Raw genomic sequence first — 115,343 nt, forward strand, 5'->3', positions numbered from 1 at the left:
TACTCAAAGAAACCACCAACCACCAACACGATCACTCGCATCACTGGTCAGGGGCATAAAAGAACACTAACCAAAACAGTCCACTGTTGAGTTCTCAAAGAACACACCCACACCATCGCCACAACCCATTTCACAGGGCCGCAAACTCCGGGGAGTCATTTCCTCGGTGATTCCCGCTCTCGCGGTGTTTCCTACTCTAGACCATCCTGATTTCCTCGGTCAAACCGGGGGTCTCATTCTCGTCCGTCGCCATTCCGTGACCTTCAAGCAAGCCCCGTACCCGGCGACATCAAGCGAAACAACCGCTCAATCGGTATTCACATTATCAAAAGGTCTTACCCGTTTTTCTCGGGCCCCACCACACTAACACCCTAAGGTTTAAGCGAGGTTCTCGGGGCCCCGTCAGGCCCGGCCCGGTTTTCCCGGCCCGTGTCGCTCTGACTTGGAATACTTTACGCACCCCGAAAAACCCCGTGAACACCACCCCCCCTTAAAGGGTAGAACCCCAGGTCAGAGGGCGCATCCGAGGTCGAAGAGGGCCTGGAGCTCCACGACCGTGGATTCGATGTCGGAGTGGTGGATGCCGACCATTCCTGCGGCGACCGCGCCATCGACATTGCGCCGGAGGTCGTCGACGAACACGCACTCCCCCGGTTCGAGTCCGAGACGGCGCGCCGCGAGCCGGTAGATCTCGGCATCGGGTTTGGCGAATCCGACGACTCCGGAGAGGACGACCGCGTCGAATGCGTCCGGCAATGCCGGGTCCGCGAGTCGGTCGGCGTTGGAGACGACGGCGGTGCGCACTCCCGCGCCGCGCACGGCTCTCGCCACCGCGTCCATCCCCGGTTCGTCGAGCACCCCGGCGTAGTCGAGCAACAGTCCTCGCAGATCCACGTGAAGCACCGTAGGCCACACGATCGAGTGGTACTGGCCGAAAAGTGACCGAAACAGGGGTCCTCGCGCCTCTTCCACGTCGAAGGCGACATCAACGACCTGGGAGGCCCCATGACCGCAGTCCAACCCAGCACCGCCCTGCTGCCCCGAACCGATCCACCGCTGCCCGCCACTCCCGATCCGGCTCAGCGCACGGCGGTCTTGCTGGCCTCGGTGATCGGCAGGCAGGTCTTCGACGTGCTGGCCGGGCGATCCGGTGCGCGGAGCGTGCGCGAGCACCTGACCGCCACGGTCTTCGGCAACCTCCTCGGACTCCGGCTGCGGGGAGCGCACCACCCGGAGTACCGGCTGCGCTCGGTCCACGCCTGCGCGATCAGCGACTCGGCGGTGGAGGCGTGCCTGGTCGTGGGCGCGCACCGGGTCCGCGCGCTGGCGCTGCGGCTCGAACGGCGGGCGGAGCGCTGGGTGTGCACCCGGTTGTCCCCGATCTAGGAGAGCGGGACTTCCCAGGTGACCGTCGTGCCGCTGTCCGGGGAGGAGGTGAGGGTGCAGCGGCCGCCGGCTGCGGCGGCGCGTTCTTCGAGGTTGCGGAGTCCGCGCTTGCTCACGTCGCGCGGGATGCCGCAGCCGTCGTCGACGACCTGCAAGCGCAGTCCGGGCTCGGACCGGCGGACCCGGACCAGGACGGTGCGGGCACCGGAGTGGCGGACGACGTTGGACAGCGCCTCGCGCAGCGCGGCTCGTGCGTGATCGGCGACCGGGACCGGTACGTCGGTGAGGTCGCCGTCGATCTCCAGCTTCGGCGGCCGACCCAGGAGCTCGCCGGCGATCTGCACCTCGGAGCGGATCGAGTCGTCGAGCGCGGGTGCCTGGGTGGGTGTCTCCGGGTCTGCCGAGCGCAGCGTGCGGGCCGTGGCTCGGACCTCGGCGATGGCCTGGTCGATCTGCTCGACGGTCTCGGCCAGCCGGTCGGCGTCGGGGGTGTCGAGGCTGCCGGCGACCCGTCGCTGCAGCACGTCCAGCTGCACGCCGGCGGCGTAGAGGCGCTGCACGATCACGTCGTGCAGGTCGCGGGCGATGCGTTCGCGCTCCTGGTAGACGGCGATCCGCTGGCGGGCGGTGGAGCCCTCGGCGAGCACGAGCGCGAGCCCGGCCTGAGCGGCGAAGGAGGTGAGCACGTCGACGGCGACGCGGTTGAAGGTCGAGGCGCCCCGCCGCCGGTAGACGGCGAGCGCGCCGAGACGTCGTTCGCGGGTGCCGAAGGGAGCGACGGCGAACGGGCCGTAGACCCGCAGCGACGCGGGCACGTACGGCGCGGTCAGCGGGTCGTCGATCAGGTCGTCGACGACCACGGGAACGCCGCTGCGCGCGACGCGGGCGGCCGCGGAACGGGAGGACAGCACGGTGCCGACGGGGTCGGCGAGCGGACCGGTCGCGCTCGGTGCGCCGTAGGCGGCTTCGACGGTGAGCCTGCCGTCGTCGGAGCGGACGGTGACCACGCCGAGGTCCGCTTCGGCCAGTTCCGCGGCGCGGCGGACCACCAGCGGCAGCACGGTCTCGGGGTCTTCCGCGGACAGCGCCACTCTGGTGATCTCGGTGGACGCGGTGAGCATCCGTCTGGCGAGAGTGGAATCCATGACGCTTTCGAGGCTATAGCGCCCGTACACGCGGTGAAGGGAGTCGCGACTGCGGTTCATGACACATCCGCCGTGGTCGCGGTCGAGACGGTGCCGCCGTCGACCCGCAGCACGAGGTCGGCGCCCGCGGTCTCGGTGATCCGGTGCGTCACGTGCACGACGGTCCGGCCCCGGAGGTCGGTGCGCAACCGGTTCAGCAGCGCCTCGGCCGTCTCGGCGTCGAGGTGCGCGGTGGGTTCGTCGAGCAGCACCAGGTCGGCGTCGGCGAGCAGGGCGCGGGCCAGCGCGAGCCGCTGGGCTTCGCCGCCCGAGAGCTCGGTTCCGCCGCTGCCGACCGGTGTGTCCAGGTCCCAGCCGGTCAGCGCGGCGGCGTCGAGCGCTTCGGCGAGTTCGGCGTCGGACGCGCGTGGGGCCGCGAGCCGCAGGTTCTCGCGGATGGTGGTGGTCACCAGCTGCGGGTCCTGCGGGCACCAGGCGACGCGCTCGGGCACCCGGGCCAGGCCGCGCGAGGCGGGCAGGAAGCCGAGCAGCAGCGCGAGCAGGGTCGACTTGCCCGCTCCGGAGGGGCCGACGACGGCCACGTGCGATCCCGCGGGCACGTTCAGGTCGACACCGGTGAGGACCGGTTCGCCGTCGGGCCAGGAGATGTCGGCGTCGACCAGCTCGATCTCGCCGCCGGTGCGGGCCGGCATCGCCTCCTCTTCCTGGCCGGCCAGGAGGGGTGCGATCCGGTCGTGGGCGGTGCGCATCGACCGCCACTGCTGCGCGGCGGGCGGCAGCAGCGCGACGGCTTCGGCCGCGGCCAGCGGGACGAGCCCGAGCAGCGGTGCGAGCTCGGGGGCCAGGCGCCCTTCGGCGACCGCGACGGCCGCGAGGTGGGCGCTGCCGAGCACTGCGGCGCCGATCAGCAGCGTGTGCACGGCGGTCGCGGCACCGGTTCCGAACGCGGCGCGGCGCGCGCGGGCGGCCAGCCGCGTGTCCACGGCGGCGAGTTCGGCTCGGCGGCCGGTGTGCGCGCCGAAGGCGAGCAGCTCGGCGGCGCCGTCGAGCAGCGCCAGCACCCGTGCCGCCACGACGCGACGGCCTTCGGCGACGGCGTCGCTGGCGCGGCGTTCGGCGATCACCGCAGCGGCGGGGGTCGCCACGCTCGCCACGGCCAGCGCGGCGGCGAGCACGAGACCGGCTTCGGGTAGCACCAGCGCCTGCACGACGACGGCGGCCACGAGCACCGCGACCGCGATCAGGGGCGGCAGCAGGACGCGCGGGATCAGGTCGCGGACCTTGTCGACGTCGTCGACGAGCCGCGCCACCCCTTCGCCGCGGCGCAGTCCGGCGGTGCGGACCGGTCCGCGGCGCACCAGCCCGGACCACAGGCGTTCCCGCAGGTCACCGGCAGTGCGGAAGGCAGCGTCGTGGGTGACGAGGCGTTCGACGTAGCGCAGCGCGGCACGCGAGAGCGCGAAGGTCCGGACACCGACGACCGCGACGGACAGCGTGAGGATCGGGGGTTGCTGGGAGGCGCGAGCGATCAGCCAGGCGGACACGGCGGTGAGCGCGAGACCGGACAGCAGCGACAGCGCCCCGAGTCCCGCGCCGGCCAGCATCCGGACGCTGATCAGATCGCGCAGCCGCCCGCGGCCGGTCGCCGCTTCCTCGGCCCGCGCTTCGACGGCCGGCGCGGAGATCTCGACCTCGGCACCGTCGCCGGTCGGGCGGTGGCTGGCCAGGACGACGGTCGCGCCCGATGCCGCGGCGCGTTCGATCGCCGCGTCGACGTGCCGCGCGCTGGCCGCGTCCAGGTGCGCGGTCGGTTCGTCGAGCAGCAGGAACGTCGCCGAGCCGCGCAGCCGCAGCAGCGCGCGGGCGACGGCGACGCGCTGCCGCTCGCCGGCCGACAGCTCGTCGATGCGGCGGTCCCGCAGGTGGCCGGCGAACGCCTCGGCCAGCGCTTCGTCGACGTGCTCGGCCAGGTCCGGCTGATCGGCGGTGGCCACCAGCAGCTCGTCGTGGACCGTTCCTCCGGTGAAGGTCGGGTGCTGCGGGACCCAGGCGACCCGCCGGCGCCACTCCGCGACGTCGGGGGTGGTTCCGCCGCAGGTCACCGTGCCGGAGTCGGGGCGCGTGAAGCCGAGGAGCACCGACAACGTGGTGGACTTCCCGCTGCCGCTGGGGCCGACGTCGCCGATGGCGAGTCGCACCACCGATCCGGGGCGCGCGGTGAAGCTCAGCCCGTCCGGCACGAAGGCGTCGCGGCGTCGCACGCGCAGTCCGGACACCCGCAGCACTCCGGGCTCGTCGTCCGGCGAGCCGGAGATCGCGAAGCCGGTCTCCTCGGGCGCGGACACGATCTCGTCCACCCGGCGGACGGCCTCCACACCGTCCTCGCTGGCGTGGTGCGCGGCACCGACCGCGCGCAGCGGCAGGTAGCACTCCGGGGCCAGGACCAGCACCAACAGCCCGGTGGTCAGGTCGAGGTCACCGGCGACGAGCCGCAGCCCGATGCCGACGGCGACCATCGCCACCGACAGCGACGAGAACAGCTCCAGCACCAGCGCGGACAGGAACGCGATCCGCAGCGTGGCGACGGTGCTGCGGCGGTGCTCCTCGCTGACCCGGCGCACGACCTCGCGCTGCGCCCGCGCGCGGCCGAAGGCGGTGAGCACCGGCAGCGCGCGGATCAGTTCCAGCAGGCGCGCGGACAGCCGGTGCTCGGAGTCGGTGGCGCGGGCGATGCGCTGCTCGGTGAAGCGACCGACGAGCCAGGCGAACAGCGGGATGAGCGGCACGGTCAGGACCACGACCAGCGCCGACACCCAGTCCGACCAGAGGATCCAGGCGCCGACCAGCGGCGGCACGATCGCGGCGGTGACCAGCGCGGGCAGGTACTTGGTGAAGTAGGCGTCGAGCGCGTCCAGGCCGCGGGTGGCCAGCGCGGTCAGCTCGGCGGGGCCGCGCCTGCCGATCCACTCGGGACCGCGGCGCAGGGCGGAGTCCAGCAGCAGGGCGCGCAGTTCCTCCTTGGCCCCGGCGGCGGCGCGGGCGGACACCGATTCGGTCGCCCAGCTCAGCAGGGCGCGGGCGATCACGGCGACGGCCAGGACCACCAGCCGGTCGCCGATCTCGGCCGCGGGCACGCCGCGCACGACGACGTCGGCGAGCGCGCTGCCGATCGCCCACGCCTGCGCGATGAGGGCGATGGCGTTGCCCGCGGCGAGCAGTCCCGCGACCACCAGGGCGCGCCGGGTCGCCCCGGACAGCCGCGGCAGTGCGCCGAGCGGCCCGGTCACGGGGCGTGCACCGGCGGGATGTGCTTGGTGCCGATGCGCTTGCGGAACACCCAGTAGGTCCAGCCCTGGTAGATCATCACGGCCGGGGTTCCGAACGCGGCGACCCACGTCATGATCATCAGCGGGTAGTCGCTGGCGGCGGTGTCGGCGATCGACAGCGAGAACGCCGGGTCCACGGTGGACGGGATGACGTTCGGCCACAGCGCTCCGAACAGGGTCACCACGACGCCGGTCAGCGCGACGGCCTGCAGGAAGAACGCCTGCCCCTCGCGATCGGCGGCGACCCGGGCGACCCCGAGCAGTCCGGCGACCAGCGCGATGACCAGCGGGACCCAGGTCCAGGCCGAGCCCCCGCGGAACTGGGCGAGCAGCACCAGCGCGACCACCGGCAGCAGCAGCGGCACGCCCGCGCGCAGCGCGAACCGCCGAGCGCGCAGCCGGATCTCGCCCTCGGTCTTGAGCGCCAGGAACACCGCTCCGTGCAGCATCGAGAAGGTGACCACGGCGATCGCGCCGACGACGCTGGGCAGGGTGAAGATCGTCCACCAGCCGCCGACCCGGTCACCGTTGGCGTCCAGCGGCAGGCCGAAGACGTTGGCGGACAGGACCAGTCCCACCATCGCCGGTGCGATCCAGGACGCCAGCACGATCACGGTGTCCCAGGTGCGGCGCCAGCGGTCGGTGTCGACCTTGCCGCGGTACTCGAAGGCGACCCCGCGCCCGATGAGCGCGAGCAGCAGCAACAGCAGCGGCAGGTAGGCGGTGGAGAACAGCGAGGCGTACCAACCGGGGAAGGCGGCGAAGGTGGCGCCACCGGCCACGATCAGCCAGACCTCGTTGCCGTCCCAGACCGGGCCGATGGTGTTGATCATGACTCGGCGGTCGGTGTTGCCGTGCTCGCTGCGCCGGGACCCGAAGATCGGCAGCAGCATGCCGACGCCGAAGTCGAAGCCCTCCAGGAACAGGTATCCCAGCCACAGCAGGGCGATCACGAGGAACCAGAAGGTGGGCAGATCCATCTCGGCCTCTCAGTACGCGAAGGACAGGGCTTCGTCGGAGTCGGACTCGCCGGGTTCCTTCTCCGGTGGCATCACGGCCGCGAAGCCTCCTCGGGCGAAGCGGATCATCAGGAAGACCTCCACGACCAGCAGCACCCCGTACAGCGCGGTCAGGCTGATCACCGAGGTCAGCATCTCGCCGGGCGTGACGCCGGAGGACACGGCCGAAGCGGTGTACATGAAGACTCCGTCCACACCGGACGGGTTCGGGTTGGGCGCGACCACGAACGGCTGGCGCCCCATCTCGGTGAACACCCAGCCCGAGATGTTGCCGACGAACGGCGCTCCGATCCCCAGCAGCGCCAGCGGCGCCCACAGCTTGCCCTGGGGGAAGCGCTGCTTGCGGGTCAGCCACAGCACGACCAGACCACCGAGCGCGGCCAGCCCGCCGAAGCCGATCATGAACCGGAATCCCCAGTAGGTCACCGGCAGCAGCGGCTGGTAGTCGATCGGCTGGCCGGCGAACTGCCCCAGCCTCGGGTCGTTCGGGTAGTGCGTGCCGTACTCGGCCTGGTACCTGGGGATCAGCTCGTTGACCCCGTCGACCTCGCTGGTGAGGTCACCTTCGGCGAGGTAGGACAGGATGTAGGGCACGGTCAGGCTCTTGACGTCCTCGCAGTTGGGGCTACTGACGTCGCCGATCGCGAAGATCGAGAAGCTGGCCGGGGCCTCGCTGTGGCACAGCGCTTCCGCCGAGGCCATCTTCATCGGCTGCTGGTCGAACATCAACTTGCCCTGGACGTCGCCGCTGATGGCCAGGCCGGTGAAGGCGACGACCGCCACCCAGGCGCCGAGCCGCATCGAGCCGTGCCAGGTCCGCCGGTCCTCCTCGTCGACGGGCTCCCCGGTCTTGTCGGCCTGCTTGCGCTGCCGGACGATCTGCCAGGCCGCGATGCCGATGAGGAATCCGCCCGCGACGGCGAAGCAGCCGAAGATCGTGTGCGGGAACGCGGCCAGCACCGTCGAGTTGGTCAGCACCGCCCAGATCGAGATCAGCTCCGGCTTGCCGTCGACCATGCGCACGCCGACGGGGTGCTGCATCCACGAGTTGGCGGCCAGGATGAAGTACGCCGAGAGCACGGTGGCCAGCGAGAACGCCCACGCGCACGCCAGGTGCACGCCCTTGGACAGCCGGTCCCAGCCGAAGATCCACAGGCCGAGGAAGGTCGACTCGACGAAGAACGCGAGCAGGCCCTCCATCGCCAGCGGCGCGCCGAAGACGTCACCGACGAAGCGGGAGTAGGCGCTCCAGGCCATGCCGAACTGGAACTCCTGCACGATCCCGGTGACCACGCCCATGGCGAAGTTGATGAGCATCAACTTGCCCCAGAACTTGGTCATCTTCAGGTATCGGCGGTTCCCGGTCCGGTACCAGGCCGTCTGCATCCCGGCGACCAAGATCGCCAGTCCGATGGTCAGCGGCACCATCAGGAAGTGGTAGACGGTCGTGATCCCGAACTGCCAGCGCGCGATGTCGAGCAGATCCACAACACCACACTGCCGTCCGCGCACCCGCGCGCGCAGAGGCAAGGGCCCCCAATCGCCCGGTCGAGCGTCCTGGTTTCAGCGGGACCAAGGTCCCCCTCGACGCAGCGCGACTTCGGCCACCCGCCCGGAACGACCTTCCCAAACGATCAGGTGGGCTACCCGACGCGGACCGTCACCGCAGGGCTTCGGCCACGGCCTCGGCCGTCTCGACGACCATCGGCCCGATCTCGTCGGCCGCGATCGGCTGCAGCGCCACCACCCCGACGCTGGCGCGCAGCCCCGGGACCCCGCGCACCGGCGCGGCCACGCCGAACGCGCCCTGCTGCAGGTCACCGCTGCTGGAGATCCACCGCGGAGACCCCACCGGCAGGTCCACCGCCTGCCCGGCGGCACCGCGCTGGACGGGATGACGCGTGCCCACCCGGTAGGACACGTGGTAGCTGGTCCAGGACGGTTCGACGACCGCGACGGCCTGCGCCTCGCTGCCGTCGGCGACGGTCAGGTGCGCGGTGGCGCCCACCTTCTCCGCCAGCCCGCGCAGCGCGGGCGTGCAGGCGACCCGCAGCTGCGGCAGGACCCGTCCCGCCAGCCACAGCACGCCCAGGCCCAGCCGGACCCGAGATCCTTCGCGACGCACCAGCCCGCGGCTCTGCAGCGGTCCGAGCAGCCGGTACACCGCGGCGCGGCTCACGCCGATGCGGGCGGCCAGGTCGCTGATCGTGGGCGCTTCGCTCTCCGCGTCGGCCACCGCCTGCAGCAGGCTCAGCCCGCGTTCGAGCGTCAGCGAGCTCTCCTTGGTGCCCGCGGGCACCTCGGGTTGCAGGCGCGGGGCGGCGTGCGCCGGATCCGGTATGGCCATCGCGTCACCTCCGAGCCGCCGCGAGCACCGTGCCGGTCACCTCGCCGAGCCCGACGACCGAACCGCCGGGACCCGGCGCGCTGCCACTCAGTGTCACCCGGTCGCCGTCCTGGAGGAAGGTCCGCTGCTCGCCGTCGGAGAGCGTGATCGGATCCGATCCGCCCCAGGTCAGCTCCAGCAGGCACCCGCGCTGGTCGCGTTCGGGGCCGGACACGGTGCCGGAGGCGAACAGGTCGCCCGGCCGGGCCGGTGCCCCGCCGATGGTCATGTGCGCCAGCTGCTGGGCGGGCGACCAGTACATGTCGGCGAACCTCGGCTGCGACAGCAACGTCTCGTTGCAGCGCACCTCCAGCCGCAGGTCGAGGCCCCACGGCTCGTGCTCCACCAGGTACTGCTGCAACGGCTGCTCCGGCGGCGGAACGGCGACCCTGGCCTCCTCGAGCGCCTCCAGCGGCGTGATCCAGCCGGCGATGGAGGTGGCGAAGGACTTGGCCAGGAAGGGGCCGAGCGGCTTGGACTCCCACGCCTGGACGTCGCGCGCCGACCAGTCGTTGACCAGCGCGACGCCGAAGACGTGATCGGCGAACTCGGAGGTGGGGATCTGCGCGGCGGCCTCGCCGCCGCAGACGAACCCGACCTCGGCCTCGAAGTCCAGCCGCCGGGTCGGGCCGAACGCCGGGTGCGCGTCACCGGCGGCCTTGCGCTGACCGCTGGGCCGGTTAACGTCCGTGCCCGAGACGTGGACCGTCCCGGAACGGCCGTGGTAGCCGACCGGCAGGTGCGTCCAGTTCTCCGGCAGCGGCGCCGAACCGCGCGCCAGGATGCGGCCGGCGTTCTCGGCGTGGTGCCGGGAGGCGAAGAAGTCGACGTAGTCGCCGACGGTGAACGGCATCGACAGCGTGTGCCAGTCGGTGCGCACCAGCTCCGCACCGGAGGGCGCGCGGTCGGCGGTCACGATGCCGGTGAGCCGTTCCCGCAGCTCGCGCCAGGCGTCGCGGCCCGCGGCCAGCAGCGGGTCGAGGGAGTCACCGGAGATCAGCTCCGCCAGCCGAGGACCGAGTTCACCCGCGATGCCGCGCAGCGGCAGGGCGTGCCGCCCGACGCGCACGGCGACCACCGGACCGTTGCCCGTGACCAGCACCCCGTAGGGGAGGGTCTGCGGGCCGAACGGCTTGTCCCGGGCGAACTCCGCGTCCTCGATCCAGGTCAAAGCAACCCCAATCCTTCCAGTTCGGCGACGGGGTCCTTCAGCGAGCACGAGCCGTACGAGGCGAAGACGTCGCGCACCGCGTTGGCCGCGTCGTCGGACAGCGAGCGGGCCTCCTCGGCCAGCGCGGCACCATCGGTGCTTTCCAGCGCCGCCCGCACATCCTTCCCGGAAAGGGACCGCCCGGTCGCGACGAGCAGGTTGAGGAAACCGTGATGGGTGAACCCGGTTTCGGGATCCTCGCCCCGGACGGCGGCGTGCAGGCCGGTGGTGGCCTTGAACGGCACGTCGAGCGATCCGGCGACGGCGAGGAACTCGGCGACCTCGTCGACGGTGGGGACGGCTTCGGCGGTCTGACCGCCGGTGCGCAGCTTCGGCCAGCAGCCGTGCTCGGCGACGCGGCGAACGCCGTCCAGCCAGCCCTCGCCTCCTCGGCGCGGCTCGACGACGCGGGTGATGTCCTCGGGCACGAACTCCGAGACGCGCTCCAGCCAGATGTCGTCGACGTCCGACGGCGCGGGCATCTCGACCATCCGCAGGGCCAGCAGCTCCTGGCGGCCTTCGATGATCGACAGCGCCTTGGGCACCCCGCCCAGGCCGGTGTCGCACACCAGCGACAGCGGGACCGGGGAGGACGGCTTGGTCTTGGCCAGCTCGGTGATCAGCTCGGCGAGCCGCGACGCCTGGCACAGCATCGGGCCGAGCAGACCGGCGAACTCGCCGGCTCGCGCGTCCAGGTGCTCGGCGACCGCCTGCGGCACCGGAGTGGCCACCTCGTTGCGGTTGCCGGGTGGGAACAGCGCGGCGTCATCGACCAGTCGGGCGAACAGGGGTGGGATGCCGCGCGGACCTGGCGCGCGAAGCTCAACAGCGCTTGACACGGTGGACACGCTAGTGCCGTTGCGGCCAGTGAACAAAGATGCCCGAAAAACGGACGTCTGACCGGGTCATATGCGGCTCCCTGGGACGAGTTTGGCCGACATCATGCACCCCTGCGTAGTCAGCGCACCCACCACCCGGGTGGTTCGGTCCGAAATACCACCCGCACGGCCCTCCGCTCACTACTCCGGTCGGCTCCCCATCGCGTCGTCGCACCTGGTAGTAAGGGCGTTGCATCGCGTGGGAAGTCCGCGAGATCCGCGATCCGCTCACCGGACCGGGGGCTTTCGCCACGTTTGAACTTAAGTTAGGCTTGCCTAAGTAGGAGGTGAGCAGGTGGGCGAGAAGACGATCCGCAAGCCGGCCAGACCCAGTGTCGCGGAACGAGCCAGGAGCATTGCCAAACGTGGCGGGAAGGCGGCACTGCTGCCGTCCGGCGAGGTCTCGGCTCGCGTCGCCCCCTTGCTGCACCACGTGCACCCGGACGGCAGCGCGACCGTGCTGCTCGCCGACGACCACCCGCTGATCGCGGCCTGCTGGCACGCGCCGCGCGGCGAGCTCGCCGCCGTCATCGAGGTCGCCGACCCGACCCCGGTGCGCCTGCGAGAACCGGTCCGCGGACTGCTGTGGCTGACCGGCTGGCTGCGGGTGCTGGACCCCGAAGAGGCGCACCACGAGGTTTTGTCGATCGTCGACGACCGCCCGGACCCGCGGCTGCTGGACGCCGGCCACGGCGCGAGCGTGCTGCGGCTGGAGTCCGCCTCGATCGTGCTGGCCGACGCCGAGGGCACGGATTCGGTGGACTCCACCGAGTTCCAGGCCGCGACCCCGGACCCGTTCTGCACCTTCGAGGACGACTGGCTGCGGCACCTGGAGCTCTCGCACCGCGACGTCGTCGGCCTGCTGGCCCGGCACCTGCCGGAACAGCTGCGCGGCGGGCACATCCGCCCGCTCGGCCTGGACCGCTACGGCCTGCGGCTGCGCGTCGAGTCCTCCGACGGCGATCACGACGTCCGGCTGGGCTTCTCCCGCCCGGCCGACACCACCGAGCGCCTCGGCTTCGAACTCCGCCGCCTCGTCGGCTGCCCCTTCCTCGCCCAGCAGCGCAAGGGTTCCTGAGCTCGGCAACGGGCGGTCCTGGTCCGAACCGACCGGACGAAGTGGACTCCGATCGCCCTCGGACCAGAACCGCCCCGCGCTCAGGAGAGTTCGTCGGAGAACCACGTCGCCGCGCGGGTGATCCGCCCGTGGCGGAACCGCAGCGAGCCGTCGTCCCCGCCGATGAGGACGGCTTCGGCGACCTGGGTCTGGCGCGTCACCAGCCACAGGAACGCGTGCGCCACCGACCACGCCCGGCCTTCGCGGAGCCCGTCGGAGAAGCGGACCTGCAGGCCGCCCGGATCCGCGTACTGGAACTCCACCAGCACGCCGTCGCGGATCCCGAAGAAATCGGTCGCGCCCAGCGCGCAGTTGATCGAATCGAACTCCCGAACCTCCCGCAGCACGCGCATGGCCAGTGCCGGCAATGTCTCGGCCATGGGCTCGGCTTCCTGCGTACCCCACACGTAAACGTCCACGCCCACCCTCCGGCGTCGGCGACCACTCGTACGACGGGATGCGGGCCTCCCGCGGTTCCAACCGAAATCTCTCCCTCCACTACGCGGCGCGACATCCGGGTGGCGGCAACACGACGACGGGTACGGTTCGTCCGGTGAGCACCCTGCGCGCCTGGCTGAGCCCTACACGCCCCGGTGATCCCGAGGAGTTCACCGATCCGGCGGAGCGCAAGGCGATCGGTATCGAACTGCTCGTGGTGTTCGCGGTGACCCTGGGGATGTCGGGGTTGCAGAGCCTGATCTCGCTGCTGGACGCGCTCCTGCAGACGACGCCGCTGGCGCAGCAGCAGGTCGCGATCAACCAGCCGCAGGCCGGTCTCGGGCTGCTCGACATGCTGGCGCAACTGGTCAACGTGCTGCGACTGGTGGCGTGGGGCGCGCTGGGCGCGTTCCTGCTGTGGCGCGGCGGCATGGCGCTGTGGCGGATCGGCCTGGACCGCACCCGGCTCGGCGGGGACGTGCTGCGCGGCGCCGGACTCGCGGCGCTCATCGGCGTTCCCGGTCTCGGGCTGTACCTGCTGGCGCACGCGCTGGGCCTGAGCCTGACCGTGCAGCCCTCGACGCTGACCGACGCGTGGTGGCGGGCACCGGTTCTCGCGCTCGCCGCGTTCGGCAACGCCTTCGCCGAGGAGGTGCTGGTCGTCGGCTACGTGCTGACCCGGTTGCGGCAGCTCGGCTGGAGCGAGAACCGGTCGCTCTGGCTGGCGGCGGTGCTGCGCGGCAGCTACCACCTGTACCAGGGCTTCGGCGGGTTCGTGGGCAACGTCGTGATGGGCCTGGTCTACGGGCGGATCTGGCAGCGCACCAACCGGCTGGTCCCGCTCATCGTCGGGCACGCGCTGATCGACGTCGTGGCGTTCGTCGGTTACGCGGCGCTGCGCGGCCACGTCGGCTGGCTCCCGTGATCTTGGAATCCAGCACCGGACGCAACACATCGATGGTTCAGTCGCCGAGAAAGTTCATGTTCCATCGAAAATGAGCGTGATCAGCGACGATTCTGTTCGTCCGGGCTAGGCTTCGGGATGTGACTCGACCGCACGTCCAGAGCGAAGTCGGACCGCTGAACTCGGTGGTGCTGCACCGGCCCGGTTCCGAGCTCAAGCGCCTCACGCCGCGCAACAACGACCAGCTGCTGTTCGACGCGATCCCCTGGGTCGACCGGGCGCAGGAGGAGCACGACGCCTTCGCGGAGGTGCTGCGCGGACGCGACGTCGAGGTGCTGCTGCTGCGCGACCTGCTCACCGAGGCGCTGACCGACGCCCGCGCGCGAGCCGCGGCCGTGCACGCCGGTGTCGACGAGCTCCGGCTCGGCGGCGACGTGGCGGACGCGCTGCGCTCGCACCTGTCCGGCGTCACCGACGCGGCGCTGGCCGAGGTGCTCATCGGCGGCATGACCTTCGAGGAACTGCCGCACGCCGAAGGCGACTCGCTGGTGCGGCGGATGCACCGCCCGCACGACTTCGCCATCGAACCGCTGCCGAACCTGCTGTTCACCCGCGACTCGTCGGTGTGGATCGGCGACCGGGTGGCGATCGCGGCGCTGGCGATGCCGGCCCGGCGGCGCGAGTCGGCGATCACCGACCTGATCTACGCCTACCACCCGAGGTTCTCGCACGCGGCCCGCGCGTACGGCGCGCACTCAGCGCCGGTGGAGGGCGGCGACGTGCTGCTGCTGGCCCCCGGCGTGGTCGCGATCGGCGTCGGCGAGCGCACCACCCCCGCGGGCGCCGAGTCGCTGGCCCGCTCGATGTTCGCCGACGACCTCGCGCACACGGTCCTGGCGGTGCCGATCGAGCAGACGCGCGCGTCGATGCACCTGGACACCGTGTGCACGATGGTCGACCGGGACGCCGTGGTGATGTACCCGGCGATCCAGCACTCCTTGCGCGCCTACGCGCTGCGCCCCAAGGATGGCGAGCTGGACGTGTCCGGCCCGGAACCGTTCCTGGACGCGGCGGCCCAGGCGATGGGGATCGACCGGCTGCGGGTCATCGACACCGGGCTCGACCCCGTCACCGCGGAGCGCGAGCAGTGGGAGGACGGCAACAACACGCTCGCGGTCGCGCCCGGCGTGGTGGTGGCCTACGAGCGCAACGCCGAGACGAACGCGCGGCTGGAGGAGGCCGGCATCGAGGTGCTGCGCATCAGCGGTTCGGAACTGGGTTCCGGCCGGGGCGGCCCGCGGTGCATGTCGTGTCCGATCAGCAGGGCACAACTGGGTGACGCAGGAATCCCGGCCACCTGATCGGGCGAACATTTCGGGTGTGATCGAGAACAAGTCGAAGATCTTCGGGCGGACAGATTCGCGGACGTGTATGCGTTCACTCGGCCGAGAATCCGCAACCGCCCGCATCTTCCCTGCTAGCGGCGCCTCTACCAGCGAAAACAGCAAGGTATGGCTTGGCTTTATTTATTGAGGCAAGCCTTTCTTCAGCCGCCGGAGAACTAAGGCTACCCATATCATAATTAGGTTTGCCTGGAATGTAACTGGACCAATTCAAGGTTATATTGATGGCATGGCTGTCACCGCGAAGAAGATTCAGCACAAGGAATCGAAGTTCGAACACCTGCTGCAGGAACAGGTCAAGAACGAGTTCACCGCCTCGCAGCAGTACGTCGCGGTCGCGGTCTGGTTCGACGACAACGATCTGCCGCGGCTGGCGTCGCACTTCTACAAGCAGGCGCTCGAAGAGCGGAACCACGCGATGATGATCGTCCAGTACCTCATGGACAACAGCATCAAGCCGCAGATTCCGGCCATCGAGCAGGTCCGCAACGACTTCTCCGAGACCCGCGAGCTGATCGCGCTGGCCCTGGAGCAGGAGCGCGAGGTCACCCGGGAGATCGAGACCCTGGCCAAGACCGCCCGCGACGAGGGCGACTACCTCGGCGAGCAGTTCATGCAGTGGTTCCTCAAGGAGCAGGTCGAGGAGGTCTCCTCGATGTCCACGCTGCTCAACGTCGTGGACCGCTCCAAGGGCAACCTCTTCGACGTCGAGAACTTCCTCGCCCGCGAATCGGTGGGCGACGAGGGCACCGACCCCACGGCCCCCAAGGCCGCCGGCGGCGCGCTCTGACGCCCCGTCCCCATCACCCCGGGTGGCTCAGCCGCTCGGGGTGATGTGCATTTCGCTGGGCGGGGTCTGCTCCGACGGCGCGGGCTGCTGAGACGTCTCCGGGTCCGGCTGCTGGGAGGTCTCCGGATCCGCCGACTGGGAAGGCGCGGTGCGCAGGATCGACGGGTCGAACGACTCGCTGACCGAGGGGTCCGGCTCCTGCGGGTTCGACTGCGGCCACCGGGTGTCCGGCTGCGACGGCGGCGGGAGGACGTGCCCGCTGTGCGGCGGCGCGACCGACCCGCTCGACGGCAGCGGAGGCGGCACCTGCGGGCCGGGCTGCTGGACCACCGGCGGCCGGGCGGGCTGCAGCGGCGCGGGCTCGTGGCTGACCAGCGCCACTCCCCCGCCCACCAGCAGCGCCGATCCGATCGCGGCGGCCGTGGCGGCGAGCATCCCGTTGCGCTGGCGGCGACGACGCGCGGCGGCGACCAGCGACCACTCCGCGCCGGTGCGGACCGGAACGTCCAGCCGGTCGTCGCGCAGCAGGCGCTGCAGCTCATCGTCCAGATCCATCACACGTCACCTCCCTCGACGGTCTCGCCGAGCCGCTTCCGCAAGGAGGTGAGCGCCTTGCTCGCCTGGCTCTTCACGGTTCCGCAGCTGACGCCGAGGGTCTCGGCGATCTCCAGTTCGGAAAGACCTTCGTAGTAACGCAGCACGACCACCGCGCGTTGCCTCGGCGGCAGATCGCGCAGCGCCTGCCAGATCGGCTCGTTCTCCAGCCGGTCCTGCTGCGGGATGGCCGGGACGTCGGGGAACTCGGCGAGCAGCGTCTCACGACGGGTGCGGCGCCAGCGGCTGATGTGCGCGTTCGCCATCGCCTTGCGCACGTAGGCGGTGGGGTCGTCGGTGGTGCGGCTGATCTTGTTCCAGCGCGCGCCGACCTTCTCCAGCACCGTCTGCACCAGGTCCGCGGCATCGTGCGGATTGCCGGTGAGCGCGTGGCCGTAGCGCATCAGCCCAGGCAGAGCCACCCGGACGAATTCGGCGAAATCGTCTTCTGTCGCAGCCATGTCCCCCCGGCGCGCCTGCCCAACAGGTACTCCGGACGCCTCGGCAGCGGCCGGCACGGCAGGCGAGTGCGCGGTCACCCCTCCACCCCCTAGACGCCGGGTACCACTGTGGGGGGATACGCACCCCGCCGCCACCTCGTTGCCCTGGGGAATGGAGATCACTCGAACGGAGCACGTGGCGCTTCTGCTGCGAAGTCGCTGTGGTGGGTGGGTCGACTCCAGTGACACGACTCTGTGGTCGTTCTGCTCGGCGGTGCCAGAAGCGGAACCTGAGCGGCGGTGCAAGCTGCTCAGGTGGGGTACTGCGAAACCGGCTTCGCCGGTTGCCTGACGGTCAGCGGATGGTGACCTGGCGGCCTCGCAGTCCGTCTCGGGCTCGTCGCTCCGTGCTGGTCAGGGGCTCGTTCTCGAGGGAGGCGAGGGCTTCGTCGATGCGCCGGCCGAGGGCGACGGCCGGTTCGTCCCACTCGCGGGCGTGCAGTTCGCGGTCGAGGTCCCAGACCGGGACCAGCAGGCCGTGCGCGCGGAACGAGCCCGCGTAGCGGCTCTCCTCGCCGAGGGCCAGCTCGCCGCGGGCCGACAGCCGGGCCAGCGCGGCCAGCAGCTGCTCCTCCGGCTCGGGGCGGACCCAGCGCAGGTGCGCCTTCTCGCCCGCGTCGACCCAGTACGCCGAGGTCACGCCCTTGAGGCGGTCGGTGGGCATGATCGCGGCGTTGGCGCGTTCCAGCGACAGCGCGACCTCACCGGCCGGGTCCACGTCCCCCGGCAGCCACCAGCTGAAGTCGGCGTGCAGCTCGACGTCGAGGGCGGCGTCCGGGTCGATCAGGTCCTGCAGCCGGGTCGGAACGGAACCCGCCTCGGCGGTTTCCGGGCCCACGACCGACAGGGACTGGCCGGTCTCGGCCTCCTGGACCCACTCGATCGCGCGGGCCACGTCGCGGCTGATGTCGCCGGAGTGCGTCTGCACCTGGAGACCCACGAAGCGCACGCCGTCGTTGCGGTGCAGCGCGGCGGCCGCCATCGGCAGCACCGTCGCCAGCGTGATCTCCGAGCCGTCGCGCATCGGCAGCTTCGCGATCGCCGACGGGACGAACTCGCGCAGGGCGACCAGCTCGCACTCGGCTGCCAGGCCCTCGAACGGCCGGGTCACGATCACGTCCGCCGAGCCACCGGCCTTGCCGTGGCACGCCTTGTAGCGCTTGCCCGACCCGCACGGGCAGGGCTGGCGGGGACCGACGGCGCCTTCGGGCTGGGCTGGCTTGGTCGCGGCTCGCTTCGACACGGCTGTTCCAATCGCTGGCGGTGACTACCCCGTGACGCTACCGAATTTGGCGGAATCGGGATCAGCCAGGTGGAGCCGGGTTCCCTCGGGCGAGTTCGTCGCGAGGTACCGCACGCCCGCGCTCCGGCACAGGTCGATGTCGGCGGGCGCGTCGACCGTCCAGCAGTAGGTGTCGCGTCCGAGCGCGGCGGCGCGCGACACGAACCCCGGGTCGTCGCGCAGCAGCCGCACGTCCGGTCCGGCCAGGTCCGCCCACGGCGGCAGCACACCACCTCGGCGGGTCCCGGTGAACCGCGAGAACAGCAGCACCGTCGGCACCCGGGGCGCCGCCTCCTTGAAGCGGCGGACCGCCGCGGGTGCGAAGGACATCATGAAGACCGGGGAGTCGCGCGGGTCGTCCGGCGCGGCCAGTCCGTGCCTGGCCAGCAGCGCGACCAGCTTGTGCTCGACCAGACCGCCGTAGCGGACCGGGTGCTTGGTCTCCACGAACAGCCTCGTCGGGCGCCCGCTCGCGCGGACCATGCCGAGCAGCTCGTCCAGGGTGAGCACGCCGTACTCGGCGGCGGAGCGGCCGAAGTCGACCTCGGCCATCGCGGCCACGGTCAGCGCGCTGACCACGCCGCGTCCGCTGGAGGTCCGGTCGATGCGGCGGTCGTGCACGCAGACCAGATGACCGTCGCGGGTGACCCGGACGTCGCACTCCAGGGCGTCCGCGCCCTGCTCCAGCGCCAGCTCGTAGGCGGACCGGGTGTGCTCGGCGCGGTGCGCCGACGCGCCCCGGTGCGCGACGACCTCAGGAATCTCCGCCACACCACCAGTATCCGGACCGGATGCGAACACCGCCGTCACGTGTGACCCACCTCAGCGGCGGGCCGTGTCCGGGCGCGCGGCACGCGGCGGCGGAGGAGCGGCGCGGACCGCGTGGACCCGCTGCCGGCTCAGCTCGGCCGGGTCCGGCGGCAGCAGCAGCCGCATGAAGTGGTCGATGAGCCGCGCGGTGACCACCGCCAGCACCGTGACCAGCGCGTTGTTGACCGCGTGCAGCACGACGCCGTCGGCCAGCGCCTGGACCCCGTCGCGGAACGTCCAGCCGAAGGTGAGCAGGCCGACCACCACGGTCGCCGCCCACAGCGCCCACCAGAACCGGACCCGCAGGCTCGGCCACGGGCGCGCGTCCCTCTCCCGATCGCCCTCGGCGACCAGCAGCGAGTGCTCCAGCTCGGCCACGGCCGCGCCCGGGATCAGCAGGTTCGCGCCCGGGATCAGCACCCCGGCCACGACCTGCCAGTCCGGCCGGGCGCTGCGGACGCCGATCCGCTCGGCCGCCGCGGCCCGCGCGCGCAGGCCCCACAGCACGACGAACACGCCGGTCAGCACGCCCATCAGCACCAGGATCAGGCCTGTGGTGCCGACCAGGGCGTCGGAGATCGCCAGCACGGTCCGCGAGAGCGCCTCACCCCTGCTGAACAGCAGCAGGACGTAGCGCCACGCCTCGGCGAAGGTCGCCAGCGCCGCGACGCCCGCCGTCACCCACAGGGCGGCGATCGCGGTGGCGGCGGTGGTCCCGGCGCGTTCGGCCTGGTCGACCCGGCTGTTCGTGGGCAGCGCCAGCGGCCAGCGCCAGGCCAGCAGCGGGAAACCCCAGCGCGGAGGCGCCGGGTAGGACGGCGGGCCGGTGTACGGGCGCGGCCGTCGCCGCTGCCTCGCGCGGCGCGGACCGCCGGGCGGAGTGGCTACCCACTCCATCCGGTCGTGCTGGGGCGGAGGCGTCACAGCACGTACGGCTCGCCGTCGGACTCATCGGACACCAGCGGGCGGCCGATGGCCGACCAGCCGTTCATGCCGCGCTCGACGTTGACCGCGTCCCAGCCGTTGGCGTTGAGGTACGCGGTGACCTTCGCCGAACGACCGCCGGAGCGGCACACCACGTAGAGCTGGTCGGCCTCCGGGATGTCGTCGAGTCGCTCGACGAGCTTGCTCATCGGGATGTGCACGGCCTCGGGGGCGTGCCCGGCCTGCCACTCGTCGTCCTCGCGGACGTCCAGCAGCACGCTGCCCTGCGGCAGCTTCTCGGGCAGTTCCGCCGGCTCGACGCCGGGCACCTGTCCAGGAGGTGGAGTAGTCACGCCCCCGATGCTGCCACGCCGGGCGTCTCTTCGGTGTGAGGGTGCGGCCGGTTTTGTCCGAACCGTTCATGATCGATGTCGCGTCCGCCGGTCGGACCGCCCCTGCCTCGAACGACGCGCCCCGGACCTGGGCAGGTCCGGGGCGCGTTCGTCACGAGGTGGATCAGGTCAGTGCTGGACCGCCTTCTCCGCGCCCGCACCCGTGAGGGAGCGGACCTCCATCTCGGCGTACTTCTCACCGCCGTTCTCGTCCTTGCTCATGATCGTTCCGAGGTAACCGAGCAGGAACGACAGCGGGATCGACACCAGGCCCGGGTTCTTCAGCGGGAACAGCGCGAAGTCCATCGACGGGAACATCGCCTCCTCGCCACCCGAGACCGCCGGCGAGAAGATGATCAGCACGATGGTGATCGCCAGACCGCCGTAGATGCTGAACAGCGCACCGGTGGTGTTGAACCGCTTCCAGAACAGCGAGTACAGCAGCGTCGGCAGGTTCGCCGAGGCGGCGACGGCGAAGGCCAGCGCGACCAGGAAGGCCACGTTCTGCCCGTTGGCCGCGATGCCGCCCAGGATCGACACGACGCCGATGACCACCGCGGTGATCCGCGCGACGCGGACCTCCTGCTGCTTGTCGTCGACCTTGCCCTTCTTGATCACGTTCGCGTAGATGTCGTGCGCGAACGAGGCCGAGGCCGTGATCGTCAGACCGGCCACCACCGCCAGGATCGTCGCGAAGGCGACCGCGGAGATGAAGCCCAGCAGCAGCGGACCGCCCAGGTAGGAGGCCAGCAGCGGAGCCGCCGAGTTCACCCCGCCCGGGGCGTCCTTGATCGCGTCCGGCCCCACCAGCGCGCCGGCGCCGTAACCCAGGACCAGCGTGAACAGGTAGAACAGGCCGATCAGCCAGATGGCCCAGACCACCGAACGACGCGCCTCCTTGGCGGTCGGCACGGTGTAGAAGCGCATCAGCACGTGCGGCAGACCGGCGGTGCCCAGCACCAGGGCGATGCCCAGCGAGATGAAGTCCAGCTTGCTGGTCTCCGTCTTGCCGTACTGCGCGCCCGGGTTGAGCACCTTGTCGCCGGCGACCTCGGCCGCGTGGCCGAGCAGCGCCGAGAGGTTGAACCCGTACAGGCCCAGGACCCAGATCGTCATCACGAAGGCACCGGCGATCAGCAGCGCCGCCTTGATGATCTGCACCCAGGTCGTGCCGCGCATGCCGCCGACCAGGACGTAGAGGATCATCAGCGCGCCGACCACGGCGATCACGATGGCCTGCCCGCCCTTGTCGGTGATGCCCAGCAGCAGCGCGATCAGGCCACCGGCACCGGCCATCTGGGCCAGCAGGTAGAAGAAGCTCACCACCAGCGTGGACAGCGAGGCCGCCGTGCGCACCGGGCGCTCCCGCATCCGGAAGCTGAGCACGTCACCCATCGTGTAGCGACCGGTGTTGCGCAGCAGCTCCGCGACCAGCAGCAGGGCGACCAGCCAGGCCACCAGGAAGCCGATGGAGTACAGGAACCCGTCGTACCCGTTGACCGCGATGGCGCCCGCGATGCCGAGGAACGACGCCGCCGACAGGTAGTCGCCGGAGATCGCGATTCCGTTCTGCGGCCCGCTGAACGCGTGCCCGGCGGCGTAGTAGTCCGAGGCGGTCTTGGTGTTCCGGCTCGCCCGGAACACGATCACCATCGTGACCGCCACGAAGATCGCGAAGATTCCGATGTTCAGCAGCGAGTTGCCGCCCGCCGCTTCCGCCGCGAGGGGCTGGGTGGCGGAAATTGCCTGCATCGAGCTCACTTGCCGCCTCCCTCAACGTTTTCCCGGATCTTTTCGGCGACCGGGTCCAGGTTCTTGTTGGCGTAGCGGACGTACCAGGTCGTGATCACGAAGGTGGACACGAACTGAAGCAGGCCGAGCACAAGTCCGACGTTGATGTTGCCGACCAGCTTGATGCTCATGAAGCCGTGCGCGTAGTCGGCGAGCAACACGTACACGAGGTACCAGACCAGGAACAACGCCGATACGGGGAACACGAAGTTGCGCAGTCGCTTGCGCAGTTGGGCGAATTCGGGACTGCTTTGCGCAGCGGCCCAGGTTTCGGCGTCAATACCGGACCCGGACCCGTTTTGGTCCGTGGCGCTCACGGCTCTCCTTCCACAAAGAAAGGCTCAGCCTCGCGTTATCGCCAAGCATGAGCCTGAATCACACAACGCCGGAACGCTACGGAACCTGACGCAACGCTGGGTAGGCCCGTTGGGAGTATGCGTGCTAACGATCGAGTGAAGTTGACACCTCAACAGCACGCAACGAATTGTGCCGATTGAGAAGCTTTTCATTCGTACGGAGTATTGATCCTCCAACAAGCGACTGAGTTGTCGACGGTAAGTAATTAATTGCGATGTCAACTACACGATTGGCCGCATGGCTCACGCTCAGCGGAACAATTGATTCCGCGGTCTCAGCGCTCGTGGCGGCCGTGCTTGGAGACCGGCTCGGTGGTCGTCCTGCTGTCGACGAAGCCCAGCCGGTCCGGCGCGTGCAGCCGCAGCATCAGCCGCGAGACACCGCCCGGCACGCGCGCCCGGGTCGCCAGGCTGACCAGGTAGGTCACCGCGAACGCCAGCGGCACCGTGAACAGCGCGGGCTGCGACGCGAGCTGGGCCCACCAGCCGGCGTGCCCGGCCAAGTGCGAGGCGGAGGCCGAGATCAGCACCAGCGACCCGCCGGTGACCATGCCGCACGCCGCTCCGGCCGCGGTCAGCCCGCGCCACCAGATGCCCAGCACCAGGACCGGGCAGAACGTCGAGGCGGCCATCGCGAATGCCAGGCCCACGCTGCGCGCGAGGTCGTGGTCGTCCACCGCCAGCGCCAAGACCACCGGCACCGCGCAGGACAGCACCGCCGCCGACCGGAACCGCATCGTCCGGCCCCACAGCACGTCCCGCGCGGACAGCACCCCTGCCAGGCTCATGACCAGGCCCGACGAGGTGGACAGGAACGCGGCGAACGCGCCCGCCGCGGTGATCGCGGCCAGCACCCCGCCGACCCAGTTGCCCAGCATCGCGTGCGGCAGCAGCAGCACCGCCGCATCCGTCTGGCCGGTGACCAGCAGCTGCGGCACGTACAGCCGGGACAGCAGCCCGAAGATCGTCGGGAACAGGTAGAACGCCCCGAGCAGTCCCAGCACGTAGAGCGCGGTCCGGCGGGCGCCCGCGCCCGACGGGTTGGCGTAGAAGCGGGCCAGCACGTGCGGCAGGCCCATCGTGCCCAGGAACGTCGCGATCAGCACCGAGTAGGTCTCCAGCAGTCCGGTCAGCCCGTCCTGCTGGGGGCGCAGCCAGCTCGCGTTGTCCGGCACCGCCCCGGTCACCACCGGAACGGCCGCGCCCGCGGGGAAGCGCAGTTCGCTGCCCGCCGGCACCGGGTGCTCGCCCGGCTGCAGGTACATCGCGCCCGGCTGCCCCGATTTCTCGGCGGCGGTGAGCCAGACCGGTTCGCTCACCTGGAGCACCACGTCGGTCTCGACGCGAACGGCGGTGTCCTGCTGGAAGAACGGCGTGCGCGGCTCGTCCAGCACCTGCTGCTGCCCGCCGACCAGGAACACCATCAGCAGCGCGAACGCGGGCAGCGTGATCGCGAACAGCTTCACCCAGTACTGGAACGCCTGCACCAGCGTCACCGCGCGCAGCGCGCCGCTGACCACGCTGACGTGCACGATCAGCGCCACCACGATGATTCCCGCGTGGTACTCGAACCCGACGATGGCGGCCAGCGTCATCCCGGCCGCCTGCAACTGCGGCACCAGGTACAACCAGCCGATGACCACCACGATCACCGTGGACAGCGAGCGCAGGTCCAGCGAGTTCAGCCGCGCCTCGACGAAGTCCGGCATCGTGTAGGCGCCGGATCGGCGCATCGGCGCCACGACGAACAACATCAGCGCCAGGTAACCGGCCGCGAAACCGATCGGGTACCAGAGCGCGTCGACGCCGTCCTTGAGCACCAGGCCCGCCACGCCCAGGAACGACGCGGCCGACAGGTACTCGCCGGAGATGGCCGCGGCGTTGCGCTCTTCCCGAACCGGCTTGCGAGCGGCGGAGAAATCGGTGGTCCGGGCCGAGCGCGAGCCCCACAGGCCGATGCCCAGCGTCGCGACGACGATCAGTACGACGCCGCCCAAGGACCACAGATTCGAGAACATCTCACCCGCCCACCTGGCGCCTGAAGAGTCGCACCCACCTTACGCAGCGCAGCGAACGCACCCGAAGCAGCTCTCCGAAAGCCGTACCGGCGCGCAGGACCTCCGGATCAGGCGGTCACTCCTCCAGCATTCCCAGGAAGTCCTCTTCGTTTCGCTCGGCTTTGCGGGTGAACAGCAGGCCGATGACCACGAGGAACGGGTAGGCCAGGACGCCGAGGACCAGCCACGGCAGCCGCAGCCCGAAGACCTCGAAGTCACCGAGGGACGGCACCGACCAGAACGCCAGCGGCAAGCCGAGCAGCACCGCGCCGACGACGCCGGACAGCAGCAACGCCGCCCGCAGCTGCTTCTCGACGAGGTCCCTGACCAGCCCCTCCAGCGCTCCGGTCTGCTCCTCGACCTCGACGCGGACCCGGGGGACGTGCGGTCCGCGGCGGTCGGCGAGCACGACGCGCTTGCGCCTCGGCCGGGGCGAGTACTCGCTCAGCCGAGCGCGGACGTCGAAGCCCTCCGGGCTCATCCGTTCCCGCTCACTGCTGGCCCCAGTTTTCGCGCGGCGCCTTCACCAGGCGGTCCTTGAGCTCCCTGGTGTGCCTGCGGGACACGGGCAGTTCTTTGGGCGGCCCGCCGCCGAGGACCACCGAGTAGCCGGACGAGGACATCCGCAGTTCGGTGACCAGCGCGAGCGAGACCAGGAACGACCGGTGGATGCGCAGGAACCCGGCTTCGCCCCAGCGCTCCTCCAGCTGTGCCAGCGGAATCCGGACCAGGTGGGAGCCCTCGGTGGTGTGCAGCCGCGCGTAGTCGCCCTGCGCCTCGACCCAGCGGACCTCCTTGCGCGGGATCATCCGCGTGGTGCCGGCGAGTTCGACCGGGATGACCTCGTCGTCCTCGGGCGTGGGGGCTTCGAGCGGCTGGGGTGAGCCGTTCTTGCCGGACTGCTGCTTGTTCTTCTCGATGCCGCGCAGCGCGCGGTCGACGCGGTCGGCGTTGGCGGGCTTCATGATGTAGTCCAGCGCCCCGACCTCGAACGCCTCCAGGGCGTTCTCCTCGTGCCCGGTGATGAACACCAGCGCGGGCGGGTTGCGGAACGCGGTGAGCACCCGGGCCAGTTCCATCCCCGACAGCCCCGGCATCGAGACGTCCGCGAACACGGCGTCCACAATGGACTCGTCCTCGTCGCGGCGGCCGATCAGCTCCGGATCGTCGCTGCGCAGCAGTCGAAGCGCCTCGGCGGCGTCGAACGCCGTCAGCACCCGCCCGACGCGAGGGTTGCTGCCGAGCAGGAATTTCATCTCGTCAAGTCCGGCCCGCTCGTCGTCGACGGCGAGGACGACGAGCCCGGCGGGGTTCTCTCGTGTACTCAATGCAACGCCATATCGTGCCGCGCCTTCGGCGCACTGTCCATGTCCCGATGTCCCATCCGGCCTCCCGCCGATCCCGCGAACGTGGCCGCAGAACCCTAGTTGTTAGCGCAGCACGAGGGTTCTCCACGAGGGGCCGGAGACAAGAATCTGTCCCGCGAAGCCGATTTTCGCCCGAATGGATCAACGCACAGGGCTGATCGAGCGAGGGGCCCTTGCCCGAACCGGATCAGTTCTGTCCGCAACACCGCGCACAACGGGTCCCCGCCGAGTCTTCCCCGGCAGGGACCCGAAGCACAAGCCTCTACAGGCCGAAACGATCCCACATGGCGCGGTGTTCGAGCGCATCGAGCCCGGAAACCAGGTTCGCCACGGGGTTTCTGGACACGCCCGAGGACATCCCGAGGCGCGCCAGCAGCGGTTTGCGGCCCTCCACGGTCTGCACCTGGGCGTTCGGGTACTTGCGCTCGATGATCTCGCGCAGCGTGCCGACGCCGTCGATCAGACCGAGCTCAGCGGCCTTCGCGCCGGTCCAGACCTCACCGGAGAACAGCTCCTCCTCGCTGCCGGACAGCTTGTCGCCGCGGCGCTCGCGCACCCAGTCCCGGAACTGCCCGTGCAGCTCGTCCTGCAGGCCGCGCAGCCACTGCACGTCCTCGGCCTTCTCCGGGCGGAACGGGTCGAGCCGCACCTTGTTCTCACCGGCGGCGTAGACCCGGCGCTCGACACCCAGCTTGTCCAGCAGGCCGGTCATCCCGAAGCTGGCGCTGACCACGCCGACCGAGCCGACCAGCGAGGTCTGGTGCGCGTAGATCTCGTCGGCGGCGCAGGCCAGCCAGTACCCACCGGAGGCCGCGACGTCCTCGCAGTACGCCATCACCGGAACGTCCTTCTCCGCCGCCAAGCCGCGGATACGGTCCGCGACCAGCGCGGACTGGGTGGGCGCACCGCCCGGCGAGTTGATCGACAGCACCACCGCGCTGAGGCGGTCGTGCGAGAACGCCCGGTTGAGCGCGGAGTCCACGTTCTGCAGCGAGATCGAGGGCCGCCCCATCGGCGACGGCTGCGGCGTGATGACGCCGTGCAGCTTGACCACCGCCACGACCGGGCCGCGCTCGTTCATGCCGGGCAGCTTTCCGCTGAACTTCTCGGTCAGCTCCTTGGGCAGCTTGGCCGTGACCGCGTCGACGAACTTCTGGGGTGCCTTCTCGTCCATACCTCGACGCTACCGGCCCGCGGCGGGTCCGGCGGCCAAACCCACGCCGGGCTCGTCCACGGGCGCCAGCGGCTCGGGCCGGACACCGGGGGCGAACTTGGGCACGCGCATGATGACCTTCATGCCGGCGCCCTTCTCGGTCTCCACCACGAGCCCGTAGTCGTTGCCGAAGGTGGCGCGCATCCGGTTGTTGATGTTGCCCAGACCGACGTGCGCGCCGGTGAGGTGGGCGTTGGCGAGCTCGGCGTCCAGCAGCTCCGGATCCATCCCGATGCCGTCGTCGTCGACGCTGATCAGCGCCTCGGAGCCGTTGTCCTCGGCGGTCACCGAGACCGTCCCGCCACCGGGCTTGTTGGCCAGGCCGTGCCGGACGGCGTTCTCCACCAGCGGCTGCAGCGCCAGGAACGGCACCACCACCGGCAGCACCTCGGGGGCGATCTTGAGCTGCACGTTGAGCCGGTCCGGGCCGAACCGCGCGCTCTCCAGCGTCAGGTACCGGTCGATGTTGCGGATCTCGTCGGCCAGCGTCGTGTAGAGCCCGCTGTTGCGGAACGAGTAGCGGGTGAAGTCGGCGAACTCCTGCAGCAGGTCGCGCGCGTGCTCCGGGTCGGTGCGGATCAGCGAGGAGATCGTGTTCAGCGCGTTGTAGATGAAGTGCGGGGAGATCTGCGCCCGCAGCGCGCGCACCTCGGCCTGGGCCAGGCGCTCCTTGGACTCCTGCAGCTCGGCGAGTTCGAGCTGGGTGGACACGTGGTGGGCGACCTCGGCGGCGGCGCGCAGGAGCCGCTTGCGGTCGCCGTCGGCGATGACCGTCAGCACCCCGCGGACGTGGCCCTCGACCTCCAGCGGCACCACGGCCGCGTGCCGCATCGGGCACGGCCGCTGCTCGCAGACCACGTCGCCGTGGTCGAGGAAGTCGCGCTTGCCGGTGCGCAGCACCTGCTCGATCTTGGTGCGCAGGTCGGCGTAGTGGTGGTTGGCCTCGCCGTCCCAGGTCAGCAGGGTTCCATCGCCGTCGACGATGCCGACGGCGACGCAGGCCAGCAGTTCCCGCAGATGCGGACCGGTCTTGTCCGCCGACTCCTGGTTCAGGCCCTCGCGCAGGTAGGGCGCCGCTCTGGTCACCCGGTGCAGAGCCGCCAGCGTGGCGTCCTCCACCGATGTGCTCACCCGACGCGCCCGGCACAACAGCACGAACATGCCCAGCACGGCGAGCGCAGCGAGCGTGGTCAGGACCGTCCGCTCTGTCAACAACTCCGCCACAACATCAATCTGCACGAGCGGCACGCTGTGAATCAAGACGGCTACGGCCAGTGCGGGGTTTCCGTCGGTGAACGGTACAGATCCGTTCCATTCAGCGGAATCCGCTCGCCCGTTCGGCAGGCACGGCCTGTGCACAACCCCAGCAGTTGTCCACAACCTGTGGACAACTATTTGAGCAGCCGGGACATCCTGCGATCCGCCAGCTGCTTCCCACCGGTCTGGCACGTCGGGCAGTACTGCATCGACCGGTCAGCGAAGGAGACTTCCCGAACCGTGTCACCGCACACCGGGCACGGCAAACCGGTGCGGCCGTGCACCCGCATCCCCGACCGCTTCTCCGCCTTGAGCCGCGCGGCGTCCTGGTTCAGCGAACGCTCCACCGCGTCGCGGAGGATCTCCTGGACGCAGGTGTGCAGCCGGGTCACGGCCGCGGCGTCGAGCCTGCCGGCCGTGGCGAACGGGGAGAGCTTGGCGGCGTGCAGGACCTCATCCGAGTAGGCGTTGCCGATTCCCGCGATCGTGGACTGCTCGGTGAGCACGGTCTTGATCCGCTCGGTCCGCCCGTCCAGCAGCGCGGCCAGCCCGTCGGCGTCGAGCTCCAGCGCGTCCGGCCCCAGCTTCGCGATCCCGGGGACCACGGCCGGGTCGTCGACGATCCAGGCGGCGAGGCTCTTCTGGGTGCCCGCCTCGGTCAGGTCGAAGCCCACGCCGCCGAGGTCGACGCGCAGCGCGATCGGCCCGCGGCCCGGCTTCGGCGGGGTCGCGGCGAGCTTGTCCGACCAGCGCAGCCAGCCGGCCCGCGCCAGGTGGCAGACGAGGTGCAGGCCACCGCAGTCCAGGTCGAGGTACTTGCCGTGCCGGACCGCACCGGTGACCTCGCGTCCGTGCAGCGCGGTCCACGGCGGGTCGGCGGTCTTGAGCACGCTCATCGAGGCGACGTCCACGCGCGCCACCGTCCGCCCCACGGCGTGGTCGCGGAGGTGCTGGGCCAGCGCCTCCACCTCGGGAAGTTCGGGCACGACCCCAGTGTGCCGCAGAAGAGGAGCCGCGCGGCGGTGTTCACCAGCAGCGGCGCGCGGCGCACCGCCGGAGCCTCACTCGGTCGGCTGGAGCCTGCCGTTCATGTCCGGCTCCGCGTACAGCTCGATGTGGCGGGCCACCTGCGAGACCTCGGTGCGCACCTCGATGAACCCGCGCACGACGCCCACCCAGGTCTCCGGCGGGTTCTCGTCGGCGTCACCCGGGGTGGACGCGGTGAGGGTCCACGGGCGGTGCAGCACCCAGCGGATCGGGAAGAACAGGATCGCGCACACGATCACCGCGATCAGCCAGGTCGGGATGATGACCTCGGCGGGCGTCCAGGCGATGAACACCACCACCAGGGCCGCGAGCGCCCCGCCCACCACGATCGCCGGCGTCGAACCGCCGTTGACGTCGTGCTCGAACTCGTCCACCACGATCGGGTTGGACCACTCCAGGTTCGCCCTGATCGTCCACTCCCGGCCGTCGGAGCCTCGAACCACCCGGTTCATCGTCGCCTCCCCGCCCACCCGGGCTGGTCACTCGAACGCCAACTCGCCACTCGAACCACACCTGTCACCGAGCGTGGTGCCACGGTACCGCTCCTGTCATCGGCCCGGAGGGTGATGGCACGCACGGAACGGGCCACCCACACCCCGCTCATTGTCGATCATGTCCGGTGCCCGAGCCAACCCTCCGGGCCGGAAACAACCCGGCCGAACCACTACGCTCCGAGCACATCTGATTCGGGAGGTGCCGGATGGACGTCGACGAGGCCCGCGAGCTGATCCGCGACCAGCACCGCGCGGTGCTGGGAACCCCGCGCACCGACGGAACACCGCTGATGACACCGGTCCTGGCGACCGTGGACGAGCAGGGCCGGGTGGTGATCAGCACCAAGTCCGGTTCGGGCAAGGTCCGCAACCTCCGCCGCGACCCGCGCGCCTGGCTGTGCGTGCTGCCGGACGCGTTCTTCGGGCGCTGGTTCCAGGTCGACGCCGACGTCGAGATCGTCGAACTGCCCGAGGCCCTGCCGCTGCTGGAGGACTACTACCGCTCGATCTCCGGCGAGCACGAGAACTGGGAGTCCTACCGCGAGGCCATGCGCTCGGAGAACCGGGTGCTGCTGCGGCTCACCCCCACCCGCGCGGTCGGCTGACCGGACGCGGGAGGGGACCCCCGGTGAACGGCCTCCGAACCGTGGGCTAAAGTATTCACCAACAGCCCACCGGGGGCGGAAGTCACCGGGAGGCGATGAATACGCGGATGTAGCGCAGCTGGTAGCGCATCACCTTGCCAAGGTGAGGGTCGCGGGTTCGAGTCCCGTCATCCGCTCGCAGCAGTGGGGCCGAGGTTGTCAACCTCGGCCCCACTGCTTTTTTCACGACTAGGGGACGGACCCCGCCTCCAGCACCCCGCCGTTCTCGCGCTCAGCGGGGTGCTCGGGGTGGTCAGCTCTCGACGCCGAGGCCGATCGGGCAGGAGACGCCGGTGCCGCCGAGGCCGCAGTAGCCGTTGGGGTTCTTGGCATCCGAGAGGTACTGCTGGTGGTAGCTCTCGGCGTAGTAGAAGTCCTGGAGCAGGGCGATCTCCGTGGTGATCTCGCCCTTGCCCGCCGCCGTCAGGGCCTGCTGGAAGGCTTCGCGGCTCGCTTCCGCTTCGGCCTTCTGCTGGTCGTCGACGCAGTAGACGGCCGAGCGGTACTGGGTGCCGAGGTCGTTGCCCTGGCGCATGCCCTGGGTCGGGTCGTGGTTCTCCCAGAACTCCTTGAGGACCTGCGCGTAGCTGATCTTCTTCGGGTCGAAGACCACCAGGACGGCCTCGGTGTGACCGGTCAGCCCGGAGCAGACCTCTTCGTAGCTGGGGTTCGGCGTGTAGCCGCCCGCGTAGCCGACCGCCGTGGTCCACACGCCCTCGGTCTGCCAGAACACGCGCTCCGCGCCCCAGAAGCAGCCCATGCCGACCACCGCGGTGGCCAGGCCCTCCGGGAACGGCGGGACGATGCGACGGTCCGGGAACACCGCGTGCCGCTCGTCCACCGGCATCGGGGTGTCACGGCCGGGCAGCGCCGACGACGGGTCGATCATCTTCAGCTTCGCACCGAACATGTTTCCAGGGTACGCGGTGGTCACCGGCGATCCAGCCGGTTGGGATCGCCGCGGCGGCCGGCCTCCGGCGGCATCGGCCGGCGCGCGTGCCTGCCCTGCGGCGGCTCGTCGATCTCACCGGACAGCCGCCGCGACAACGGCGACTCCTCCGGCGGCAGCCGACGCGGGAACCCCCGGTCCGGCGGGAACGCCCGGCCCGGCGGCGGCCCGACCGGCCGCTGCGCACCGCCCACCGGCGGGTGCGGCGGCGCGAGCCGGGGTCGCTCGGGGGGCCGTTGAACCGCCGGTTCGGGCAGAGGCAGCGCCTTCTCGGTCGGGAAATCCTCGGGATCGGGTTCCGGTTCGGGTTCGCGCTTCTTCTCGGGCGCGGGATCGAAGAGGTGGCGCAAGCGCATCGTGGGGTCCTCGACGTACTTCCACGACAAGGTACCCAGGACGTAGGCGATCGGAGCGGCGCAGAGCAGCATGAGCCACTGGTCACCGATCCCGGCCATCGCCAGCAGCTGCTGCACCGGGAAACCCCAGACGTACACGCCGTAGCTGCCGTTGACCCACACGCCCGGGACCGTCAGCCGCGCCGGCCAGAAGTGCCCCGCCACGATCACCGCGTAGCTGACCGCGAAGGCCATGAACGCCGAGGCGGTGATGTTGTTGCCCATCACCACCAGCACGACCAGGCCCGCGCCCGCGGCCAGCGGCGACAGCGGGATCCGGTAGAGGTTCAGCAGCACGCCCAGCGCGAAGGCCACCAGGAACGCCACCAGCGACTCGACCGGAACGCTCAGCAGCGAACCCGCCGACTCCGCGCCCGGGGTCTGCTCCAGGTGCCGGTCCCAGGCGATCAGGCCGATCAGCGTGACCACCGTCAACCAACGGAAGTCCTTCTTGGCCGTGCCCAGCAGCAGCAGCGCGAACAGGCCGCCGTAGGCCAGCAGCTCCATCGGCAGCGTCCACAGCGAGCCGTTGACCGCGTCCGGCCACGGGTTGTCCTCGAACACCCCCGGCAGGTCGTGCCGCAACGTCAGCAGACCCGCGTTGTTGACGATGTAGCCCCAGGTCTCGTGCGCGCGGAAGTACTCGCCGAGCGGCAGCGCGGTGATCATCGGTCCGACGATCAGGGCCATGCCGACCGACACCGTGAGCATCGGCGGCCACAGCCGCAGCACCCGCTTGACCGCGAAGCGCAGCGCGTGCGGATCGCGCATCCAGCTCTCGGTGATCTGGAAACCGCTGAGCGCGAAGAACCCCATCAGCACGCCCTCGTCGGGCTGCACCGGCCATTCCGGCGGGAACAGCTCGCCGCTGCCGACCAGCGGGGAGCTGTGACCGTAGATGACCAGCAGCGCACCGATCATGCGGATCCAGGCGAAGCCGTGGTTCGGGGCGGCGAACAACTCAGGGCGAGCGTGCACGACGCGCGCAACACTCAACCCGGATCACCCCATCGATTCGCGCCCGACTCGGACGTCAACGCTGCGTAGCCTAGCCGGGGCCCCCGCGGTTCGGGACCCTTTACAACCCGGACACCCGTCCGGACCAGACCGCAGACCGTATCGTTATTCGGCCGGTGCACCGCGAACGTGTCGCTCAGTGCCAGAATGGCGTCGTTCGCAGCAGCGGCGTTCATGGAAATCCGGAAAGGGCGCTATCGGTGACCTGGCAAGACGAGTTGCAGAACCTCGACGCCGAGCTCGCGGCGGGACGAATTTCCGCCGAAGAGTACCGACAGCGCAGGGACACCGTGCTGGGCAGGGCGCAGGGCGGCCAGACCGGGCCACCGCAGTCGAACCCCGACGGGTTCCCGCAGCAGGACCAGACACAACAGGCTGATCCCTCGTCCGGGGGGTTCCCGCAGCAGCAGCCCGCCCAGCAGCAACAGCAGCCGTCGAGCCCGTTCCCGCCCGCGTTCAGCTGGGGCGACGCCGCCAAGCAGCAGCCGCAGCAGCAGGGTGGCGACGACGCCACGCAGGTCGTGCCGACCCCGTTCCACCAGCAGCACCAGCAGCAGCCGCCCGCGGACTCCAACAGCACCCAGATCGTCAGCGTTCCGCAAACCCCGCAGCAGCAACAGCAATGGGGCCAGTCGCAGCCGCCGTGGGCCGGTCAGCAGCAGGGCCCGCAGGGCTGGGGCCCGGTGGAGACCACCGGCACGCCGTGGGGCGATGACCTGCCCGGCTCCGGCGATTCCGGCGAGGCGTCCTGGATGCGGCAGGGCCCGGAGGTCTTCGAGTCGGCGGGCAAGTCCGGCAAGGGCAAGCTGATCGCCGGTCTGTCCATCGGTGCCGTGCTGCTGGTCGTCGTGATCGTCGCGGTGGTCTTCTACTTCACCAGCAGCAGCGGCGGCGGCCGTCCCGAGGGCGAGACCGCCGCTCCCCCGCCGCCCGCGCCGACCACCTCGCAGCTGCCGGCCCCGCCCGCGGCCAAGGCCCCGCCGGCGACGACGCAGGAGGTGCTGGTGGCCGCGAACGGCCCGGCGCACCCGTGGGTCGGGCTGCTGGACCTGCCCAACCTGCAGGGCGCCAAGGGCGGACTGCTGCAGCCGAAGACCGTGCTCGACACCGCCTTCCAGAACGGCCTGGTCGAGGGCTGGTTCAACGGCACCGAGGGCGCGCAGCCGAAGACGACGCTGCTCGCGCTGAAGATGCCCGACACCAACGCCGCCCAGACCGTCGTCGAGAAGTACCTGGCCGCGCAGCAGGGCCTCTCCGAGATGGAAGACCTCTCCTACCAGGGCGTTTCGGTGGTCTCCACGGGCGCGACTTTCCGCACCGCCTACGTGGCGCACAACTACGCGGTGATCATCGACGTCAGCGGCCCGCCGGAGCAGAAGGACGCGGCCCAGCAGTCCTTCAAGGCCGTCCTCGACCAGCAGCTCACCCAGACGCCGCCCACGGTCACCGAATAACCCGCAGCACGCGAACGGCCGCTCCCCTCGAACTCCGAGGTGAGCGGCCGTTCTTCTTGCTCGGACCGTCAGGCGGTGGTGTCGAGCTTGGTGAGCAGCGACGTGAGCGCCGTACGCGACGCCGCCGGGCCGAACTGGGCCTCGATGGCGGTGCGGCCCGATTCTGCGAGGGCCGACCAGGTCTCGTCCTCAGTGAGGAGCCGGGTCACCGCGACGGAGAAGGACTCCTCGTCGTCGGCGACCAGGACGTCCTGCCCCCGCTTGAGGTGCATGCCCTCGATCGCGACCGACGTGCCCACCACCGGGACACCGACCGCGAGGCTCTCGCCGACCTTGCCCTTCACCCCCGCGCCGAAGCGCAGCGGTGCGATCGTGACCCGGGCCTGCGCGTAGTGCGGCTCCAGCGACTCGACCCAGCCGTGCACCTCGACCCCCGGCCCCTGCAGGGCTCGGACCTCGTCGGTCGGGTTGCTGCCGATGACGTGCAGGACCGCGTCCGGGCACTGCTCGCGGACCAACGGCATGATCTCGCGGGCGGCCCAGCGGGCCGCGTCCACGTTCGGCGGGTGGTCGAAGCTGCCGACGAACACCACGTCGCGACGCCCCTCGACGTGAACGGGCGCGCGGTCGACCTCGTGCACGTTGGACAGCACCCGCACGTCGGCCTCGGGCACCAGCTCGCCCAGCAGCGTGCGCTCGGTCTCGGAGACCACCAGCGTCACGTCGCAGGCCCTGGTCAGGCCCAGTTCCATCTGCTTGGACGCGAACGCCTTGCGGCGCAGCGACTCCGCGCGGTCGGTCCTGCCCTGCCGCTCGGCGAGCTCAGCCTCCCGCTCCAGCCGCAGGAAGTGCACGTCGACGGTGTCGTAGGCGATGACGGCCTGCGGTGCGCGGGTGCGCAGCTCCTCCACCAGGCTCCACGCGACCTGCGGGCGCGACAGCAGCGCGAGGGAGATCTCCGACCCGGCCTCGTGCAGGAACGCCTGCTGGAGCTCCGGCTGCGGCAGCACCGTCACGCCGATCTGCTGCAGGTTCTCGGTGTAGGGCTGCAGCGGCGCGTGGTTGGCGGGGAAGAACACCACCCGGTACCCCAGCTCCACCAGCTGCTGCAGCACCCGGAAGATCCGCACCGAACCCGAGTCGAAGTCCGGCCGCGGCACCTGGTGGTCCTTGACCAGCACGATCGGCCCGTGGTGACCGCGCGCGCCGCGCTGGCGCGCCAGCCACAGGTTGCGCGGAGACGCCTCCGGGAGGTGCTCGGCGCGCAGCACGTCCGCCCACTTCTCGACGAAGACCTGCCGGTTGAGCTCCTGGTGCTTCTTCACCCCGGAACCGATGTCGGTGCCGTTGGAGACGCCTTCGTGGTGCACCACCACGGCCTTGGGCTGCACGACGGTGCGGTAGCCGGCGGCGCGGATCGCGAACGCCAGGTCGGTGTCCTCGTAGTAAGCGGGCGCGAACCTCGTGTCGAAGCCGCCGACCTGGCGGAACAGCTCCTCGCGCACCAGGATCGCCGCGCCGGAGCAGTAGTCGACGTCGCGCAGCACGGCGAACTCCGCGCCGCTGCCGTCGGTTCCGCGGCCGTAGTTCCAGCCGTTGCCGTCGGCCCAGACGATGCCGCCGCACTCCTGCAGCCGCCCGTCCGGGTACACCAGCTTGGCGCCGACCAGTCCGATCCGCGGATCGGAGGTGATGGTGTCGACCAGGACGTCCAGCCAGGACTCGGTGACCTCGGCGTCGTTGTTGAGGAAGAACAGGTACTCGCCGCGCGCGTGCTCGGCACCGAGGTTGCAGGCGCCGATGAACCCGAGGTTGCGCTCGGCCCGCACCAGCCGCACGCCCTCGCAGGCGGCGAGCTTCTCGGCGCTGTCGTCCGGTGAGGCGTCGTCGACGACGATCACCTCGAACGGCACCGACACCAGGTGGCCGCCGAGGAACCGCAGGCACTGGCGGGTGTAGGACCACTTGCCGTGCACCGGGACGATCACGCTGACCAGCGGCGTCTCGCTGAAGGGCACCGGCAGCGGCCCGTTCTCGGCCTGCTCGGCGACCGCCGGGACGCCGGGCTTGCGGCCCAGCGCGATCTCGTAGGCGTCGCGACGGGTGGTGCCGCGCGGGGCGACCCGCTCGACGACCTGGCGGTACTTGCCGACCGCGCGCTGCACCAGCGCCGAGTTCTGCGCGGACAGCTCGGCGTTCTCGGCGGTGAGCCGCTCCGCGCGGCTCTCGGCGTCGGCGAGCTTGCCCTCGAGGCGGGCGGCGCTGTCGCGCAGCCACTCCACGCGGGCGGCGTCGCGCTGCGCCTGCAGACCGCGTTCGCGCAGCTGCTCGCGGAGTTCGGCGAGCTCCCGGTTGTGGACGTCGGCGCGCTGCTCCTCGGACTTGCGCAGCTCCTCCAGCCGCGCGATGGCGCCCTTGAGCTCCTCGGCCTCGTCGCGACTGCGCTGGTAGAGCTCGTTGAGCTTGGCCACGTCGGCGACGGCTTCGTCGCGCTGCTCGATCAGCGCGGCCGTGTCGCCCGTGCGGGCCAGCGTCAGCTTCGCGTCGGTGAGCACCGCCGCCGCGGGGAGCTTCGGCAGGTGCTTGTCGGAGGCCACGCCCAGCAGGTAGGTGTGCGGGACGCCCTGGCTGACCGCCCAGTCGCCGGCCTCGTTGCGCTCGATGGTCTGCAGCCGGACGCCTTCGATCGCGGTGTCGCGGTCGCCGTGATCGGCGGGCACCACCAGCGATCCGACGGTGACGTTCTGCTTGAGCACCGCCACGTGCCGGAAGGACTCCTCCAGCATCGACTCGTACTCGCGGGCGCTGAGCTCCTTGACGTGGAACGGGTTGTCGTTGCCGTGCTCGTGGCTGTAGACGGCGGTGTCCGGGGTGCTGGACAGGAACAGCCCGCCCTGCTTCATCCGCGACCGGACCAGCCGCAGCACCGCCGCGTGGTCGGCGACGTGCTCGATGGCCTCGAAGCACACCACGACGTCGAACGGCTTGGCGTCGGCCAGCAGGTCGGGGTCGGTGATCGAACCCACCTCGAAGCTGACGTCGCGGCCCGCGTAGTTGTGCCGGGCGTGCGCGATGGTCCGCTCGTCGATGTCGACGCCGACGACCTCGGCTCCCCCGGCGGCCAGCAGCGCGGCACCGTAGCCCTCGCCGCAGGCGAGGTCGAGGACCCGCTTGCCCCGCGCGAACGGGGCTGCCAGGGCGTACCGGTGGTAGTGCTCGTAAACCACCTGCACGTCTTCGGTCCAGGGAACGCAGCGCTCCCCGGTCCAGTCGATCAGCCGCTCGTCCATGGGCCCCTCACCGAGTCGTGAATCCGCTCGCAGGTTATCGCCCCTCGGCAGGCTGCTGCCGTCGGTTCGGGCGAGGAACATGAGGACGTTCTCATCCCGGTTTCACCTGCGGTTGTCCCCGAGAGGTCAGAGTGGGTCCATGCGTTCCGTTCCCCGGGGAGTCCTGCTGCTCGCGGCCCTCGCACTGCCCATCGTCGCCGTGCTGATCAGCTTCGCGCTGACCGGCGGGGCGCGCTCGCCCGAGATCCCGGAGAGCGTGCGCGTCGGCAGCACGCCCGGCCCGAGCAGCCCCGGGCCGTCCGCGGACGTGCCGGTGCCCGTCGTTCCCGGTCCGTCCGACGTGCCGCCCCCGCCCGCCGAGCTGCCGCCGCCCGCGCCCAACGATGACGACGACGATGACGACGGCCATGACGACTGATCCGCCCACTCGCCCGCTGACCAGGCTCGCCGGTCGCCGCGGCACCCGCGTGCCCGCACGGGCCCAGATCATGGGCTGGCTGCTGCTGGTGCTGGTCCTGGTGCTGCTGACGGTCATAGTGATCCTCCGCGAGTACCTGCACGACGAGGTCGACCGCCGGGTCACCAACTCGCTGGAGCAGGAGGCGAAGGAGTTCGTGGCCTTCGCCGAGCGCGGCCAGGACCCGGTCAGCGGCCGGATGCTCGCCGACCCGGGAACGCTGCTGCACAACTACCTCGGCCACCAGTACCCGGACACCGACGAGGCGCTGATCGGCGCGTGGCCGGCGGCGGGCGGTCTCGGCGTGGTCTCGCAGGAGCAGACCGAGCCGATCAAGGCCGTCGCGCACGACCGGGCGGTGCTGCAGCGGATCATCGACGACCCGCGCGCGCACGGCGATCTGGACACCGCGGCCGGCCCGGTGCGCTGGGTGAAGGTGCGGGCCGAGACCGCGCAGGGCGGCAGCGCCTGGTTCGTCGTCGAGCACCACATCGCCGCCGAGACCGCCGAGGTCGACCGCAGCGTCCGGGTCCTGCTGCTGGTCAGCGCCCTGGGCGTGGTGCTGGCCGCGCTGATCTCCTGGGTGGTGGCGGGGCTCATCCTGGCCCCGGTGCGGGCGGTGCGGCAGGCCGCCGCCGAGATCACCGAGCACGACCTGACCAGGCGCATCCCGGTGGAGGGCCGCGACGACATCGCCGCGCTGGCCGACCAGTTCAACGCGATGCTGGACCGGCTGGAGGACGCGTTCCGCATCCAGCGGCAGTTCGTCGACGACGCCGGCCACGAGCTGCGCACCCCGATCACGATCGTGCGCGGCAACCTGGAGCTGATCGGCGTCGATCCCGCCGAGCGCGACGAGGTGGTGCGGCTGTGCACCGACGAGCTGGACCGGATGACGCGGATCGTCAACGACCTGCTGGTGCTGGCCAAGGCCGACCGGCCGGACTTCGTCTCCCCCACCGAGGTGTCGCTTGCCGAGCTGACCAGCGACATCGACGCGAAGGTGCGGTCGCTGGGCGACCGGCGGTGGGTGCTGGCGGAGATGGGCGAAGGCGAGTTCTCGCTCGACGGGCAGCGGATCACCCAGGCGATGGTGCAGCTGGCGCAGAACGCGGTGCAGCACACCTCGCCCGGGTCGACGATCCGCATCGGCTCCGCCGTCGGCGACGGCACCGTCGAGCTGTGGGTCAGCGACGAGGGGCCGGGCGTCGATCCTGGCGAGGTGGAGAAGATCTTCGAGCGCTTCAGCCACGGCAGCGGCCGCAAGGGCGGGGCCGGGCTGGGCCTGGCGATCGTCCGGGCCATCGCCGACGCGCACCACGGCCGGGTCGTGGTCCGCTCCGCGCCCGGCTCGGGAGCGACCTTCCGGCTGGAACTGCCCGCGAAGACCACGGGGGACGAGGCATGAGCAAGATCCTGATCGTCGAGGACGAGGAGCGCATCGCGGCGTTCATCGAGAAGGGCCTGCGCGCCAACGGGTTCACCACCACCGTCGTCGCCGACGGGGACACCGCGCTGCACCACCTGGTCGACGGCGGCTACGACCTGGCCGTGCTGGACCTGGGGCTTCCCGGCCGCGACGGGTTCGCGGTGCTGCGCGAGGTGCGCGCGAAGCGGGTGACGCTGCCGGTGGTGATCCTGACCGCGCGCGACACCGTGCACGACACGGTCGCCGGTCTGGAGGGCGGCGCGGACGACTACATGACCAAGCCGTTCCGCTTCGAGGAGCTGCTGGCCCGCATCCGGCTGCGGCTGCGCTCGGCGGAGCGCGCCGAGGAGATCACGGTGCTGCGCGACGGCGAGCTGTCGCTGGACCTGCGCACCCGCCGCGCCCAGGTGCCCACCGGCACGGTGGACCTGACGGCGCGCGAGTTCTCGCTGCTGGAGCTGTTCCTGCGGCATCCCGGCCAGGTGCTCAGCCGCGAGCAGATCCTCTCCCACGTCTGGGGCTACGACTTCGACCCCGGTTCCAACGTCGTCGACGTCTACGTCCGCGCGCTGCGCCGCAAGATCGGCAACGGCCACATCGGGACCGTCCGCGGCATGGGCTACCGCCTCGGCGGCTAGGACCGGGCTGGTGGCACGGGGTGTGGAAGAGCGCCCGCGAGCGGTGTGCACAGCTGTGGATAAGTCTGTCCACAGCTGTGCATAACCACGCCTGAGCTCCTCCATCAACGCAGCTCACAGCCCTGTGGATAACTTCATCCACAGGCTTGTGGAAAACCCTGGATGAAGGCGCTCTCACCGGAGGTTCACGGAAGCCTCAGGCCGGCCCCGGAGAGTCTTCCTCGTGCAGGTCAACAGCGTGGAAGCAGACCCGGTCGCCGGGTGGGGATGGGCCGTGGCGTTCACCCTCGCCGGCGTCGGCGTCTTCGGGGTCCTGGCCGTGCTCACCGTCCCGGCCCAAGGGCTCGACGGGTCGTTGAGCCGCGACGCGGTGCTGACGTTGGTGGTGTTCGGCGCGGCCATCGTCGGGTGGACGCGCGCGAAGGTCGACGACACCTTCGTCGCGCTGCTGGCCGCCGCCGTGCTCGCGGTGCTCGGGGTGCTGGAGTCCGAGCGGCTGTTCGCCGCGCTCGGCGAGGACCAGATCTGGCTGCTGGTGGCCGCGTTCATGCTGGCCGCCGGGATCAACCGGACCGGACTGCCCGCGCGGCTGGCCCTCGGGCTGGTCGGCCGAGCCCGGTCGCCCCGGTCGCTGTGCCACCTGCTCACCCTCGGGCTGGTCGGCACCGCGCTGCTGATCCCCAGCACCAGCGGCCGGGCCGCGATGGCCGTGCCGCTGCACCGAGGCCTGGCGTCCGCCCTGCCGGACCGGTTGGTCCGGACCGTCGGCCTGCTGGTGCCGGTGGTGATCCTGCTGTCCGCCGTCGCCACCCTCACCGGCGCCGGAGCGCACCTGATCACCAGCCAGGTGCTCGCGGCGACCACCGGCGAAGGCATCCCGTTCGGCTGGTGGCTGTGCTGGGGACTGCCGTTCGCGCTGGTCAGCTCGCACCTGGCCGCCGAACTGGTGCTGCGGACAGGCGGTGCGGACCGGCGGACACCGCTGCGCGTGGACGTGGCCGAGCTGCGCGCCCGGCTGGACGTGCCCGAGCGGCTGCGGCCGGCCGAGGTCCGGGCCGGAGCGCTGCTGGGCGTCGTGGTGCTGCTGTGGAGCACCGAGTCCTGGCACGGGCTGCCGCCCGCGCTGATCGCCCTGGGCGCGGCGCTGCTGGTCACCTCGCCCCGCTTCGGGACCGTTCCGATGAAGGCGGCCGTCGGCGAGATCCCCTGGTCGCTGCTGCTGTTCATGGCTGCGACCGGTGCACTGGGCACCGCGCTGACCGACTCCGGCGCGGCGAGCTGGATCGCCGGTCACGCGCTGGTCGGCGACAGCCCGGTGACGCTGCTGGTCGCGGTCGTGGCGCTGAGCACCGCGCTGCACCTGCTGGTCGCGTCCCGGTCGGCCCGGTCGGCGGTGCTGATCCCGCTGCTGGTGCCCGCGGCGCTGGCCGTCGGGGCCAACCCGATGGCGGTGGCGTTCGCCTCGACCGCGGCGGCCGGCTTCTGCCACACGCTGCCGTCCTCGGCGAAGCCCCTCGCGATGTTCGCCGAGCACTACGAGCCGCGCGAGCTGCGCAGGCTCGCCGTCGTCCTGGGGCCGCTGACGGCCGCGCTGGTGCTGCTGTTCTCCCTGCTCGTCTGGCCCCTGCTGGGTTTGTCCGTCTAGTCCACCGTGGAGGAAAGAATGTTCCGCATCGTCGTCGCGCCGAGCGGTTTCAAGGAATGCCTGGACGCCGAGCAGGTCGCCGACGCCATCCAAGCCGGCATCCGGCGGGTCATCCCCGGAAGCGTGGTCGACACCGTGCCGCTGATCGACGGCGGCGAGGGTTCGGCCCGGCTGCTCGCCCGCGCCACCGGCGGCACGCTCGTGTGGGTGACCGTCACCGGTCCGGTCGGCGATCCGGTCGCGGCCCACTTCGCGCTGCTCGACGAGGACACCGCGTTCGTCGAGATGGCCGCCGCAGCGGGCTTATCGCTGGTCCCGCCCAGCAGACGCGATCCCGGCCGCACCACGAGCCGGGGCGTCGGCGAGCTGATCCGGGCGGCGCTGGACACCGGGGCGCGGCGCGTCGTCGTCGGCTGCGGCGACTCGGGCATCTGCGACGGCGGCGCCGGAGCGCTGCAGGCGCTGGGCGTGCGGATCACCGACGAGGCCGGCCGGGAGATCGGGCCCGGTGGCGCTGAGCTGCTGCGCGCCCACCGCATCGACGCCTCCGGCCTCGACCCCCGGATGTCCGAAGTGGACATGACGGTCGCGGTCAACCCGCGCAACGCGCTGTCCGGTCCGGACGGGGTGGCCCGCCGCTACGGCCCGCAGAAGGGCGCTTCGGCGCAGGACGTCGAGCTGCTGTCCTCGGCGATGTCGAGCTGGGCGCGGCTGCTGGACCCCGACCTGGCCGAGCTGCCCGGCGCCGGCGCCTCGGGCGGACTGGCCGCCGGGCTCGCCGGAGTCCTCGGAGCGCGCCTGGAATCCCGCTTCGACGTGTTCCTGACCAGCACCGACTTGGAGCAGCGGCTGCGCACCGCCGACCTGGTGATCACCGCCGAGGGTGCCATCGACGCGTCCACCGCGCTCGGCAAGATCCCCACCGAGGTCGCGCGCCGCGCCAAGCGGCACGGCAAACCGGTCATCGCCCTCTGCGGCACCATCGGGCCGGGCGCCGACACCAGCTACGAGCACGGGATCGACGCCATCACCGGAATCCTCACCGGTCCGGTGGCGCTGCCCGACGCCATCACCAGAGCACCGGCGCTCATCACCGACGCGACCGCGCGAACCCTGCGGATGCTGCTGCTCGGGACCACCCTCCCGGCCGCGTGAGCTCAGCGGCCCGCCGCGTACCCCTGGGCTCCGCGCGGGTTGGCGGCGGCCTTGAGCAGGCCCGACTCCGGATCCCTGGACACCGCGGAGAGGCGGCCGAGGGACCACGGGCCGTTGTCCTCCACCAGGTGCCCCCGGGATTCCAGCGCGGCGATGGTCTCGGCACCGAGGCGGGATTCCACCGCCACGGCACCGGGTTCCCACTCGCGCGGGTAGAACGAGCGGGGGAACGCGGTGCTGTGCCAGGCGGGGGCGTCGATGGCGGCCTGCAGGTCGAGCCCGCCGTGGACGTGGGCCAGCCAGAAGCACAGCTGCCACTGGTCCTGCTGGTCCCCGCCAGGGGTCCCGAAGGCCAGCGCGGGAACGCCGCCGCGCAGCGCCAGCGACGGGCTCAACGTGATGCGCGGGCGCTTGCCCGGCACCAGCGAGTTCGGCAGCCCCTCCTCCAGCCAGAACATCTGGGCTCGGCTGCCCAGGCAGAACCCGAGTTCGGGGATGGTCGGAGAGGACTGCAACCACCCGCCGGAAGGGGTCGCCGAGATCATGTTGCCCCAGCGGTCCACGACGTCGATGTGCACCGTGTCGCCGCGGCTCTCGCCGTTGGGCAGCACGGTCGGCTCGCCGATGCCGACTCCGCTCGGATCCGACAGCCCGCCGACGCCGCGGCTCTCGGCGACGAACGCCGGTAACCCGGGCGTGCGTCCACCGGGCGAACCGGGCCGCAGGTCCAGCGACGCCGTCGCGCCGATCAGGTCCCGGCGCTGCGCGGCGTACTCGTCGGAGACGAGGTCGGCGAGCACACCGGGGTCGGCGGAGTCGCCGTACCAGGCCTCGCGGTCGGCGAACGCGAGCTTGGTGGCCTCCACCGCCGCGTGCACCACGTCGACCGGCGCGACACCGTCCACGTAGGACACCGGGAGGCCTTCCAGCAGCTTCAACTGCTGGGCGAGCGCCGGCCCCTGCGACCAGATGCCGAACTTCGCCAGCGTCCAGCCGCCCGGCAGGTCGACGGTCAGCGGCTGCTCGTAGGTCGTCTCGAACTCCGCCATGTCCTGCGCGGTGAGCACGCCCGCGTGATCGCGGCCCGAGTTGTCCCGGTGCGGGATCCGCGCGAACTCCTCCACGGCTTCGGCCACGAAACCCTGCGACCACGCCCGGCGGGCGGCGTCGATCTGCGCCTCCCGGCCGGTCACCGACTCGGCCTCGGACAGCAGCCGCTCCCAGGTGTCGGCGAGCACGGGATTGCGCACCACGGAACCCGGTTCCGGCACCGAGCCGTCGGCGTTGAGCCAGCGCTGCGCCGAGGTCGGCCAGTGCTGCCGGAACATGTCGGCGACCAGGCCGATGGTGTCGCTGATGCGCGGCACGATCGGACATCCGCCGCGCGCGTAGCCGATCGCGTAGGTGAGCACCTCGCGCAACGTCTTGGTGCCGTGGTCGCGCAGCAGCGTCAGCCAGCCGTCCCAGGCGCCGGGCACCGTGGTCGCCAGCAGTCCGGTGCCCGGGATCAGGTCGAGGCCGAGCTCATCGCGGTAGTGCTCGATCGTCGCCCCGGCCGGCGCCGGTCCCTGCCCGCACAGCGCGCGCGGTCGCGGGTCGGCGGCGGTGGCGAACAGCGCCGGGACCTCACCGCCCGGCCCGTTGAGGTGCGGTTCGACGACCTGCAGCACGAACCCGGCCGCCACGGCCGCGTCGAAGGCGTTCCCGTCGTCCTCCAGCACCGCCATCCCCGCCGCCGAGGCGAGCCAGTGCGTCGAGGCGACCATCCCATGAGTACCGGCCAGCTCCGGGCGAGTCGTGAACACCCGCCCACCCTAGATCTCCGACACCCCCATGACGAGGGTTCGACCCACCCCTCATCCACCCCCGCCCCCACCGCTTTTCGACGCGGGCGACCCGGATTACCGCCGTATTCAGGTCCCCGATTACGGCCGTATTCAGGTCCTTGATTACGGCGGTAATCCGGGTGCGGATCGCGGCGGTGAGTCGGGTCAGCCCGGGGGTCTCGGTGCGGTCGTCGAGGAGTCCAGGGGCGGTGGGTTGAGGAAGGGCTGCGGTCCGGGGTTCAGGGGAGGGCTGCGACCGGGGTTCGGCCGACTCCTCGCCAGGAGAGGCCGGCTCGGCGGAGGACGTCGGGGTCGAGGTGGTTGCGGGTGTCGACGACGACCAGGCCGTTGAGGGCTTCGGCGATGAGGTTCCAGTCCAGGGCGCGGAACTCCTGCCACTCGGTGAGCAGCACCAGAGCCGACGCTCCCTTCGCCGCCTGGTACGGGTCGTCGACCAGCGTCAGCCCGGCGGGCAGCTCCGGTTCGTCGCCGCGCAGACCCGGGTCGTAGGCGATCAGCTCGGCGCCCTGCTCACCCAGCAGCTGGGCGACCTCCAGGGCGGGCGAGTCGCGCAGGTCGTCGGTGCCGGCCTTGAACGTCAGGCCCAGCAGCCCGATCCGCTCGCCGTCCAGCGAACCGCCGCAGGCCTCGCGGACCTTGCCGACCATCCGCTGCCGCTGGTGCGAGTTGGACGAGATGGTGGCCTGCAGCAGCGGGAAGTCGAACTCGACCGCCTCGGCCACCTGCAGCAGCGCCGCGGTGTCCTTGGGCAGGCAGGAACCGCCCCAGCCCGGTCCGGGCTGCAGGAACGACTGGCCGATCCGCCGGTCGTAGCCCATGCCCTCGGTGACGTCGGTGATGTCGGCGCCCAGCTGCTCGCACAGCTCCGCGATCGCGTTGACGTACGACAGCTTGGTGGCCAGGAAGCAGTTCGCCGCGTACTTCACCATCTCCGCGCTCGCCGCGTCGGTGAGCACCGTCGGCGCGCCCAGCCGGGCGTAGAGGGCGGCGACGCGCTCAGCGGCGTCCTGGGTGTCGGAGCCGACGACGATGCGGTCCGGGTTGAGGAAGTCGTGCACCGCCGAACCCTCGCGCAGGAACTCCGGGTTGCTGACCACCGCGACGTCCTCGCGGCCCAGGTGCTCGGCGAGCCGCTTCGAGGTCCCCACCGGGACCGTCGACTTGGTGACCATCACGCACCCGGTGGGCAGCACGTCGCGGACCTCGCGGGCGACGGCCTCCACCACGGCCAGGTCGGCGGCGCCGCCGGAACCCATCGGGGTCGGCACGCACAGGAACACGACCTCGGCCTCGGCGACCGCACCGGCGGAACCGACGACGAACTCCAGCCGACCGGCGGCGATCCCCTCCTGCACCAGCTCGGCCAGGCCGGGCTCGTGGATGCGGACCTCGCCGCGGGACAGCTCGGCGACCTTCTGCTCGTTGACATCGCTGCACACCACCCGGTGGCCGAGCGAAGCCAGACACGCACCGGTGGTCAGTCCGACGTACCCGGTGCCGACAACGACGATTCGACGGGCGAACACAGGCCCCAACCCCTTCACCTCGTACGACCAGGCGGTCGCCTCTGCCCCCTCGAAAATCGATCGTGGCACATCTTCGAGCTGGGAAAACCCGCTTCGCTCAGAGTTCACGAGCTATATGTCGCAGGTGACGAGTTGGGAACCTGCCGTTTAGGCTGCGCGCGTGGATCAGCGACGTCTGGGGGAATCGGGTCTCGCGGTGAGCGCGGTCGGTCTCGGCTGCAACAACCTCGGAAGACCCGGTACCGCCACCGAAACCCTCGCCGGAGCCCGCGCCGTCGTCGACGCGGCGCTGGATGCCGGCATCACCTTCTTCGACGTGGCCGACGCCTACGGCTCACCTCGCGGACGCAGCGAGGAGCTGCTCGGGCAGTCCCTGTCCGGGCGGCGCGACCTGGCGGTCATCGCCACCAAGTTCGGCATGGACATGCAGGGCACCAACGGTCCGGACTTCGGTGCCCGCGGTTCCCGCCGCTACGTGCGCCGCGCGGTGGAGTCCTCGCTGCGACGGCTGGGGACCGACTGGATCGACCTGTACCAGCTGCACCGGCCGGACCCGCTGACACCGCTGGAGGAAACCCTCTCGGTGCTCGACGACCTGGTCCGCGAGGGCAAGATCCGCTACGTCGGGCACTGCAACCTGCCCGGCTGGCAGGTCGCCGACGCGTCCTGGACGGCGAACTCGGCGGGCCTGACCGCGCCGGTGTCCAGCCAGCACCACTACTCGCTGCTCTCGCGCGAGGTGGAACGCGAGGTCGTGCCCGCCGCGCAGCGCTTCGGACTCGGCCTGCTGCCGTACTTCCCGCTGGCCAACGGCCTGCTGACCGGCAAGTACCGGCGAGACCAGATCCCCCCGGCGGACAGCAGGCTGGCCGGGCGCGCGCAGCTGCTCGCCGACGCCCCGTGGGAGCGGATCGAGAAGCTGCGGATCTTCGCCGAGCAGCGCGGCATCACGATGAGCACCGTGGCGCTCGGCTGGCTCGCCGCGCAGGACCCGGTCGCCTCGGTCATCGCCGGAGCCACCACCCCCGACCAGGTCCAGGCCAACGCGCAGAGCGCGAACTGGATCCCGGGACCCGACGACCTCGCAACGCTGAACAGCATCTGCCCGGCGTCGTGAGCCAGGCGGCTACTGGCACCGCCAAGCAGGTCGACCACAACTCTCCACAGGAGGAACACCCAGAATGCAGATGACCGACACGGCAGCGATCGTCACCGGAGGGGCCTCGGGGCTCGGGGCCGCGACTGCGCGGGCACTGGCCGGGCGGGGTGCGACGGTGTTCGCGCTGGACCTGCCGGGCGCGATCGAGAAGGCTCCGATCGTCGACGGCATCACCTACACCGCGGCCGACGTCACCGACGCCGACCAGGTGCAGACCGCCGTCGACCAGGCCGCGGGATCCGGGAACCCGCTGCGGATCGTGGTGAACTGCGCGGGAATCGGCCCGTCAGCCCGCATCGCCGGTCGCAAGGGCGTGCACGACCTCGACCTGTTCCGCAAGGTCCTGGAGATCAACCTGCTCGGCAGCTTCAACGTCATGCGGCTGGCCGCCGCCGCGATCGGCGAGACCGAGGCCGACCAGCACGGGCAGCGCGGCGTGGTGATCAACACCGCGTCGGTGGCGGCCTACGACGGCCAGATCGGGCAGGCCGCCTACGCCGCGTCCAAGGGCGGCGTCGCGAGCCTGACCCTGCCCGCCGCGCGCGACCTGTCGTCGAGCGGGATCCGGGTCATGACCATCGCACCCGGCATCGTGGACACCCCGATGCTGGCGACGGTCAGCGAGGAGTTCCGGCAGGGCCTGGCCGACGGCGTGCCGTTCCCGAAGCGCCTCGGCACCCCGGAGGACTACGCGCAGCTCGCGCTGAACATCGTCGAGCACGACTACCTCAACGGCGAGGTCATCCGCATGGACGGAGCCCTTCGCATGGCACCCCGCTGATCGCGGTGGGCGGTCCTCGGGTGGTGCGTCAGAGGTCTTCGGCGTACGGGATCTGATCCGCCGCGTCGGAGGTCATCCAGGACCGGATCGTGTACGTGGCGCGGACGTCGTCCTCGTTGTAGGTGAGGAGGCGTTCGCGCTGCGTCAGGTCCCGCTCGCCGCCGTCCAGCGCGACCGCGTCGCGGTACCAGCGCATCGAGTTCTCACCGCTGGCCTCCGGATCGCGCCAGCCGAACCCGGCGCTGGGGGCGATCACCTTGAGCCCCTTGCCGTTCGGGCACAGGAACTGATCGCGCACCACCGCGAACAGGTCGACCCACTCGGCGGAGTTGATGAACTCCTTGACCTCGGAGACCGGCGGAACACCGGGCTTGCCCGCGAAGCGCTCGGCCGAGGCCAGCATCCAGCGGTTCTCCGCCAGCTCGTTGTAGCAGTAGGCGCGGAAGCTCAGGCCGCGCTCGAACGCCTTGCGGCGCACACCGGTGAACCAGCTCCAGAACTCCGCGAACGACCGGGCCTCGTCGTCGTCCGGCAGCGGCTCCCAGGTGACGAACGCCCGGTAGCCCTGCTCCTCACCGATGTCGGTGCCCGACAGCCAGCAGCCCCACATGTAGGCGCCGGCGTCGGCGTAGCTCTCCATGTCCACGTCGATCTCGACGTCGCCGCGCGGCACGTCGAGGTCGCGGACCCGCCGCACCAGCGGCATCTCCCGCAGCCACGCCTTGGCCAGCAGGATCGCGTCGGTGTTGCGCACGCCCGTGAGCTGCAGGTCCTCGGCGCTCGCCAAGGGCGTGCCCGCCAGCTCGTCGATCGTGGCGATGCCCCGCTCGCGCAGCACGGTGGCGTCCTCGCCGCGCACCACCAGGCTCACGTCGCGCCGGTCTCGCAGCTGGGACTCGCAGGTCGGCCACCACGGGCAGCCGCGGCACTCGGTGATCCGGGACGGCTGCGCCAGCGGTTCGCCGCCCTGGGCGGCGGCGGTGGCCACCGCGAGCCGGTCGCCGAAGCGCGCGTCGTACTCGGCGAGCGCGGTGCGGCCGCCGGGCCAGTTGGGGCTGCGCAGGTCGTGCCAGATGACCACGTCGGCTTCGACGCCGATCGCTCCGGCCGTGCGGTCTCCCGCGTCGTACCCGCACGCCTCCAGCAGCCGGACCGCGTGCACCAGCCGGAGCTGGTCGCGGGGCTGCGGCCGGATCTTGCGGGTCGTGTCGACCTTCGCGGCCTCGGGCACCGGTCGCTCGATCGGCGAGACCTTCGCTCCGCTGCCGGGGTCGGTGATCTTGTGCCGGACCACCAGGACCGGGACGTAGCCGTTGCCGCTGCGCACCAGCAGGTCGATCGCACCGCGGCGGCCGCCTTCGGCGTCGTCGGGCAGCTGCGCGCCGGAGATGTGGGGGACGCCCTCGGCCATCGCGTCGAGGGTGAGCCGCGCGCGCTCGGCGTAGGGCACTCCGCGCGGGATCTCGGTCCAGTCCGCGCCCAGCAGCTCGCCCAGCTGGGCGGCGACGGAGCGGCGGTGCTCGGCGGCGTCGGCGATGCGCTGCTCGACGCCCAGGTCCAGCGGCGCGGTCGAGACGTCGCGCATCTCCGGGTCGTTCTCCAGGTGCACGCGTCGACGGCAACGCGTCACCACGCCTGCGTCGAGCAGCACCTCATCCTTCACGTGTAAAGGGTATGCGGTGGCCCCGACAGCCGCGCCCATCACCCCGGTGACATCGCGTGCCTGCGACGACCACTCCCGGTGCACACCCGATCGCGTTCTGCTTTCGTGCGCTGGTCCATCCGGACTTATGGTGATCGCGGTGCTGGGAATTCGCGGATCCGGGGAGGTGTGCGCGGTGAGGAAACTCGCCAGGCGACGCGGGAAGATCACTCAGGGTGCCCAGCGGGGGTGCCGGAAGTGCGCCGTCAAGAAGACCAAGGCCGAGAACAAGGCACGACGCCAGGTCGACAAGGCGGCCAGGAAGGCGGCGGCCCGCAGCAAGGCCGCCGAGAAGAAGGCCGCCGCGCAGAGCGCTCCCGCGCAGCAGGTCGATCCCGCGACGCCCCCGCCGCTGACGTCGGCGCCGGTCGGCAAGAAGGCGGCGAAGGCGCTGCTCAAGGCCGACAAGCAGACGGCGAAGGCGATCAAGAAGGGCGAGTTCGGGACGGTCACCCCGGGCAACGCCAAGAAGATCGTCGGGATCGCCAAGATCGTCGGTCCGCTGCTCCTGCCGTACGCGCTGCGCGCGGTGAGCACGGTGCGCGAGAGCTACGACCGCTCCCGCGCCCGCAAGCTGGGGGTTCCGGTGGACGACCTCGGCAAGTTCACCGGTCACGGGGCTTCGCTGCACGCCCGCATCGCCGGCGACTCGGTGGCCCTGCGCGACCTGCGCGAGCAGTCCACCGGTGAGGAGCGCGGTCACGCCAGGACCTACGCCGACCAGGCCGAAGCCCGCCTCGCGCAGCTGACCAGCGCGGTCCGCGCCGCCGAGCGGATGCCCTCGCCGCGCCGCAGGTCCGCGCACCGCGCGGTCGACCAGGAGCTCTCGCGCATCGAGAGCGAGCTGCTCACCCGCTTCGGCGTGCCCACCGGGTGAAGACGGAGGTGGGGCGCCTCCCGTCAAGGGGACGCCCCACCACTCGCAGCGTGAATCAGCCCTGACCGGGGATCTTCACCAGGCCCTGTTCGGCCATCCAGTCACGCGCGACGTCGGCCGGGTCCCGGCCCTCGACGTCGACCTGCGCGTTGAGCTTCATCAGTTCCTCGTTGGTCAACTTCTCCGAGATCGGCTGGAAGACCTGCGCCAGCTGCGGGTAGCGCTTCAGCATCTCGTCCCGGAGGGTGACCCCGATGTTGTACCGGGGGAAGAACTGCTTGTCGTCGGCCAGCACCTTCAGGTTCAGCGACTTGATCCGGCCGTCGGTGGTGAACACCTCGCCGAACGTGCACGTCCCCTGGGCGGTGGCCTGGTAGATCGCGCCCTCGGTGAGGACCTTGACCTTGCTCGGGTCGGTTTTGAACCCGTAGGTCTCCTCCACCCCCGGCAGACCGTCGTTGCGGCTGGCGAACTCGGTGTCCACGCAGAACGTGGCGTCCTCCGGGTGCTCGGCCATGATCTTCGGGATGTCCGAGTTCTTCTGCACGCCCAGGCGCTGTGCGGCGTCCTGGTTCACGGCGAACGCGTAGGTGTTGTCCACCTGGTAGTCGACCGCGACCCAGGCCACCCCGTTGCGTTCGAGGTCCTGCTTCTTGACGGCCTCGAACTGGGCGCGGGCGTCCGGGATCGGATCGGTGTTGCCGTTGTAGTTGACCCAGGACGTGCCCGTGTAGTCCCACAGGATGTCGATCTGGTCGTTGGTCAGCGCGTTGCGCGCGGTGGTCGAGCCCTGGATGGAGCTCAGGTCCCGCACGTTGGCACCGGCCGCGGCCAGCGCGAACTCGCCGAGGTAGCCCATGATGAGCTGCTCGGTGAAGTTCTTCGAGCCCACCGTGATCGTCTGGCCCTCCAGCTCCGGAACGGGCTGGATGATGCCCGGCTCCACCGCCAGCGGAAGCGACGAACCCGAGCTGAGCCCGCATCCCGACAGCATCAACCCGGCCATCGCCAGCGAGGCCGCCTTGAGCGCACGACTGCGCTTGCGGAGATTCATCGCAACCCCCTCGGCGACAGGTAGGTCTCGGCCAGCGCGCCGAGCCAGTCGACCAGCAGCGCCAGCGCCATCGCCAGCACCGAGCCGACGATCATGACCGTGTAGTCGTTGAGCTTGTAACCGGTGTCGATGAGCTCACCGAGGCCACCCGCGCCGACGAACAGCGCCAGCGTCGCGGTCCCCACCGCCAGCACCAGCGCGGTCCGCAGACCGGCGAGGATGAACGGCACGGCCAGCGGCATCTCGATGCGCATCAGCACGCTCGCACCGGACATGCCGATGCCGCGACCCGCGTCGACCAGCGACGCGTCCACCGACTGCAAACCCACGATGGTGTTGCGCAGGACCGGCAGCAGCGCGTAGAAGGCGATCGGCAGCGTCGCGATCCAGAACCCGGTGGAACCACCGGTGAACAGGAAGAACAGCACCAGCAGACCCATCGAGGGCGCCGCCTGGCCGATGTTGGCGATGCCGATCACCAGCGGAGCGATGCGGCGGGCCCAGCTGCGGCTGAGCAGCACGCCCAGCGGCACCGCGACCAGCACCACGATCAGCGCCACCGCGATGCTGATCAGGAAGTGCGTCCAGGTCAGGCTCAGGATCGTCGTCGAGTTGAGGCTTCGCAGCGTCACCTCGTCGTTGTCCCTGGTGAACGCCCAGCCCAGCACCGCCGCGACCAGCACCACCACGGTCACCGGCTGCGCCAGCAGCCGCAGCCGCTCGGCGCTCCCGGACCCGGAGTCGGAAGCGAAAGTGCTGCTCATGAGGCGTCAGCCCCAGACCCGGCGGCTTCCGAACCCGCGGTCTCCTCCGCGTCGTCGGTGGCGTTCTCCTCGCGCAGCGCCTTGATCGTGTTCATCACGGTGTCGATGTCGACCACGCCGACGTACTCACCGCGAGAGCCCACGACCACGGCCACGCCGTCGTCGTCGGTCAGGATCGCCTCGAGGGCGTCCTGCAGGGTCGAGGCCCGCGACACCGAGTCCTCCACCGGGCGGCCGGCCCGCGACAGGTCGGAGACCGAGCCCGCCTCGCGAGCGGTCGCCCAGCGCAGCGGGCGGTTGCGCTTGTCGAGCACCAGGCCGATCGCGCCACGGCGGGTGCCCAGACGTTCGCGCAGCACCGAAGGTGCGTCGTCGATCGTCGCGGTCGGAACTTCGCCGACCTCGATCTCGCGCACGCGGCGCAGCGTGAGCTGCTTGAGGGCCGCGCCCGCCCCGACGAATCCGGCGACGGTGTCGTCGGCCGGGTTGGTCAGGATCGCTTCCGGGGTGTCGTACTGCAGGATCTTCGAGCGCTCGCCCAGCACCGCGATCCGGTCGCCGAGCTTGACCGCCTCGTCGAAGTCGTGCGTGACGAACACGATCGTTTTACCCAGGTCTGCCTGCAGGCGCATCAACTCGTCCTGCAGCACACCGCGGGTGATCGGGTCCACCGCGCCGAACGGCTCGTCCATCAGCAGCACCGGCGGGTTGGCCGCGAGCGCGCGGGCGACGCCGACGCGCTGCTGCTGTCCACCGGAGAGCTGCCGCGGGTAGCGGTCCCGGTACTCGGCCGGGTCGAGGTTGACCAGGTCGAGCATTTCGTCCACGCGCTCGGAGGTGCGCTTCTTGTCCCAGCCGACCAGGCCCGGGACCATGCCGACGTTGTCGCCGACGGTCATGTGCGGGAACAGGCCGGCCTGCTGGATCGAGTAGCCGATCTCGCGACGCAGCTTGTCCGCGTCCAGACCGAGCACGTCCTGCCCACCGATGGTGATCTTGCCGGAGGTCGGTTCGATCAAGCGGTTGATCATGCGCATGGTGGTCGTCTTGCCAGAACCCGAGGGTCCGACCAGCACCACCGTCTCCCCTGCGGGGATCGTCATGGTCACCGACTCGACGGCCGCCTGCTTCTGCCCCGGGTAGCGCTTGGAGACCTCTTCGAGCTTGATCTCCACGCCGTGCCCGGCGGTCTTCTTGTCGTCGTCAGCCACGGATACCTCTCGAAGTCGTCAACCGCCCGAACAGCACGAACAAGGCGTCGAGCACCAGCGCCAGGATGACCACCCCGACAGTGCCCGCGAGGGCCATGTTCAGCGCGTTCGCGCCGCCCAGCTGGCCCAGGCCCATGAACAGCAGGTTCCCGAGACCGGGACCCTTGGCGTAGGCGGCGATGGCGGCGATGCCCATCAACATCTGGGCGCTGACCCGCATGCCGGCGAGGATCGCCGGCCAGGCGAGGCGGAGTTCGACGCGGGTGAGAACGCTGAACCGGTTCATGCCGATTCCGCGCGCCGCGTCGAGGATCGGCTGGTCGACGTTGGACAGGCCGACGATCGTGTTCCGAACGATCGGCAGCAGCGCGTAGAGAACGAGCGTCACCACCGACGGGGCCACGCCGAGGCCGAACACCGGGATCAGCAGGCCGAAGAGCGCGAAGGACGGGATCGTCAGGATCGCGCTGGAGAGAGCGGTGGCGATCGCCGCCCCGGCGGGGCTGCGGTAAACCGCAACCCCGACCAGGACACCGATGATCGTTGCCAGCAGGATGCACTGCACCACCATGCTGACGTGCTGGTACGAGTTGACCAGCAACGATTGCCACCTGGATGCAACGTAGTCCAGGAGATTCAATTATTTACTCTTTCTTGCCGGCTTCCGCCGATTCGGACTCCTCGTCAGAGGGTTCCGCAGGAGTCGTGACCAGCTGGAATTCGCCGTCGTGCTCTTCAGTACCGGCGATGACGGCCTGCTCGAGCACCTCCGCACCCTTCTGGTCGCGAACGGTGATGTCGTCGGAGCGCAGGTCCTTGAGCATGGCCACGCACATGAAGATCATCACGATCGCGAACGGCAGGGCACCGATGAACGTGAGGTTCTGGATGCCTTCCAGCGCCTTGTCCTGGCCGATCACCAACATCACCGCGGCGACCGCACCGGTGGCGGCACCCCAGAAGATGACGACCCACTTGCTCGGCTCGATCGCGCCCCGCTGCGACAGCGTGCCCATCACGATGGACGCGGCGTCGGCACCGGAGACGAAGAAGATCGCGACCAGGACCATCACCAGGACGGCGGTGACCATCGCCAGCGGCAGGTGGTCGAGCACCGCGAAGGTCTGCGCCTCCGCGCTGCCGTCGCCGTAGACGTTGGTGCCACCCTTCTGGGTGTCGATCGAGGCACCACCGAAGATCGCGAACCACACGAGGCTCACGACGCTGGGCACCAGCAGCACGCCACCGATGAACTGGCGGATCGTGCGGCCCCGGCTGATCCGGGCGATGAACATGCCCACGAAGGGCGTCCAGGAGATCCACCAGGCCCAGTAGAAGACGGTCCAGCTGCTCAGCCAGTCCTGCATCTCCGCGCCACCGGTGGCACCGGCGCGCGATGCCATCTGTCCGAACTCGCTCATGTAGGAACCGACCGCGGTGGGCAGCAGGTCCAGGATGAACACGGTCGGGCCGAGGATGAAGACGAACAGCGCCAGGATGGCGGCCAGCACCATGTTGATGTTGGACAGCCACTGGATGCCCTTCTCCACGCCCGAGACCGCGGAGAGGATGAAGCAGAGCGTCAGCACGGCGATGATGGCGACCAGCACGTTGGTGCCGGCCTCACCGATCGGCCAGTTGGCGGCCTGCATACCGGCCTTGATCTGCAGCGCACCGAGACCCAGCGAGGCCGCGGAGCCGAACAGCGTCGCGAACAGCGCCAGGATGTCGATGACCTTGCCCAGCGGGCCCTCGGCGGCCTTCTTGCCGATCAGCGGCGTGAAGACGCCCGAGATGGTCTGCTTGCGACCGCGGCGGAAGCTGCTGTAGGCGATCGCCAGACCCGCCACCGCGTAGATCGCCCACGGGTGCAGGGTCCAGTGGAACAGCGAGGTCGACATGGCCGTGTTGATGGCCTCTTCGCTCTCGCCCGGGACGGTGCCCGGCGGCGGGGAGACGAAGTGGCTCAGCGGCTCGCTCACGCCGTAGAACATCAGGCCGATGCCCATACCGGCGCTGAACATCATGGCGATCCAGGACACCGTGCGGAACTCGGGGCCCTCGCCGTCACCGCCCAGCGGGATCCTGCCGTACTTGCTGAAGGCCAGGAACAGGGCGAAGACCACGAACCCCGTGGCCGCGAGCACGAAGCCCCAACCGGTGTTCTTGATCAGCCAGGTCAACGCCGTCGAAGAGGCGTTGCTGAGCGAATCGGTCGCCAAAGCGCCCCACGCGACCACCGCGAACATGATGAGCGCAGTGACACCGAAGACGACCCAGTCCGTTCTGGGCTTGCCGAGGAACTCGGCATCTGGTTCGGAGGAATGACCGCCCTTGGCGGGTCCCCCACTTTGTTCAGTTTCGGTCGACACAGGTATCGGCGCCGACTTTCGGCGACGCCCCCTCCTCTCCGTCGTCGGTTACGACGTTTTCGGAACCAATCGAACCGCTTATTCGGGCAGTTGGTGGCTCCAAATCGTCGTCAACCTATAAACCGTGACCCAATCGGGTTAACAAGGCAAGCTCACCTGCGGTCAGCGTGGCCGAACCGACACCTAGACTGACCAACCGTGAAGGCTGGTCTGACACCTACGCAGGGCGCTCTGCGCGTCCTGCGCGGTGCCGGTGTGGCCTGCACAGCGGCGTCACTGTCCGTAGCCGCTCACGCGGCCGCGGGCGGGTCGCTCCCAGGCCTGGGGACGACCGTCGTGATCACCGTTCTGCTGACCGGTGCCGGGGTGGCACTCGCTGATCGCAAGCGCGGGTCGTGGGGCATTCTAGGGGCACTCGCGGTCAGTCAACTGGCACTTCACTTCTTTCTCGAGCTGACCGCCCTCGGCCACCACGGTTCCGGGCACCTCCACGGCCCCTCCCCGATCCCGGTCTCCCCGGGGCTGATGACCCTCGGCCACGTGATCGTCACGCTGCTGACGGCGCTGGTCATGGCCCACGCCGAACAGGTACTGTTCGTAGTCACCCGGTTGTTGCAAGCCATCTTCCCCAGGAAGACGACGCCGTTACCGGTTGTGACGCCACCGCCTGCGGTCTGCGTGCCCGCGCCGGTTCCGCGGACCCTCGCCCAACTGATCTACCAGCGGATTCACGGACGCCGTGGACCCCCTAAATCTCCCGCAGAAAGCAACGATCCGGTGTATGTCGCCGATCGATCATTGCTATTCCGATGAATCGCGCATATACGCGCGCGATTATCCGACGAGCACGGGAGATTCCAAGAGAACATGTCGACAAATCGATTCCTGGTGCGGTCCGCGAGTTGGATCACCGCGGGCGGCATCGCCCTCGCACTGGGCACCGCTCCCGCCTACGCGCACGTGAGCGCACAGCCTGAAGAGGCTGAGAAGGGCGGCTACGCCAAAATCGCGTTCCGGGTTCCCAACGAGGACCCGGTGGCCGGGACCGTCCAGGTCAAGGTCCTGCTCCCCGAGCAGCACCCGCTGAGCTCGGTGCGCACCAAGCCGATCCCCGGCTGGACCGCGCAGGTGGAGAAGGCGCAGATCCCGCCGGTGATGGTGGACGGTGCGCAGGTCACCGAGGCGGTCCGCAGCATCACCTGGACCGCGCAGCCGGGCACTCGGATCGGCCCGAACGAGTTCAACGAGTTCGAGGCCACGCTGGGAGCGCTGCCGGAGAACGCCGACGAGCTGATGCTGCCCACCACCCAGACCTACGACAACGGCAAGGTCGTGGACTGGAACCAGCCGACTCCCCCGAGCGGTGAGGAGCCGGAGCACCCGGCGCCGGTGCTGAAGCTGATCGCCGCGGAAGGCGGTGGCCACAGCCACGGCGGAACGCCGGCCGGGTCCGGCGGACAGGAAGCCGACCAGCACGGATCGTCGGACGACACGGCCCGCTACCTCGGCGGTGCCGGACTCCTCGTCGGTGCGCTGGGCCTCGGCGTCGGCGGCGGTGCCCTGCTGCGCGGACGTCGTTCCGGTGGTGACGCGTCATGAGGCGGCTGCTGACCGTCGGCGCGTTCGCGCTGGTCGCGCTCATCGGTGGTGCCGCTCCGGCGCTCGCGCACAACGTGCTGGTCGGCAGCGATCCGGCCGAGGGCGCGCAGCTGTCCGCGAGCCCGCGCGAGGTCCGGCTGACCTTCGACCAGCCGGTCCGCGCGGGCGAGTCCTACAACACCGTCAACGTGGTGGGTCCGGACGGCTCGTTCTGGTCGGACGGACCGGCTCGGGTCGAGGGCAACTCGGTCGTCGCCCCGGTCCGCGAGCTCGGACCGGCCGGTACCTACACCGTGGGTTACCGGATCCTCTCCAGCGACGGGCACCCGGTTCCGGGCAAGGTCAGCTTCACCCTGACCGCCCCCGGAAAGGGCACCCCGGCCCCCGGTCCGCAGGGCGGGCAGGACTCCGGTCAGCCCGCTGACCAGGCGGAACCCGACTCCGGTGGGATGCCGATCTGGCCGTGGATCGCCGGTGCGGTCGTGGTCGTGATCGCCGGGCTGGTCCTGGCCCTGCGCCTGGGCGCGCCGAAGAAGTGAATCCCCGGGAGGGTGTCCGGACTCCGCGTCCGGGCGCCCTCCCGACCCTCTTTCCGCGCAATTCCGGCTCCCGTTCTCAGCGGAAGTCGCGATCACGATTCTTGTGGAATTCCGCGTTCCGATTCCCGCGCGAATTCCTCGATCACTTCGTGCGGAGCTGGATCGCCCCCGCGACCCCGGAGTCCAGAGACCCCTCGCGCACCAGGTTCGGCGGAACCATGAACCACGGCTGCGGCCCGTCCTCCGGCCCCCAGACCGGGAGGTAGGACTGGTCGATCAGCGAGATCGCGAAGTCCGTCGACACCTCGTTCCCCCTGCCCAGCGCCGCGGTCCCCTGCCACGGCATCACCGCCGACCCGCCCAGCGGCACGAAGCGGAACCGGCCCTGCTCCGGCCGCAGCGACAGGCTCATCCGGACCCGGTCGTACCGCCACATCGCGGCGTAGTCGAGCTCGGCGTCCACGTGCTTGTTGGCCAGGTACGTGATCGTCTCGTCCCAGGCCAGGGCCAGCAGCTCGCGGCGAGCCCCGCCCAGCTCCGGGTCGTCCAGGTCGAACGGGTCGGTGTAGACCCGGCGGGAGAACTCCACCGGCTCGTCGCCCGCGTCCGGGACGTCGACCGCGTGCACGATCGAGCGGAACATCTCCGCGAACCGGGGCTGACCGGCGCACCCCGGATCGCGCTCATCGACCTCGGCCAGCGCGCCGCGCGGATCGACCCGCACGTCCAGCCCGGCCACGGCCGACTCGTAGCGGTCGCGGTGGTGGGCCAGCAGCTCGGCGCGGGCGTCCGCGTCGCCGCAGCCGAACTCCGCCGCCGCCTCGTCGATGTTGCGCACCGACACCACCCGGTCCGCGCCGGTCAGCTCCAGCATCCGCCGGAACTCCCGCTGGTAGCCGCAGTACCGGCTGACGTCGCGCACCCGGAAGTGGCTCGGATCCGCCAGCGCCGTCACCCGGATCCCCGGCGGGTGCACCCGTCTGACCGCGGCGTCGAGCTGCAACAGCCGGGCGAGCATCGCCACCTCGGCCAGGTCCGGCAGGCCGCCCAGAGCCTTCAACCGCGACCCGTCCTGCTTCGTCGGTGGCCCCAGCAGCACCAGCTCGGCCGGTTCGCCCTCGGCGACCGCGCGCGAGAGATCGTGATCGGCCTGCTCCCACGGGTAGGCCGTGCGGGACGCGCCGAACAGCTTCGCCTGCATGACCTGCCAGATCGCCCGCGTCGTCCCCAGCTCGATGGCCGCGACCCGGTCACCGAGCCGGGCACCGGTCTCCTCCGCCTTCCGGCACAGCTCTCGCACGATCTCCGCCTGCTCGTCGGCGGAGAGCCGGACGCCCTGCCGCCACAGCGTCGGCCGGGTGCGCATCTCCCCGAGCCGGAGCTGGGCGATCGAGGTGGCGTGCGACAAGCCCGGTCTCGCCAGGTGACCCCGGCCCAGCGGCGTCGGCTGCGGCAGCGTCTCGAAGGTCGCGATGGCGTCCGGCTCGTCGACGCCGGTGAACCCCGGTGCCGCGACCGGCACCACCACGGCCTGCGGGAACGCCGATCTCAGCGCGTCGAGGTTGGCGGCCTTGTCGTCGAAGGCGGCCACCGGTTCCCAGCCGGTCATGCCGCGCAGCGCGGCGACCTTCTGCTCGCCGACGTCCGCGCACTCGTCGCTGGTGCGCAGGTCGAGGTGGCCGAGACCGTGCCGGGCCAGCGCCTCCTCGGTGGCCGCCCGCATCCGGTGGCGGCGTCCGGTCACCAGCACCACCCGGCCGCCTGCCTGCTCGACGTCGCCGGCGAACTGCCGCACGCCCGGCGCGAGCTCGTCGGTCAGCAGCGCTTCCCGGTCCCAGGAGATCGCCCGCCGGAACTGCGCGTGCTCCGCGTCCTCCGGCAACCCGGCCGCGTCGCGGAACGGCCGCCACCCCGGCTCGTACAGGCCGGGCAGCACCGGCAGCCGACGGGTCACGCCGATCGCCGCCAGCGCCGCTCGCACCCGCTCCCGCGGGTGGAAGACGCAGAAGTCCAGGTCGAGGGCGACCAGCGGGCGGGGCGCCGCGGGGTCCCTGCGATGCGCGGCGGAGCGGTCCTTGACCAGCCGCAACACCTGTTGGAGGAGCTCGTGCTGGGCGGAGGGGACGTGGTGCAGGTGAGGGTTCCACGGATGTTCGCCCGCGAGCACCGACAGCAGCCCCGCCGAGCAGAACCGCAGCTCGCGGGCGAGGACGCCGGCCACGTCGAGGCTGATCGCGGTCAACCTGCGGTGCAGCGCGGTGATCGTCTCGGCCACGCGGTCCGGGTCGGCGGGCTCCAGGCGGGGCACCACCACCCGGCCGCTCGGCAGGTGCACGCCGAGCTCGCCCACCGGGACCTTCCCGGCCGCCAGCAGTCCCCGGGCCGTGATCACCACGGGCCGCACGACTCGCTCGATCAGCTCGTCCTCGGCGAGGTCCCACGGCTCCGCCAGCGGGATCGTTCCGCGGGGTGCGGTTCCGACCAGGCAGTACTTCGCGAGAAGGGAGTCGCGCGCGAGGTCCTCCAGCGCGCGTTCCGGCAGCGTGCCGGTTGCGTACACCGCGTCTCCTTAACGATTGCAGCGCTCATCAGGCCTTCCACGTGTGCGGATGGCGGCTGCGCGAGGAGGCGCGAAAATTCGGTTCGACCGAAACCGACGACTACCGATCGGCGAACCCGCAGGTCATCGCGGGAAGATTCGGTTCTCCCACGGGTCCGCGAAGCGGTCCGGAGGACGAAGACGCGCAAGTCTGCGAGCGGTCATTCACCGTCGACGAACTGCATCGGAGCGAGCCCGTTCGGCTCGTCCATCCTCCGGAGCGCGGCGCGGGCGCGTCGGTGGAGCTCCCGACGCGAGATCCAGCCCGCCGCGTAGTGCCGGTACGCCTGGGCCACCAGCACCAGTTCGGCGAGGTGTTCGGCGTAGGGCTCGCGGAGTTCCGGCGGCAGCTGTCGCATCGACTCGAGGTGGCCGTCCACGATCTCGTTCAGCAGCCGCGCGCTGGCGAGCGCCCGGTCCCGGCGCGATCGCGGGGCCTGCTCACCCGGCGAGAACTCTGCGATCCTCATCGACAGCCCATCCGCTTAGCACCACTCGATGCACCAGTTCGCTCGTATGGTTTACCCCTTCAGGTCGAATCCTGTAACCGAAACCGACCAGAAAGGCACCGCAAACCGACCAAGATCGCCCTATCGGACGCATCAAGGTTGGACCGGAAGCGTCAGCGGATGCTTCCGTCCACACGAGACGTCAGCTGTACGGCGCCCACTGGGTGTCCAGATCGCCTTCCCGGATCGTGCGCAGCCGCCAGCTCAGCTGCTCGCGCACGCTCGGATTGGTGCGCAGGATCGGCAGCACCCCGGTGGTGATCTTGAGCTCGCGCAGTTCGCGCAGCACCGGGAAGCCCTCCCACGACGTGATGTCGAAGCCGTAGGCGTCGGCCAGTTCGCGGTGCCACTCGGCCGGATAGCCCATCCGCAGGCTCCCCACCGCGATCGGCGTCAGGTCCCACTCGGGCTGCCCGATGCACAGCGAGTCCAGATCGCACAGCAGCGGGCCGTCCGGGCCACCGATCACGTTGCCCAGGTGGGCGTCCGCGTGGATGACCGCGCGCGGCAGCGGGAACTCCAGCCCGTCGAGCTGCTCCTCCAGGTAATCGCACCGCTGCTGGAGGAACGCGTGGTCCTCCGGGTCGATGTCCACCGCGTCGTTCAGCCGACGCCGGATGTCGGCCATCGGCCTCCAGGGCTTGAACGTCTCCTCGGCGAGCGGCTGGGAGTGCATCTGGCGCAGCAGATTCCCCAGGTCGGCGCTGCCCGGCACCCGGCCCTCCTCGGGCACGAACTGCCACAGCGTCCCGCAGTGCGCACCGGAGTTGACCGGTTGCTCCACACCCGGGAGCAACCGCACCGCGGGCACCCCGTGCATCGCGAGCCAGTGCGCGGCCTCGACGGCGGTGCGCGCCCGGTGGGCGAACGACGAGGACAGCACGACGCGAACGATCACGGGTTCGTCCCTCAGCAGGAAAACCCCGTTGTTGATGCACCTGATCAGCCGAGCGCCACGCGGGTTCAGGCCGACGGTCTCGCAGATCTCGGTCAGCGCCAGTTCCAGTTCCGGGGGGACGCTCTGACCCTGTTGAACCTGGTATGTCTTCATGCTCATGTTCTCAACACCGACGTCGCCGGCCGGTCACCCGGAATCGGGGCGACCTCACGCCTGGCGGAACCGCCGGACTTCCTCGAAGAGGTCGCGGGAATCCGAGTTGGCCCGGTTCTTGCCCGCTTCCAGCTCCAGTGGTTTGAGCCGGTCGGCGACCCGGGCGGACTTCACGCGCTCACCGAACTGCAGCGCACGACGCCCGACCTTCAGGCCCTCCTGAACGTCGCCGGCCCGGAAGTGGTTGGTTGCCTGCAGGCTCAACCCGAAAACGTGGGTTCGCTGCATGTCCGCGCCATAGGCCTCGTTGCACTTGATGGTCTCGGCGACCGCGATCGAGGCGTGCTTCTTGGGATCGAACACCGCCAGCGCGTCGTGCGCGGAGCCGATCATGCCGTGCAGGTCGTTCTCGGTGAAGAAGCGGACCCAGTCCGGAGCGTCGTCCACGTTGGCGCGGGCGAACTCGTCCTTGGTGCGGCCCACCATCTTCTGCACCTGGTCGGGCTTGTTGAGCATCCCGTAGGCCCACGCCTCGTTCGCGCACAACACCGCGACGGTCAGCGAAGAACCCGATTCCTGGGCCGCGATCTGGCCCAGCTGGAACAGCTTCAGCGCCTCGTTGGGCTCCTGGTAGTGCAGGTAGACCCGGCCCATCCGGTACAGCACGCTGGCCACGAGGCTGTCGTCGTCGGCGCGCTTGGCGAACTCCAGCGCGCGGCCGAAGTGGCTGCGCGCCGGGTCCAGCAGGCCCACGTCGAACGAGGTCCAGCCGGCCAGGCTGTGCATGTCCGCCAGCGCCACGAACAGCTGCTTGCGGACGGGATCGCTGGAGGTGGAGTCCAGCAGCTGCTGGGCCCACGAAAGCTGGGCGACCACGGCGTCGCGGCAGGTGCCGCCGCCGTATCGGTAGTCGAGGTCACGCAGGGCCTTGGTGGCGGCCTGAATCTGCTGCACATCGGTCATGCCGATGCGCGTCGGAGCCGGAGTCTGGGCGTTGGCGGGCGCCCAAGCGCTGTCTTCGGTGCCGAACACCGCGGCGCCCATGGTCACCGCGGCCGCGTGGGACAGGAACTTCCGACGCTTCACCGATTCGTCCTCCTCAGCTTCCAGGGCGTTCGTCGCTTTCGCGACCCGCATGGCGGTCGCCCCGTCGTAGGCGAGGCCCATGTAGCCCCGCGGGATGCCGAGCCCGTCGGCTATTCGGGCCAGCACGTCATACGCCATGACCTGCCGACCCTTGAGGATCTCGGACACCTCGGACTGGGATTGGCCCGTCGAGGCGGCGATCTGCCGCTGCGAGACCCCGTGCCGGCGCAGTTGCCGGTAGACCTCGCTGACGTCCCTCCGGGCCAGCGCATCCCGCATCTCCCGCTCGTTCCAGACGTCGGGAGTAACGGGCGAGCCGCCAGATCCGATGATGTTCATTTGACCCCCTGACGCTCTCAAACGGGCGTTGTTCGCAGAGTAAGCGCACTGCGGCAACTCGGTGAAGCCCGTATCGGTAGAGGTGATCGGTTGCGGTGAAGTCCGCTTACCGCTCGTCGCGGCCTTCGGTCCGGTCGTCGCCTGTCCTCTAGGCGAAGCGACCGCCAGGCATCAATGTAGTCATCAGCAAGCAACGAGCACAGACGGGATCTGGGGCACAGGCGATGGACATTCGAGCGACGAACTCGCGGCAGGAGGGTGACGGAACCCCGCACGTTCCGGAACCCGCCGACCGCCGTCGCTGGTGGCACGTCGACTGCCGCGATGTCGCGAACGCGCATCGGAACCTGGCCGTGCTCGTCAACAGGGACAAGGTGGTGCTCGTCGGACCGCCCGGCCACGCCGCGGAACTCGAAAGCCGTGGTGCGGGTCAGTTGTCGATGGCGTTGCGGGATGCCGCAACGCAGGCGAGAAAGTGACGGTGGACGTCTCATGGACGAGATCCTGGGGCAGGTGTTGCGCAGCGCGGTGCGTGAGCGGCTCGATGTTCTTTCCGAGCTCGCCGACCGCGCGGACGCCTCCTCCCTGCTCTCCGTGGCGCGCTCCGAACTCCCGCGGCTGACCGCGGGGTGGCGGGCGCTGCTCACCGCGCACGAAGCCGACGAGAAGGGCAACTGCCCAGAGTGCTCCGGACGTCGACGCCCAACGAAAGCACCGTGCTCGGTGTGGGAGTCGGCCTACGAACACCTGGTCGCAGGAGCCCTGGCACCCCGTCCCGCACGGCACCTGCGACCGGCGCACGCTTTGCAGCCGGCCACGCCGGTGCCGTAAGCCGGCGGACTCGGACCCGGACAGCAGCACCTCCTCCCCGACCCGGGACCGAGCAACCGCCAGGTGGCGGCCGATGAGCGCTTAGTCGCGAATCCCCGACCCCGGCCAACGCGAGTCGGCCGCCACCAAGCTCCACCGCTGTGACAACACAAGACTTCCGCGGGCCGGTGCTGACGCACTCCCCTCCCCCCGACCGGTACCGGTCCGCGGACTCCAACCACTCCGGATCACCGTTTCCCCGGACGGCCCGGAGGTGGAAAAGGCCCTGGACGCGACCTCCCCGACTCGCGCCCAGGGCCTTTCCTTATTTCGGAGTTTTCAGGTTGGTCGTCTCTCGGTGCCGGTCAGGTTCGGGTGTTCGGCGAGGTTTTGGGGTTCTGCTCACTGACACGACTCTGTGGTCGTTCTGCTCAGCGGTGCCAGAAGCGGAACCTGAGCGGCGCTGTGGACTCCGCGCGCCACGACTGATGTATGTCCAATACACGGCGTCGAGACGTGCTCGCCACAGCACCGCTCAGAACCCGCGGCGGTGCCGGTTGCTCAGGTGGGGTACTGCGAAACCGGCTTCGCCGGTTGCCTGACGTTGGCCCGCTCGTTCGTTCTTCCTACTTCCTTCGGAGTCTTGCCCTTTCGGCGAAGTCCGGTTCCAGGCGCAGTCCCTCTCTGGGTGACACTCCGCGTGGGGTGGGGACGTTCGGGGGTTCGATGAGCTGGGTGCGGTCTGCGGGGACCATGGCCCAGGGTTGGCGGGGACCCAGGAGCGGTGAGTAGACCGGGACGAAACCCTGGTCCAGCAGCGAGATCGCGAAATCGATCGCCACGTGGCCGCGCGGGTCCAGCACTCCGGTGCCCTGCCAGGGGAGCAGGCCCGAACCGCCGAGGTAGGTGAAGCCGAGGCAGCCCTGCCGGACCGCGCTGAGCGTCAACCGCACCCGGTTCGGGAACATCCGCTCGTAGCCGAACTCCTCGTCCACCTGCATCGTCGCCATGTAGCGGATGACGGTGTGCCACGCGCGGCGCAGCACCGCACGTCGTCCTTGCCGGACCTCGGCGGAAGCGCTGGGATCGCTGACGTTGTAGATGTCGGCGTACAGGGCGGCCGACCACTCCAGCCGATCGGTGCCCGCCGGGACCGTCACCGGGACCGAGTACACCAGCGACATCAGGATTTCCCGGAACAGCCCGATCACGTGCGGCGCGAACTCGGCCTCCGACATCGACCAGTCGTGCACCGCTTCCAGGGTGCGCAACGGGTTGTCGGTGATGTCGAAGTCGCGCAACCGATCGCTGAGCAGCTTCCGGTAGTTCGCGATCCGGCGGGCGCGCTCGGCGGGAAGGCCCGGACCGAGCCGCTGCTCGGCGACCTCGTCGATGTCGGCCACCGTCGTCCGGTCCCCGATGCCGACGAGATCCACGTACTCGCGCAGCTTCCGCTGGTAGGCGTCGGCGATCGCGGCCGGCCTGCTCCGGAAGTGCCTGCCGTCGGTGAGGATGTTGAAGTGCAGCCCCGGCGGGTACACGGCCGCGACCGCGCGCTGCATCTCCCGCAACCGCGCCATCGCGCCCAGCTCCGCCAGGTCCGGCAGCGGGCCGGACGCCTTGAGCCGGTTCAGGCACTGCTTGACCGGGAATCCCAGCAGCACGACGTCGATCGGTTCCCCCGCGCGCACCGGGGTTTCGGCGTCCCGCTTGAGATCGGCGAGCCGGTAGTTGGCGCGCGAGCCCTTGATGAACTGCTTGCGGGTCAGCACGTGGTGCAGCGCGGCGAGCACCCGCTCGACGTCGCCCGGGTGCTCGTCCAGGCCGAACTTCGCGATCGCGCCGCGGCCGGTGCGCTGCGCGGCCCGGTCGGTGTCGGCGACGATCGAGTCCACGATGGACTGCGTCTCGCCCTCGGTGAGGTGCACCGCCCAGCGGCCGGCCAGCCGGTTCCGGCGCATCGCGCCGATCTGCAGCTCCTCCAGGGAATGCGTGTTGGACAGCTTCGGTCCGCCCGGAGCGCTGGGCCGCGTCTCGAAGGTGGCGATCACCGCGGCGTCGTCGGCGGCGGGGGCGTCCGGCCGCCGCTGCGCGGCCAGGCCCGGGATCTCGACCGCGACCGGCAGCGCGTCGCCGAACTCCGCGCGCACCGCCGTCCTGTTCTCCCCCTCGTCGTCGAAGACCGCGACGACGTCCAGCCCGCCGAGGGCGCGGATGCGCTCCGCCTTGACCTCGGCGACCGGCCGGGAGACGTCGCTCGGCACGACCAGCAGCGTCGCGTCCGGCACACCGGCGTCGGCCAGCAGCTCGGCGGTGATCTCGCGGAACCGCTCCTTGCGGGCGGTGCAGAACACCACCTGGCCCCCGGCGTCCTGGACGTCCCAGACGAACCGGGCCAGACCGGCGTTGACGCTGTCGGTGCGCAGCCGCTCGCGCGGCCGGGACTGGAAGGCGCGCAGGAAATCACCGCGCAGCGCGTCCCAGTCCACCGCCGGGTAGCGCTCGCCGAGGCCCGAGGAGCGCACGAAGTTCTCCCAGCTGCCGGGCAGGTGCGTCGGCAGCACCGGAAGCGTGGCCGGACCGGCCAGTTCGAGGATGCCGCCGGGCGCGCCCGGACGAGGTCCGGAGATCGCGCGGGCCGCGTCGGTGATCCGCTGCAGCGGGATCAGCCCGCACAGGTCGACGTCGATGACCACGGCGGGACGCGGTGCGTCCGGGTTCCAGCGGCGCTCGCGGGTGCCCTGCTGGACGCGGTCGAGCACCGACTTGAGCACGCTGTCCTGGCTCTCCGGCACGGTGTGCGCGTAGCTCTGCAGCGGCTGCTCACCGGAGAGCAGCTCGGCGGTGTGCGGCGCGAGGTAGCGCAGCTCCTCGCCGATGACCCGCCACACCGCGTCGCGCACCTCGCGACCGCGGTCACCGGCGCGCAGCGAGGCGAAGCCCTCGCCCAGCCGTTCCAGGGTGCTGACCAGCCCCCGGACCCCGGTGGTGACCTCCGCGCGGCTCGGCTCTGCGGTGATCCGCTCGTGGTCGGTGACCACGATCCGGCCGGTGGCCTGCAGCTCCGGCGAGAGCTCGACGGCGAAACCCGTCTCGTCCAGCGCGAAGAGACCGAGGCCGTGGGCGTCCAGCGCCAGCCGGAACACCCGCAGCAGCGGCCGGACGAAGTGCTCCAGGAAGTGGTCGAGCTCGTCCTCGCGGCGCGCGAACCGGTTGTCCAGCACGACGCGCAGCAGCTTCGGGGTGCCGTCGGAGTCCGGGTGCAGCAGCGCGTCGAGGTCGGCGGCGATGGTGCCGCCGGGGTGCCTGGGGTGCGCGGGGGCCGGGTCGATGACCCGCAGCAGCGCGGTCGTCCCGGTGCCGGTGTCGACCACCGCGCCCGGCACCGGCTGGGTGGCGCAGTGCATCCGCAGTTCCGGGTCGCCGGCGACGACCGAGGCGAACCGCTCCCAGCCGCGCAGCGCGCGCAACGCCTGGTCGCGGGAGTCGATGGCCTGCACGCGAACGGCGCGCTCCCGTCGGCCGACGGTCACCCCGGCTTCGGGGAACGGCACCTTCGGCCCGGTCCCGGGGCCGCGCAGCGAGGCGAGCACCCGGTGCGCCAGTTCGCGGTCGGTGCCGCAGACCAGGTCGACGCGCTCGGCCGGAACCTCGGTGACCCGCGGTCGCGCGGTGCGCTCCGGGCTCAGCGATCCGGTGAGCCGGTTCAGCCAGGCCGCGTCGAAAACCCTCCTGGTCCGCCGTAATCGGACCAGCGCGCGGTACAGGTCGGCCCAGGTCGCCTCCGCGCCCAGCGGGATCCCGGTGCCGACACCGGCCAGCAGCAGATCACCGTCGGGGGCCTGCTCGACCCACAGCCCGTAGCCCCCGGCGGTGAGCAGGTCGTTCGCCTCGGCGACGGTGAGCAGGCGCCACGGTCCCGGGGCGGGAATCCCGTCCACCGGCCAGTCGTCCTGCGCGGAGTCCTCCAGCAACGGCAGGTCCGTCTCCACCTGTCGAGCCGTCACCGCTTCCCGGGCCGTCACGGGGCTGAGCGGACGGTCTCGGCACTCCGGTGGGGGAACCCGGGTGCGGCGAGCAGACGTGGGGCAGCCGTGCAGTAACCCACAATGACCTTTCTGTCACGGAGAATGACGACTCTCGTCACACTAGATAGCGACCCTCCGCGTTGACAACATGACTCAATGCATACCGGTTTCCTGTAACGCTCACGGATCACCAGGCCGAATGGGGTTTTCACCCGCATGGGATGTAACACTTGGCCTAGGTCAAGTGACGCCCAACGAATTCACCCTTTCGCCTGACGACGTTGGCGGCATGTCCGATACGCACGGATGTCGGCTCAGCAGCAGACTGGTCGGCACAACTCCACAAACACAGGGAGTCGCATTGCCTGCAGAAATAGCACCGCTGCGGCGCAAGCCCGTGCAGCAGCGGAGTGCCCAACGAGTGGAGAAGATGCTCGCCGCCACGGCCGGCCTCATCGACGAGGTGGGCTACGACGGATTAACGACCACCCTCATCGCGGAACGGGCCGGCGTCGCGGTCGGATCGCTGTACCAGTTCTTCCCGGACAAGCGCGCCGTCGTGCAGGAGCTGACGCTGCGCAACCTGGACCGCTTCGTGCGGACGGTGTCCAGCCGCTTCGAGCAGCTGGAGCTCGCGCACTGGTGGGATGCCGTGGACGCGGTCTTCGACACCTACCTGACCATGCACCGCGAGGTCCCGGCGTTCAGCCGCTTGCACTTCGGGGACGTGGTCGACCTGCGGCTGCTCGATCCGAGCAAGGACAACAACGCGGTCATCGCGGAGAAGCTGACCGGGCTGATCGCCGAGGAGTTCCAGCTCGACCCGGCCGACCTCGCCCTGCCGCTGACCGTGGCCGTCGAAGCCGCGGACGCCGTGCTGCACCTGGCGTTCCGGCGCGATCCCCACGGCGACCAGGCCATGCTGGCCGAGGCCAAGGACCTGGTCCGCGGGTACCTGTCCAACCGGATCACCCAGGGAGAGCGGATGAGCTCGACCGTGGTCGAGCGGACGATCATGCCGAGTTACCCGAACGACCTGCCTTCCCCCCGGTAGGTCGGCACCTCCTCGACGGCCCGGACCCCGCCGTCGACCAGGTGGTACCGGTTGAACCGCTCCGCCAGTTCCCCCGCCTTGGCGTGCCGGAACCAGACCCGGTCCCCGATGCGCAGGCCACGCGCCGGCGCACCGGTCACCGGTGTCTGCACCTCACCGGCACCCTCGGCCCCCAGGAGACCCAGGCCGTTCGGCCAGTGCGGTGCCGGAACCCGGTCCGCCCCGGGCGGTCCGGAAGCGATGTAGCCGCCGCCGAACAACGTCGCGATGCGCCTGGCCGGTCGGTGCACGACCGGCAGGGCGTAGAGCACGGCCGGCCGCGGCTGGAAGGCGCGGTAGGCGTCGAACAAGGTAGGGCCGATCAGCCCGGAACCCGCCGCGACCTCGGTGATGATCCCGTCCTCCACCGCGGTCCGCTCCAGGCTGCCGGTTCCGCCGCCGTTGACGAACTCCAGGTCCGCGACCTCGCGGACCTCGCGCACCACCGCCGCCCGCCGCTGCGCCAGCTCGGCGGCGGAGCGGCGCTGGATGCCGCGCAGCAGCGCCCCGCGCAGCGGCCTGCCGGGCGGGGCGTCGCCGAGCCCTGCGATCTGGCCCTCGTAGGCCATCAGCCCGACCAGCTGGAATCCCGCGCGGCGCTGGGCCGCTTCGGCGAACCGCCGCACCTGCGCCGGGGTGTGCAGCGGGGACCGGCGGGTGCCGATGTGCACCCCGGGCACCGGCCGCCACGAGGCGTCGACCTCGACGCATAGCCGGATGTCCGGCCGGTCGCGCCCGACCGCGGCGTCGATGAGGTCCAGGTGATCGGTCGAGTCGACCATGACGCTGATCGCCGCCGCGGCGGACGGGTTCGCGGCGAGCTCCCGCAGCGCGGAGCGGTCCGCGGTCGGGTAGGCGACCAGGATGTCGTCGCTGAGGCCTTCGCCGTGCAGCCACAGGGCTTCGGCCAGGGAGTAGCACATCAGGCCCGCGTAGCCGTCGATCCGCAGCGCGCGGGCGATGAGCTCCCGGCACCGGACGGATTTCGTGGCGATCCGGATCGGCACACCTGCCGCGCGGCGCACCAGGTCCTGGGCGTTGTGGTCGAAGGCTGCCAAGTCCACCGCTACGAACGGTGCCTCGATTTCGCTGGTGATCTCGTCGATCCGGCGCACGCCGCCAACCGTATGCCGATGGGCCTTGTTATGTGAATCGGTTTCACATAACTTCAGCCCATCGCGCCGACCACCTCACCCATTGGAGGCCCGGCATGCAGCGTGATCCGGCCACCGCACAGCCGTGGACCAACTGGGGACGCACGACCACCGCGCACCCGGCGCGGGTCGTCGCCCCGCGAGACACCGCCGAAGCCGCCGAGGCGATCCGCGCCGCGACCCGGGAGGGCCTGCGGGTGCGGCCGATCGGGTCCGGGCACTCGTTCTCCGCCGTGGCCTCGCCGGAATCCGGTGTGGCGCTGGACCTCCGGCACTGGTCGGGGATCATCCACGCCGACCCGTCGACCGGCCTGGTCACCGCGCACGGCGGCACCCCGCTGCACGTGCTCAACGCCGAACTCGACTCGCTGGGCCTGGCGATGGCCAACCTCGGCGACATCGACCAGCAGACCGTCGCCGGCGCCATCTCCACCGGAACGCACGGCACCGGAGCCGGTCTCGGCGGTCTGGCCACGCAGGTGGAGGCGCTGGAACTGCTGCTCGCCGACGGCACCGAGGTGCGCTGCTCGCCGACCGAGAACCCCGAGCTCTTCGCCGCGGGCAGGCTCGGACTGGGCGCGCTCGGCGTGATCACCACCGTGACGCTGCGCTGCGTCCCGGCGTTCACGCTGGCGGCCGAAGAACGCCCGGCGCCGCTGGAGGAGGTGCTCGCCGACTTCCACGGGCTCGCCGAGGCCAACGACCACTTCGAGTTCCACTGGTTCCCGCACAGCCGCAACGCCATGGTCAAGCGCAACAACCGGCATCCGGGACCGCCGCGCCCGCTGCACCCGGTGCGGCACTTCCTGGAGTACGAGGTGATGGAGAACCGCCTGTTCGGCGCGGTCTGCGGGATCGGGAAGGCCGTTCCCGCGCTGGTCCGGCCGCTGAACCGGTTCTGCGCCGCGACCTGGTCGGCCCGCAACTACCAGGACCGCTCGTTCCGGGTGTTCACCACGCCGCGCCGGATCCGGTTCGTGGAGACCGAGTACGCGTTCCCCCGCGAGATCGTCCCGGACGTGGTGCGCGCACTGCGCGAGGTCGTCGGGCGGCTGGCCGACCCGGTGATGTTCCCGGTGGAGGTGCGGGTCGCCCGGGCCGACGACGTGTGGCTGTCCACCGCGCACGGCCGCGACACCGGCTACATCGCGGTGCACCAGTTCCTGGGAATGCCCCACCGGCACTTCTTCGACGCCTTCGAGGCGATCGCCCGGGACGCGGGCGGGCGACCGCACTGGGGGAAGATGCACCGCCTGGACGCCGCCGCGTTGTCCGGCATTTACCCCCGGTTCAACGAGTTTCGGCAGGTCCGCGCCTCGGTGGATCCGGGCGGGATCTTCCACAACTCGTACCTGGACCGCGTCCTGGGGCCTGTGGATAACCCGAACTGATTACCCCGCCGCGGCACGCACCGCGTCGGTGATCGCAACGTCACCGCCGACGAGTTCCAGAGCCCGTCCGGCGGTCCCCGGTTCGCGCAGCAGGGCCGCCAGAACGGCGGCCACGTCGCGGCGCGTGACCGCGTCCCGGCCGACCTCCTCGGCGAGCGTGACCCGGCCGGTGGGCTCGTCGTCGGTGAGCCGTCCCGGGCGCAGGATCGTCCACTGGAGATCGCGCCCGCGCAGGTCCTCCTCGGCCGCCCGCTTGGCGTCCAAATAGGCCCCGAACACCGGGTCCACGTCGGGCGGGTTGGGGGTGCGGGTGCCCATCGAGCTCACCTGCACGAAGCGTCGAATTCCGGCCTGCTGACAGGCATCCGCGAGCAGCGCGGAGGCTCCGCGGTCCACTGTGTCCTTGCGCGGAGCACCGCTGCCCGGGCCCGCTCCCGCGAGGAAGACGGCGGCGTCCACTCCGGACAGCCGGCCCGCCAGCTCGGCCGCTCCGGCGCTCTCCAGATCGAGCACCAGGGGCTCGACGCCGTCGGTTTCGAGGTCGGCCGCGTGGTCGGGGTTGCGGATGATTCCGAGGACCTGATCGCCCCGTTCGGAGAGCAGTCGGCCGAGCGGCCGAGCGATCTTCCCGTGGGCTCCGGCGATGACGATGCGCATGTCCCCACGGTAGGCCCGATGCCGTTGCTCAACCGTTCAAGCACGGCCTGTGGACAACTCGCGATTTCTGGGGATAACCCACCTGTGGACACACCTGTGGACAACTCCCGGAGAAGCCTCGATCAGAGTCGGCGGACGGAGCCCGCCCACGCTGCGCGGTAGCGTGGTCCGGGCGGGCATCCGTCCGCTTCTCCCCCTCCAGCAGGCAACCCCCTGCCCACCGGTTGTAAGTGCAGTTCCAGCTGAAGCCCCCCGGTCCAACTGGAACTGCGGCCCCCAGGGGCCTTCAGCTGCGCGACGGCGCTGGAGCTTCAGCCGACAGCAGTTGCTGGTAGACGACCTCGTTCACCCATCGCGAGACCGCGGTGTGCTCGACCGGCGGCGCGTCGTCGAGGCTGTGCCCCGGGAGTTCTTCGCGCACGTCGTCACCGTCGGCGCTGAGCACCGCGATGCCGAACTGGCGGGCGCGGATCAGGCAGGTCTCGGCGAAGTCCGGCGCGACGGCCACGCTGCGCGGCACGACGATCGCCGCGTTGACGAAGCGGGCGAAGGGCACCGCGGCGGTCAGCGCGGTGCGCCAGTGGCGCGCCGGCGCGAGGACTCCGGTGATGCGGGCCGCGGGCGGTGGCACCCGGCCGTCCATCTCGGGCCAGACCCAGGTGGCGATCTCCGCGCGGTCCAGGACCGGACCGCTGGCGAAGACCAGGCGCTCGGCGTGGGCGTCGGGCACCAGTTCCGCGGTGGCGATGATCTGGCGTCCGAGCAACTTGACCGGCGGCAGCACGCTGCCGGTCCAGCCCATCGCGTCCACCGATCGCTGGGCGAGCCGGCCCATGGAGGCGGCCTGCCCCAGCGGCGACCGGACCTGCGTGGTCGAGCAGGCTCTGAGCTCGTCTTCGGACCAGGCATGTCCCGGCATTGCGGTCACAGCGTTCCGCCTCCCTCGCGCTACGTGCACTCCGCGACTTCAACTTCCCCCGGCCACCGGTGCGGGGGCCACGTTGACTAAAACAGCTCCGAGGCGGTTCTGCGCTGCTCATCGGGGGTCGCTGCGATCGGCGGCGGGCAGCTGTCGGTGACCGGTCGACGAATGACATGGGGGCTTCAGCCCCGCCATGCGGCCAAACAGGTGATCCCTACCCGACACCCGCACGACAACGCCTTCCGCCCGTCATTCATGGCCCTGAAAATCCGCGCATGATCTCTGCGCCGGTCACGCGACCTGCACAAATGTACAGTTGACGGATTATTCGGCCAGTAAGCGGAAGATTATTCACCGCTGCAGCGCGTCGAGGTTGACCCGTTCGCCCTCTGCCAGCCGCTGCCGGATGCCGTCGGCCGCGGGCAGCAGCGAGCGGACGAGCCGGGTGACGTCGGCCCGGACGCTGTGAGCGACCACTCCGAGCGCCGCGACCACCGTTCCCGAGGCGTCGTGGACGGGCACGGCCACCGAGCAGTTCCCGAGCGTCATCTCCTCGTTGGCGGAGGCGTAGCCGCGGGTGCGCACGCCCTGCAGCTCGCGGCCGAGCCGGCCGGGCTCGGTGATCGTGTAGGCGGTGTGCCGGGACAGACCGGTCTCGCAGCAGGAGTGCAGAACGCTCGCGGGCGCGTGCGCGAGGAGGACCTTGCCGACCCCGGTCGCGTGCAGCGGCAGCCGTCCACCAGTGCGGGAGACGATCGGCACAGCCCTGGGCGTCGTGAGCTTCTCCACGTACAGGGCGTCCAGCTCGTCCCGGACCGCCAGGTGCACGTTGTCGTGAGTGGTTTCGCACAGCTCCTGCATGTAGGGCAGCGCGGCTTCGCGCAGCCGCCCGTTCACCGGGGCCAGCAGGCCGATCTCCCACAGCCGCAACCCGATGACGTACCGCCCGTCGGGGTCGCGCTGCAGCGCACCCCAGAGCTCCAGCTCGCGCACCAGCCGGTGCGCGGTGGCCAGCGGGATGTCGGCCCGCTGCGCGATGCCCGTCAAGGTCAGCCGAGGGTGCTCCGCGTCGAAGGCGGTGAGCACGCTCAAGGCACGAGCGGTCACCGACCGCCCAGGATCCCGACTGTTTCCCGCCACGAGGCCACCTCCGAGCCACAACCCCCAGCCGGACTCCCCCACCCCAGCACAAGAACCACCCAACACCAAGAAAGATCACGAAAAGATTTCGCTCAACGCTGAACCCCACAAAAACCCCCAAACCAACCAAGAACGAGCCCACAAGGAGAGGACACGAGGGGGGAAGAAGCAGACGCGGCGAGGACCGGAAACCCGAGGCCGAAGGCCGAGCACGAGGTGTGACGTGAGCAGGCCGAAGAAGAAACCAAGGCGACGACCAGGAAGAACGCGCCCAGCCGCACCGTGGGGGGCATGGGGGGTTCGACCCCCCAACATGACGACGAAGAAGGCCCCACCGGCGAAGCATGAGCCGGTGGGGCCTTCGAAGTGGGCGAGGAGGGAGTTGAACCCTCACGTCCTTTCGGACACACGGACCTGAACCGTGCGCGTCTGCCATTCCGCCACTCGCCCGTGGCACGATGAGAAGCTTAACTTGCCGCTTTTCACCGCTGGGCACCGGGGTGAGCTTTCGCTTTTCCCTGCTGCCCTGTTGGCGAAAAGAAGATTAGCACGGCCCTGAGAGGGGTCTGCGCAGGGGGGTCAGGAAGTTGGGAGCAGGGCGGTGTCTCGGGCCGTGGGCCCAGATACGATGGTCGGCAGAAGTCGTACGCGTGGAGGGATATTGCCGTGGGCCTCGTGCAGCGCTTTGAGCGCCGGATCGAAGGCATCGTCGGTAATGGCTTTGCGCGCGTGTTCGGCGGGAACGTAGTTCCGCAGGAAGTCGCCCAGGCCTTGCAGCGAGATGCTGAGCTGAAGGTCAGGGAGCTTGCCGGTGGTCGGTTGCTCGCTTGTAACCACTACGTTGTGCAACTGAGCCCGTCGGACCATGATCGGCTCACCGGCGATGAGGACCGGGTGACGGACCTCCTCGCCGACTGCGTTCAAGAGCACCTCACCGAGCAGGGGTGGGACACATATGGTGACGTCGTAGTCTCCCTGGAGCGCTCTGAAACGCTGCACACGGGACAGTTTCGAATCAGTTCGACCGTCGACCCCGATGTAACTCGACGGCCGACACAACCGCGTACCGCAGGAGACCGACCCATGAGCCAGCCACCAGGCCACTACCCCCAGGGAGATCCGTACAACCAGCAGGGGCAGTACGGCTACGACCAGGGATACGGCCAAGGCCAGGACCCCAACTACGGCTACGGTCAGCAGCCCGGCTACGACCAGCAGGGTTATGGCCAGCAGCAGGGCTACGGTCAGCAGCCCGGCTACGACCAGCAGGGCGGGTACGGCCAGCCGCCGCAGCCCGGCTACGACCAGGGCTACGCACAGCAGCCCGGGTACGACCAGGGCTACGGCCAGCCGCCGCAGCAGCCCGGTTTCGACCAGGGTTACGGGCAGCAGCCGCCGCAGCAGGGATTCGACCAGGGTTACGGCCAGCCGCCGCAGCCCGGCTACGACCAGGGTTACGGCCAGCCGCAGCAGGGTTATGACCAGGGCTACGCACAGCCGCCCGGTTTCGACCAGGGCTACGGCCAGCCCCAGCAGGGCTTCGACCAGGGCTACCCGCAGCAGCCTGGCTTCGACCAGGGCTACGGACAGCCGGGGGGTGCCTACCCGCAGAGCGCTCCGGGCGGTTTCCCGGACCAGGGCGGCTACGGCCAGCCCGGCGGTGGCTACCCGCAGAGCGCACCGGGCGGTTACCCGGCCGGTGGTCCTCGTGGTCAGATGACCGCCACGCTGCACCTGGACGACGGTTCGAACCGCTCGTACACGCTGCAGCAGGGCTCGAACATCATCGGCCGCGGACAGGAGGGCCAGTTCCGCCTTCCCGACACGGGGGTCTCGCGCAAGCACATCGAGATCACCTGGGATGGTCAGAGCGCGATGCTGGCTGATCTCGGTTCGACAAACGGCACCACGGTGAACGGCACTCCGGTGCAGACTTGGCAGTTGGCAGATGGTGACGTGATCAGGGTCGGGCATTCGTCCCTGGTCTTCCGCGCCCAGCAGGGCTGAGCGCGGTTCGCCGATCCCCGAATACGAGTAGGAGCGTTCACAACAAGTGCCGGAGCTGGTTATTCAGCTGACCAGAGCAGGGTTTCTCGCCCTGCTCTGGTTGTTCGTGCTGGCTGCGCTTCGCGTGGTTCGTTCAGATCTCTACTCCGCGTCGGGGATGCGAGTCCCGATGCCAGGTGCGAGTCGGGCCCCGGGCAAAGCCCGGGGCAAGAGCAAGGCGCCCCGCCAGATGGTGGTGACGCACGGCGCTCTCGCCGGCACGCGCATTTCCCTGGACGGCCGGCCGATCCTGATCGGCCGAGCCGATGACTCCACGTTGGTGCTGGACGACGACTACGCGTCGACCCGGCACGCTCGGTTGTCGCTTCGCGGCTCCGATTGGTACGTGGAGGATCTAGGCTCCACTAACGGCACATACCTCGATCGGGCGAAGGTCACGGGGCCGACCAAGGTCCCGCTCGGCGTTCCGATCAGAATCGGCAAGACGGTGATCGAGCTGCGCTCATGACCCTCGTCCTTCACTACGCAGCCCGCAGCGACCGCGGCCTGGTGCGCTCCAACAACCAGGACTCGGTCTATGCCGGCCCACGACTACTCGCCCTCGCGGACGGCATGGGTGGACATGCCGCCGGTGAGGTCGCCAGCAAGGTCGTCATCGCGGCGTTGGCGCCGTTGGATGATGACGAGCCAGGTGACGACCTGCTCGGCCAGCTCCGCGGTGCGGTGCTGGACGGCAACAGCGCGATCGCCGAGCTGGTGGCCAACGACCCGGAGCTGGACGGGATGGGCACCACCCTCACCGCTGTGCTGTTCGCAGGCAGCAAGCTGGGTCTGGTGCACATCGGCGACTCCCGCGCATACCTGGTCCGCGACGGCGAGCTGACCCAGATAACCCACGACGACACCTTCGTGCAGTCGCTGATCGACGAAGGCCGGATCACCGAGGAGGAGGCCGCCAACCACCCGCAGCGCTCGCTGCTGCTGCACGCGTTGACCGGCCACGAGGTGGAACCGAGCCTGGCGATCCGCGAGGCTCGCGCGGGCGATCGCTACCTGCTGTGCTCCGACGGCCTGACCGGCCCGGTGAGCACGGAGACGATGGCGGAAGCCCTGCGCATTCCGGATCCGCAGCAGTGCGCGGACCGGATGATCGAGCTGGCGCTCAAAGGTGGCGGTCCCGACAACGTGACCGTGATCATCGCCGACGTCGTCGACGTCGAGTTCGGCGACGACGCCCCCATAGTCGGGGGTGCGGCGGGAAATGGCGATGAGCATCCGCAACCCGATTCGTCGGCGGCGCGCGCTTCCGCGGTGACCATGCCGCGGCCGCAGCCGAAGCGTTTCGAGCCCACCTCACCTCCGGCGGAGAAGCCGCGCAAACGGCGCTGGCTGACCTCGCTGGTGGTGGCCTGCGGCGTGCTCATCGTGTTGGCGGCTGTCGCGCTGGTTGGGCGTTGGTGGGTGCTCAACCAGTACTACATCGGCGTCAACCGCGCCGATGAGGTCGTGATCTACCAGGGCGTTCAGGGATCCACGCTGGGCGTGGCGCTGAACTGGCAGGTCGAGACCTCCTGCCCGCCGGACTCCGCCAAGGACTGCCAGCCGATCAAGCTGGACGACCTGCAGGAGGCGCAGCGTCCCGACGTGCGCAACGGCATCACCGAGGTCAACGGCCTCACCGAGGCGCGGGAGGCGATGCGGCGGCTGCGGATGACCGCGCTGCTGCCGGAGTGCCAGACGCCCGAGCCCTCGGTGCCGACGGTTCCGCCCGCCCCGGGTGCCCCCGTTCCGGGTGCGCCGACACCGCCTCCTCCCGGTCAGCCGCAGGTGCAGCCCACGCCGGGTGCGCCGGTGCCCGGTCAGGCCCTTCCGCCGGAGTCCTCGGCGGCGGACGCCACGCCGCTGCAACCGGAGGAGCCGAAGCCTGGCGTGAACTGCCGGACGGTGAGTTGATGTCCGAACCGGCCGCGACGACCGGAGCAGTCAACGGGGCCCCCCGAGTCAACACTCGGCGGGGCACCGAACTGTTCATGCTCGTTTTCTCCGCGATCATCGTGACCGCGGCGTTGATCGTGGTGGAGGTGTCGCAGGAGCAGACCCTCACCCGTGAGCTGCTGTTCTACGGGGTCGCGTTCCTGATCCTCTACGGCGCCGCGCACTTCGGCGTGCGCTACTTCGCGCCGTACGCCGACCCGTTGATCCTGCCGCTGGTGGCGTTGATCAACGGGCTCGGCCTGGTGATGCTGCACAGGCTGGACCTGGCCCCGGTCGTCGGGGCGCCGTACACGCCGAAGCAGATCCTCTACACCACCGCGGGCGTGGCGATGTTCATCCTCGTCCTGTGGCTGGTGAAGGACCACCGCACGCTCGCGCAGTACGGCTACACCTGCGGTTTCGTCGGGATCGCGCTGCTGGCGCTGCCCGGTGTGCTGCCGGCGAGCATCTCGGAGGCCAACGGCGCGAAGCTGTGGGTCAACCTGGGCTTCATCTCGATCCAGCCGAGCGAGTTCGCCAAGATCCTGCTGCTGATCTTCTTCGCCTCGTTCCTGGTGGGCAAGCGCGAGCTGTTCACCACGGCGGGCAAGCGGTTCCTCGGCGTGGACTGGCCGCGTCCGCGTGACCTGGGCCCGGTGCTGGTCGCCTGGGTCCTGTCGATCGGCATCGTGGTGCTGGAGAAGGACCTGGGCACCTCGCTGCTGTTCTTCGGCATCGTGCTGGTGATGATCTACATCGCCACCGAGCGCGCGGTGTGGGTCGGCCTCGGCCTGACGATGTTCGCGGTGGGCGCGGTCATCGCCTTCAACCTCTTCTCGCACGTCCAGGTCCGGGTGAACACCTGGCTCGACCCGATGATGCGAGTGGCCGACGGCGAGTCCGACCCCGGCTACCAGCTGCGCACCGGCCTGTTCGGGATGGCCCACGGCGGCATCCCGGGCTCGGGTCTGGGCAGCGGGATGCCGAACATCACGCCGCTGTCGTTCAGCGACTTCATCATCCCGGCGCTGGGCGAGGAGCTCGGCCTCATCGGGTTGATGTCGTTGCTGCTGGTCTACGTGCTGCTGATGATGCGCGGGCTGCGCAGCGCGCTGGCGGTGCGCGACTCCTTCGGCAAGCTGTTCGCCGGCGGTCTGTCGTTCACCATCGCGCTGCAGCTGTTCGTGGTCGCCGGCGGTTCGACCGGCCTGATCCCGATGACCGGTCTCACGGCGCCGTTCCTGGCGGCCGGTGGTTCGTCGATGCTCGCCAACTACGTGCTGATCGCGCTGCTGCTGCGGGTGTCCGACGCGGCCCGCCGCCCGCAGGCCCCGGCCAAGCCCAAGCCCAAGCAGGCGCCGATCGCGGAAGCGCATACGGAACTGGTGGAGCGTCCCCGATGAACAAGCCGCTGCGCCGAGTGGCGCTGGCCATGATGGCGATGGTCCTGCTGCTGATGGGCAACATGACCTACGTCCAGGTCATCAAGGCCGATGAGTACCGCGAGGACGCCCGCAACACGCGCACCCAGCTGGAGGAGTTCTCCCGGGAGCGCGGTCAGATCATCGCGTCCGGTCAGTCGCTGGCCAGCTCCACGCCGATCGAGCACGACCGCTACAAGTTCCAGCGGACCTACCCGAACGGCCCGCTGTACGCGCCGGTCACCGGGTTCTACTCGTTCTTCTACGGGTCGAACGGCGTCGAGCGCGCCAACGACAAGATCCTCAACGGCACCGACGACAGCATGGCGTTCGGCCGGCTGTCGGACATGATCACCGGCAACACGCCGCGCGGCGGCAGCGTCGAGCTGACGATCAAGCCCGAGATGCAGCAGGTCGCCTACGACCAGCTGACGAAGAAGGGCTTCCAGGGTTCCGTGGTGGCGCTGAACCCGTCGACGGGCGAGATCCTGGCGATGGTCAACGCGCCGTCCTACGACCCGAACAAGCTCACCGGCCCGGACAACAACCAGGTCGCCGAGCAGTGGAACGCGCTCAACAACGCCGAGGGCAACCCGATGGCCAACCGGGCGGTCTCCGAGATCTACCCGCCCGGTTCGACGTTCAAGCTGATCACCACGGCCGCTGCGCTGGAGAACGGGTACAACCCGAACAGCCAGGTGCAGGACGCCGCGTCGATCACGCTGCCGCAGTCGTCGACCCAGCTGCCCAACTACGGCGGCAAGAAGTGCGCGGGCAACACGCTGACCGACGCGCTGGCGCACTCCTGCAACACCGCGTTCGCCGAGATCGCGGGCAAGGTCGGCGCCGACAAGCTGCGGGAGACCGCGGCGTCCTTCGGCTTCGGCCAGGACCTGCAGATCCCGATGAGCGTGGCCAAGTCGGACCTGGGCCCGATGGACGACGGCGCGTCGCTGTACCAGAGCGGCATCGGCCAGCGCGACGTGCGCGTCACGCCGATGCAGAACGCGATGATGGCCGCGACGATCGCCAACGGCGGCAAGGTGATGAAGCCGCAGCTGGTCAGCTCGACGAAGGCTCCCGACATGGAGGAGCTCGACTCCCTCCGGCCCGAGGAGCTCGGCCAGGCGGTCTCGCCGGACGTCGCGGGCAAGATCCGCGACATGATGATCAAGTCGGAGCAGAACACCAAGGGCTCCGGCAAGATCACCGGGATCGAGATCGCCTCGAAGACCGGTACCGCTCAGCACGGTGACCCCGGTGACCGGCCGCACGGCTGGTACGTCGCGTTCGCGCCGGCCGCCAACCCCACGATCGCCGTCGCGGTGATCGTGGAGAACGGCGGCGACGAGGGCGACGAGGCCACCGGTGGTTCGCTCGCAGCCCCCATCGGCCGGGAGGTCATCCGGGCCGGTTTGCGGGGAGGTGGCTGATCCGTGCTGACCACCGGCCAGTTACTCGCCGAGCGCTACCGCCTCGGCCGCCGCATCGCGGTCGGCGGTATGGGCGAGGTGTGGGAGGCGGTGGACGTCCGGCTGGACCGGACGGTGGCGGTCAAGGTGCTCAAGGCCGAGCTGTGCGGGGACGCCGAGTTCCTGCACCGGTTCCGCACCGAGGCCCGCACCACGGCGTCGCTGAACCACCCGGGAATCGCAGCGGTCCACGACTACGGTGAGACCGCTGCGGTCCCGGACGGTCCGGAGGACACCGCCTACCTGGTGATGGAGCTGGTCGAGGGAGAGCCGCTGGCGGCGATCCTGGCTCGGGAACGGCGGATCAACACCGATCACACGATGGACATGCTGGAGCAGGCGGGCCAGGCGCTGCAGGCCGCGCACGAACGCGGCCTGGTGCACCGGGACGTCAAGCCCGGCAACATCCTGATCACCCCCGAGGGCAAGGTGAAGCTGACCGACTTCGGCATCGCCAAGGCGGCCGACGCGGCACCGGTCACCCGCAACGGGATGGTGATGGGAACGGCGCACTACATCGCGCCGGAACAGGCGCTCGGCAGCGACGCGACACCGGCCAGCGACGTGTACTCGCTGGCCGTCGTCGGTTACGAGTGCCTGATGGGGCACCGCCCGTTTCTCTCCGAGAACGCGGTGACGGTCGCCATGATGCACATCCGCGACATCGCTCCACCGCTCCCGCCGGACGTTCCGCCGGGAGTGCGGGCGCTGATCGAGGCGACCCTGGTGAAGGACCCGCGCCGGCGCTACGCCGACGGCGGGGAGTTCGCCGCGGCGGTCGCCGCGGTGCGCGCGGGTCGGCCGCTGCCGACGCCGTCAGCCCTGGTCGCCCAACCGCAGCGACCGGTGAACGTGCACGGGCCGGGCACCGGCGTGCACCCGGTACCGCCGGGTCCGCCACCGATGGGCAACACCTATCCGCCCGGCATCATCCCGCCCCAGCAGCCCGTGCAGCAGCAAGCGGTTCAGCAACACCAGGTTTCACAGCAGCAGGCCCCGATGCCGGTCCCGGCCAACGGCGCGGGGGTGGCAGGAGCCATGGGTGGCAATGCTCACCGGGAAAGCGGCAACACCAGGGTTGTCGTGTGGATTCTCGTCGCCGTGCTGGCGGTAGTCTTGCTGGTCGCCATCGGTCTGCTGACGTACTGGGCGATCAACCGCCACGACCTCGGCATGGCCGGACGCGGTCCGGTGGCCACGCTGAGCCTGGATTCCACGAACGGTTTGGGCCAAACTTCGCATCGGCAGGAACCCATGATCGGAATGCCTCCCGCGGGTGAGATGGGACGATCGTTGACAAGGATCGGAACGACGATTCGATGAGTTCACCTCGACTTCTATCCGACCGCTACGAGCTCGGCGAGACTCTCGGCTACGGCGGTATGTCGGAGGTGCACAAGGGCCGCGACACCCGCCTGAGCCGAGACGTCGCGGTCAAGATCCTGCGTGCCGACCTGGCCCGGGACCCCACCTTCCAGCTGCGCTTCCGCCGCGAGGCGCAGAACGCCGCGGCGCTCAACCACCCGGCGATCGTCGCGGTCTACGACACCGGCGAGACGGACTCCGAGAACGGGCCGCTGCCCTACATCGTCATGGAGTACGTCGACGGCCGGACGCTGCGCGACATCGTCAAGACCGAGGGGCCGCTGTCCCCCCGGCGGGCGATGGAGGTCATGGCGGACGGCTCGGCCGCGCTGGACTTCAGCCACCGGCACGGGATCGTGCACCGCGACGTGAAACCGGCGAACATCATGATCACCCGCTCCGGCGCGGTGAAGGTGATGGACTTCGGCATCGCTCGCGCGCTGGCCGACGGCCAGGCGGCGGTGACCCAGACCGCGGCGGTCATCGGCACCGCCCAGTACCTCTCGCCGGAGCAGGCGCGCGGCGAGGCGGTGGACGCGCGAAGCGACGTCTACGCCTCCGGCTGCGTGCTCTTCGAGCTGCTCACCGGGGAACCCCCGTTCACCGGTGACTCACCGGTCGCGGTGGCCTACCAGCACGTCCGGGAGGAACCCCGCAAGCCGTCCGACGTCGTTCCGGCCACCCCGGCATCGCTGGACGCCGTGGTGCTCAAGGCGCTGAGCAAGAACCCGGCCAACCGCTACCAGTCGGCGGCCGAGATGCGCGCCGACCTGGTCCGCGTGCTGTCCGGTCAGCGCCCGAAGGCTCCGATGATCATGTCGGAGGAAGAGCACACCGCGATGCTCGGCCAGGGCGCCGGTCCCACCGAGATGATCGGCTCCGGCCGGCACCGCTCGGACGACGTCGAGGACTACCCGCCGGCCCACCCGCCGGAGCGCCGGCGCAGCAAGAACGCCGTCGTCGCGCTGGTCACCCTGGCCTGCGTGGCCGTGTTCGCGCTGGCCGCGTGGCTGGTGACGATGCTGGTCGGAGCGGGTGCTCCGGATCGCGTGCCGGTCCCGAACCTGATGCACATGACGGCCCAGGCCGCCAACGAGAAGGCGAAGTCGGAGGGCTGGATGGTCCTCCCGCGCTCCTGCCCCTCCCCTGAGGACAAGCGCGGCACGATCGTGCGCCAAACGCCGGGGCCGGGGACGCAGGGCGTCAAGGCCGAGACCAAGATCGAGCTCTGCGCGGGCACCGGTCCGGAGTCCACCGCGGTCCCGGACCTGTCCGGCATGACCATGACCGAGGCTCAGCAGGCCCTCGAAGCGGCTGGTCTGAAGATCGGGCTGAACCCGGACAAGAAGGAGACGTCCGACCCCAAGCAGGTCGACAAGATCCTCGACTGGGACAGCAAGGGCACCGAGGTCGCCAAGGGCACCACGATCAACGTCGTGGTCGGCCAGGCGATCCCGCAGACGGAGGTCCAGGACCTGCGCGGCCAGCAGCTGGAGACCGCGAGGGCGTTCCTCGAGGGCGCCGGCTTCAAGGTCAGCGTGGAGCAGCGCGACTCCGGCGAGCCCGCGAACACGGTCCTCAGCCAGTCGCCGTCCGGCGGCACCAAAGCCCGGACCGGTTCGACGGTGACCCTGGTGGTCTCCAAGGGCAACCAGATCACCATGCCGCAGCTGCAGAACATGTCGAAGGACGAGGCCGAGGCCGCGCTGAAGGCCGCGGGCTGGAACGGCACCCTCAGCGAGTCCGAGCAGCCCACCGGCGACATCTCCAAGGACGACAAGGTCCTCAGCAGCTCGCCGCAGGCCGGTCAGAAGATCAGCAAGGACCAGTCGATCACGATCTACGTCGGCAAGTACGACAGCTCCAGCACGAGCACGCCCCCGGGCAGCGGAGGCGGGTTCTTCCCGTTCCCCTGAGGGGACTGACGAGAGCGGGGCGGTGGCCGAGTGGCCACCGCCCCGTTTCGCGTCAGGGAAGGTGCTGGTCAGCGGGCCGATGCGGCTGCGGCGACCTTGCGCATCTCGGCTTCGAGCTGGTCGACGACGTGGTCGGCCACCGGGTGACCCGCCGAGGCCATCCAGTTGGCGAGCATCCGGTGGCCGCCGTCGGTGAGCACCGACTCGGGGTGGAACTGGACGCCCTCGATCGGCAGCTCGCGGTGGCGCATGCCCATCACGATGCCGGACTCGGTGCGCGCGGTGACCTCGAAGTCGTCCGGGATGGTGTCCGCGCGGACGATCAGCGAGTGGTAGCGGGTCGCGATGAACGGCTGCGGCAGCCCGGCGAACACACCGGTTCCGGAGTGCTCGATCTCGCTGACCTTGCCGTGCACCAGCTCGGGGGCTCGCTCGACCGTGCCGCCCCACACCGCGCCGATGGCCTGGTGCCCGAGGCACACGCCGAAGGCCGGTTTGCGCTCGGCGGCGCAGCGCTGGATGAGCTCCATCGTCCGCCCCGCGCGATCCGGAGTCCCCGGACCGGGGCTGAGCAGCACACCGTCAGCTGCGGCCACGTCGTCGTCGGTGACCACGTCGTTGCGGCGCACCTCGCACTCGGCTCCGAGCTGCGCGAGGTACTGCACGAGGTTGTAGACGAAGCTGTCGTAGTTGTCGACCACCAGTACACGCACGCGCCCAGACTACGCGTCCGGCGCAGCCGAATTTCCCCGCTCTCGCCTCGCTCGGCGGGGATCAGCCGAGGGTGACGTCGTTGAACGGCAGCAGCGGTTCGACCCGGGGGAACGCCACGAACAGCAGCAGGGCGACGGCGGCGGCGATCAGCACGAGCGCCCCCAGGACCTTCGCCGCGAACGGGCCGGGCAGGTGCCGCCAGATCCACGCGTACATCAGCGCTCCTCCAGTTCCGGGGGCCGCAGCTCGGGGCGGCCGGCGACCTTGGGGTACTGCGTGGTGAGCACGCCGTGGACGATCAGCCGCTCGCGCGCGGAGAACTCCGGGTGGCAGGTGGTCAGGGTGATGAGCCTGGTCAGCCCCTCGCGCCGGTAGGTCTCCGGGGCGAGACCGGGCACCGGGAAGATCACCTCGCCCTGCGAGGGCTGCACGACCTGCCTGCCGACCACGCGGTCGTAGGGCGCGGGGATCGGCGCGACGCCCCGGCAGCGCGGATCGCCTCCGCGCCCGTCCCAGGTCGCGACCTCCTCGGCCATCGGCAGGACCCGGTAGACGTACCAGTGGGTCGCCGTCTCCACGACGATCGGCGCGCAGGAGGGCAGCTGGTCCAGGTCGTTGAACGGCGCTCCGCGCCCGATCCGGTGCCCGGCGACCGCGAAGTTCCCCTGCTCCCCCGGCCACGCCGTGCCGCTGTAGTGCCCGGGGCCGCCGCTGAGGGTCTTCAGGTCGGTGCCCTCCAGCACGGTGAAGTCGAAGTCCGTACCGAAGGTCGGCAGGTGGAGCTGCGCGAACCCGGTCCCGGGGGCGGGCGGCGGCGGTTCGGCGATCGGGTGCCGCTGCTGGGCCTGCCACTCCTCGTGCATCCGCCCGGTCGCCTTCGCCTGGTCGCGCGCGGTGAACAGGTCGGTCACGTGCACGACGTAGAAGACGAACAGCAGCAGCACCAGGCCGGCGGTGATCATCAGCTCGCCGAGGACCCGGATCGCCGCGCGCGCGGTGTCGCCTCCGCGCCGCGGTGGCGGTGGGGGCGAGCTCTGCACCGACGGAACCACGACGTTCCTCTCCGGTCACGGGTTTGCGAGGGGTGCTCGCTCAGCGCTGTGATTACGTTAACGTGGTAGGTGGAAATGGAGCCGTTCCGCCGCCACCGGCGACGAGCCGGGCGGGCGCGGGACGGCGGTGCCGCATCACCTGGCGAGGACACCTATGCCGAAGTCCAAGGTCCGCAAGAAGGACGACTCCAACCCGGTTGTCGATCGCCGCACGCCGGTCAAGGCGAAATCGGTCGGTCCGTCGCACCCGATCTACGTCGCCGTGATGCTCGGCCTGATGATCATCGGGTTGCTCTGGCTCGTCGTCAACTACATCGCCGGCGACAAGATCGGATTCATGAGCGACCTGGGCGGGTGGAATTTCGCCGTCGGCTTCTCGTTCATGATCGTCGGCCTGCTGATGACCATGCGGTGGCGTTGACCCATCCCGCTGACCTGCGGTGACGTCCGGCCTTGACGGTTCCATAAGGCCGGGCGCACGCGGTCGCAATTCGAGCGCCCAGCACGACGACGCTTCGTGCACGAGCTCCGGAGGAGGGAACTCCTTCGGAGCTCACTCATCCCTTTGGCGTCTTGACAGACGGTCAGCGAAACACACCTGTGTAACTAGTCCCCAGTGGGGATAAGTCCTGTGGATAACTCGTCGATAGCGGGTGGATAGCGGTGGACATGGCGGAGCAGTCGATGGGCTGGGCGCCTCCGGCCGCGCTGGTGGGCTGCGGCTGGCTGCTCACGGCGGGCGCCGCGACCTGGGCCTTCCTCGCCTCGACACCGACCGACCGGGTCTTCGTGGGAGTGCTCGCGCTCGCCCTGCTGACGGCCTCGGCCTTCGGCACGATCTGCCGGCCCAGGCTGCACGCCGACGCCACCGGCATCACGGTGCGCGCGCTGACCGGCCGCAGGCACTACTCCTGGGACCAGGTCACCATCCGCGTCCGGGAGACCCGCCGGCTGGGCCTGACCGGCACCAGCCTGGAGCTCGACGCGAACCCGGACCTCATGGTCCTCACCCGCCTCGACCTCGGCGAAGACCCCTACGCCGCGGCCGACGTCCTGCACGCGCTGCGCAGGTGAGTCAGCCGCAGGCCAGTTCGTAGCCGGAACCGATGCAGGACAGGTCGCCGTAGGAGACGTCCCGGACGAACAGCACGACCACCAGCACCACCAGCAGTCCGACCAGCGCACCGGCCTGGACGAGGGTGCGGCGCTCGCGCGGCGCGTAGACCAGGGCCGCCGTCGACGCGGCGCCCAGGAGCAGGCCGCCGATGTGCCCGAGCAGCGAGATGCCGGGGATCAGCACGCTGGCGACGATGTTCAGCGCGATCACGGTGATCACCGGGCGCAGGCTCACCTTCAGCCGGAGCGCGGCCACGGCGATGCCGCCCATCAGGCCGTACACCGCACCGGAAGCACCCGCGACCGGGACATCGGCGGCGCCCAGCAGGAACACCGCGGTGCTGCCGCCGATCAGCGACAACCCGTAGACGGCGGCGAAGCGCGCGCGGCCGACCAGCAGCTCCAGATCCCGCCCGATCACCCACAGCGCGAGCATGTTCATCACCAGGTGCACCACACCGATGTGCAGGAACCCGGAGGTGAGCAGGCGCCACCACTGCCCGCCGGCGACCGTGAGCGGGATCAACGAGTAGTCGACGAACAGCGCCGACCGGAAGTTCGCCCCGAAGTCGCCCGCCTGGACGGCGGTGAGCACGTACGCGGCGACGTTGGCCGCGATCAGCAGCGGCACCAGGATCGGCTTGTCGCGCAGCCGCGCACCGGCGACCGTCACGGGTCGGCGCACGGTCGCGCCGCCCTCCCGGACGCAGTCCACGCACTGCTGGCCGACGGAGGCGTCGCGCAGGCATTCCGGGCACGCCGGGCGTTCGCACCTGGTGCAACGCAGGCCCGTCGGCCGGTCGGGGTGCCGCGCGCACGTGGGTAACTGCGGCGGCGCCCCGTCCGGTCCGGGCGTCGTTCCGGGTGGCACAGTCACGGGTGAGACCTGCTTTCCCGGGCGGTGTCAGCCGCGCTCGATCGAAACCTTCTCGATGACGATGTCGTTCACCGGGCGGTCGTTGCGACCGGTCGCGGTGCCGGCGATCGTGTCGACCACCTCGCGCGACTCCTTGTCGGCGACCTCACCGAAGATGGTGTGCTTGTAGTTCAGCCAGGACGTGGCCGCCACGGTGACGAAGAACTGCGAGCCGTTGGTGTTCGGCCCCGCGTTCGCCATCGCGAGCAGGTACGGCTTGGTGAACTGGAGCTCCGGGTGGAACTCGTCGCCGAACTGGTAGCCGGGGCCACCCCGTCCGGTGCCGGTCGGGTCACCGGTCTGGATCATGAAGCCTTCGATGACCCGGTGGAAGATCACGCCGTCGTAGAACGGGCCGGAGCGTTCGCCCTTGGCGTTCGGCTCCGTGTATTCCTGGGTCCCTTCGGCGAGGCCCACGAAGTTTTTCACGGTCTTGGGCGCCTGGTCGGGGAACAGGTTGATCCGGATGTCTCCCTGCGAGGTGTGCAGGGTCGCGGTCAACGTCGTCCCAACGAGCGATCCGTTGTCTTCAGCCACCCGACCATCCTGCCATCGAGCGGGCCGATTGCGGTGTCTGGGTGCAATATGGGCGGGTCCGCGCCCCTTACCCGGCTCCGTGGTGGAGGCGTGGTTGGCATGTGCTCATCCGGGATAACCGGACTGGTGAAGACAAGCCAGGCCAAGGAGGTCAACAGGCGATGGATGAAGTGAACGCGATGGCCAAGGCCGGCGAGACCGTGGGGAAGGCGGTTGGCACCGGCATCAAGCAGGCCCGCCACGGCGCGAAACACGCAGGTGAAACAGGTGCTGTGCTGTCCAGGCAGGCGGCAGCGAGGGCTGAGCAGGAACTGGCCAACCGCGGCTATTCGACCGAGGAGTTGCAGGAGCTCATCGCCCAGCGCGCCACGGGCAAGTCCCGCAAGGAACTCGCCAAGCAGGCCAAGCAGGCCCGCAAGGATTGGGAGAAGCGGACGACCGAATCCCGCAAACGGCTGGCCGCCAGGATCGACCCCACTCCGGTGAAGAAGAAGCGCCGCTGGCCGTGGCTGCTGCTGATGCTGGTGGTCTTGGGCATCGCCGCTGCGGCGATCGCGCTGACCCGCCGTCCGGAGGAGCTCCCGCTCGCAGCGGCCGACGACGAGCCGTGGGACTCGCACACCCCGGGCACCACCCCGCCCCGCCACCGGGCCGCGGCCGAGACCGACGGCCACCAGGAACCCCGCGGGGTGGAAACGCCCAGGGCGAACCCGCCAACCCCCTGATCAGACGACACGAGGCCGGGCCCAGCGGGCCCGGCCTCTTCATATTCACTATTAATAGTGGCTTCGATCATTCAGTGTCATGCATTCACTGGAACCACCACACCGCGAAACCGCAGGTCAGACGGAGAAAACAAAAAACGCCCCGCTCTGCGCAGGGCGTTGTCGTGCAGTGGAGACGAGGGGAATCGAACCCCTAACCCCCGCCTTGCAAAGGCGGTGCTCTGCCAATTGAGCTACGTCCCCCAACGGCGGCGGAGGTCAGGGCCCCCGGCCGGAGGATCAGACCTCCGCGGTGGCCTCGCGCCAGAGGTCGGCCTCGGCCTTGGCGGCCTTGTTGCGACGGACCACGAACAGCACGACTCCGGCAACTGCGGCGAGTGCGAGCAGCTTCTTCATTCCGGTCGCCTCCTAGAACACGGCATCCATGCCGTTGATGTTCGAGTCTCTGAAAGAGGGGGGAAGAAATTCCCGAGTGGGCCTAGAAGGACTTGAACCTTCGACCTCTTCGTTATCAGCGAAGCGCTCTAACCGCCTGAGCTATAGGCCCTCGTTCGTTGTGCTGCAAACATTACAGGACGGCCTCCCGCTCTCGTCACGGGGGGTCACTCCGTCCCGACCGCACCGCGGCGGCGCTCCCCTACCTCGGAAAACGCCGCCGCGGCTCGGTCAGCGACTCACTCGCGCTCGGACAGCGTGATCTCGATGCCGCCGGCGAAGTCCGCCGCCACGTTGTAGATGAACGCGGCCACGGTCGCCAGAGCCGTGATCAGGACGATGTTGATCGCACCGATGATCGAGGCGACGCCGAAGACCCTGCCCGCGCTGATCAGCGGCTCGTTCACCGCGTCGTCGGGCTGGGTCAGCTCGGTGAAGGTGCCGTTGAGCTGCTCCCAGACGCCCATGCCGTCGAGCACGCCGTAGAGCACGGCCACGGCGATCATCCACACGAAGAACAGCGCAACGCTGAGCACCAGGGCCAGCTTCAGCACCGACCACGGATCGAACCGCTTGACCTGCAGGCTCGCCCGGCGCGGTCCCCGGCTGGGGCGCCGCGCGGACGGGCCGGAGGAGCTGCGCTGCTGCTGCGCCCCCGAACCGCTTCCCGCACCGGTGTAGGACACCTGGGTGCGTCCCGACTGCGGGATCTGCGTGCGGACCGTCTCCTGGTCGGACACGGTCTTCGGGATCGTCTGCGTGTCGTCGGTGTCACGGCTCCCGGCGGCCGAACCGCCTGCCGAGGCACCGGCGGCGCCGCCGAGGGCACCCGCAGCCAGCGATCCCGAAAGACTGCTCGGCTCCTCCTCCGCGGATTCTTCCTCCGAGGAGGAGGCCGAGCCGCGCTGCCACGGCGGCGGCGCGTCGGTGCCGTCGAGGTCCTCCCCGCCGTCGGTGGCGGTCGGCTCGGCCGTCGAGCCGGACTCGTCGGTCCCGCTCGCAGAGGCAGCAGCCTCAGAACCGGTCGTGGAGACCTTGTCGTCGACTGTCTGGGTGCTGGCCGAGCCCCGGCCCGCATCCTTCTGCGGGTCCGAGGACTCCGGCTTCTCGGAACTTGTCACGAGCGATCCTTCGGTGATCGTCGGCGTCGGTGTGCCCCGTGGCGTGCCACGGCATGTTCAGTTGGTCGGCGCTGCGGTCACGCCTGCTTGGGCTCCGGTGCGGCGTCCGGATCCGCTGCCTCGTCGGCGTTGCGCGCCACGGCCAGCAGGGTCGAGCCCTCGTCGAGGTTCATCAGGCGAACCCCCTTCGTCTGCCGACCGGCCTTGCGCACCTCCTTGGCGGTGGTGCGGATGACCCCGCCGGAAGAGGTGATGGCGTAGAGCTCGTCCTCCAGCTCGACGATCTGCGCCCCCACAAGCCTGCCACGTTTGCGGTCGTACTGAAGAGTCAGCACGCCCTTTCCGCCGCGGCCCTGGACCGGGTAGTCCTCGATCGGAGTCCGCTTCGCGTAACCGCCTGCGGTGGCGACCAGGACGTACCGGTCCTCGCGGCACACGCCCATCGCGAGCAGCTCGTCGCCGTCGTTGAAGCGCATGCCCAGCACGCCTGAGGTGGCCCGGCCCATCGGGCGGAGCGCATCGTCGGAGGCGTGGAACCTGATCGACTGACCTTCCGCCGACACCAGCAGCAGGTCGTCGTCGGCCGAGCACAGCACGGCGCCGACGAGTTCGTCCTCGTCCTTCAGGTTCACACCGATAAGACCACCCGATCGGTTGGAATCGAAGTCCGTCAAACGGGACTTCTTGACCAAACCGTTCTTGGTCGCCAGCACCAGGTACGGCGCCGCGGTGTAGTCCTTGATCTGCATGACCTGGGCGATCTGCTCGTCCGGCTGGAACGCCAGCAGGTTGGCCACGTGCTGACCGCGAGCGGTCCGGTTGGCCTCGGGCAGCTCGTAGGCCTTCGCGCGGTAGACCCGGCCCTTGTTGGTGAAGAACAGGATCCAGTCGTGCGTGGAGCAGACGAAGAAGTGCGACACGATGTCGTCCTGCTTCAGCGCCGCTCCCTGCACGCCCTTGCCGCCGCGCTTCTGCGCCCGGTACAGGTCGGTGCGGGTCCGCTTGGCGTAGCCGGTGCGGGTGATCGTGACGACCACGTCCTCGTCGGCGATGAGGTCTTCCATGGAGACCTCGCCCTCGAACGGGACGATCTTGGTGCGGCGGTCGTCGCCGTACTTGTCGACGATCTCCATCAGCTCGTCGCGGATGATCTGCCGCTGCCGCTCGGGCTTGTCGAGGATGTCCTTGAGGTCCTCGATCTCCCGCTCGATCTCGGCCAGCTGGTCGACGATCTTCTGGCGCTCGAGGGCGGCCAGGCGGCGCAGCTGCATCTCCAGGATCGCGTTCGCCTGGATCTCGTCGACGTCGAGCAGCTCGATCAGGCCGGTGCGCGCGTCGTCGACCGTCGGCGAGCGGCGGATCAGCGCGATGACCTCGTCGAGCATGTCCAGCGCCTTGACCAGACCGCGCAGGATGTGGGCCCGCTCCTCGGCCTTGCGCAGGCGGTACTTCGTCCGGCGGACGATGACCTCGATCTGGTGCTTGACGTAGTACCGGATCGTCTGGTCGAGCCGCAGCGTGCGCGGCACGCCGTCGACCAGGGCCAGCATGTTGACGCCGAAGGTCGTCTGCAGCTGGGTGTGCTTGTAGAGGTTGTTGAGCACCACCTTCGGGATCGCGTCCCGCTTGAGGGTGACCACGATCCGCATGCCGCGCCGGCTGTTGGACTCGTCGGCGATGTCGGAGATGCCGGAGATCTTGCCTTCCCGGTGCATCGAGGCGATGTTCTCGATGAGGTTGTCCGGGTTGACCTGGTACGGAAGCTCGGTGACGACCAGCGTGGTGCGTCCCTTGCTGTCCTCCTCCACGGCCACGACGGCCCGCATCTTGATGGAGCCGCGGCCGGTGCGGTAGGCGTCGGCGATCGCGTTGGTGCCGAGGACGAGCGCGCGGGTCGGGAAGTCCGGTCCCTTGATCCGCGCCATGAGGGCTTCGAGGAGCTCCTCGTCCTCGGCCTCGGGGTGCTCCAGCGCCCACACGACGCCGTCGGCGACCTCGCGCAGGTTGTGCGGCGGGATGTTGGTCGCCATGCCCACGGCGATGCCGCCGCCGCCGTTGACCAGCAGGTTCGGGAACCGCGCCGGCAACACGTCGGGCTCCTGGGTGCGCCCGTCGTAGTTGTCGGAGAAGTCGACGGTGTCCTCTTCGATGTCGGCGAGCATGTGCATCGCCAACGGGGCCAGCCGCGACTCGGTGTACCGCATGGCCGCGGCCGGGTCGTTGCCCGGCGAGCCGAAGTTGCCCTGACCGTCGATCAGCGGGTGGCGCATCGACCACGGCTGGGCCAGGCGGACCAGGGTGTCGTAGATCGCCGAGTCACCGTGCGGGTGGTAGTTGCCCATCACGTCGCCGACGACGCGGGAGCACTTCACGTAACCGCGGTCCGGCCGGAAGCCCGAGTCGTACATCGCGTAGAGCACGCGCCGGTGCACCGGCTTGAGACCGTCGCGCACGTCCGGCAGGGCGCGCGCGACGATCACGCTCATCGCGTAGTTGATGTAGGAGTTCTGCATCTCCTGCTGGAGTTCGACCGGTTCGATCCGACCGTGTTCCGGCGGCAGGATTTCCGTCATGCTCTTCCCTTGCTAGTTCGGAGAGTTCGCTGGTTGACCTGCGCGTCGATCACACGTCGAGGAAGCCGGCGTCCTTGGCGTTGCGGGTGATGAACGAGCGCCGGGCTTCGACGTCCTCGCCCATCAGCACGCTGAACAGCTCGTCCGCGGTCGCCGCGTCGTCCAGCGACACCTGCAGCAGCAGCCGGGACTCGGGGTTCATCGTGGTTTCCCAGAGCTCGTCGGCGTTCATCTCGCCGAGACCCTTGTAGCGCTGGATGCCGTCGTCCTTCGGCAGCTTCCGACCGGCGGCCGCGCCCTGGGCGAGCAGCGCGTCGCGCTCCTTGTCGCTGTAGGCGTACTCCGGCTCGGAGCGCGGCCACTTGATCTTGTACAGCGGCGGCTGCGCGAGGAACACGTGCCCGTTCTCGATCAGCGGGCGCATGAACCGGAACAGCAGGGTCAGCAGCAGCGTCCGGATGTGCTGGCCGTCGACGTCGGCGTCGGCCATCAGCACGATCTTGTGGTAGCGCAGCTTCGACAGGTCGAACTCGTCGTGGATGCCGGTGCCCAGCGCGGTGATGATCGCCTGGACCTCGTTGTTCTTGAGGACCTTGTCGATCCGCGACTTCTCCACGTTGATGATCTTGCCTCGCAGCGGCAGGATCGCCTGGAAGCGCGACTCGCGGCCTTCCTTGGCCGAGCCACCCGCGGAGTCACCCTCGACGATGTAGAGCTCGCACTCGTCGGGCTGGTTGGACTGGCAGTCCTTGAGCTTGCCCGGCAGGCCGCCGATGTCCATCGCGCTCTTGCGCCGGACCAGCTCCTTGGCCTTGCGGGCGGCCATCCGCGCCTGCGCCGAGGAGACCGCCTTGTTCACGATCGTCTTCGCGTCGGCGGGGTTGCGCTCGAACCAGTCGGTCAGCCACTCGAAGGCGGTGGTCTGCACGAACGACTTGACCTCGGTGTTGCCCAGCTTGGTCTTGGTCTGGCCCTCGAACTGCGGCTCGCGGACCTTGACCGACACGATCGCGGCGAGACCTTCGCGGACGTCGTCGCCGGTGAGGCTGCCGTCCTTGTCCTTGATGAGCTTCTTGTCCTTGGCGTAGGCGTTGACCACGCGGGTCAGCGCGGACCGGAAGCCCTCCTCGTGGGTACCGCCCTCGTGCGTGTTGATCGTGTTGGCGAAGGTGTACACCGACTGGTTGAAGCCGGAGTTCCACTGCAGCGCGACCTCGAGCTCGTGCCCGTTGCCGGAGGCGTTGAAGGCGACGACCTTCTTGTGGATCGGCTCCTTCGTCGCGTTGATGTGCTTGACGAAGTCCTCGAGCCCGCCCGGGTAGTGGTACGTGCGCTCGGTGATCTTGGCGGTGGCGCCCTGGGCGTCCTCACCGCCCTCCTCCGACTCGGCCGAGCGCTCGTCGCGCAGGACGATGGTCAGGCCCTTGTTCAGGAAGGCCATCTCCTGCAGGCGGCGGGAGACCGTCTCCGCGTTGTAGTGCGTGGTCTCGAAGATCGTCGGGTCGGCCCAGAACGTGATGGTGGTGCCGGTCTTGCTGGTCTTCTCGCCGCGCTCGATGTCGGCGGCGGGCTTGGAGTCCTCGTAGCGCTGCCGCCACACGTAGCCGTCGACGTGGATCTCGGCCTCGAGCACGGTCGACAGCGCGTTGACCACCGACACGCCCACGCCGTGCAGACCACCGGAGACGGCGTAGGAGTCGCCGCCGAACTTGCCGCCCGCGTGCAGCACGGTCAGCACGACCTCGAGGGTCGGCTTCTTCTCCACCGGGTGCATGTCGACCGGGATGCCTCGGCCGTCATCGCTGACCCGCACGCCGCCGTCGGCGAGCAGGGTGACCTCGACCTTCGAGGCGTACCCGGCCATCGCCTCGTCGACGGAGTTGTCCACGACCTCCCACACCAGGTGGTGCAGACCGCGCTCACCGGTGGAACCGATGTACATGCCGGGACGCTTGCGGACGGCCTCAAGGCCCTCAAGAACGGTGATGGATGAGGCGTTGTATTCGCTCTTCTTCGGTGCCACGGGCCTCGATTTCTCCTCAAGCCGACTGTGCTGTCACGGTGATCGGTCGATGCCGGCCTGGTTACCGGCTCCGGCGCACCTCTACGACCACTTCGGGGCGACTCGGCTGCCGGCGCCGCACCCCGGCGCGGCCCGGTCCGGACCCCTCGCCGCCGGCGACCGGGGAGCGCGTCGGGTCACACCCGCCTTGATTCTACTGGTCCCCCGCCGCAGAAGTGGGGCAAGGACGCCCCTAGCTTGCTCACAGAGTCGAGAACTCGGATCAATCCACCATCGAAGAGCCGTGAACGCCTGCTCGGAATTCTCTGCGGCGATCGGCCGTTCGGCGATCCTCACCTGCGAGTGGACCCGCACCTCGACGATCCGCAGCCCGCAGATTACTAGCCGTAGGTGTCTCGCGGACCGCGCCCGGAGATGTGTCGCGGACCGTGTCGCCAGCTCGGAGCCGCAGGTCCCTGCACCTTGATCCGCTTGACCACGCCGGGCCCCACCCCGTCGCTGATCCGCTTGAGGATCTGGCGCTGGAGCAGCCGCAGCTGCGTGGCCCACGCCGTGGACTGCGCCTGCACGGTGAGCTCGCAGTCCTTGAGCTGCAACGGCTTGGTGTGCTCGGCGATCTCCCCGCCGACCAGCGAATCCCACTTGGCGAAGACCTGACCACCGGAGAGGTGCTCGGTCCAGCCGTGCTCGGAGGCGATCCGCGCAGCGAGCCTGCCCAGCGGCTGCGGGTCCCGGTCGTCAGGTCCGGCACCGGTCCAGCCACGACGCCTGCGGGTGCGGAGCTTGCCCGGCTTGCCGGGTTTGCCCATCGCCTTGCGCTTGGCCGCGGACTGCTCGCGCGCCGACTGCAGCGCGGCACGAGCCAGGTCCGGCCCGGCCAGCTCGCTGCCGTCGATCCCCTGACCTGGCGCTTTGTCCTCGGGCAGGGCGGCGCCGTCGGAGCCGCGAACGGGCGCTGAGTTATCCACACCATCCACAGGGTTATCCCCAGATGTGGGTAGTTCCACGGATTGCTCCGTGGTCGCGGTCACTCTGCGTGCAATTTTTCGTCCGTTTCCGTCAGGCGGCACGGTGCACCTCACCTTCCCGGACGTCGAATCGGGCGCCGGTGAGCTCCTCGGGGACGTCCTCGCCGACCGCGGCCGTCACCAGGACCTGCTCGGCCCCCGAGACGAGCGCGGCGAGCCGGGAACGCCTGCGGCGGTCGAGCTCGGCGAACACGTCGTCCAGGATCAACACCGGTTCCGCGCCATCCTCTGTGAGCAGGTGGTAAGAAGCCAGCCGCAACGCCAGGACGAACGACCACGATTCACCGTGACTGGCATAACCCTTCGCGGGCAGCTCGCCGAGCAGCAGGTCCAGGTCATCGCGGTGCGGGCCGACCAGCGACACGCCGCGCTCGATCTCCTGCGGCCGGACGCGCTCCAGCTCCGCGAGCAGAGCGGCCTCCAGCTCCGGCACAGCCTCGTCCCACGGGATCTCCGGGCCTCCGGGCACCCCGTAGCGCTCCGGCATCGATTCGCCCAAGCTGCTGCGATATCGCAGGTCAGCGACCCGACCGGACGGAGTGCTCGCCTCGTCGGTCGCCGCGACGTTCGCGTATGCGCTGGTCACGTGAGGGGCAAGCGCCGACACCAGGGACAGCCTCCCGGCCAGCAGCTCGGCGCCGTAGCGCGCGAGGTGGCCGTCCCAGACCGCCAAGGTGCTCAGATCCGCCTTGCCCCCGCCCCGCCGGGCGGCGCCCGCCGACTTCAGCAGCGCGCTGCGCTGCTTGAGCACCCGCTCGTAGTCGGAGCGGATCCCCGCGTAGCGCGGCGCCCGCGCTACCAGCAGGTCGTCCATGAACCGGCGGCGTTCGCCCGGGTCACCTCGCACGATCGCCAGGTCCTCCGGTGCGAACAGCACGGTCCGCAGGATCCCCAGCACGTCGCGGGGTTTGCCGGCCCCGCCCCGGTTGATCCTGGCGCGGTTGGCCTTGCCGGGGGTGATCTCCAGTTCGACCAGCAGCTCCCGGCCGTTGTTGACCACCGCGGCCCGCACCACCGCGCGGCCCGCTCCGTAGCGGACCAGCGGCGCGTCGTTGGAGACCCGGTGCGAGCCGAGGGTGGCGACGTAGCCGATCGCCTCGACCAGGTTGGTCTTGCCCTGACCGTTCGACCCGACCAGGACGGTGACTCCGGGTTCGAGTTCGAGGTCGGCGAGCGGCCACGACCGGAAGTCGTTGACCTGCAAGTGACGCACGTACACGACGATCCAACTCAGTTGTTCTTGCCGGGCAGGTTCCGCGGACGCCGCGGCTGCGATGTCCGCACAATCCGAATGGGTGTGTCCGGACCGTGCCGGACGGCCTGTCCGCGTGCCGCGACCAGCGCGGACACCCGCGGAACGGCGGGGAGATCTGTCGACAAGTCTCCCCGTCGACGTTGCCGCGATGTGGGGACGCTCCGGCCGGAACGCCCCCACACGAGGAGTCGGGAGGTCAGCCCTCGGACTTCTGGACCGCGTGGCCGCCGAACTGGTTGCGCAGCGCCGAGACCGCCTTCATCGCGGGCGAGTCCTCCTGGCGCGAGGCGAACCGGGCGTACAGCGCGGCGGTCATGACCGGGGCCGGGACCGCGTTGTTGATCGCTTCCTCGATGGTCCACCGGCCCTCGCCCGAGTCCTGCACGTAGCCGCGCAGCTCGGACAGCTCCGGGTCCTCGTCGAGAGCGCGAACCAGCAGGTCGAGCAGCCAGGAGCGCACGACGGTGCCCTTGCTCCAGGCCTTGATCGTGGCGGGCACGTCGGTGACGACGTCGGAGGCGGCGAGCAGCTCGAAGCCCTCGGCGTAGGCCTGCATCAGGCCGTACTCGATGCCGTTGTGCACCATCTTCGCGTAGTGACCGGCCCCGACCGGACCGGCGTGCGCGAAGCCCTCCTCGCGCGGACCCTCCGGCCGCAGCGCGTCGAAGATCGGCAGCGCGCGCTCGACGTCCTCGGCGTCACCGCCGGCCATCAGGCCGTAGCCGTTCTTGGCGCCCCAGACCCCGCCGGACACGCCCACGTCCACGTACTTGATGCCGTTCTCGGCCAGCAGCGCGGCATTCGCCTGGTCATCGGTGAACTTGGAGTTCCCGCCCTCGATCACCAGGTCGCCGGCGGACAGCAGTCCGGACAGCTCCTCGACGGTCTGCCGGGTCGGGTCGCCGTGCGGAACCATGATCCACACGATCCGCGGACCGGCCAGCTTCTCGACCATCTCCGCCACGGACGCCGCGTCGCTGACGTCCGGGTTGCGGTCGTACCCCACGACCTCGTGGCCGGCGGCCCGCAGCCGCTCGCGCATGTTGAAACCCATTCGGCCGAGGCCGACAAGCCCGAGTTGCACTGGAACTCCCTATCCGAACTGTGTGTCGACTTGTGGAGGTCGGCGCGTGGCCGGCCGCGCTGCGGGATCATGGCACCCGCTGAATCGATCTGGCGCGAGCCTACGACCACGAACCGGGACGACGGGGCGGGTGGTGCGCCGGATGTGAGCCGCGCACCACCTCGGCCTCGCCGGGGATCAACCGGGCAGGCGGACCGGCATCAACAGGTAGAGGTAGCCCTCCTGGACCTTGCCCTCGTCGTCGATCGGCTTGATCAACGCCGGGCGGTTGGCGGTGGTGAACTGCATCTGGGCGCGCTCGGACTTCAGGGCGCTGAGACCGTCGAGCAGGTACGCCGGGTTGAAGGCGATGGTCAGCTCCTCGCCGTCGAGCTCGATCGGGAGCTCTTCCTCGGCGCTGCCCTCGTCGTCACCGCCGGCGGACAGCCGCAGCAGGCGGTCGGAGAACTCCAGCCGGACCTGCGTGCCGCGCTCGGCCACCAGCGACACGCGCTTGATCGCCTCGGCCAGCGGCCCGACGTCGATGTTCGCGGTCACCGCGGTCTCGGCGGGCAGCAGCTGGCGGTACTTCGGGAACTCCGCGTCCAGCAGGCGGCTGGTGTTCCGGCGGGTCGTGCCGGACAGGCCGAGCAGTCCGTCACCGGAGGCCAGCGAGATCTCGACCTTGCTCGCACCGGCGCCCAGCGTCTTGGCCGAGTCCGCCAGCGTCTTGGCCGGGACCAGCACCTGGGTGTCCGCGATGCTCGTGCCGGGCTCCCAGGTGATCTCGCGCATCGCCAGCCGGAACCGGTCGGTGGCGACCATGGTCAGCTTGTCCGCGTTGATCTCCATCCGGATGCCGGTCAGCATCGGGAGCGTGTCGTCCTTGCCCGCGGCCACGGCGACCTGGCCGACCGCTTCGCTGAACAGGTCGGTCGGCACGGATCCGGCGTGCTCGGGCATCTCCGGCAGCGCCGGGTAGTCCTCGACCGGCATGGTCGGCAGGCTGAACCGCGAGCTGCCGCAGGTGATGGTCACCCGGGAACCGTCGACGGTCATCTCGACCGGACGTGCCGGCAGCGCCTTGGTGATGTCGGCCAGCAGACGCCCCGAGACCAGGGTCTTCCCGCTGGCGTCGATCGAGGCGTCGATGGTGACCTGGGCGGAAACCTCGTAGTCGAAGCCGGAGATGGTGAGCGCTTCCCCGGAGCTCGCATCGAGCAGCACCCCGCCCAGCACCGGAACCGGTGGCCGCGACGGCAGGCTGCGCGCGACCCAGGCGACGGCGTCGGCAAGACCGTCACGCTCCACGCGGATCTTCATGGGTGTCCTTTCGGTTTCAGCCGTGGCTCGGCTGCCGAGAACTGTGTCGAGCCGTGCGCGGCTGGAAGGTTCGGTGTGCTCCGCATCGGGGGCGAAGCGATCCCGCAGCGAGAACGGCTTGGACTTCGCTAGGAGTTCGAGCCGGGCTTCTCGTTGCGGGGAGTTCCACCGTAGAGCGTGCTCACCGATCTCCGCATCCGGGTCGTGGCTGTTGGCCGGAGCCGGTTCGAGCGTCGAGGCGGGAGTTGTCCACTTATCCACCGCCCCTAGTTCTCTTTTCTTTTTTTCTAAGAAGAGAAGAAATGTCCGCAGTAGTAGTAAGGCCTGTGAGTTGTGGGGACAACCGTCGTTTGGGCTGGTCGGGTGGCGTGGTCGCGTGTGGATGACCACTGGAAGTAACCGGGGACTACGACAGCCGGGTGGTGGACAACTTCTGGCCGTCTTGAGTTCTTCCACAACCATCCCCAGTTGTCCACACTCCCATCCACAGTCGGACCCCAGGTTGTACCCATCCCCGGGTGGATTGGCGGTTCTCCACCGGTCGGGTTGTGGGCAGAGTTGTGGGAACTCTGTTGGCAACCGGCCTCGACCATGTGGGCAGGCTGTGCACAGCTTGTGGATGGACTGGGGAAAATTGCAGGTCAAGCCTGGGGATGGAAATTCTGTGGACAGCTGGCGTCTTCGAGGGTTTTTTGTTCTGGCGGTGAGGTGAAGCCCACGGGGCCGGGCAGAAAACTTCTTGGCGTGAATGTTCCCGATCCCACGCACCGCGCTCGGACGAACACTGAAAGTGGTGATTTCCGGGCGCAGGTCTTGCGCGGAGGCGTTCGGAGGCCCCGTCGTGCGACCGGATCTGGCTCGAATGTTTCTGCTCGGCGCCCAGGATCAGGCCGGAGGGGTCCAGCAGAAACCTCGCGAGCGCCTCGGCGGACACCGGTGCGGGGCGCGCGGGCAGGGCTGGACCCGCGTCAGAACGCCGGAACATTTCTGCTGGGGTGGGTGGGTCGGGGCATGCCCCCGTACCAGAAAGATGGGCCGCGCGCGGCCTAGGGAATCACACCAGGGGACCCGCAAAATCCCGTCAGCGGCGAAATGAGCGGCTGACGCCGAAAAAGCGCAGTTCAGAGCCTCGCGTTGACTGGCTTGGTCAGGCAGGCGGTGTGCTGGAAGGCCCGAGAACTACTCGGACGGCGGTTGTCCTCGGCGTGGTGCGGTCGTTCAGCGGGACTGCTGCTTGATGCGGGCGGTCAGCTCCTGGACGTGCTCGTACACGCGCCGGCGCTCCGCCATCTCCTTGCGGATCTTCTTGTCGGCGTACATGACCGTGGTGTGGTCGCGGCTGCCGAAGTACTGCCCGATCTTCGGCAGCGACGAGTCCGTCAGCTCCCGGCACAGGTACATCGCGATCTGCCGGGCCTGGGCCAGCGCCTTCGTCTTGCCGGGCCCGCAGAGGTCGTCCATGGTCACGCCGAAGTAGTCCGCGGTGACCGCCATGATCGTCGGCGCGGTGATCTCCGGGGTCTGCGAGTCCGGGATGAGGTCGCGCAGCACGATCTCGGCCAGTTGCAGGTCGACGGGCTGGCGGTTCAGCGACGCGAACGCCGTGACCCGGATCAGCGCGCCCTCCAGCTCGCGGATGTTGCGCTCGATGCGGGAGGCGATGAACTCCAGCACGTCGGCCGGCGCGTTCATCCGGTCCTGGGCCGCCTTCTTGCGGAGGATCGCGATCCGGGTCTCCAGCTCAGGCGGCTGGATGTCGGTGATCAGACCCCACTCGAACCGGGTCCGCAGCCGGTCCTCCAGCGTGCGCAGCCCCTTCGGCGGCCGGTCGGAGGACACCACGATCTGCTTGTTCGAGTTGTGCAGCGTGTTGAAGGTGTGGAAGAACTCCTCCTGAGTACCTTCCTTGCCCTCCAAGAACTGGATGTCGTCGACCAGCAGCACGTCGACGTCCCGGTAGCGGCGTTGGAACGCCACCTGCCGGTCGTCGCGCAGCGAGTTGATGAAGTCGTTGGTGAATTCCTCGGTCGAGACGTACCGGACGCGCATCCCGGGGAACAGCCGTTGCGTGTAGTGCCCGACCGCGTGCAGCAGGTGCGTCTTGCCGAGACCCGACTCGCCCCAGATGAACAGGGGGTTGTACGCCCGAGCAGGTGCCTCGGCCGCGGCGACCGCGGCAGCGTGCGCGAACCGGTTCGACGAACCGATCACGAAGGTGTCGAAGGTGTACTTGGCGTTGAGCCTGGTCTGCGAGGTCGGCGGCGCGTGCTTGGGCGCGGTGAACGGCTGGCCCTGCTGCGGCTCGGCCGACGGGATCGTCTGACCGCCCTGGCCGCGACCGAAGGTCGGCCACACGCCCTCGTCAGCGGCCTGCTCACCTGATTCGGGCTCGGCCGAGTTCGAATCGGTGGAGGGCTCGGAGCTCTCGGACGCGGGTTCGGCCGGCTCGGGCTCCGGTTCGGCCTCGGGTTCAGGCTTGGCCGAGGCGGGCTTCGGGATCTCGCCGTTGGGCCACTTGAACTCGGCCGTCGGGAAGTCGATGTCCGCGGCCTTCGGCTTCGGCTCGGGCGCGGCGTGCCTGCCCTGGGGCTCTGAACTGGGAGAACCGGCGCTGTGCGGGCCGGTGCCGGGCACGATCGGGATGGATCCCGTGTGCCCGATCGAACCGGTGTGCGCCGTGTGCCCGAAGGAGCTGTCGCCGCCGTAACCGGGGACGGAGATGTAGCTGGACGACGACTGGTCGTCGCCGCCGCGAGGGCTCCACGTCTCCGGGGCGGGTGCAGGAGCGGGCGCGGCGACCGGGCGGGTCGGCGCGGGCACCGCGGTGTCGACCTTCACGGCCAGCGAGACGTCGCGGCCGAGACGGCGGGAGAGGGCATCGGTGATCGGATCGCGCAGCGCGCGTTCGATGGCTTCCTTCGCGAAGTCGCTCGGAGCGGCCAGCAGCGCGGTCCCGTCGAGCAGCCCGATGGGGCGGGTGACCCGCATCCACGCGCGTTGCTGCGGCGAGAGAGTGCCGGAGGACAGCTCCTGCACCACCTCTTCCCAAACTCGACCGAGATCGGCTTGGTGGTCGGACACCGCCTGCTCCCCTCCCCTCGCTTGATGCTCCCCGGTTGCGGCCCCGGTCCCCAACCCCCAAGGTTGCACGGGTAGCGGGTACCACGGAATGAGTGGGCGACTCGATGGACACACGTGTCCACAGAGTTGTCCACAGCTTGTGTATGAAGGTACGGCAGCCCGTTCCGGTGTTTCCCCCTGGGGCCGTAGTACCCCTGCGATCCAGGTCAGTTCCCCCTGACTGCCGACCGATGCTCCCAACCACCGGTCTGCGACATCGCAGGGAGGCACGCTAACAAGCGGCGGCCTCAGCCACAAGCAGGTCCCCGGGGCCTCGCGGAGATCGTGATGTGGCAGGCTCTTCGGTGTCGACGAGCGGTGACCCGATCACCAGCGCGGACATCTCCGCGAGCCTCGCAACCCGCTTCGCCGGACCTGGCCGCCTTCGTTATGGGGCCGATATCGCCGGATGCCGACCCCGGCTGTGAACCTGCTGTTGGCTCTGGCGTACCCTCGTACAGTCCCCCGCTTGTGCAGCGGGCATGTCGGCGCGCCGACATCACGCCCGGCCTTGCGGCTCTTGGTCCGTAACCTGCGGACCTGCGGGTTGAAGAACCGGGGACACCAAGACCGAACCGTGGTCCGAAAGCGACCATCGGTGCCTGTAGTAACCGGGAGATCCGACCGTGAGCAAGGGCAAGCGCACTTTCCAGCCGAACAACCGCCGCCGTGCCAGGAAGCACGGGTTCCGGCTGCGCATGCGCACTCGCGCCGGCCGGGCCATCGTGGCCACGCGCCGTCGCCGGGGCCGCGCGCAGCTGTCTGCCTGATCGCGTCCGGCCGTGCTTCCCACGGCAGCCCGGCTGACCAGGAACCAGGACTTTCGCCTGGTGGTCCGTCGTGGTCGTCGGGCCGGACGTCCCCGACTGGTGGTCCACGTCCTGCGCCCGGATCAGACCCGGGCTCGGGACTGTGGTGAGGCCAAGCCGGAGGCTCAAGCTAATACGGCACCCACCCGGGACTCGTCTGCTTCGACCCGGGTGGGTTTTGTCGTCAGCAAGGCCGTGGGTGTCGCGGTGGTGCGCCACCGGGTCGCCCGCCGTCTGCGTCACTTGATGCGAGACCGCCTCCCGGACCTGCCCGCTGGCACACTGGTGGTGGTTCGGGCGCTGCCTCCGGCAGCGGACGCGTCCAGCCGGGAGCTCGGCACGGACATCGACGCGGCGTTGAAAAAGCTTCGCGTCCGTTACCCCGATGGCCCGGACAGCAGGTGATGGCGGGGTTGCAGGAGATGGCACCGGATCGGCGGCATGACGAATCGCATGACGAAAGTCGTGCGGGGCGCAAACCCCACCTGTCCGCCTGGCTCCTGCTCGGCCCGGTGCACGTCTACCGCAAGGTCATCTCCCCACTGCTGCCGCCGATGTGCCGGTTCTACCCCAGCTGCAGCGCCTACGCTGTCGAGGCGCTGACCGTGCACGGGTTGTTCCGCGGCGGATGGCTCACCGTCCGCAGGCTCCTGCGCTGCGGCCCCTGGCACCCCGGAGGACTGGACCCGGTCCCACCACACCGTGAGCGGCGAGCCGGCATTCGCCTTTCCGACAAACCCGCCGAGGAGTAGCCCGCGTGCTGGACTTCATCTACTACCCCGTGTCGGCCATCCTCTGGTTCTGGCACAAGGTCTTCGGCTCCGTGCTCGAACCGTCGAGCGGATTCGCTTGGGCGCTCTCGGTCATCTTCCTGGTCTTCACCCTGCGCGTTCTGCTGTTCAAGCCGTTCGTGCACCAGGTGCGGTCGATGAAGAAGATGCAGGAGTTCGCTCCCCTGGTGCGGGAGCTGCAGGAGAAGCACGGCGACGACAAGCAGAAGCTCGCCGCGGAGATGCAGAAGCTCCAGACCGAGCAGGGCTTCAACCCGCTCTCCGGCTGCCTGCCCATGCTCGTGCAGGTCCCGGTGTTCATCGGTCTCTTCCACGTGCTCAACGGCTTCAAGCCCGGCGCCCCCGGCAACTTCGTGTTCAACGCCGCCGACGTCGCCTCCTTCGTCGAGGCCGACCTGTTCGGCGCGAAGCTGTCCAACACGCTCAGTCAGCCGGCCGAGCTGCTCGCCACGTTCGGCACCGACCGGCTGTCCATGATGACCGTCGCCGTGCCGCTGATGATCGCCGCTGCGATCGCCACGCACTTCACCGCCCGGCACTCGCTGCAGCGGCAGAGCCCCGAGGCCGCCGCCAGCCCGCAGGCGGCGATGACCAACAAACTGATGCTGTGGATCTTCCCGATGTTCGCTATCGTCGGTGGTCCGTTCCTCCCGCTGGCCATTCTGATCTACTGGCTGGCCAACAACTTCTGGACGCTGGGACAGCAACGAGTGGTGTACCGCCGGATCGATCGCGAGGAGGCTGCGTCCGCTGACGCGCCCGCGGTCGCGAACTCGGCAGGCGCTGCTACGGCAGTCGTCGACAGCACCACCGCTGAGAAGGCGTCCGATGACCAACCCGGTGAGATCCCCGGGGTGATCGAAGACCGCGCTCGTGACACGGACAAGCCGGGCGAGACCCGCTGACCCCGTCGCGAACCCCTGGAGAGGAGACACCCAGTGTCTGAAACTGTGCAGGAGAGCCCGGCCGTCGCCGAGGCCACCGACTCCCCCGCCAACGACGAGTCCTCCCCCGAGGTGTCCAACACCGAGGCCTTGCTGGTGCAGGAAGGTGACGTCGCAGGCGACTACCTGGAGCGGCTGCTCGACCTGCTCGACTACGACGGCGACATCGACCTCGACGTCGAGGCCGGCCGTGCGGTGGTGAGCATCGACGGAGGATCCGACCTCGAGAAGCTCGTCGGCGGTCGCGGCCAGGTGCTCGAAGCCCTGCAGGAGCTGACCCGGCTCGCCGTCCAGCAGGACACTGGCGTGCGCAGCCGCCTCATGCTCGACGTCGCCGGCTGGCGAGCCGGGCGCCGCGAGGAGCTCTCCGAGATCGGCCGGTCCACCGCCGAGGAAGTTCTCAAGAGCGGCCAGGAGGCTCGGCTGCGGCCGATGACCCCGTTCGAGCGGAAGATCATCCACGACGCCGTCGCGGCGATCGATGGGGTCTACAGCGAGAGCGAAGGCGAAGAGCCCAACCGCAAGGTCGTCGTCTTCAAGAGCTGACCCGCTCCCCTGCTGAACGCCCCCGTCGGACTCGAAGTCCGGCGGGGGCGTTTTGTCGACTTGGGCACTGGCGGGTGTGCCGCGCGCCGGACTGGGCTGTAGTCGTGGTGCAACCGTTCTGAAACTCTGGTCTGGCTGAATGGTCCTTGGCCTCGCCGGTACTCGTTCGGCGTGGTTTCACGTGAAACAGCGGGTTGGTGCGCGGCTTCGGATCGCGATCCGGCAGGCTAGACGCGACGTCTTTGGTTTCACGTGAAACAGCGGGGTGAATGTCTTGACCGGAGGTGCGCCCGAGGCGGCGCGGGTCGTTTTCGGCGAGCGAGTGGAGTTGGCGGAGAGGTTCGCCGAGTTACTCCACGAGCACGGAATCCGTCGCGGATTGATCGGTCCACGCGAATTGGACCGGCTCTGGGAAAGACATCTGCTGAACTCTGCTGTGATTGCGGAGTTGCTCCCCCCTCAAAGCCGGGTTGTGGACGTAGGCTCTGGGGCGGGGTTGCCGGGCATCCCGTTGGCGATCGCTCGCCCGGATCTCACCCTCACCTTGCTGGAGCCGATGGCTCGGCGGGTGACGTGGTTGCAGGAAGTCATCACCGAGCTGGCACTCACCGTTGAGGTGGTGCGTGGTCGTGCCGAGGAGGGTCCGGTGCGCGAACGACTTGCCGATCAGGACGTCGTGACCGCGCGCGCCGTGGCGCCGATGGAACGGCTCGCGAAGTGGTCTCTCCCGCTGCTGCGGCAGGACGGCCTACTGCTCGCCATGAAGGGCGATAGCGCGGCTGAAGAACTCGAACGGGATGCGGCGGCGATCGCCGCGGCCGGTGGCGGTCGTGGCGAAGTCAAATCATGCGGTGTCGGCGTACTCGATGTGCCGACGACCGTTGTCGTGGTGGAGCGGGTCGCGGCGGCCCGAACCTCGTCCGGTCGGCGTCGTGAGACACGTCGAGCGAGAAAGGAACGTGGACGGTGAATCCGGAGGAAAACGGAGCGGGTCGGGTTTCACGTGAAACAAGGGGGCGCGCGATGGGCGCCATGCGATTCCCCTCCGGCCCGGAGACCAACGCCATGAGCTTCGGCCGGGACGACATCGGCTGGACTCCGATCATGGAGGAGGCGCAGCGCGCCACGCGCGTGCTGCACCCCGACGAGCTGGACCTCCCCCGCCCCAAGAACCGGCGCATCATCACCGTGGCCAACCAGAAGGGCGGCGTCGGCAAGACGACGAGCACGGTGAACCTCGCGGCCGGTCTGGCGCTGCACGGCCTCAAGGTTCTGGTGATCGACCTCGACCCGCAGGGCAACGCGAGCACCGCGCTGGGTGTCGAGCACCGCGGTGGCGTTCCCTCGGTCTACGAGGTGCTGCTCGGTGAGATCAGCGTCGCGGACGCGGCGGCCAAGAGCACCCAGTCGGACAACCTCTTCTGCGTCCCGGCCACGATCGACCTCGCCGGCTCGGAGATCGAGCTCGTCACCATGGTGGCTCGGGAGGGCCGCCTGAAGGAGGCGCTGAACTCCGAAGCGGTCGAGGCGCTGGACTTCGACTACGTCTTCGTGGACTGCCCTCCGTCGCTCGGCCTGCTCACGGTGAACGCGTTGGTCGCCGCGCACGAGGTGCTGATCCCGATCCAGTGCGAGTACTACGCGCTGGAGGGTCTGGGACAGCTGCTCCGCAACATCGAGCTGGTGCAGTCCCACCTCAACCCGGCTCTGTGGGTCTCGACGATCCTGCTGACGATGTACGACGGGCGGACCAAGCTCGCCGATCAGGTCACCGCCGAGGTGCGCGGTCATTTCGGAGACCTGACCCTGCGGACGGTGATTCCGCGTAGCGTGAAGATTTCTGAGGCTCCGGGCTTCGGTCAGACTGTGCTGACCTACGATCCGGGATCACGAGGCTCGATGAGCTACCTGGACGCGGCGCGAGAGATCGCGGAGCGGGGTGCCGAAAGGAAGACAGCATGACCGAGCGACGAGGTGGTCTGGGCCGCGGTATCGCCGCGCTGATCCCGAGCGCTCCCCCAGCCGGTGCGGATGGCGCCACGCTGGGCGGAGCGACCTCAGGTTTGCGTGGTGGGCCCGCGTACGGCGGCTCCCAGCCCGAGCCCTCCGTTTCACGTGAAACGGAGAGCGAGGCGCAGGGATCCGTCGCGGGTGCCGTCTACAAAGAGATCGCCATCGCATCGATCAACCCCAACCCGAAGCAGCCTCGTCAGGTCTTCGACGAGGAAGCGCTCAACGAGTTGGAGCACTCGATCCGCGAGTTCGGGCTCATGCAGCCCATCGTGGTGCGCGAGATCGAGGCCGATCAGTACGAGCTGATCATGGGCGAGCGCCGGTGGCGCGCTTCCCAGCTGGCGGGTCTGGAGTACATCCCCGCGATCGTCCGCGAGACCAAGGACGACGCACTGCTCCGGGACGCGCTGCTGGAGAACATCCACCGCGTTCAGCTCAACCCGCTGGAAGAGGCGGCGGCCTACCAGCAGCTGCTGGACGAGTTCGGCGTGACCCACGATGAACTCGCGGACCGGATCGGTCGGAGCCGTCCGGTCATCACCAACACCATCCGGCTGCTGCGCCTCCCCCTCGAAGTCCAGCGTCGGGTCGCCGTCGGCGTGCTGTCGGCCGGCCACGCCCGCGCGCTGCTGAGCCTCGAGGACGTCGGGCATCAGGAAGACCTGGCGAAGCGGATCGTCGCGGAGGGTCTTTCGGTCCGCGCGACCGAGGAGCAGGTGACGCTCAAGAAGTCCGAGGCTCCTGCGAAGGAGAAGTCCTCGGCGAAGAAGCAGATCCAGGCGCCTGGGTTCGATCGGTTGGCGGACCGGCTCGCGAACCACTTCGACACCAAGGTGAAGGTGGCCCGCGGGAGCCGGAAGGGCAAGATCGTCATCGAATACGGCTCGGTTGACGATCTTGAGCGCATCGCGGAGTTGATCTTGGGTCACGAGGCCCGTGGAATCAGCGAGGAATGACACCGGGGCCTTACGTCACGGTGATGATTACTGATCGTGATCGAATGGCTCGATCACGGTGACGGTCGGCGATCGACGAAAAAGCGGCGGACTCCACGGAGTCCGCCGCTTTTGTTTCACGTGAAACGCGCGAGTCAGCCGCCGCGCTTGATCGCCCGCTCGACGAGTCCGGCGTAGGTCTCCCCCAGCGAGCGCCCGGCGGCTTCGACGGCCATCGGCAGGAGCGAGGTCTCGGTCAGCCCGGGCGACACCTTCGCGTCGAGGAAGTGCGGGACGCCGTCGGTGTCGATGATCGCGTCCGTCCGGGAGATGTCGCGCAGCCCGAGCAGCTTGTGCGCGGCGATCGCCAGCTCTCCCGCCGCCGCGGCGGTGTCGGCGGAGATGTCCGCCGGGGACCGGTAGTTCGTCAGCCCGGCGGTGTAGCGAGCGGTGTAGTCGTAGACGCCGTCGGCCGCTTCGATCTCGACGGCCGGCAACGCCTCCGGACCGTCCGGTCCCTCGACGACGGTGATCGCGACCTCGGTCCCCTCGATGAAGCGCTCGACGAGAACCGCGTCGCCGTAGGACAGCGCGCCCACCATCGCCGACGGCAGGTTCGCCGCGTCGCGCACCACCTGGGCGCCCAGCCCCGAGCCGCCCTGGTCCGGCTTGAGCATCAGCGGCAGACCCAGCTTGCTCACGAGCGCGTCCAGCACTGCTTGCGCTCCCAGCTCGCGGAAGGTCGCGTGCGGCAGTGCCACCCAGTCCGGCGTCGTCAGCCCGGCACGGGCCACCTCAGCCTTCGCAGTGGGCTTGTCCCAGGTGCGACGGGAAGCGTGCGGACCGGTTCCGACGTAGGGGATGCCGAGCATGTCCAGCACGGCCTGCACCGAGCCGTTCTCCCCTTCCCCGCCGTGCAGGGCGATGACCACCGCGTCCGGCCGCTCCTCGGTGAGTCGGGACAGCAGCCGGGCATCGGCGTCCCACTCTGCGACGGTCATGCCGACCGAGCGCAGCGCGGCGGACAACCGGCGGCCGGAACGCAGCGACACATCGCGCTCGTGCGAAAGCCCACCGGCGAGCACGGCAACCCAGCGATCAGACACTCTCTTCAGCACCTCGGAAAAGTAGCGGTCCACTGCACCAGATCAGGCGCAGTGGACCGGTCGTGTGGATGGGGAAAACTCACGCGGTGTCGGGCGACGGCGCCTGCGGTCCCGGCACGCTCCTGGGCGGCACGGTACCGAAGGTGCGAACCAGCTCCATCTCCTCGGACAGCGTGTTGGCGAGCCGGCGCACACCCTCGCGGATCCGCTCCGGCGTGGGGTAGCAGAAGGACAACCGCATCTGGCGGCTGCCGAACCCGTCCCGGTAGAAGCCGGTGCCCGAGACGTAGGCGACCCGCTGGGTCACCGCACGCGGCAGCATCGCCTTGGTGTCCACGCCCTCCGGCACGGTCAGCCAGACGAAGAAGCCGCCTTCGGGCTTCGTCCACGTGCACCCCGCCGGCATGTGCTGCTCCAGCGCGGACATCATCGCGTCGCGGCGTTCCCGGTACTGCTCCTGGAAGATCTTGATCTGGCCCTGCCAGTCGTGCGTCGACAGGTAGCGGGAGACGATCATCTGGTTCAGCGTGGGCGGGCACAGCGTGGCCGACTCGGCCGTGAGGACCAGCTTCTCCCTGATCGCCAGCGGGGCCAGCACCCAGCCCACTCGCAGGCCCGACGCGAACGTCTTCGAGAACGAACCCAGGTACACCACGTTGTCCGGGTCCATGCTGCGCAGCGCCGGGTACGGCTTCCCGTCGAAGCCCAGCAGGCCGTACGGGTTGTCCTCCACGACGAGGATGTCCGCCTGGCGGCAGATCTCCAGGACCTCCGCCCGCCGGTTCACCGCCAGCGTGATGCCGCCCGGGTTGTGGAAGTTCGGGATCGTGTACAGGAACTTGATCCGCTTGCCCTGCTTGCCCAGGTCCGCGATCGCCTGGCGCAGCGCCTCGGGCTGCAGGCCGTCCTCGTCCATCGCGACGTGAACGACCTCGGCCTGGTAGGCGCCGAACGAGCCCAGCGCGCCCACGTAGGACGGCCCCTCGGCCAGGATCACGTCACCCGGGTCGCAGAAGATGCGGGTCACCATGTCCAGGCCCATCTGGGAGCCGGCGGTCACCACCACGTCGTCCGGGTGGGCGCTGATCCCCTCCAGGGCCATGACCTCGCAGATCTGCTCGCGCAGTTCCGGCACGCCGTGAGCGGAGCCGTACTGCAGCGCGACCTGCCCGTCCTCGGACACCAGCCTGGCCACCTCGGTGGCCAGGGAGTCCAGCGGGAGGGCGGCGAGGTTCGGCATGCCACCCGCCAGCGACACCACCTCGGGACGGCTGGCGACGGCGAAGAGAGCTCGGATCTCGGAGGCGGTCATCCCGGCGGTCCGCTCGGCGTAACGAGCCCGGTACGCGTCCAGGTTGCGGGCCGCCTTGTCCACGGAGTGGTCAGGCTGGTCCGGTTGGCTTCCTTGATCCGACATATCGCGCTCCCGTTTCGGTTAGGCGCACCAGCGCGTTTGCAGCTCGTACAAACGATCGGGCGATTCTATAGTCCCTATCGTTTCGCGGTATCGCCTGTGTAACAGGTCTCTCGTCGGTGGCCCTGCTCGTGCCTGGTGAGGGCGGGCGCCCCGGGCGCTTTTCGGCCGTTGTTTCACGTGGAACAACAGGTTGGCGCTGGTCGCCGGAGTCCGCCCGTTGGATCTTGGTTCGGTTGTGGTTAGGCATGTCACCCCATCGAGACGGTGCGGGTGAGTAGCGGTGCTAGCCGTCCGGCCGGACAGCGGCTTATTCTGACCTCAACCCGCCGTGGTCGCGTGCGGGCAATTGCGGCTTGCCAGGAGGTCAGGTGTCGCGACGCGTGGTCGGCATCACGCTGGACAACCTCGACCACCTGCCCCCGCGGTGTCGCCGGTGCGTCTACTGGGAACTCGCACCGCACATCAGGGAGCAGGCGGAGGAGTTCGGCGAGACCGAGCTCGAGAAGGAGGCCTGGGTCTCCAGCGTCCTGCTGGAGTGGGGCTCCTGCGGTCGCATCATCTACGTCGACGGCGTCCCGGCCGGATACGCGATCTACGCGCCGCCGGCCGCCGTTCCGCGTGCCGCGTCCTTCCCCACCGCGCCGGTGAGCGCGGATGCCGTGCTGCTCACGGCGTTGAAGGTGACCACGGAGTTCGAGGAGGGCGGCCTGGGGCGCGTCCTGGTGCAGAACGTCGCCAAGGACCTCACCCGGCGCGGCGTGAAGGCCGTCGAGGCCTTCGGCGATCTGACCGGCGAAGCCGACGGTTGCGTGATCCCGGCCGGGTTCCTCCAGCAGGTCGGATTCAAGACCGTCCGCCAGCACCCCAAGTGGCCGCGCATGCGCCTGGAGCTGCGCACCGCCATCAGCTGGAAGGAGGACGTCGAGGCGGCTCTGGAGCGCCTGCTGACGTCCGTGACCATCAAGACGGCGGAACCGGCCGTCGGCGGTGCCTGACCGAATGCTCGATCGGGAACTGAGCGGCTCCCCGGTTTTCCTCGCCTGAGAGCCGCTCAGAACGCGCGGCGCGCCTCTTCGCTCCAGGTGTCGCCACCGAGCGGTTGAGAGGCTCTCAGGCTCCCTCGGCGCGTGCCAGCTCGTGCCGCAGCAGGTCGTCGAAGGTGAAGGTTCCGGTCGGCTGGTCGTCCTTGCCGAGCAGGTACAGGCGCTTCACCGCGACCAGCAGGCCCTCGGCCACCACGTCGCGGAACGACGGGTCGAGCAGGCGGTTGCGGTCGTGCTCGTTGGTCAGGTAGCCGATCTCCATGCGGACCGCGGGCATCCGGGTCAGCCGGAGCACGTCCCAGGTCTTCGGGTGGGTGCGGCAATCGCGCATGCCGGTGCGGGCGACGATCTCGCGCTGCAGGAACCCGGCCAGCGCCTCCCCCACCGTCGAGGTGGTGCCGTTGCCGGTGCCGAAGTGGAAGCTCGCCACGCCCTCGGCTCCCGGGGACGGGTTGGCGTCGGCGTGCAGCGACAGGAACATGTCGGCGCCCGCTTCGTTGGCGAACGCGGCGCGGTCCGAGTCGGGTGGGCAGGCGTTCGGTCCGCGCGTGATCAGCGCTTCCATGCCGGTGGCCACCATCCGGCCTTCGAGCCGGCGGGCCAGGTCCCAGGTCAGGTCGGCCTCGGAGACGTCGCCGACGGTCACGCCGCGGTCGCCGCCGCCGTGGCCCGGGTCGATCACGATGCGCTTGCCGCGCAACCGCGGACCGGCGCGCCGGACCTTCTCCTGCTCGCGCAGGAACACCGGGCGGCCACCGCGGACCTTGGGGGCGAGCTGCTTGAGCGCGCGCAAGGTTCCGGGGCCGCAGATGCCGTCCGGGGTGAGCCCGTAGTCGCGCTGGAAGCTGCGCAGCGCCTGCTCGGTCTCGGCGCTGAAGATGCCGTCCGGGCGGCCCGCGTCGTAGCCCAGCTCCAGCAGGCGCTCCTGCAGGGCGAACACGTCGTCGCCGCTGACCGGCTTGGACACCAGGAATGCCAGCGAGCGGTCGCCGAGGCGCCAGCGGGCGTCGGTCAGCGCGCGGTAGGTCGCCGGGCCGACGACTCCGTCGGTGATCAGGCCCCGCTGCTGCTGGAAGCCGCGTACCGCTTGTTCCACCGCTTCGTCGAAGAGCGCGGGCCCTGGCCGGCCGTTTGCCGGCAGCAGTCCCAGCGACGCAAGGGTGTTCTTGATCTCGGCAACGGCCGGACCGACGTCACCGCGGTGGAGCAGCTGC

General features: G+C 69.9%; 101 protein-coding genes, 4 tRNA genes and 1 pseudogene (1 of these 106 running past the window's edge). 42 read left to right on the forward strand and 64 right to left on the reverse strand.

Annotation, left to right across the window (positions count from 1 at the left end; genetic code table 11):
- Window positions 1–510 precede the first annotated feature (510 nt).
- On the reverse strand, window positions 511–894 hold the full coding sequence (locus KBO27_RS00005) for an HAD-IA family hydrolase (RefSeq protein ID WP_307870164.1): 384 nt from the start codon (window positions 892–894) through the stop codon (window positions 511–513).
- Between the two features lie 111 nt (window positions 895–1,005).
- Between KBO27_RS00005 and KBO27_RS00010 the strand changes: the two genes are divergently transcribed.
- Window positions 1,006–1,386, forward strand: a complete 381-nt coding sequence (locus KBO27_RS00010) for an Rv3235 family protein (RefSeq protein WP_246536074.1) — start codon at window positions 1,006–1,008, stop codon at window positions 1,384–1,386.
- Here the strand turns inward: KBO27_RS00010 and KBO27_RS00015 are convergent.
- From KBO27_RS00015 to KBO27_RS00045, 7 genes are all read right to left on the reverse strand, one after another.
- Window positions 1,383–2,531, reverse strand: a complete 1,149-nt coding sequence (locus tag KBO27_RS00015; RefSeq protein WP_210967984.1) for a GAF domain-containing sensor histidine kinase — start codon at window positions 2,529–2,531, stop codon at window positions 1,383–1,385. The genes KBO27_RS00010 and KBO27_RS00015 overlap by 4 nt on opposite strands.
- Window positions 2,532–2,587: 56 nt before the next feature.
- Window positions 2,588–5,818: a thiol reductant ABC exporter subunit CydD gene (gene cydD / locus KBO27_RS00020; RefSeq protein WP_307870165.1), complete on the reverse strand. Its 3,231-nt coding sequence runs from the start codon at window positions 5,816–5,818 to the stop codon at window positions 2,588–2,590.
- Window positions 5,815–6,837, reverse strand: a complete 1,023-nt coding sequence (gene cydB, locus KBO27_RS00025) for a cytochrome d ubiquinol oxidase subunit II (protein WP_210967985.1) — start codon at window positions 6,835–6,837, stop codon at window positions 5,815–5,817. Before cydB ends, cydD begins: the two co-directional genes overlap by 4 nt.
- Before the next feature lie 9 nt (window positions 6,838–6,846).
- Window positions 6,847–8,364, reverse strand: coding sequence for a cytochrome ubiquinol oxidase subunit I (locus KBO27_RS00030; RefSeq protein ID WP_210967986.1), 1,518 nt, complete (start codon window positions 8,362–8,364; stop codon window positions 6,847–6,849).
- A gap of 172 nt (window positions 8,365–8,536) precedes the next feature.
- On the reverse strand, window positions 8,537–9,223 hold the full coding sequence (locus KBO27_RS00035; RefSeq protein WP_210967987.1) for an IclR family transcriptional regulator: 687 nt from the start codon (window positions 9,221–9,223) through the stop codon (window positions 8,537–8,539).
- 4 nt (window positions 9,224–9,227) lie between these two features.
- Window positions 9,228–10,433 carry a fumarylacetoacetate hydrolase family protein gene (locus KBO27_RS00040; RefSeq protein WP_210967988.1) on the reverse strand — a complete coding sequence of 402 codons (1,206 nt, stop codon included), beginning with the start codon at window positions 10,431–10,433 and terminating at the stop codon, window positions 9,228–9,230.
- On the reverse strand, window positions 10,430–11,311 hold the full coding sequence (locus KBO27_RS00045) for a hypothetical protein (RefSeq protein ID WP_268952492.1): 882 nt from the start codon (window positions 11,309–11,311) through the stop codon (window positions 10,430–10,432). Before KBO27_RS00045 ends, KBO27_RS00040 begins: the two co-directional genes overlap by 4 nt.
- 334 nt (window positions 11,312–11,645) lie before the next feature.
- Between KBO27_RS00045 and KBO27_RS00050 the strand changes: the two genes are divergently transcribed.
- The gene (locus tag KBO27_RS00050; protein WP_210967989.1) at window positions 11,646–12,428 is read left to right on the forward strand and encodes a DUF2470 domain-containing protein; all 783 of its coding nucleotides are present in this window, start codon (window positions 11,646–11,648) and stop codon (window positions 12,426–12,428) included.
- Between the two features lie 80 nt (window positions 12,429–12,508).
- On the opposite strand, the gene KBO27_RS00055 is transcribed toward KBO27_RS00050, so the two are convergent.
- Window positions 12,509–12,886, reverse strand: coding sequence for a hypothetical protein (locus KBO27_RS00055; RefSeq protein ID WP_210967990.1), 378 nt, complete (start codon window positions 12,884–12,886; stop codon window positions 12,509–12,511).
- Between the two features lie 134 nt (window positions 12,887–13,020).
- On the opposite strand from KBO27_RS00055, the gene KBO27_RS00060 reads away from it, so the two are divergent.
- The 3 genes from KBO27_RS00060 (at window position 13,021) to KBO27_RS00070 (ending at window position 16,002) form a co-directional block, all read left to right on the forward strand.
- Window positions 13,021–13,830 carry a CPBP family intramembrane glutamic endopeptidase gene (locus KBO27_RS00060; RefSeq protein WP_307870166.1) on the forward strand — a complete coding sequence of 270 codons (810 nt, stop codon included), beginning with the start codon at window positions 13,021–13,023 and terminating at the stop codon, window positions 13,828–13,830.
- 119 nt (window positions 13,831–13,949) lie between these two features.
- Complete coding sequence (locus KBO27_RS00065; protein WP_210967992.1) at window positions 13,950–15,170, forward strand: arginine deiminase; 1,221 nt, start codon at window positions 13,950–13,952, stop codon at window positions 15,168–15,170.
- Window positions 15,171–15,441: 271 nt separating this feature from the next.
- A complete protein-coding gene (locus KBO27_RS00070) occupies window positions 15,442–16,002 on the forward strand; it encodes a ferritin (protein ID WP_210967993.1) in 561 nt (186 codons plus the stop codon).
- A gap of 27 nt (window positions 16,003–16,029) precedes the next feature.
- Here KBO27_RS00070 and KBO27_RS00075 read toward each other — a convergent pair whose 3' ends face one another.
- The 15 genes from KBO27_RS00075 to KBO27_RS00145 all read right to left on the reverse strand — a co-directional run bounded on the left by KBO27_RS00075 (window position 16,030) and on the right by KBO27_RS00145 (window position 30,044).
- Window positions 16,030–16,557: a hypothetical protein gene (locus KBO27_RS00075; RefSeq protein WP_210967994.1), complete on the reverse strand. Its 528-nt coding sequence runs from the start codon at window positions 16,555–16,557 to the stop codon at window positions 16,030–16,032.
- Complete coding sequence (locus KBO27_RS00080) at window positions 16,557–17,135, reverse strand: SigE family RNA polymerase sigma factor (protein ID WP_372448803.1); 579 nt, start codon at window positions 17,133–17,135, stop codon at window positions 16,557–16,559. The genes KBO27_RS00075 and KBO27_RS00080 overlap by 1 nt, the downstream gene beginning before the upstream one ends.
- Before the next feature lie 256 nt (window positions 17,136–17,391).
- Window positions 17,392–18,339 carry a DUF5926 family protein gene (locus KBO27_RS00085; RefSeq protein ID WP_210967996.1) on the reverse strand — a complete coding sequence of 316 codons (948 nt, stop codon included), beginning with the start codon at window positions 18,337–18,339 and terminating at the stop codon, window positions 17,392–17,394.
- Window positions 18,340–18,363: 24 nt separating this feature from the next.
- The gene (locus KBO27_RS00090) at window positions 18,364–19,149 is read right to left on the reverse strand and encodes a glycerophosphodiester phosphodiesterase (RefSeq protein WP_210967997.1); all 786 of its coding nucleotides are present in this window, start codon (window positions 19,147–19,149) and stop codon (window positions 18,364–18,366) included.
- Between the two features lie 51 nt (window positions 19,150–19,200).
- The gene (locus KBO27_RS00095) at window positions 19,201–20,112 is read right to left on the reverse strand and encodes a DUF4328 domain-containing protein (RefSeq protein ID WP_307870167.1); all 912 of its coding nucleotides are present in this window, start codon (window positions 20,110–20,112) and stop codon (window positions 19,201–19,203) included.
- Window positions 20,109–20,465 carry a rhodanese-like domain-containing protein gene (locus KBO27_RS00100; protein ID WP_372448804.1) on the reverse strand — a complete coding sequence of 119 codons (357 nt, stop codon included), beginning with the start codon at window positions 20,463–20,465 and terminating at the stop codon, window positions 20,109–20,111. The genes KBO27_RS00095 and KBO27_RS00100 overlap by 4 nt, the downstream gene beginning before the upstream one ends.
- A 168-nt stretch (window positions 20,466–20,633) precedes the next feature.
- Window positions 20,634–22,256, reverse strand: a complete 1,623-nt coding sequence (locus KBO27_RS00105; protein ID WP_210968582.1) for a monocarboxylic acid transporter — start codon at window positions 22,254–22,256, stop codon at window positions 20,634–20,636.
- Window positions 22,257–22,261: 5 nt separating this feature from the next.
- Window positions 22,262–22,612: a DUF485 domain-containing protein gene (locus tag KBO27_RS00110; RefSeq protein ID WP_132685910.1), complete on the reverse strand. Its 351-nt coding sequence runs from the start codon at window positions 22,610–22,612 to the stop codon at window positions 22,262–22,264.
- Between the two features lie 314 nt (window positions 22,613–22,926).
- Complete coding sequence (locus KBO27_RS00115) at window positions 22,927–24,669, reverse strand: sodium/solute symporter (RefSeq protein ID WP_210967998.1); 1,743 nt, start codon at window positions 24,667–24,669, stop codon at window positions 22,927–22,929.
- A 115-nt stretch (window positions 24,670–24,784) separates the two neighbouring features.
- Window positions 24,785–25,189, reverse strand: coding sequence for a hypothetical protein (locus tag KBO27_RS00120; RefSeq protein WP_210967999.1), 405 nt, complete (start codon window positions 25,187–25,189; stop codon window positions 24,785–24,787).
- Between the two features lie 10 nt (window positions 25,190–25,199).
- Window positions 25,200–26,036 (reverse strand): LytR/AlgR family response regulator transcription factor, encoded by an 837-nt coding sequence (locus tag KBO27_RS00125; RefSeq protein ID WP_210968000.1) that lies wholly within the window; start codon window positions 26,034–26,036, stop codon window positions 25,200–25,202.
- Window positions 26,037–26,337: 301 nt separating this feature from the next.
- Window positions 26,338–27,249 (reverse strand): S49 family peptidase, encoded by a 912-nt coding sequence (locus tag KBO27_RS00130; protein ID WP_210968001.1) that lies wholly within the window; start codon window positions 27,247–27,249, stop codon window positions 26,338–26,340.
- A 9-nt stretch (window positions 27,250–27,258) separates the two neighbouring features.
- On the reverse strand, window positions 27,259–28,512 hold the full coding sequence (locus tag KBO27_RS00135) for a histidine kinase (protein WP_132677624.1): 1,254 nt from the start codon (window positions 28,510–28,512) through the stop codon (window positions 27,259–27,261).
- Between the two features lie 167 nt (window positions 28,513–28,679).
- Window positions 28,680–29,531 carry an Fpg/Nei family DNA glycosylase gene (locus tag KBO27_RS00140; protein ID WP_210968002.1) on the reverse strand — a complete coding sequence of 284 codons (852 nt, stop codon included), beginning with the start codon at window positions 29,529–29,531 and terminating at the stop codon, window positions 28,680–28,682.
- A gap of 75 nt (window positions 29,532–29,606) precedes the next feature.
- Window positions 29,607–30,044: a DUF983 domain-containing protein gene (locus KBO27_RS00145; RefSeq protein ID WP_246536075.1), complete on the reverse strand. Its 438-nt coding sequence runs from the start codon at window positions 30,042–30,044 to the stop codon at window positions 29,607–29,609.
- A 248-nt stretch (window positions 30,045–30,292) separates the two neighbouring features.
- Here KBO27_RS00145 and KBO27_RS00150 point away from each other — a divergent pair, with 248 nt between their 5' ends.
- Both KBO27_RS00150 and KBO27_RS00155 read left to right on the forward strand, forming a co-directional pair.
- Entirely contained in the window at window positions 30,293–30,691 is a 399-nt protein-coding gene (locus KBO27_RS00150) for a PPOX class F420-dependent oxidoreductase (protein ID WP_210968004.1), read from the forward strand.
- A gap of 103 nt (window positions 30,692–30,794) precedes the next feature.
- Window positions 30,795–30,867, forward strand: a tRNA-Gly gene (locus KBO27_RS00155).
- 116 nt (window positions 30,868–30,983) lie between these two features.
- Here KBO27_RS00155 and msrA read toward each other — a convergent pair.
- Both msrA and KBO27_RS00165 read right to left on the reverse strand, forming a co-directional pair.
- Window positions 30,984–31,640 carry a peptide-methionine (S)-S-oxide reductase MsrA gene (msrA, locus tag KBO27_RS00160; RefSeq protein WP_210968005.1) on the reverse strand — a complete coding sequence of 219 codons (657 nt, stop codon included), beginning with the start codon at window positions 31,638–31,640 and terminating at the stop codon, window positions 30,984–30,986.
- A gap of 20 nt (window positions 31,641–31,660) precedes the next feature.
- Window positions 31,661–33,070 carry an acyltransferase family protein gene (locus tag KBO27_RS00165; RefSeq protein ID WP_246536076.1) on the reverse strand — a complete coding sequence of 470 codons (1,410 nt, stop codon included), beginning with the start codon at window positions 33,068–33,070 and terminating at the stop codon, window positions 31,661–31,663.
- Window positions 33,071–33,291: 221 nt separating this feature from the next.
- On the opposite strand from KBO27_RS00165, the gene KBO27_RS00170 reads away from it, so the two are divergent.
- Window positions 33,292–34,545 (forward strand): hypothetical protein, encoded by a 1,254-nt coding sequence (locus KBO27_RS00170; protein WP_210968006.1) that lies wholly within the window; start codon window positions 33,292–33,294, stop codon window positions 34,543–34,545.
- A gap of 68 nt (window positions 34,546–34,613) precedes the next feature.
- On the opposite strand, the gene KBO27_RS00175 is transcribed toward KBO27_RS00170, so the two are convergent.
- Window positions 34,614–37,835, reverse strand: coding sequence for a glycosyltransferase (locus tag KBO27_RS00175; RefSeq protein ID WP_210968007.1), 3,222 nt, complete (start codon window positions 37,833–37,835; stop codon window positions 34,614–34,616).
- Between the two features lie 139 nt (window positions 37,836–37,974).
- Between KBO27_RS00175 and KBO27_RS00180 the strand changes: the two genes are divergently transcribed.
- The 5 genes from KBO27_RS00180 to KBO27_RS00200 all read left to right on the forward strand — a co-directional run bounded on the left by KBO27_RS00180 (window position 37,975) and on the right by KBO27_RS00200 (window position 43,159).
- The gene (locus KBO27_RS00180; protein ID WP_210968008.1) at window positions 37,975–38,253 is read left to right on the forward strand and encodes a hypothetical protein; all 279 of its coding nucleotides are present in this window, start codon (window positions 37,975–37,977) and stop codon (window positions 38,251–38,253) included.
- Window positions 38,243–39,700: a sensor histidine kinase gene (locus KBO27_RS00185; RefSeq protein ID WP_210968009.1), complete on the forward strand. Its 1,458-nt coding sequence runs from the start codon at window positions 38,243–38,245 to the stop codon at window positions 39,698–39,700. Before KBO27_RS00180 ends, KBO27_RS00185 begins: the two co-directional genes overlap by 11 nt.
- A complete protein-coding gene (locus tag KBO27_RS00190) occupies window positions 39,697–40,359 on the forward strand; it encodes a response regulator transcription factor (protein ID WP_210968010.1) in 663 nt (220 codons plus the stop codon). Before KBO27_RS00185 ends, KBO27_RS00190 begins: the two co-directional genes overlap by 4 nt.
- Before the next feature lie 223 nt (window positions 40,360–40,582).
- Complete coding sequence (locus tag KBO27_RS00195) at window positions 40,583–42,004, forward strand: SLC13 family permease (protein WP_307870168.1); 1,422 nt, start codon at window positions 40,583–40,585, stop codon at window positions 42,002–42,004.
- 18 nt (window positions 42,005–42,022) lie between these two features.
- A complete protein-coding gene (locus KBO27_RS00200) occupies window positions 42,023–43,159 on the forward strand; it encodes a glycerate kinase (protein WP_210968011.1) in 1,137 nt (378 codons plus the stop codon).
- Window positions 43,160–43,161: 2 nt separating this feature from the next.
- Here the strand turns inward: KBO27_RS00200 and KBO27_RS00205 are convergent, their stop codons facing one another.
- On the reverse strand, window positions 43,162–44,964 hold the full coding sequence (locus KBO27_RS00205) for a gamma-glutamyltransferase family protein (RefSeq protein ID WP_210968012.1): 1,803 nt from the start codon (window positions 44,962–44,964) through the stop codon (window positions 43,162–43,164).
- 260 nt (window positions 44,965–45,224) lie between these two features.
- Window positions 45,225–46,532 carry a UDP-glucose dehydrogenase family protein gene (locus KBO27_RS00210; protein ID WP_132677211.1) on the reverse strand — a complete coding sequence of 436 codons (1,308 nt, stop codon included), beginning with the start codon at window positions 46,530–46,532 and terminating at the stop codon, window positions 45,225–45,227.
- A gap of 160 nt (window positions 46,533–46,692) precedes the next feature.
- Between KBO27_RS00210 and KBO27_RS00215 the strand changes: the two genes are divergently transcribed.
- The gene (locus KBO27_RS00215; protein WP_210968013.1) at window positions 46,693–47,649 is read left to right on the forward strand and encodes an aldo/keto reductase; all 957 of its coding nucleotides are present in this window, start codon (window positions 46,693–46,695) and stop codon (window positions 47,647–47,649) included.
- Between the two features lie 64 nt (window positions 47,650–47,713).
- On the forward strand, window positions 47,714–48,472 hold the full coding sequence (locus tag KBO27_RS00220; RefSeq protein WP_210968014.1) for an SDR family NAD(P)-dependent oxidoreductase: 759 nt from the start codon (window positions 47,714–47,716) through the stop codon (window positions 48,470–48,472).
- Between the two features lie 28 nt (window positions 48,473–48,500).
- Here KBO27_RS00220 and KBO27_RS00225 read toward each other — a convergent pair whose 3' ends face one another.
- Entirely contained in the window at window positions 48,501–50,135 is a 1,635-nt protein-coding gene (locus KBO27_RS00225; protein ID WP_210968015.1) for a TM0106 family RecB-like putative nuclease, read from the reverse strand.
- A gap of 175 nt (window positions 50,136–50,310) precedes the next feature.
- Between KBO27_RS00225 and KBO27_RS33340 the strand changes: the two genes are divergently transcribed.
- Window positions 50,311–51,051: a DUF6474 family protein gene (locus tag KBO27_RS33340; RefSeq protein WP_307870169.1), complete on the forward strand. Its 741-nt coding sequence runs from the start codon at window positions 50,311–50,313 to the stop codon at window positions 51,049–51,051.
- A 55-nt stretch (window positions 51,052–51,106) separates the two neighbouring features.
- Here KBO27_RS33340 and KBO27_RS00235 read toward each other — a convergent pair whose 3' ends face one another.
- The 5 genes from KBO27_RS00235 to KBO27_RS00255 are packed head-to-tail and all read right to left on the reverse strand — an operon-like array spanning window position 51,107 to window position 56,329.
- Window positions 51,107–52,105: a glycine betaine ABC transporter substrate-binding protein gene (locus tag KBO27_RS00235; RefSeq protein WP_246536079.1), complete on the reverse strand. Its 999-nt coding sequence runs from the start codon at window positions 52,103–52,105 to the stop codon at window positions 51,107–51,109.
- Window positions 52,102–52,869: an ABC transporter permease gene (locus KBO27_RS00240; protein ID WP_132677141.1), complete on the reverse strand. Its 768-nt coding sequence runs from the start codon at window positions 52,867–52,869 to the stop codon at window positions 52,102–52,104. The genes KBO27_RS00235 and KBO27_RS00240 overlap by 4 nt, the downstream gene beginning before the upstream one ends.
- Complete coding sequence (locus KBO27_RS00245; protein ID WP_210968016.1) at window positions 52,866–54,080, reverse strand: ABC transporter ATP-binding protein; 1,215 nt, start codon at window positions 54,078–54,080, stop codon at window positions 52,866–52,868. The genes KBO27_RS00240 and KBO27_RS00245 overlap by 4 nt, the downstream gene beginning before the upstream one ends.
- Window positions 54,073–54,720, reverse strand: a complete 648-nt coding sequence (locus KBO27_RS00250) for an ABC transporter permease (RefSeq protein WP_210968017.1) — start codon at window positions 54,718–54,720, stop codon at window positions 54,073–54,075. Before KBO27_RS00250 ends, KBO27_RS00245 begins: the two co-directional genes overlap by 8 nt.
- A gap of 4 nt (window positions 54,721–54,724) precedes the next feature.
- Window positions 54,725–56,329, reverse strand: a complete 1,605-nt coding sequence (locus tag KBO27_RS00255) for a BCCT family transporter (protein ID WP_246536134.1) — start codon at window positions 56,327–56,329, stop codon at window positions 54,725–54,727.
- A gap of 459 nt (window positions 56,330–56,788) precedes the next feature.
- Here KBO27_RS00255 and KBO27_RS00260 point away from each other — a divergent pair, with 459 nt between their 5' ends.
- Genes KBO27_RS00260 through KBO27_RS00270 form a run of 3 tightly spaced genes read left to right on the forward strand, consistent with a single transcriptional unit; the run spans window position 56,789 to window position 58,590 of the window.
- The gene (locus KBO27_RS00260) at window positions 56,789–57,265 is read left to right on the forward strand and encodes a hypothetical protein (protein ID WP_210968019.1); all 477 of its coding nucleotides are present in this window, start codon (window positions 56,789–56,791) and stop codon (window positions 57,263–57,265) included.
- Between the two features lie 54 nt (window positions 57,266–57,319).
- On the forward strand, window positions 57,320–58,051 hold the full coding sequence (locus tag KBO27_RS00265) for a YcnI family copper-binding membrane protein (RefSeq protein ID WP_210968020.1): 732 nt from the start codon (window positions 57,320–57,322) through the stop codon (window positions 58,049–58,051).
- Entirely contained in the window at window positions 58,048–58,590 is a 543-nt protein-coding gene (locus KBO27_RS00270) for a copper resistance CopC family protein (protein ID WP_210968021.1), read from the forward strand. The genes KBO27_RS00265 and KBO27_RS00270 overlap by 4 nt, the downstream gene beginning before the upstream one ends.
- A gap of 142 nt (window positions 58,591–58,732) precedes the next feature.
- On the opposite strand, the gene KBO27_RS34495 is transcribed toward KBO27_RS00270, so the two are convergent.
- The 4 genes from KBO27_RS34495 to KBO27_RS00290 form a co-directional block, all read right to left on the reverse strand.
- A complete protein-coding gene (locus tag KBO27_RS34495; protein WP_210968022.1) occupies window positions 58,733–61,150 on the reverse strand; it encodes an L-tyrosine/L-tryptophan isonitrile synthase family protein in 2,418 nt (805 codons plus the stop codon).
- A gap of 200 nt (window positions 61,151–61,350) precedes the next feature.
- Window positions 61,351–61,659 (reverse strand): hypothetical protein, encoded by a 309-nt coding sequence (locus KBO27_RS00280; protein WP_210968023.1) that lies wholly within the window; start codon window positions 61,657–61,659, stop codon window positions 61,351–61,353.
- A gap of 181 nt (window positions 61,660–61,840) precedes the next feature.
- Complete coding sequence (locus tag KBO27_RS00285; protein WP_235878866.1) at window positions 61,841–62,755, reverse strand: phosphotransferase family protein; 915 nt, start codon at window positions 62,753–62,755, stop codon at window positions 61,841–61,843.
- 48 nt (window positions 62,756–62,803) lie between these two features.
- On the reverse strand, window positions 62,804–64,174 hold the full coding sequence (locus KBO27_RS00290) for a helix-turn-helix domain-containing protein (protein WP_246536080.1): 1,371 nt from the start codon (window positions 64,172–64,174) through the stop codon (window positions 62,804–62,806).
- Window positions 64,175–64,398: 224 nt separating this feature from the next.
- Between KBO27_RS00290 and KBO27_RS00295 the strand changes: the two genes are divergently transcribed.
- Window positions 64,399–64,653 (forward strand): hypothetical protein, encoded by a 255-nt coding sequence (locus tag KBO27_RS00295; protein WP_210968024.1) that lies wholly within the window; start codon window positions 64,399–64,401, stop codon window positions 64,651–64,653.
- Window positions 64,654–64,666: 13 nt separating this feature from the next.
- The gene (locus tag KBO27_RS00300; protein WP_210968025.1) at window positions 64,667–65,005 is read left to right on the forward strand and encodes a hypothetical protein; all 339 of its coding nucleotides are present in this window, start codon (window positions 64,667–64,669) and stop codon (window positions 65,003–65,005) included.
- A gap of 605 nt (window positions 65,006–65,610) precedes the next feature.
- Here the strand turns inward: KBO27_RS00300 and KBO27_RS00305 are convergent.
- Window positions 65,611–69,009, reverse strand: a complete 3,399-nt coding sequence (locus KBO27_RS00305; protein ID WP_307870170.1) for an L-tyrosine/L-tryptophan isonitrile synthase family protein — start codon at window positions 69,007–69,009, stop codon at window positions 65,611–65,613.
- Window positions 69,010–69,442: 433 nt separating this feature from the next.
- Here KBO27_RS00305 and KBO27_RS00310 point away from each other — a divergent pair, with 433 nt between their 5' ends.
- Window positions 69,443–70,066 (forward strand): TetR family transcriptional regulator, encoded by a 624-nt coding sequence (locus KBO27_RS00310; RefSeq protein ID WP_246536137.1) that lies wholly within the window; start codon window positions 69,443–69,445, stop codon window positions 70,064–70,066.
- On the opposite strand, the gene KBO27_RS00315 is transcribed toward KBO27_RS00310, so the two are convergent.
- On the reverse strand, window positions 70,036–71,220 hold the full coding sequence (locus KBO27_RS00315) for an amino acid deaminase/aldolase (protein WP_210968027.1): 1,185 nt from the start codon (window positions 71,218–71,220) through the stop codon (window positions 70,036–70,038). The two genes, KBO27_RS00310 and KBO27_RS00315, sit on opposite strands and share 31 nt — an antisense overlap.
- Window positions 71,221–71,315: 95 nt before the next feature.
- Here KBO27_RS00315 and KBO27_RS00320 point away from each other — a divergent pair, with 95 nt between their 5' ends.
- Window positions 71,316–72,650: a D-arabinono-1,4-lactone oxidase gene (locus KBO27_RS00320; protein ID WP_210968028.1), complete on the forward strand. Its 1,335-nt coding sequence runs from the start codon at window positions 71,316–71,318 to the stop codon at window positions 72,648–72,650.
- Here KBO27_RS00320 and KBO27_RS00325 read toward each other — a convergent pair whose 3' ends face one another.
- The 4 genes from KBO27_RS00325 to KBO27_RS00340 form a co-directional block, all read right to left on the reverse strand.
- Window positions 72,651–73,307 (reverse strand): SDR family oxidoreductase, encoded by a 657-nt coding sequence (locus KBO27_RS00325; protein ID WP_210968029.1) that lies wholly within the window; start codon window positions 73,305–73,307, stop codon window positions 72,651–72,653.
- A 286-nt stretch (window positions 73,308–73,593) separates the two neighbouring features.
- Entirely contained in the window at window positions 73,594–74,226 is a 633-nt protein-coding gene (locus KBO27_RS00330; RefSeq protein WP_132677223.1) for a hypothetical protein, read from the reverse strand.
- A 354-nt stretch (window positions 74,227–74,580) separates the two neighbouring features.
- Window positions 74,581–75,369 (reverse strand): IclR family transcriptional regulator, encoded by a 789-nt coding sequence (locus KBO27_RS00335; RefSeq protein ID WP_210968030.1) that lies wholly within the window; start codon window positions 75,367–75,369, stop codon window positions 74,581–74,583.
- A gap of 367 nt (window positions 75,370–75,736) precedes the next feature.
- Window positions 75,737–75,819 (reverse strand) — tRNA-Leu (locus KBO27_RS00340).
- Between the two features lie 216 nt (window positions 75,820–76,035).
- Here KBO27_RS00340 and KBO27_RS00345 point away from each other — a divergent pair.
- The 7 genes from KBO27_RS00345 to pknB are packed head-to-tail and all read left to right on the forward strand — an operon-like array spanning window position 76,036 to window position 85,524.
- Window positions 76,036–77,376, forward strand: a complete 1,341-nt coding sequence (locus KBO27_RS00345; RefSeq protein ID WP_210968031.1) for an FHA domain-containing protein — start codon at window positions 76,036–76,038, stop codon at window positions 77,374–77,376.
- Window positions 77,377–77,422: 46 nt separating this feature from the next.
- On the forward strand, window positions 77,423–77,884 hold the full coding sequence (locus tag KBO27_RS00350; RefSeq protein ID WP_132626305.1) for an FHA domain-containing protein FhaB/FipA: 462 nt from the start codon (window positions 77,423–77,425) through the stop codon (window positions 77,882–77,884).
- Window positions 77,881–79,329, forward strand: coding sequence for a PP2C family serine/threonine-protein phosphatase (locus tag KBO27_RS00355; RefSeq protein ID WP_210968032.1), 1,449 nt, complete (start codon window positions 77,881–77,883; stop codon window positions 79,327–79,329). The genes KBO27_RS00350 and KBO27_RS00355 overlap by 4 nt, the downstream gene beginning before the upstream one ends.
- Window positions 79,329–80,753, forward strand: coding sequence for an FtsW/RodA/SpoVE family cell cycle protein (locus KBO27_RS00360; RefSeq protein ID WP_132685125.1), 1,425 nt, complete (start codon window positions 79,329–79,331; stop codon window positions 80,751–80,753). Before KBO27_RS00355 ends, KBO27_RS00360 begins: the two co-directional genes overlap by 1 nt.
- The gene (locus KBO27_RS00365; RefSeq protein WP_210968033.1) at window positions 80,750–82,204 is read left to right on the forward strand and encodes a peptidoglycan D,D-transpeptidase FtsI family protein; all 1,455 of its coding nucleotides are present in this window, start codon (window positions 80,750–80,752) and stop codon (window positions 82,202–82,204) included. The genes KBO27_RS00360 and KBO27_RS00365 overlap by 4 nt, the downstream gene beginning before the upstream one ends.
- Before the next feature lie 3 nt (window positions 82,205–82,207).
- Complete coding sequence (locus KBO27_RS00370) at window positions 82,208–83,566, forward strand: serine/threonine-protein kinase (protein WP_210968034.1); 1,359 nt, start codon at window positions 82,208–82,210, stop codon at window positions 83,564–83,566.
- Complete coding sequence (gene pknB, locus KBO27_RS00375; protein ID WP_210968035.1) at window positions 83,563–85,524, forward strand: Stk1 family PASTA domain-containing Ser/Thr kinase; 1,962 nt, start codon at window positions 83,563–83,565, stop codon at window positions 85,522–85,524. The genes KBO27_RS00370 and pknB overlap by 4 nt, the downstream gene beginning before the upstream one ends.
- 68 nt (window positions 85,525–85,592) lie before the next feature.
- On the opposite strand, the gene KBO27_RS00380 is transcribed toward pknB, so the two are convergent.
- From KBO27_RS00380 to KBO27_RS00390, 3 genes are all read right to left on the reverse strand, one after another.
- Entirely contained in the window at window positions 85,593–86,237 is a 645-nt protein-coding gene (locus tag KBO27_RS00380) for an aminodeoxychorismate/anthranilate synthase component II (protein ID WP_210968036.1), read from the reverse strand.
- A gap of 61 nt (window positions 86,238–86,298) precedes the next feature.
- Window positions 86,299–86,454, reverse strand: coding sequence for a hypothetical protein (locus KBO27_RS00385; RefSeq protein WP_210968037.1), 156 nt, complete (start codon window positions 86,452–86,454; stop codon window positions 86,299–86,301).
- Complete coding sequence (locus KBO27_RS00390; protein ID WP_307870171.1) at window positions 86,454–87,290, reverse strand: class E sortase; 837 nt, start codon at window positions 87,288–87,290, stop codon at window positions 86,454–86,456. Before KBO27_RS00390 ends, KBO27_RS00385 begins: the two co-directional genes overlap by 1 nt.
- A 154-nt stretch (window positions 87,291–87,444) precedes the next feature.
- On the opposite strand from KBO27_RS00390, the gene crgA reads away from it, so the two are divergent.
- On the forward strand, window positions 87,445–87,711 hold the full coding sequence (crgA, locus tag KBO27_RS00395; RefSeq protein ID WP_132677185.1) for a cell division protein CrgA: 267 nt from the start codon (window positions 87,445–87,447) through the stop codon (window positions 87,709–87,711).
- A 248-nt stretch (window positions 87,712–87,959) separates the two neighbouring features.
- On the forward strand, window positions 87,960–88,364 hold the full coding sequence (locus KBO27_RS00400) for a PH domain-containing protein (protein WP_210968038.1): 405 nt from the start codon (window positions 87,960–87,962) through the stop codon (window positions 88,362–88,364).
- 1 nt (window position 88,365) lies between these two features.
- Here KBO27_RS00400 and KBO27_RS00405 read toward each other — a convergent pair whose 3' ends face one another.
- Together KBO27_RS00405 and KBO27_RS00410 are read right to left on the reverse strand one after the other, a co-directional pair.
- Window positions 88,366–89,283: a rhomboid family intramembrane serine protease gene (locus KBO27_RS00405; protein ID WP_210968039.1), complete on the reverse strand. Its 918-nt coding sequence runs from the start codon at window positions 89,281–89,283 to the stop codon at window positions 88,366–88,368.
- 27 nt (window positions 89,284–89,310) lie between these two features.
- Window positions 89,311–89,859 carry a peptidylprolyl isomerase gene (locus KBO27_RS00410; RefSeq protein ID WP_207920343.1) on the reverse strand — a complete coding sequence of 183 codons (549 nt, stop codon included), beginning with the start codon at window positions 89,857–89,859 and terminating at the stop codon, window positions 89,311–89,313.
- 161 nt (window positions 89,860–90,020) lie between these two features.
- Between KBO27_RS00410 and KBO27_RS00415 the strand changes: the two genes are divergently transcribed.
- Window positions 90,021–90,584 (forward strand): hypothetical protein, encoded by a 564-nt coding sequence (locus KBO27_RS00415; protein ID WP_210968040.1) that lies wholly within the window; start codon window positions 90,021–90,023, stop codon window positions 90,582–90,584.
- A gap of 170 nt (window positions 90,585–90,754) precedes the next feature.
- Here KBO27_RS00415 and KBO27_RS00420 read toward each other — a convergent pair.
- The 11 genes and pseudogenes from KBO27_RS00420 to dnaA all read right to left on the reverse strand — a co-directional run bounded on the left by KBO27_RS00420 (window position 90,755) and on the right by dnaA (window position 104,486).
- Window positions 90,755–90,827 (reverse strand) — tRNA-Ala (locus tag KBO27_RS00420).
- A gap of 45 nt (window positions 90,828–90,872) precedes the next feature.
- Window positions 90,873–90,980, reverse strand: a pseudogene (locus KBO27_RS00425) (DLW-39 family protein); the annotation flags it as partial.
- A gap of 77 nt (window positions 90,981–91,057) precedes the next feature.
- Window positions 91,058–91,131: transfer RNA gene (locus tag KBO27_RS00430), tRNA-Ile, on the reverse strand.
- Between the two features lie 127 nt (window positions 91,132–91,258).
- Window positions 91,259–92,140, reverse strand: coding sequence for a DUF3566 domain-containing protein (locus KBO27_RS00435; protein WP_210968041.1), 882 nt, complete (start codon window positions 92,138–92,140; stop codon window positions 91,259–91,261).
- A gap of 77 nt (window positions 92,141–92,217) precedes the next feature.
- A complete protein-coding gene (gyrA, locus tag KBO27_RS00440) occupies window positions 92,218–94,713 on the reverse strand; it encodes a DNA gyrase subunit A (RefSeq protein WP_210968042.1) in 2,496 nt (831 codons plus the stop codon).
- 49 nt (window positions 94,714–94,762) lie between these two features.
- Window positions 94,763–96,736 (reverse strand): DNA topoisomerase (ATP-hydrolyzing) subunit B, encoded by a 1,974-nt coding sequence (gene gyrB / locus KBO27_RS00445; RefSeq protein WP_132677202.1) that lies wholly within the window; start codon window positions 96,734–96,736, stop codon window positions 94,763–94,765.
- 380 nt (window positions 96,737–97,116) lie between these two features.
- Window positions 97,117–97,704, reverse strand: coding sequence for a DciA family protein (locus KBO27_RS00450; RefSeq protein ID WP_210968588.1), 588 nt, complete (start codon window positions 97,702–97,704; stop codon window positions 97,117–97,119).
- 91 nt (window positions 97,705–97,795) lie between these two features.
- Window positions 97,796–98,983 carry a DNA replication/repair protein RecF gene (gene recF, locus KBO27_RS00455; protein WP_210968043.1) on the reverse strand — a complete coding sequence of 396 codons (1,188 nt, stop codon included), beginning with the start codon at window positions 98,981–98,983 and terminating at the stop codon, window positions 97,796–97,798.
- 232 nt (window positions 98,984–99,215) lie between these two features.
- The gene (gene gnd, locus KBO27_RS00460; protein WP_210968044.1) at window positions 99,216–100,103 is read right to left on the reverse strand and encodes a phosphogluconate dehydrogenase (NAD(+)-dependent, decarboxylating); all 888 of its coding nucleotides are present in this window, start codon (window positions 100,101–100,103) and stop codon (window positions 99,216–99,218) included.
- A 177-nt stretch (window positions 100,104–100,280) separates the two neighbouring features.
- Window positions 100,281–101,405 carry a DNA polymerase III subunit beta gene (gene dnaN, locus KBO27_RS00465; RefSeq protein WP_132685137.1) on the reverse strand — a complete coding sequence of 375 codons (1,125 nt, stop codon included), beginning with the start codon at window positions 101,403–101,405 and terminating at the stop codon, window positions 100,281–100,283.
- Between the two features lie 1,218 nt (window positions 101,406–102,623).
- Window positions 102,624–104,486, reverse strand: coding sequence for a chromosomal replication initiator protein DnaA (gene dnaA / locus KBO27_RS00470; protein WP_210968045.1), 1,863 nt, complete (start codon window positions 104,484–104,486; stop codon window positions 102,624–102,626).
- A gap of 665 nt (window positions 104,487–105,151) precedes the next feature.
- On the opposite strand from dnaA, the gene rpmH reads away from it, so the two are divergent.
- The 8 genes from rpmH (at window position 105,152) to KBO27_RS00510 (ending at window position 110,584) form a co-directional block, all read left to right on the forward strand.
- Window positions 105,152–105,295 carry a 50S ribosomal protein L34 gene (gene rpmH / locus KBO27_RS00475; RefSeq protein ID WP_132626978.1) on the forward strand — a complete coding sequence of 48 codons (144 nt, stop codon included), beginning with the start codon at window positions 105,152–105,154 and terminating at the stop codon, window positions 105,293–105,295.
- A 12-nt stretch (window positions 105,296–105,307) separates the two neighbouring features.
- Window positions 105,308–105,739, forward strand: a complete 432-nt coding sequence (rnpA, locus tag KBO27_RS00480) for a ribonuclease P protein component (protein WP_132677514.1) — start codon at window positions 105,308–105,310, stop codon at window positions 105,737–105,739.
- Complete coding sequence (gene yidD, locus KBO27_RS00485; RefSeq protein ID WP_246536082.1) at window positions 105,739–106,086, forward strand: membrane protein insertion efficiency factor YidD; 348 nt, start codon at window positions 105,739–105,741, stop codon at window positions 106,084–106,086. The genes rnpA and yidD overlap by 1 nt, the downstream gene beginning before the upstream one ends.
- Before the next feature lie 5 nt (window positions 106,087–106,091).
- Window positions 106,092–107,030: a membrane protein insertase YidC gene (yidC, locus tag KBO27_RS00490; protein ID WP_210968046.1), complete on the forward strand. Its 939-nt coding sequence runs from the start codon at window positions 106,092–106,094 to the stop codon at window positions 107,028–107,030.
- A gap of 33 nt (window positions 107,031–107,063) precedes the next feature.
- Window positions 107,064–107,615 (forward strand): Jag family protein, encoded by a 552-nt coding sequence (locus tag KBO27_RS00495; protein ID WP_132677512.1) that lies wholly within the window; start codon window positions 107,064–107,066, stop codon window positions 107,613–107,615.
- A 274-nt stretch (window positions 107,616–107,889) separates the two neighbouring features.
- Window positions 107,890–108,585 carry a 16S rRNA (guanine(527)-N(7))-methyltransferase RsmG gene (rsmG, locus tag KBO27_RS00500; protein ID WP_132677511.1) on the forward strand — a complete coding sequence of 232 codons (696 nt, stop codon included), beginning with the start codon at window positions 107,890–107,892 and terminating at the stop codon, window positions 108,583–108,585.
- Between the two features lie 62 nt (window positions 108,586–108,647).
- Window positions 108,648–109,577: a ParA family protein gene (locus tag KBO27_RS00505; protein WP_281420613.1), complete on the forward strand. Its 930-nt coding sequence runs from the start codon at window positions 108,648–108,650 to the stop codon at window positions 109,575–109,577.
- Entirely contained in the window at window positions 109,574–110,584 is a 1,011-nt protein-coding gene (locus KBO27_RS00510) for a ParB/RepB/Spo0J family partition protein (RefSeq protein ID WP_210968047.1), read from the forward strand. Before KBO27_RS00505 ends, KBO27_RS00510 begins: the two co-directional genes overlap by 4 nt.
- A gap of 134 nt (window positions 110,585–110,718) precedes the next feature.
- On the opposite strand, the gene KBO27_RS00515 is transcribed toward KBO27_RS00510, so the two are convergent.
- Window positions 110,719–111,669 (reverse strand): D-alanine--D-alanine ligase family protein, encoded by a 951-nt coding sequence (locus KBO27_RS00515; protein ID WP_132677509.1) that lies wholly within the window; start codon window positions 111,667–111,669, stop codon window positions 110,719–110,721.
- Between the two features lie 79 nt (window positions 111,670–111,748).
- Window positions 111,749–113,086, reverse strand: coding sequence for an aminotransferase-like domain-containing protein (locus KBO27_RS00520; RefSeq protein WP_210968048.1), 1,338 nt, complete (start codon window positions 113,084–113,086; stop codon window positions 111,749–111,751).
- A gap of 368 nt (window positions 113,087–113,454) precedes the next feature.
- On the opposite strand from KBO27_RS00520, the gene KBO27_RS00525 reads away from it, so the two are divergent.
- Window positions 113,455–114,081: a GNAT family N-acetyltransferase gene (locus tag KBO27_RS00525; protein ID WP_132677507.1), complete on the forward strand. Its 627-nt coding sequence runs from the start codon at window positions 113,455–113,457 to the stop codon at window positions 114,079–114,081.
- Between the two features lie 115 nt (window positions 114,082–114,196).
- Here KBO27_RS00525 and KBO27_RS00530 read toward each other — a convergent pair whose 3' ends face one another.
- Window positions 114,197–115,343: the 3' portion of an N-acetylmuramoyl-L-alanine amidase gene (locus tag KBO27_RS00530; protein ID WP_132677506.1), read on the reverse strand. Its footprint extends 2 nt past the window's final position; only the last 1,147 of its 1,149 coding nucleotides appear in the window; only part of the start codon is in view: it crosses the right edge, with 1 base visible at window position 115,343; the stop codon is at window positions 114,197–114,199.

The organism is Saccharopolyspora endophytica (assembly GCF_018070075.1).
GTDB lineage: Bacteria > Actinomycetota > Actinomycetes > Mycobacteriales > Pseudonocardiaceae > Saccharopolyspora > Saccharopolyspora endophytica.

Bases quoted from the DNA above. Each gene is read 5' to 3' on its own strand.
- KBO27_RS00190 (WP_210968010.1), top strand. From the start codon at position 39,697: ATGAGCAAGATCCTGATCGTCGAGGACGAGGAGCGCATCGCGGCGTTC.
- KBO27_RS00285 (WP_235878866.1), bottom strand. From the start codon at position 62,755: ATGAGCATGAAGACATACCAGGTTCAACAGGGTCAGAGCGTCCCCCCG.
- pknB (WP_210968035.1), top strand. From the start codon at position 83,563: ATGAGTTCACCTCGACTTCTATCCGACCGCTACGAGCTCGGCGAGACT.
- KBO27_RS00325 (WP_210968029.1), bottom strand. From the start codon at position 73,307: ATGCGCATCGTCATCGCCGGAGCCCACGGGAAGATCGCTCGGCCGCTC.
- KBO27_RS00150 (WP_210968004.1), top strand. From the start codon at position 30,293: ATGGACGTCGACGAGGCCCGCGAGCTGATCCGCGACCAGCACCGCGCG.
- KBO27_RS00415 (WP_210968040.1), top strand. From the start codon at position 90,021: ATGGATGAAGTGAACGCGATGGCCAAGGCCGGCGAGACCGTGGGGAAG.
- KBO27_RS00270 (WP_210968021.1), top strand. From the start codon at position 58,048: ATGAGGCGGCTGCTGACCGTCGGCGCGTTCGCGCTGGTCGCGCTCATC.
- KBO27_RS00185 (WP_210968009.1), top strand. From the start codon at position 38,243: ATGACGACTGATCCGCCCACTCGCCCGCTGACCAGGCTCGCCGGTCGC.
- KBO27_RS00010 (WP_246536074.1), top strand. From the start codon at position 1,006: ATGACCGCAGTCCAACCCAGCACCGCCCTGCTGCCCCGAACCGATCCA.
- KBO27_RS00310 (WP_246536137.1), top strand. From the start codon at position 69,443: ATGCTCGCCGCCACGGCCGGCCTCATCGACGAGGTGGGCTACGACGGA.
- KBO27_RS00295 (WP_210968024.1), top strand. From the start codon at position 64,399: ATGGACATTCGAGCGACGAACTCGCGGCAGGAGGGTGACGGAACCCCG.
- KBO27_RS00015 (WP_210967984.1), bottom strand. From the start codon at position 2,531: ATGGATTCCACTCTCGCCAGACGGATGCTCACCGCGTCCACCGAGATC.
- KBO27_RS00400 (WP_210968038.1), top strand. From the start codon at position 87,960: ATGGCGGAGCAGTCGATGGGCTGGGCGCCTCCGGCCGCGCTGGTGGGC.
- KBO27_RS00145 (WP_246536075.1), bottom strand. From the start codon at position 30,044: ATGAACCGGGTGGTTCGAGGCTCCGACGGCCGGGAGTGGACGATCAGG.
- KBO27_RS00175 (WP_210968007.1), bottom strand. From the start codon at position 37,835: ATGGACGAGCGGCTGATCGACTGGACCGGGGAGCGCTGCGTTCCCTGG.
- KBO27_RS00290 (WP_246536080.1), bottom strand. From the start codon at position 64,174: ATGAACATCATCGGATCTGGCGGCTCGCCCGTTACTCCCGACGTCTGG.
- KBO27_RS00360 (WP_132685125.1), top strand. From the start codon at position 79,329: ATGTCCGAACCGGCCGCGACGACCGGAGCAGTCAACGGGGCCCCCCGA.
- KBO27_RS00240 (WP_132677141.1), bottom strand. From the start codon at position 52,869: ATGAGCAGCACTTTCGCTTCCGACTCCGGGTCCGGGAGCGCCGAGCGG.
- KBO27_RS00520 (WP_210968048.1), bottom strand. From the start codon at position 113,086: ATGTCGGATCAAGGAAGCCAACCGGACCAGCCTGACCACTCCGTGGAC.
- KBO27_RS00280 (WP_210968023.1), bottom strand. From the start codon at position 61,659: ATGAGGATCGCAGAGTTCTCGCCGGGTGAGCAGGCCCCGCGATCGCGC.
- KBO27_RS00220 (WP_210968014.1), top strand. From the start codon at position 47,714: ATGCAGATGACCGACACGGCAGCGATCGTCACCGGAGGGGCCTCGGGG.
- KBO27_RS00180 (WP_210968008.1), top strand. From the start codon at position 37,975: ATGCGTTCCGTTCCCCGGGGAGTCCTGCTGCTCGCGGCCCTCGCACTG.
- KBO27_RS00200 (WP_210968011.1), top strand. From the start codon at position 42,023: ATGTTCCGCATCGTCGTCGCGCCGAGCGGTTTCAAGGAATGCCTGGAC.
- KBO27_RS00130 (WP_210968001.1), bottom strand. From the start codon at position 27,249: ATGGACGAGAAGGCACCCCAGAAGTTCGTCGACGCGGTCACGGCCAAG.
- yidD (WP_246536082.1), top strand. From the start codon at position 105,739: ATGGCGGGGTTGCAGGAGATGGCACCGGATCGGCGGCATGACGAATCG.
- KBO27_RS00255 (WP_246536134.1), bottom strand. From the start codon at position 56,329: ATGTTCGCGGTGGTCGCGTGGGGCGCTTTGGCGACCGATTCGCTCAGC.
- KBO27_RS00265 (WP_210968020.1), top strand. From the start codon at position 57,320: ATGTCGACAAATCGATTCCTGGTGCGGTCCGCGAGTTGGATCACCGCG.
- KBO27_RS00035 (WP_210967987.1), bottom strand. From the start codon at position 9,223: ATGGCCATACCGGATCCGGCGCACGCCGCCCCGCGCCTGCAACCCGAG.
- KBO27_RS00115 (WP_210967998.1), bottom strand. From the start codon at position 24,669: ATGTTCTCGAATCTGTGGTCCTTGGGCGGCGTCGTACTGATCGTCGTC.
- crgA (WP_132677185.1), top strand. From the start codon at position 87,445: ATGCCGAAGTCCAAGGTCCGCAAGAAGGACGACTCCAACCCGGTTGTC.
- KBO27_RS00355 (WP_210968032.1), top strand. From the start codon at position 77,881: ATGACCCTCGTCCTTCACTACGCAGCCCGCAGCGACCGCGGCCTGGTG.
- KBO27_RS00510 (WP_210968047.1), top strand. From the start codon at position 109,574: ATGACCGAGCGACGAGGTGGTCTGGGCCGCGGTATCGCCGCGCTGATC.
- msrA (WP_210968005.1), bottom strand. From the start codon at position 31,640: ATGTTCGGTGCGAAGCTGAAGATGATCGACCCGTCGTCGGCGCTGCCC.
- dnaN (WP_132685137.1), bottom strand. From the start codon at position 101,405: ATGAAGATCCGCGTGGAGCGTGACGGTCTTGCCGACGCCGTCGCCTGG.
- KBO27_RS00120 (WP_210967999.1), bottom strand. From the start codon at position 25,189: ATGAGCCCGGAGGGCTTCGACGTCCGCGCTCGGCTGAGCGAGTACTCG.
- KBO27_RS00505 (WP_281420613.1), top strand. From the start codon at position 108,648: ATGCGATTCCCCTCCGGCCCGGAGACCAACGCCATGAGCTTCGGCCGG.
- gyrA (WP_210968042.1), bottom strand. From the start codon at position 94,713: ATGACGGAAATCCTGCCGCCGGAACACGGTCGGATCGAACCGGTCGAA.
- cydB (WP_210967985.1), bottom strand. From the start codon at position 6,837: ATGGATCTGCCCACCTTCTGGTTCCTCGTGATCGCCCTGCTGTGGCTG.
- KBO27_RS00070 (WP_210967993.1), top strand. From the start codon at position 15,442: ATGGCTGTCACCGCGAAGAAGATTCAGCACAAGGAATCGAAGTTCGAA.
- KBO27_RS00235 (WP_246536079.1), bottom strand. From the start codon at position 52,105: ATGAATCTCCGCAAGCGCAGTCGTGCGCTCAAGGCGGCCTCGCTGGCG.
- KBO27_RS00320 (WP_210968028.1), top strand. From the start codon at position 71,316: ATGCAGCGTGATCCGGCCACCGCACAGCCGTGGACCAACTGGGGACGC.
- KBO27_RS00330 (WP_132677223.1), bottom strand. From the start codon at position 74,226: ATGCCGGGACATGCCTGGTCCGAAGACGAGCTCAGAGCCTGCTCGACC.
- KBO27_RS00365 (WP_210968033.1), top strand. From the start codon at position 80,750: ATGAACAAGCCGCTGCGCCGAGTGGCGCTGGCCATGATGGCGATGGTC.
- KBO27_RS00105 (WP_210968582.1), bottom strand. From the start codon at position 22,256: ATGCAGGCAATTTCCGCCACCCAGCCCCTCGCGGCGGAAGCGGCGGGC.
- KBO27_RS00300 (WP_210968025.1), top strand. From the start codon at position 64,667: ATGGACGAGATCCTGGGGCAGGTGTTGCGCAGCGCGGTGCGTGAGCGG.
- KBO27_RS00075 (WP_210967994.1), bottom strand. From the start codon at position 16,557: ATGGATCTGGACGATGAGCTGCAGCGCCTGCTGCGCGACGACCGGCTG.
- KBO27_RS00385 (WP_210968037.1), bottom strand. From the start codon at position 86,454: ATGTACGCGTGGATCTGGCGGCACCTGCCCGGCCCGTTCGCGGCGAAG.